Annotated in this window: 106 protein-coding genes and 1 tRNA gene (1 of these 107 running past the window's edge); 56 read left to right on the top strand and 51 right to left on the bottom strand. The window is 66.1% G+C overall.

The annotated features are described in order from the left end of the window. Positions 1–307, bottom strand: partial view of a coiled-coil domain-containing protein gene (locus tag CSC94_RS00535; RefSeq protein ID WP_133122799.1) — the beginning only. The gene continues 1,217 nt to the left of window position 1, outside the view; the window shows 307 of its 1,524 coding nt (coding positions 1–307); the start codon lies at positions 305–307; its stop codon lies beyond the left edge, outside the window. A gap of 384 nt (positions 308–691) precedes the next feature. On the opposite strand from CSC94_RS00535, the gene CSC94_RS00530 reads away from it, so the two are divergent. Next, on the top strand, positions 692–1,843 hold the full coding sequence (locus tag CSC94_RS00530) for a nucleotidyl cyclase domain-containing protein (protein ID WP_099302682.1): 1,152 nt from the start codon (positions 692–694) through the stop codon (positions 1,841–1,843). Between the two features lie 3 nt (positions 1,844–1,846). On the opposite strand, the gene CSC94_RS00525 is transcribed toward CSC94_RS00530, so the two are convergent. Further along, a complete protein-coding gene (locus CSC94_RS00525) occupies positions 1,847–2,224 on the bottom strand; it encodes a hypothetical protein (RefSeq protein WP_099302680.1) in 378 nt (125 codons plus the stop codon). Between the two features lie 205 nt (positions 2,225–2,429). On the opposite strand from CSC94_RS00525, the gene CSC94_RS00520 reads away from it, so the two are divergent. The 9 genes from CSC94_RS00520 to CSC94_RS00480 all read left to right on the top strand — a co-directional run bounded on the left by CSC94_RS00520 (position 2,430) and on the right by CSC94_RS00480 (position 9,121). Beyond that, positions 2,430–2,891 (top strand): GNAT family N-acetyltransferase, encoded by a 462-nt coding sequence (locus CSC94_RS00520; protein WP_099302678.1) that lies wholly within the window; start codon positions 2,430–2,432, stop codon positions 2,889–2,891. A gap of 45 nt (positions 2,892–2,936) precedes the next feature. Further along, positions 2,937–3,263, top strand: a complete 327-nt coding sequence (locus CSC94_RS00515) for a hypothetical protein (protein WP_133122797.1) — start codon at positions 2,937–2,939, stop codon at positions 3,261–3,263. A gap of 240 nt (positions 3,264–3,503) precedes the next feature. Beyond that, positions 3,504–3,902: a succinate dehydrogenase, cytochrome b556 subunit gene (gene sdhC / locus CSC94_RS00510; protein WP_099302675.1), complete on the top strand. Its 399-nt coding sequence runs from the start codon at positions 3,504–3,506 to the stop codon at positions 3,900–3,902. Positions 3,903–3,915: 13 nt separating this feature from the next. Next, positions 3,916–4,299, top strand: coding sequence for a succinate dehydrogenase, hydrophobic membrane anchor protein (gene sdhD / locus CSC94_RS00505; protein ID WP_099302673.1), 384 nt, complete (start codon positions 3,916–3,918; stop codon positions 4,297–4,299). Positions 4,300–4,312: 13 nt separating this feature from the next. Beyond that, positions 4,313–6,142: a succinate dehydrogenase flavoprotein subunit gene (gene sdhA, locus CSC94_RS00500; protein WP_099302671.1), complete on the top strand. Its 1,830-nt coding sequence runs from the start codon at positions 4,313–4,315 to the stop codon at positions 6,140–6,142. Positions 6,143–6,153: 11 nt separating this feature from the next. After that, complete coding sequence (locus tag CSC94_RS00495; protein WP_099302669.1) at positions 6,154–6,933, top strand: succinate dehydrogenase iron-sulfur subunit; 780 nt, start codon at positions 6,154–6,156, stop codon at positions 6,931–6,933. A gap of 133 nt (positions 6,934–7,066) precedes the next feature. Further along, positions 7,067–7,930, top strand: a complete 864-nt coding sequence (locus CSC94_RS00490; protein ID WP_099302667.1) for a nucleotidyltransferase domain-containing protein — start codon at positions 7,067–7,069, stop codon at positions 7,928–7,930. An 87-nt stretch (positions 7,931–8,017) separates the two neighbouring features. Then, positions 8,018–8,662 carry a YceH family protein gene (locus tag CSC94_RS00485; protein WP_099302663.1) on the top strand — a complete coding sequence of 215 codons (645 nt, stop codon included), beginning with the start codon at positions 8,018–8,020 and terminating at the stop codon, positions 8,660–8,662. Between the two features lie 114 nt (positions 8,663–8,776). After that, on the top strand, positions 8,777–9,121 hold the full coding sequence (locus CSC94_RS00480; RefSeq protein ID WP_099302660.1) for a carboxymuconolactone decarboxylase family protein: 345 nt from the start codon (positions 8,777–8,779) through the stop codon (positions 9,119–9,121). A 24-nt stretch (positions 9,122–9,145) separates the two neighbouring features. On the opposite strand, the gene CSC94_RS00475 is transcribed toward CSC94_RS00480, so the two are convergent. Then, positions 9,146–9,580, bottom strand: a complete 435-nt coding sequence (locus CSC94_RS00475; protein ID WP_099302656.1) for an OsmC family protein — start codon at positions 9,578–9,580, stop codon at positions 9,146–9,148. A 176-nt stretch (positions 9,581–9,756) separates the two neighbouring features. Between CSC94_RS00475 and msrA the strand changes: the two genes are divergently transcribed. Continuing rightward, on the top strand, positions 9,757–10,398 hold the full coding sequence (msrA, locus tag CSC94_RS00470) for a peptide-methionine (S)-S-oxide reductase MsrA (RefSeq protein WP_425356499.1): 642 nt from the start codon (positions 9,757–9,759) through the stop codon (positions 10,396–10,398). A gap of 98 nt (positions 10,399–10,496) precedes the next feature. Here msrA and CSC94_RS00465 read toward each other — a convergent pair whose 3' ends face one another. The 3 genes from CSC94_RS00465 to CSC94_RS00455 form a co-directional block, all read right to left on the bottom strand. After that, positions 10,497–11,615, bottom strand: a complete 1,119-nt coding sequence (locus CSC94_RS00465) for a Leu/Phe/Val dehydrogenase (protein ID WP_099302649.1) — start codon at positions 11,613–11,615, stop codon at positions 10,497–10,499. A 181-nt stretch (positions 11,616–11,796) separates the two neighbouring features. Then, positions 11,797–12,399, bottom strand: a complete 603-nt coding sequence (locus CSC94_RS00460; protein WP_099302645.1) for a hypothetical protein — start codon at positions 12,397–12,399, stop codon at positions 11,797–11,799. A gap of 23 nt (positions 12,400–12,422) precedes the next feature. Further along, entirely contained in the window at positions 12,423–13,652 is a 1,230-nt protein-coding gene (locus tag CSC94_RS00455; RefSeq protein ID WP_099302641.1) for a ubiquinone biosynthesis hydroxylase, read from the bottom strand. A gap of 68 nt (positions 13,653–13,720) precedes the next feature. On the opposite strand from CSC94_RS00455, the gene CSC94_RS00450 reads away from it, so the two are divergent. From CSC94_RS00450 to CSC94_RS00410, 9 genes are all read left to right on the top strand, one after another. Continuing rightward, entirely contained in the window at positions 13,721–14,284 is a 564-nt protein-coding gene (locus CSC94_RS00450) for a glutathione peroxidase (protein ID WP_099302638.1), read from the top strand. 98 nt (positions 14,285–14,382) lie between these two features. Beyond that, positions 14,383–15,258 carry an acyl-CoA thioesterase II gene (gene tesB / locus CSC94_RS00445; protein ID WP_099302634.1) on the top strand — a complete coding sequence of 292 codons (876 nt, stop codon included), beginning with the start codon at positions 14,383–14,385 and terminating at the stop codon, positions 15,256–15,258. Positions 15,259–15,474: 216 nt separating this feature from the next. After that, entirely contained in the window at positions 15,475–15,813 is a 339-nt protein-coding gene (locus tag CSC94_RS00440) for a P-II family nitrogen regulator (protein WP_099302631.1), read from the top strand. Between the two features lie 18 nt (positions 15,814–15,831). After that, positions 15,832–17,160: an ammonium transporter gene (locus tag CSC94_RS00435; RefSeq protein ID WP_099302627.1), complete on the top strand. Its 1,329-nt coding sequence runs from the start codon at positions 15,832–15,834 to the stop codon at positions 17,158–17,160. A gap of 281 nt (positions 17,161–17,441) precedes the next feature. Further along, a complete protein-coding gene (locus tag CSC94_RS00430) occupies positions 17,442–18,761 on the top strand; it encodes an ammonium transporter (RefSeq protein ID WP_099302623.1) in 1,320 nt (439 codons plus the stop codon). A gap of 203 nt (positions 18,762–18,964) precedes the next feature. Continuing rightward, positions 18,965–20,194 (top strand): ammonium transporter, encoded by a 1,230-nt coding sequence (locus CSC94_RS00425; protein ID WP_099302619.1) that lies wholly within the window; start codon positions 18,965–18,967, stop codon positions 20,192–20,194. Between the two features lie 229 nt (positions 20,195–20,423). Then, a complete protein-coding gene (locus tag CSC94_RS00420) occupies positions 20,424–23,177 on the top strand; it encodes a DNA translocase FtsK (RefSeq protein WP_099302617.1) in 2,754 nt (917 codons plus the stop codon). 124 nt (positions 23,178–23,301) lie between these two features. Next, entirely contained in the window at positions 23,302–23,967 is a 666-nt protein-coding gene (locus CSC94_RS00415; protein ID WP_099302615.1) for an outer-membrane lipoprotein carrier protein LolA, read from the top strand. A 213-nt stretch (positions 23,968–24,180) separates the two neighbouring features. Beyond that, positions 24,181–24,987 (top strand): exodeoxyribonuclease III, encoded by an 807-nt coding sequence (locus CSC94_RS00410; RefSeq protein ID WP_099302613.1) that lies wholly within the window; start codon positions 24,181–24,183, stop codon positions 24,985–24,987. Between the two features lie 24 nt (positions 24,988–25,011). On the opposite strand, the gene CSC94_RS00405 is transcribed toward CSC94_RS00410, so the two are convergent. Further along, positions 25,012–25,467 (bottom strand): cyclic nucleotide-binding domain-containing protein, encoded by a 456-nt coding sequence (locus CSC94_RS00405; RefSeq protein ID WP_099302611.1) that lies wholly within the window; start codon positions 25,465–25,467, stop codon positions 25,012–25,014. A 52-nt stretch (positions 25,468–25,519) separates the two neighbouring features. Then, a complete protein-coding gene (locus CSC94_RS00400) occupies positions 25,520–26,203 on the bottom strand; it encodes a response regulator transcription factor (protein ID WP_099302609.1) in 684 nt (227 codons plus the stop codon). 158 nt (positions 26,204–26,361) lie between these two features. On the opposite strand from CSC94_RS00400, the gene CSC94_RS00395 reads away from it, so the two are divergent. Continuing rightward, entirely contained in the window at positions 26,362–26,874 is a 513-nt protein-coding gene (locus CSC94_RS00395; protein ID WP_245408214.1) for a L,D-transpeptidase family protein, read from the top strand. 3 nt (positions 26,875–26,877) lie between these two features. Here the strand turns inward: CSC94_RS00395 and CSC94_RS00390 are convergent, their stop codons facing one another. From CSC94_RS00390 to tsaD, 5 genes are read right to left on the bottom strand one after another with little or no spacing between them, the layout of a single operon-like run. Continuing rightward, entirely contained in the window at positions 26,878–27,531 is a 654-nt protein-coding gene (locus tag CSC94_RS00390; protein WP_099302605.1) for a class I SAM-dependent methyltransferase, read from the bottom strand. Positions 27,532–27,546: 15 nt separating this feature from the next. Beyond that, positions 27,547–27,984 carry an EVE domain-containing protein gene (locus CSC94_RS00385; protein WP_099302603.1) on the bottom strand — a complete coding sequence of 146 codons (438 nt, stop codon included), beginning with the start codon at positions 27,982–27,984 and terminating at the stop codon, positions 27,547–27,549. Positions 27,985–27,998: 14 nt separating this feature from the next. Beyond that, complete coding sequence (locus CSC94_RS00380) at positions 27,999–28,292, bottom strand: YciI-like protein (RefSeq protein WP_099302601.1); 294 nt, start codon at positions 28,290–28,292, stop codon at positions 27,999–28,001. A gap of 46 nt (positions 28,293–28,338) precedes the next feature. Continuing rightward, a complete protein-coding gene (locus CSC94_RS00375; protein ID WP_099302599.1) occupies positions 28,339–29,331 on the bottom strand; it encodes an NAD(P)H-dependent glycerol-3-phosphate dehydrogenase in 993 nt (330 codons plus the stop codon). After that, positions 29,328–30,437, bottom strand: a complete 1,110-nt coding sequence (tsaD, locus tag CSC94_RS00370; RefSeq protein WP_099302597.1) for a tRNA (adenosine(37)-N6)-threonylcarbamoyltransferase complex transferase subunit TsaD — start codon at positions 30,435–30,437, stop codon at positions 29,328–29,330. Before tsaD ends, CSC94_RS00375 begins: the two co-directional genes overlap by 4 nt. Before the next feature lie 69 nt (positions 30,438–30,506). Between tsaD and hemC the strand changes: the two genes are divergently transcribed. The 6 genes from hemC (at position 30,507) to CSC94_RS00340 (ending at position 36,950) form a co-directional block, all read left to right on the top strand. After that, positions 30,507–31,436, top strand: a complete 930-nt coding sequence (hemC, locus tag CSC94_RS00365; RefSeq protein ID WP_099302595.1) for a hydroxymethylbilane synthase — start codon at positions 30,507–30,509, stop codon at positions 31,434–31,436. Between the two features lies 1 nt (position 31,437). After that, entirely contained in the window at positions 31,438–32,151 is a 714-nt protein-coding gene (locus CSC94_RS00360) for a uroporphyrinogen-III synthase (RefSeq protein ID WP_165784278.1), read from the top strand. Between the two features lie 107 nt (positions 32,152–32,258). Continuing rightward, entirely contained in the window at positions 32,259–33,794 is a 1,536-nt protein-coding gene (locus CSC94_RS00355) for a hypothetical protein (protein ID WP_099302591.1), read from the top strand. Positions 33,795–33,808: 14 nt separating this feature from the next. Continuing rightward, positions 33,809–35,689 (top strand): heme biosynthesis protein HemY, encoded by a 1,881-nt coding sequence (locus tag CSC94_RS00350; RefSeq protein WP_099302587.1) that lies wholly within the window; start codon positions 33,809–33,811, stop codon positions 35,687–35,689. Between the two features lie 75 nt (positions 35,690–35,764). After that, positions 35,765–36,229 (top strand): tellurite resistance TerB family protein, encoded by a 465-nt coding sequence (locus tag CSC94_RS00345; RefSeq protein WP_099302583.1) that lies wholly within the window; start codon positions 35,765–35,767, stop codon positions 36,227–36,229. Between the two features lie 7 nt (positions 36,230–36,236). Then, entirely contained in the window at positions 36,237–36,950 is a 714-nt protein-coding gene (locus CSC94_RS00340) for a glutamine amidotransferase (RefSeq protein ID WP_099302581.1), read from the top strand. 18 nt (positions 36,951–36,968) lie between these two features. On the opposite strand, the gene CSC94_RS00335 is transcribed toward CSC94_RS00340, so the two are convergent. Then, a complete protein-coding gene (locus CSC94_RS00335) occupies positions 36,969–38,210 on the bottom strand; it encodes an MFS transporter (protein ID WP_425356498.1) in 1,242 nt (413 codons plus the stop codon). A 226-nt stretch (positions 38,211–38,436) separates the two neighbouring features. Between CSC94_RS00335 and CSC94_RS00330 the strand changes: the two genes are divergently transcribed. From CSC94_RS00330 to CSC94_RS00320, 3 genes are all read left to right on the top strand, one after another. Beyond that, positions 38,437–38,760: a 2Fe-2S iron-sulfur cluster-binding protein gene (locus tag CSC94_RS00330; protein WP_099302577.1), complete on the top strand. Its 324-nt coding sequence runs from the start codon at positions 38,437–38,439 to the stop codon at positions 38,758–38,760. A 51-nt stretch (positions 38,761–38,811) separates the two neighbouring features. Then, positions 38,812–40,002, top strand: coding sequence for a cytochrome P450 (locus tag CSC94_RS00325; protein ID WP_245408212.1), 1,191 nt, complete (start codon positions 38,812–38,814; stop codon positions 40,000–40,002). Between the two features lie 109 nt (positions 40,003–40,111). Further along, complete coding sequence (locus tag CSC94_RS00320; RefSeq protein ID WP_099302575.1) at positions 40,112–40,579, top strand: thermonuclease family protein; 468 nt, start codon at positions 40,112–40,114, stop codon at positions 40,577–40,579. Between the two features lie 219 nt (positions 40,580–40,798). On the opposite strand, the gene CSC94_RS00315 is transcribed toward CSC94_RS00320, so the two are convergent. The 5 genes from CSC94_RS00315 to CSC94_RS00290 form a co-directional block, all read right to left on the bottom strand. Beyond that, a complete protein-coding gene (locus tag CSC94_RS00315) occupies positions 40,799–42,202 on the bottom strand; it encodes a multicopper oxidase family protein (RefSeq protein WP_099302573.1) in 1,404 nt (467 codons plus the stop codon). A 4-nt stretch (positions 42,203–42,206) separates the two neighbouring features. Beyond that, the gene (locus tag CSC94_RS00310) at positions 42,207–43,094 is read right to left on the bottom strand and encodes a c-type cytochrome (protein WP_099302571.1); all 888 of its coding nucleotides are present in this window, start codon (positions 43,092–43,094) and stop codon (positions 42,207–42,209) included. Positions 43,095–43,097: 3 nt separating this feature from the next. Continuing rightward, the gene (locus tag CSC94_RS00305) at positions 43,098–43,688 is read right to left on the bottom strand and encodes a c-type cytochrome (protein ID WP_099302569.1); all 591 of its coding nucleotides are present in this window, start codon (positions 43,686–43,688) and stop codon (positions 43,098–43,100) included. A gap of 575 nt (positions 43,689–44,263) precedes the next feature. Next, the gene (locus CSC94_RS00295; protein WP_099302565.1) at positions 44,264–46,612 is read right to left on the bottom strand and encodes a heavy metal translocating P-type ATPase; all 2,349 of its coding nucleotides are present in this window, start codon (positions 46,610–46,612) and stop codon (positions 44,264–44,266) included. Positions 46,613–46,725: 113 nt separating this feature from the next. Beyond that, positions 46,726–46,801: transfer RNA gene (locus tag CSC94_RS00290), tRNA-Ala, on the bottom strand. Positions 46,802–46,953: 152 nt separating this feature from the next. Here CSC94_RS00290 and CSC94_RS00285 point away from each other — a divergent pair. The 3 genes from CSC94_RS00285 (at position 46,954) to CSC94_RS00275 (ending at position 48,219) form a co-directional block, all read left to right on the top strand. Next, on the top strand, positions 46,954–47,244 hold the full coding sequence (locus CSC94_RS00285; RefSeq protein ID WP_099302563.1) for a YggT family protein: 291 nt from the start codon (positions 46,954–46,956) through the stop codon (positions 47,242–47,244). Beyond that, positions 47,241–47,558, top strand: a complete 318-nt coding sequence (locus CSC94_RS00280; RefSeq protein WP_099302561.1) for a DUF167 family protein — start codon at positions 47,241–47,243, stop codon at positions 47,556–47,558. Before CSC94_RS00285 ends, CSC94_RS00280 begins: the two co-directional genes overlap by 4 nt. 61 nt (positions 47,559–47,619) lie before the next feature. After that, positions 47,620–48,219: a hypothetical protein gene (locus tag CSC94_RS00275; protein ID WP_099302559.1), complete on the top strand. Its 600-nt coding sequence runs from the start codon at positions 47,620–47,622 to the stop codon at positions 48,217–48,219. Between the two features lie 78 nt (positions 48,220–48,297). Here the strand turns inward: CSC94_RS00275 and ppa are convergent, their stop codons facing one another. Both ppa and CSC94_RS00265 read right to left on the bottom strand, forming a co-directional pair. After that, a complete protein-coding gene (gene ppa, locus CSC94_RS00270) occupies positions 48,298–48,831 on the bottom strand; it encodes an inorganic diphosphatase (protein WP_099302557.1) in 534 nt (177 codons plus the stop codon). A 135-nt stretch (positions 48,832–48,966) separates the two neighbouring features. Further along, on the bottom strand, positions 48,967–49,473 hold the full coding sequence (locus tag CSC94_RS00265) for a GNAT family N-acetyltransferase (protein ID WP_099302555.1): 507 nt from the start codon (positions 49,471–49,473) through the stop codon (positions 48,967–48,969). 135 nt (positions 49,474–49,608) lie between these two features. On the opposite strand from CSC94_RS00265, the gene pdxY reads away from it, so the two are divergent. The 4 genes from pdxY to CSC94_RS00245 all read left to right on the top strand — a co-directional run bounded on the left by pdxY (position 49,609) and on the right by CSC94_RS00245 (position 52,507). Beyond that, a complete protein-coding gene (pdxY, locus tag CSC94_RS00260) occupies positions 49,609–50,481 on the top strand; it encodes a pyridoxal kinase PdxY (RefSeq protein WP_099302553.1) in 873 nt (290 codons plus the stop codon). Continuing rightward, a complete protein-coding gene (locus tag CSC94_RS00255) occupies positions 50,478–51,239 on the top strand; it encodes a DUF429 domain-containing protein (protein ID WP_099302551.1) in 762 nt (253 codons plus the stop codon). The genes pdxY and CSC94_RS00255 overlap by 4 nt, the downstream gene beginning before the upstream one ends. A 57-nt stretch (positions 51,240–51,296) precedes the next feature. After that, a complete protein-coding gene (locus CSC94_RS00250) occupies positions 51,297–51,980 on the top strand; it encodes a carbonic anhydrase (RefSeq protein ID WP_099302549.1) in 684 nt (227 codons plus the stop codon). Positions 51,981–52,096: 116 nt separating this feature from the next. Further along, complete coding sequence (locus CSC94_RS00245; protein WP_099302547.1) at positions 52,097–52,507, top strand: nuclear transport factor 2-like protein; 411 nt, start codon at positions 52,097–52,099, stop codon at positions 52,505–52,507. Positions 52,508–52,586: 79 nt separating this feature from the next. On the opposite strand, the gene CSC94_RS00240 is transcribed toward CSC94_RS00245, so the two are convergent. After that, positions 52,587–53,399: a lytic murein transglycosylase gene (locus CSC94_RS00240; protein ID WP_099302545.1), complete on the bottom strand. Its 813-nt coding sequence runs from the start codon at positions 53,397–53,399 to the stop codon at positions 52,587–52,589. Positions 53,400–53,774: 375 nt separating this feature from the next. On the opposite strand from CSC94_RS00240, the gene ffh reads away from it, so the two are divergent. The 3 genes from ffh (at position 53,775) to rpsP (ending at position 56,153) form a co-directional block, all read left to right on the top strand. Beyond that, entirely contained in the window at positions 53,775–55,343 is a 1,569-nt protein-coding gene (gene ffh, locus CSC94_RS00235) for a signal recognition particle protein (RefSeq protein WP_099302543.1), read from the top strand. Positions 55,344–55,349: 6 nt separating this feature from the next. Then, complete coding sequence (locus CSC94_RS00230; RefSeq protein ID WP_099302541.1) at positions 55,350–55,679, top strand: chorismate mutase; 330 nt, start codon at positions 55,350–55,352, stop codon at positions 55,677–55,679. 69 nt (positions 55,680–55,748) lie between these two features. Next, positions 55,749–56,153 (top strand): 30S ribosomal protein S16, encoded by a 405-nt coding sequence (rpsP, locus tag CSC94_RS00225; protein WP_099302539.1) that lies wholly within the window; start codon positions 55,749–55,751, stop codon positions 56,151–56,153. Between the two features lie 64 nt (positions 56,154–56,217). Here rpsP and CSC94_RS00220 read toward each other — a convergent pair whose 3' ends face one another. Next, positions 56,218–57,609: an MFS transporter gene (locus CSC94_RS00220; protein ID WP_099302537.1), complete on the bottom strand. Its 1,392-nt coding sequence runs from the start codon at positions 57,607–57,609 to the stop codon at positions 56,218–56,220. A gap of 40 nt (positions 57,610–57,649) precedes the next feature. Further along, positions 57,650–62,422 carry an NAD-glutamate dehydrogenase gene (locus tag CSC94_RS00215; RefSeq protein WP_099303887.1) on the bottom strand — a complete coding sequence of 1,591 codons (4,773 nt, stop codon included), beginning with the start codon at positions 62,420–62,422 and terminating at the stop codon, positions 57,650–57,652. Positions 62,423–62,682: 260 nt separating this feature from the next. On the opposite strand from CSC94_RS00215, the gene CSC94_RS00210 reads away from it, so the two are divergent. Next, positions 62,683–63,252, top strand: coding sequence for a peroxidase-related enzyme (locus CSC94_RS00210; RefSeq protein WP_099302535.1), 570 nt, complete (start codon positions 62,683–62,685; stop codon positions 63,250–63,252). A gap of 4 nt (positions 63,253–63,256) precedes the next feature. On the opposite strand, the gene CSC94_RS00205 is transcribed toward CSC94_RS00210, so the two are convergent. The 10 genes from CSC94_RS00205 to htpX form a co-directional block, all read right to left on the bottom strand. Continuing rightward, on the bottom strand, positions 63,257–64,588 hold the full coding sequence (locus CSC94_RS00205; RefSeq protein ID WP_165784277.1) for a mechanosensitive ion channel family protein: 1,332 nt from the start codon (positions 64,586–64,588) through the stop codon (positions 63,257–63,259). 76 nt (positions 64,589–64,664) lie between these two features. Continuing rightward, on the bottom strand, positions 64,665–65,318 hold the full coding sequence (locus CSC94_RS00200; protein WP_099302531.1) for a chloramphenicol acetyltransferase: 654 nt from the start codon (positions 65,316–65,318) through the stop codon (positions 64,665–64,667). Next, entirely contained in the window at positions 65,315–67,141 is a 1,827-nt protein-coding gene (gene typA / locus CSC94_RS00195; protein WP_099302529.1) for a translational GTPase TypA, read from the bottom strand. Before typA ends, CSC94_RS00200 begins: the two co-directional genes overlap by 4 nt. A 103-nt stretch (positions 67,142–67,244) precedes the next feature. Then, on the bottom strand, positions 67,245–68,423 hold the full coding sequence (gene dxr, locus CSC94_RS00190) for a 1-deoxy-D-xylulose-5-phosphate reductoisomerase (protein ID WP_099302527.1): 1,179 nt from the start codon (positions 68,421–68,423) through the stop codon (positions 67,245–67,247). Between the two features lie 78 nt (positions 68,424–68,501). Continuing rightward, complete coding sequence (locus CSC94_RS00185; protein ID WP_099302525.1) at positions 68,502–69,485, bottom strand: aldo/keto reductase; 984 nt, start codon at positions 69,483–69,485, stop codon at positions 68,502–68,504. A gap of 118 nt (positions 69,486–69,603) precedes the next feature. Next, positions 69,604–71,181 (bottom strand): alkaline phosphatase D family protein, encoded by a 1,578-nt coding sequence (locus CSC94_RS00180; protein ID WP_099302523.1) that lies wholly within the window; start codon positions 71,179–71,181, stop codon positions 69,604–69,606. Positions 71,182–71,362: 181 nt separating this feature from the next. Next, the gene (purH, locus tag CSC94_RS00175; protein ID WP_099302521.1) at positions 71,363–72,979 is read right to left on the bottom strand and encodes a bifunctional phosphoribosylaminoimidazolecarboxamide formyltransferase/IMP cyclohydrolase; all 1,617 of its coding nucleotides are present in this window, start codon (positions 72,977–72,979) and stop codon (positions 71,363–71,365) included. 111 nt (positions 72,980–73,090) lie between these two features. After that, on the bottom strand, positions 73,091–74,806 hold the full coding sequence (locus tag CSC94_RS00170; RefSeq protein ID WP_165784276.1) for a heparinase II/III family protein: 1,716 nt from the start codon (positions 74,804–74,806) through the stop codon (positions 73,091–73,093). 96 nt (positions 74,807–74,902) lie between these two features. After that, the gene (locus CSC94_RS00165) at positions 74,903–76,291 is read right to left on the bottom strand and encodes an RsmB/NOP family class I SAM-dependent RNA methyltransferase (protein WP_245408211.1); all 1,389 of its coding nucleotides are present in this window, start codon (positions 76,289–76,291) and stop codon (positions 74,903–74,905) included. Beyond that, positions 76,288–77,325 (bottom strand): zinc metalloprotease HtpX, encoded by a 1,038-nt coding sequence (gene htpX / locus CSC94_RS00160; RefSeq protein ID WP_099302519.1) that lies wholly within the window; start codon positions 77,323–77,325, stop codon positions 76,288–76,290. The genes CSC94_RS00165 and htpX overlap by 4 nt, the downstream gene beginning before the upstream one ends. 117 nt (positions 77,326–77,442) lie before the next feature. On the opposite strand from htpX, the gene CSC94_RS00155 reads away from it, so the two are divergent. Further along, complete coding sequence (locus CSC94_RS00155) at positions 77,443–77,697, top strand: DUF1674 domain-containing protein (protein ID WP_099302517.1); 255 nt, start codon at positions 77,443–77,445, stop codon at positions 77,695–77,697. A gap of 286 nt (positions 77,698–77,983) precedes the next feature. Beyond that, the gene (locus CSC94_RS00150) at positions 77,984–79,285 is read left to right on the top strand and encodes a TadE/TadG family type IV pilus assembly protein (protein WP_099302515.1); all 1,302 of its coding nucleotides are present in this window, start codon (positions 77,984–77,986) and stop codon (positions 79,283–79,285) included. A gap of 438 nt (positions 79,286–79,723) precedes the next feature. Here CSC94_RS00150 and acs read toward each other — a convergent pair whose 3' ends face one another. Together acs and CSC94_RS00140 are read right to left on the bottom strand one after the other, a co-directional pair. Beyond that, a complete protein-coding gene (gene acs, locus CSC94_RS00145; RefSeq protein WP_099302513.1) occupies positions 79,724–81,679 on the bottom strand; it encodes an acetate--CoA ligase in 1,956 nt (651 codons plus the stop codon). A gap of 168 nt (positions 81,680–81,847) precedes the next feature. Beyond that, positions 81,848–82,522 carry a YggS family pyridoxal phosphate-dependent enzyme gene (locus tag CSC94_RS00140; protein WP_099302511.1) on the bottom strand — a complete coding sequence of 225 codons (675 nt, stop codon included), beginning with the start codon at positions 82,520–82,522 and terminating at the stop codon, positions 81,848–81,850. Between the two features lie 134 nt (positions 82,523–82,656). Here CSC94_RS00140 and leuS point away from each other — a divergent pair, with 134 nt between their 5' ends. Together leuS and CSC94_RS00130 are read left to right on the top strand one after the other, a co-directional pair. Then, positions 82,657–85,263, top strand: a complete 2,607-nt coding sequence (gene leuS, locus CSC94_RS00135) for a leucine--tRNA ligase (protein WP_099302509.1) — start codon at positions 82,657–82,659, stop codon at positions 85,261–85,263. Then, positions 85,250–85,825, top strand: coding sequence for an LPS assembly lipoprotein LptE (locus CSC94_RS00130; protein ID WP_099302507.1), 576 nt, complete (start codon positions 85,250–85,252; stop codon positions 85,823–85,825). The genes leuS and CSC94_RS00130 overlap by 14 nt, the downstream gene beginning before the upstream one ends. A gap of 87 nt (positions 85,826–85,912) precedes the next feature. On the opposite strand, the gene CSC94_RS00125 is transcribed toward CSC94_RS00130, so the two are convergent. Both CSC94_RS00125 and fsa read right to left on the bottom strand, forming a co-directional pair. Then, a complete protein-coding gene (locus tag CSC94_RS00125; RefSeq protein WP_165784275.1) occupies positions 85,913–88,186 on the bottom strand; it encodes a response regulator in 2,274 nt (757 codons plus the stop codon). Between the two features lie 110 nt (positions 88,187–88,296). After that, entirely contained in the window at positions 88,297–88,953 is a 657-nt protein-coding gene (fsa, locus tag CSC94_RS00120; protein ID WP_099302503.1) for a fructose-6-phosphate aldolase, read from the bottom strand. Between the two features lie 89 nt (positions 88,954–89,042). Here fsa and CSC94_RS00115 point away from each other — a divergent pair, with 89 nt between their 5' ends. Together CSC94_RS00115 and CSC94_RS00110 are read left to right on the top strand one after the other, a co-directional pair. Beyond that, entirely contained in the window at positions 89,043–91,226 is a 2,184-nt protein-coding gene (locus CSC94_RS00115; protein ID WP_099302501.1) for a primosomal protein N', read from the top strand. Positions 91,227–91,292: 66 nt separating this feature from the next. Beyond that, positions 91,293–92,078, top strand: a complete 786-nt coding sequence (locus CSC94_RS00110; protein ID WP_099302499.1) for an ion transporter — start codon at positions 91,293–91,295, stop codon at positions 92,076–92,078. 13 nt (positions 92,079–92,091) lie between these two features. On the opposite strand, the gene CSC94_RS00105 is transcribed toward CSC94_RS00110, so the two are convergent. Beyond that, the gene (locus CSC94_RS00105) at positions 92,092–92,325 is read right to left on the bottom strand and encodes a DUF2061 domain-containing protein (protein ID WP_099302497.1); all 234 of its coding nucleotides are present in this window, start codon (positions 92,323–92,325) and stop codon (positions 92,092–92,094) included. A gap of 120 nt (positions 92,326–92,445) precedes the next feature. Here CSC94_RS00105 and CSC94_RS00100 point away from each other — a divergent pair, with 120 nt between their 5' ends. The 3 genes from CSC94_RS00100 (at position 92,446) to CSC94_RS00090 (ending at position 94,696) form a co-directional block, all read left to right on the top strand. Then, entirely contained in the window at positions 92,446–93,288 is an 843-nt protein-coding gene (locus CSC94_RS00100; RefSeq protein WP_099302495.1) for a helix-turn-helix domain-containing protein, read from the top strand. Between the two features lie 139 nt (positions 93,289–93,427). Next, entirely contained in the window at positions 93,428–94,207 is a 780-nt protein-coding gene (locus tag CSC94_RS00095) for a hypothetical protein (protein WP_099302493.1), read from the top strand. Positions 94,208–94,303: 96 nt separating this feature from the next. Next, positions 94,304–94,696, top strand: a complete 393-nt coding sequence (locus CSC94_RS00090) for a DUF4345 domain-containing protein (protein ID WP_099302491.1) — start codon at positions 94,304–94,306, stop codon at positions 94,694–94,696. Here CSC94_RS00090 and CSC94_RS24440 read toward each other — a convergent pair. After that, positions 94,686–94,934 (bottom strand): hypothetical protein, encoded by a 249-nt coding sequence (locus tag CSC94_RS24440; protein ID WP_165784273.1) that lies wholly within the window; start codon positions 94,932–94,934, stop codon positions 94,686–94,688. The two genes, CSC94_RS00090 and CSC94_RS24440, sit on opposite strands and share 11 nt — an antisense overlap. Before the next feature lie 2 nt (positions 94,935–94,936). On the opposite strand from CSC94_RS24440, the gene CSC94_RS00085 reads away from it, so the two are divergent. The 5 genes from CSC94_RS00085 to CSC94_RS00065 all read left to right on the top strand — a co-directional run bounded on the left by CSC94_RS00085 (position 94,937) and on the right by CSC94_RS00065 (position 99,900). Beyond that, positions 94,937–95,497, top strand: a complete 561-nt coding sequence (locus tag CSC94_RS00085) for a F0F1 ATP synthase subunit delta (RefSeq protein ID WP_099302489.1) — start codon at positions 94,937–94,939, stop codon at positions 95,495–95,497. Next, positions 95,497–97,026, top strand: a complete 1,530-nt coding sequence (gene atpA / locus CSC94_RS00080; RefSeq protein WP_099302487.1) for a F0F1 ATP synthase subunit alpha — start codon at positions 95,497–95,499, stop codon at positions 97,024–97,026. Before CSC94_RS00085 ends, atpA begins: the two co-directional genes overlap by 1 nt. A gap of 19 nt (positions 97,027–97,045) precedes the next feature. Then, complete coding sequence (locus CSC94_RS00075; protein ID WP_099302485.1) at positions 97,046–97,927, top strand: F0F1 ATP synthase subunit gamma; 882 nt, start codon at positions 97,046–97,048, stop codon at positions 97,925–97,927. A 21-nt stretch (positions 97,928–97,948) separates the two neighbouring features. Continuing rightward, positions 97,949–99,424 carry a F0F1 ATP synthase subunit beta gene (gene atpD / locus CSC94_RS00070; protein WP_099302483.1) on the top strand — a complete coding sequence of 492 codons (1,476 nt, stop codon included), beginning with the start codon at positions 97,949–97,951 and terminating at the stop codon, positions 99,422–99,424. 68 nt (positions 99,425–99,492) lie between these two features. After that, the gene (locus CSC94_RS00065; protein WP_099302481.1) at positions 99,493–99,900 is read left to right on the top strand and encodes a F0F1 ATP synthase subunit epsilon; all 408 of its coding nucleotides are present in this window, start codon (positions 99,493–99,495) and stop codon (positions 99,898–99,900) included. A gap of 57 nt (positions 99,901–99,957) precedes the next feature. On the opposite strand, the gene CSC94_RS00060 is transcribed toward CSC94_RS00065, so the two are convergent. The 11 genes from CSC94_RS00060 to obgE all read right to left on the bottom strand — a co-directional run bounded on the left by CSC94_RS00060 (position 99,958) and on the right by obgE (position 110,446). Further along, entirely contained in the window at positions 99,958–100,659 is a 702-nt protein-coding gene (locus CSC94_RS00060) for an aspartate/glutamate racemase family protein (RefSeq protein ID WP_099302479.1), read from the bottom strand. Beyond that, on the bottom strand, positions 100,656–101,183 hold the full coding sequence (locus CSC94_RS00055) for an RNA pyrophosphohydrolase (protein WP_165784272.1): 528 nt from the start codon (positions 101,181–101,183) through the stop codon (positions 100,656–100,658). The genes CSC94_RS00060 and CSC94_RS00055 overlap by 4 nt, the downstream gene beginning before the upstream one ends. 21 nt (positions 101,184–101,204) lie before the next feature. Further along, on the bottom strand, positions 101,205–102,395 hold the full coding sequence (locus CSC94_RS00050) for a divergent polysaccharide deacetylase family protein (protein WP_099302477.1): 1,191 nt from the start codon (positions 102,393–102,395) through the stop codon (positions 101,205–101,207). An 88-nt stretch (positions 102,396–102,483) separates the two neighbouring features. Continuing rightward, positions 102,484–103,818 carry a S41 family peptidase gene (locus CSC94_RS00045; RefSeq protein WP_099302475.1) on the bottom strand — a complete coding sequence of 445 codons (1,335 nt, stop codon included), beginning with the start codon at positions 103,816–103,818 and terminating at the stop codon, positions 102,484–102,486. Next, positions 103,808–105,172: a murein hydrolase activator EnvC family protein gene (locus CSC94_RS00040; protein ID WP_245408210.1), complete on the bottom strand. Its 1,365-nt coding sequence runs from the start codon at positions 105,170–105,172 to the stop codon at positions 103,808–103,810. The genes CSC94_RS00045 and CSC94_RS00040 overlap by 11 nt, the downstream gene beginning before the upstream one ends. A 65-nt stretch (positions 105,173–105,237) precedes the next feature. After that, entirely contained in the window at positions 105,238–105,720 is a 483-nt protein-coding gene (rlmH, locus tag CSC94_RS00035) for a 23S rRNA (pseudouridine(1915)-N(3))-methyltransferase RlmH (RefSeq protein WP_099302473.1), read from the bottom strand. A 34-nt stretch (positions 105,721–105,754) separates the two neighbouring features. Then, positions 105,755–106,132 carry a ribosome silencing factor gene (gene rsfS / locus CSC94_RS00030; RefSeq protein ID WP_099302471.1) on the bottom strand — a complete coding sequence of 126 codons (378 nt, stop codon included), beginning with the start codon at positions 106,130–106,132 and terminating at the stop codon, positions 105,755–105,757. Between the two features lie 139 nt (positions 106,133–106,271). After that, the gene (locus CSC94_RS00025) at positions 106,272–106,883 is read right to left on the bottom strand and encodes a nicotinate-nucleotide adenylyltransferase (protein WP_099303879.1); all 612 of its coding nucleotides are present in this window, start codon (positions 106,881–106,883) and stop codon (positions 106,272–106,274) included. Positions 106,884–106,921: 38 nt separating this feature from the next. Beyond that, entirely contained in the window at positions 106,922–108,208 is a 1,287-nt protein-coding gene (locus CSC94_RS00020) for a glutamate-5-semialdehyde dehydrogenase (RefSeq protein ID WP_099302469.1), read from the bottom strand. 72 nt (positions 108,209–108,280) lie between these two features. Next, on the bottom strand, positions 108,281–109,396 hold the full coding sequence (proB, locus tag CSC94_RS00015; protein ID WP_099302467.1) for a glutamate 5-kinase: 1,116 nt from the start codon (positions 109,394–109,396) through the stop codon (positions 108,281–108,283). 15 nt (positions 109,397–109,411) lie between these two features. Beyond that, positions 109,412–110,446, bottom strand: coding sequence for a GTPase ObgE (gene obgE, locus CSC94_RS00010; protein ID WP_099302465.1), 1,035 nt, complete (start codon positions 110,444–110,446; stop codon positions 109,412–109,414). A 98-nt stretch (positions 110,447–110,544) separates the two neighbouring features. Between obgE and CSC94_RS00005 the strand changes: the two genes are divergently transcribed. Further along, positions 110,545–111,414, top strand: a complete 870-nt coding sequence (locus CSC94_RS00005; protein WP_245408209.1) for an endonuclease/exonuclease/phosphatase family protein — start codon at positions 110,545–110,547, stop codon at positions 111,412–111,414. Positions 111,415–111,686: the final 272 nt, after the last annotated feature.

Below are 111,686 nucleotides of genomic sequence, written 5' to 3'. Positions count from 1 at the left end.
CACGGAAGATCGGCAGCATCCGCGTGATCGGGCCGTTCGTGGATGCGTTGCCAGCACCAAGACGCCATAGATCCTGCGCGAGGCCCTCGACCGCCTGGAAGAAGCGGAGGGCGCCGAGACCGAAAGTGGCATCAACGTCGTCCGGCCTTGCCGCCAGGCGCTGCTCGAGCGCAGCCACCGCGCCCTGGATCCCTCCGCTTTCCAGCGCGGTCCGGACGAGCGCCGCGCTGTCCTCTTGCGCCCGTGCCGAAGACAATCCGAGCAGGATCAGCCCAAGGCCGGCGATGGCCATTCTGAATGCTTTCATCGCGTAGGCCCCCGCTTCGCGCTCAACCAGTTCTTGTGAAGGCTAGCTCCAGATGACCTGTGTTTGCAATGATATTCAAGGGTGGTTCCCTGGCTGATCCCGTCCTTCGGTTCAATGCCGGTCCGCTGCATAACCAATCACTAACGTATCGGCCCTATCGTAGGGTAAGGCCGTTCGACGGGGCAGGGTATCCATGGCAGTGAAGTGTTTGAAAAGGCGTGACCGATGGCGGACAGCCAGCGTGCCCGCCACGCGTGCCTTCTCTCGAGCATTTCGGTCGCCGGTCCGATCGGCTCCTGGCTCCATCTGGCAGTATCCACGCAACTGCGGACGTGAATTCCGGGCCCCCATCCGCTGCATTTGCCCTGATCCGCGGAGTGCATGATGGGCGCCTACCTGCTTTTCCTCAACAGCGCGATCGCCTTCATGGTCTTTGGCGTGCTGGTTGCTTCCTGGTGGCACAGCCGGCGTGCGGAATCGCTGCTGCTGATCATCGCCAGCGCGCTGGCGGTCATCTCCGGCGGGTTCGAGGCGTCGCTGGCCTGGCTGGACAACGCGCACCTGCCCCGCTTCCTGCTGTTCGCCACTCACCTGGGCGGGCTGATGTTCCTGTCCGCCGGGGTTGCCGCCTATTTCGCGGCCCGTTTCAACTGGCGCCTTGTCACCGTGCTCTACATCTCGATGCTGATGGTCAACCTGACGATCATCGACATGGACCGTGATTCGCTTTTGCGCCAGACCATCTACCAGGCGCCCTATCTCGCGATGGGGCTGACCGGCGCCGTCATTGCCTGGCTCCACGGGCGGACGACCGTGGACCGCCTGTTCGCCCTGGCGCTGTCGCTGTTTGCCCTGCAATACGGGATCCGTCCCGGGATCGCGATCTTCACCGGCGGCGTCGGTGCGTCGCCGTCGCAGTTCCTGGCCACCCACTACGGGGCCCTGATCCTGTTCATCCAGGCGGTCACGGGCCTGATGCTGGCCTGCACGATGATCTGGCTGATCGGTGCCCGGCTGCTCGGCGACGTGCGGCAGCGCTACGCGCATGATCCGAAGACCGGACTGATGACGCGTTCGGCCGTCTCCGACCGCTTCGCGTCCGCGGCTCGGGGGAGCGGCGGACAGGTTCTGGCGCTGATCGAACCGGTTTCGGCCAGCGGTTTCCCTGACCTGGAAAGCGAGCGCCGGCAGCATGCCGCGCTGGACCGGCTCGTGGGCCTCGTAACGCCGCGGCTGGGCGAGACCATGCACGCGTTCCGCGCCGGCGATACCCGGATCGGGATCCTGTTCGAGGAACGGTCGTCAGAAAACGCGCGCCAATGGTGCGAGCGGATCACCGGCGAGGACAGCCAAGGCCCGGCACGCTTCGCCGCCGGTCTTGCGGCGCAGCAGCCGGGGGAAAGTTTCGACACGCTGTCGGAGCGCGCCGCCGAGGCGCTGTACCATGCGCGCAGTCCCGGCGGGCCCGGGGTCTGCCTGCGCGACATGGTGCGCTACGTGCCGCCGCGTCCGTCACCGGCCGGCGCGCTTGCCTGATCGTCAGCGGCAGCGGTTGCGCAGCACTGCCACCTCGTCCCTGGACAGGCCATACATGTAGGACCGCCCGTGATAGACGGCCGCGCCGCCGGAGCAGCGATAGGCCGTGTCCGGTACTCGCTGCTGGCTTGTCAGGTAGCGTGTGTCATCGAAGTAGACGACATCGCCGTCTCCCCTGACGCCAGCGGGGGCCAGATCGGCACGGCCGACAACGACCCGTTTGTAGCCGGACGGGCTCAGAACGACCAGGTTGCCGTAGGAATCGGCATAGGCGATCTCGCCGACCGGGTTGGCCTGGACGCCGGCGGTGGCAAGCCCGATCGCCGACAGCGCCGTGCAGCAGGCGAAACCAAGACCCAGAATACGCTTTACAGAACGCATGGGAGCGTCCTCCTTTCGTGACAGGACCCGCCCGGCGGAATGCGCCGGATGGACCCGGAGGTTGCCGAAGCCTCCCCGTGCGGAGAGTCTTAACGGTTTGTTAACCTTTGTCACGCGCGAATGTTCAAAACGCCGGCCGCGATTGACAGTCATGGTTAACTGCGGCATCCGAAGGCTGTCATTCACCAGCGCCAACGGTTGAGCCATGAGCGAGCAGCACACCATCGACATCCAGACACTTCGCCTGAAGGACGCCCACGAGTTCGCGCCGCTGCTGGCCGCCTATGCCCAGGCGCTGAAACGCGGCGCGCCGCGGCGGCCGGACGAGTATTACGCCGAGCAGATCCTCCAGGACCGCACGGCCGAGGCGCTGGGTGCGCGCATCGACGGCGAACTGGTCGGCTTCCTGATCTTCTACGACGTGCCGGAGCCGGTGTCGGGCCTGCGCATGGGCGTGTGCGATCACATCTACGTCCACCACGATCACCGCAACAAGGGCATCGCCAAGGCCCTGGTCGACGTGCTCGCGGACCAGGCGGAAGATCGCGGCTGGTCGAAGCTGCACCTGCATGCTCCGCGCCAGCCCGAAGACGGCCGCAAGCTCTACGAGCGGATCGCCGCGCCGGCGGACTGGACGAGCTACATCATCCGCTTCGACGGCAAATGAGAAAAGCGGCTTTTCTTGGTGTCGGCGATGGCGGATAAGGAAGGCATGAAACCGATTCGTCTCCTCTCCGCCTGCCTTTGCCTGCCGCTTCTCGCTTCCTGCGTGGCACAGGGTCCGGCCGTGCGCCACGTCGAGGGGGCGGGGCAGCCGCGCGTCAGTTCATGGCAATGCGACGGCGGCGGCACGATGACGGTGACGCGCGTCGGCGACGCGGTCCAGGTGAACTCGCCGCGCGGCGTCGATGTGACCTTGCCGGCCTCGCCGCCCGGTTCGCGGGAGCGCTACGGCGAGGGGCTTTATGCCGTGGTTTTCAACGGCCGCGAAGCGCTGTGGTTCGTCACCGGAAAATCGCCGCTCAACTGCAAACGCTAGGCCCGCCGTCCGGAATCCGGCGCATATTTGCCTTCAGGGAAAAACTTCAATCGATTGAAGCGCTTGGCCTCGCCGGCCGTGGCGGGCTATCAGACCAACGAATCATGGCGGAAGGCCGCTGCAACCTTTGACGCGGTGCAAAAACGGGACTAGAAAGCCCGTGATCGCCGAACCTTGCCGGCCGCCGACGGGCGTTGTCGCCCGCCGCGTCTGACCGGCCAAGCCCTATGGGGGACCACAGTGAGCAAGGACGCAAAGACCCGAGCGCGGCCGATTTCGCCGCATCTGCAGATCTACAAGCCGATACCGACCATGGTGATGTCGATCACCCACCGCATCACCGGCGGGGCGCTCTATTTCGGCATGCTTCTCGTCGCCTGGTGGCTGATTGCCGCCGCCTCGGGGCCGGATTATTTCGACTGGGTCAACGGTATTTACGGGTCGTTCCTCGGCCGGCTGATCCTGTTCGGTTTCACCTTTGCCCTGATCCACCACCTGCTGGGCGGCATCAAGCACCTGTTCTGGGACATGGGCCACGGTTTCGACAAGGATTTCGCCACCCGGGTGGCGCGGATGCAACCCATCGCCTCGGCGGTCCTGACCCTCGCGGTCTGGATCATCGGCTACATGGCGCGCTGAGGAGGAGACCGACATGACCGACATGCGCACACCGCTCGGCAAGGTTCGCGGCCTGGGGTCCGCCAAGGACGGTACCGAGCATTTCTGGCGCCAGCGGGTCACCGCGGTGGCCAACGTTCCGCTGACGATCTTCTTCATCGGCCTCATCATCGCGCTCAACGGGGCCTCCTACGACGAGGTGCAGGCGGCCCTGTCGAACCCGTTCGTCGCGCTGCTGACGATGGGGGCGATCCTGAGCGCCCTCTACCACATGAAGCTCGGCATGCAGGTGATCATCGAAGATTACATCCACGACGATGCCTGGAAATTCCTTCTCGTCATGCTGAACACCTTCTTTGTCGCCAGCGTGGGCCTGCTTTCGGTCTTCGCGCTGCTCAAGCTTGCATTTGCCGGTTAAGGACGCTGTCACGATGGCCAACACAGACAAGAGCTTTTCCATCAACGGACGCGCCTACGAACTGATCGACCACAAGTTCGACGTGGTCGTCGTGGGTGCCGGCGGCGCGGGCCTGCGCGCCACGCTCGGCATGGCGGAGCAGGGCCTCAAGACGGCCTGTATCACCAAGGTTTTCCCGACGCGCAGCCACACCGTGGCCGCCCAGGGCGGAATCGCCGCGTCGCTGACCAACATGACGCCGGACTGCTGGCAATGGCATCTCTACGACACGGTCAAGGGCTCTGACTGGCTCGGCGACGTGGACGCAATGCAGTATCTCGCCATGGAAGCGCCGAAGGCGGTGTACGAACTGGAGCACTACGGCGTTCCGTTCAGCCGCACCGAGGACGGCAAGATCTACCAGCGGCCGTTCGGCGGCCACATGCAGAATTTCGGCGACGGACCGCCGGTGCAGCGCACCTGCGCTGCCGCCGACCGCACCGGCCACGCCATCCTGCACACGCTGTATGGCCAGAGCCTGCGCAACAACGCCGAGTTCTACATCGAGTATTTCGCGCTCGACCTGCTGATGAGCGAGGACGGCCGCTGCACCGGCGTCATCGCCTGGAACCTCGATGACGGAACGATCCACCGCTTCGCCGCCAAGATGGTGGTGCTGGCGACGGGCGGCTATGGCCGCGCCTATTTCTCGGCCACGTCGGCCCATACCTGCACCGGCGATGGTGGCGGCATGGTGGCCCGGGCCGGCCTGCCGCTGCAGGACATGGAATTCGTGCAGTTCCATCCGACCGGCATCTACGGTGCGGGCTGCCTCATTACCGAGGGTGCGCGCGGCGAGGGCGGCTACCTGGTCAACTCCGAGGGCGAGCGTTTCATGGAACGCTACGCACCGTCGGCCAAGGACCTGGCCTCGCGCGACGTCGTCTCGCGCTGCATGACGATGGAAATCCGCGAAGGCCGTGGCGTCGGCAAGAACAAGGACCACATCTTCCTGCACCTGGATCACCTCGATCCGGCCGTGCTGGCCGAGCGCCTGCCGGGCATCTCGGAATCGGCGAAGATCTTCGCCGGTGTCGACGTGACCAAGGAGCCGATCCCGGTGCTGCCGACCGTCCACTACAACATGGGCGGCATTCCGACCAACTACTGGGGCGAGGTGCTGAACCCGACCAAGGACAGCCCCGATGCCGTCGTGCCCGGCCTGATGGCCGTGGGTGAAGCCGGCTGCGCCTCGGTGCACGGCGCCAACCGCCTTGGCTCCAACTCGCTCATCGACCTGGTGGTCTTCGGCCGTGCTGCTGCGATGCGGGCGAGCGAAGTGATCGACCGCGACGCGGCGATCCCGGCCATCGACGAGGCCCAGAGCGAGAAGATCCTCTCCCGCTTCGACCGGCTGCGCTTTGCCAACGGATCGACGCCGACTGCCGACCTGCGCGAGAAGATGCAGAAGGCCATGCAGGAAGAGGCCGCGGTGTTCCGCACCCAGGAAACGCTGGAACAGGGCTGCAAGCGCCTGTCGGCGATCTGGGACGAACTGCCGGACGTCAAGGTGACCGACCGGTCGATGATCTGGAACTCCGACCTGGTGGAAACGCTGGAACTGGAAAACCTGATGGCCAACGCCATCACCACGGTCTACTCGGCGGAGGCGCGCAAAGAGAGCCGCGGCGCGCACGCGCGCGAGGACTTCTCGTCGCGCGACGACGAGAACTGGCGTGTCCACACGCTGGCGACCGTGGACGAGAAGGGCAAGGTCGACCTGACATATCGTCCGGTTCACGTCGACCTGATCGCCGACGGTATCGATCTGGCCAAGATCGCGCCCAAGGCGCGGGTCTACTGAGGAGATTTGACATGGTGGAACTCGCACTTCCCAAGAATTCGCAGATCACCGGTGGCAAGACCTGGCCGAAGCCGGAGGGCGCGAAAAACCTTCGCGAATTCAAGGTCTACCGCTGGAGCCCGGACGATGACGCCAATCCGCGGGTCGACACCTACTACGTCGACATGGACGATTGCGGCCCGATGGTTCTCGACGCGATCATCTACATCAAGAACAAGATCGACCCGACGCTGACCTTCCGCCGGTCGTGCCGCGAAGGCATCTGCGGGTCCTGCGCGATGAACATCGACGGGACCAACACGCTGGCCTGCACCAAGGGCATGGACGAGATCGACGGGGCGGTGAAAATCTACCCGCTGCCGCACATGCCGGTCGTCAAGGACCTGGTGCCGGATCTCAACCAGTTCTACGCGCAGCACCGCTCCATCGAGCCCTGGCTGCAGACGACCAGCCCGGCCCCGGAGACGGAGTGGCTGCAGAGCCACGAGGACCGGCAGAAGCTGGATGGCCTCTATGAGTGCATCCTGTGCGCCTGCTGCTCGACCTCCTGCCCGAGCTATTGGTGGAACGGCGACCGATACCTCGGTCCCGCCGCGCTGCTGCAGGCCTACCGCTGGCTGATCGACAGCCGCGACGAGGCCACGGGCGAGCGTCTCGACGATCTCGAGGACCCGTTCCGGCTCTATCGCTGCCACACGATCATGAACTGCGCGCAGGCCTGCCCGAAGGGCCTCAACCCGGCCAGGGCGATTGCCGAGATCAAGAAGATGATGGTGGAGCGCCGGGTGTGACCGGCGCCTGCCGCTTCGTTCCTGACCGGGCGGCTTTTCCCTTGCACGTCCTCATGGCTGCGCCACTGCGGGCGCGGGGGAGCCTGAGCGTCCGGCAAGCTCGCGGCCTCGCCCATGTGATATCGGGTGTTCGGTGACGGGTTCTGCCAAGCCCGTTGCCGGTTCTCTCCCGGCCGATTTCGATCCGGTGGTGGTCGGCGAAATCCGGACGCGGCTCGATCACGTCCGGGACGAAGGCCTGAAAGTGCTGTTCGCCATCGAGAGCGGAAGCCGTGCCTGGGGATTTCCCTCGCCTGACAGCGACTATGACTGCCGCTTCGTCTACCTCTGCCCGCCCGGCGATCATTTCGTCCTCGAACAGCGCCGCGACGTGATCGAGTTCCCGATCGAGGGTGACGTCGATACCGGAGGATGGGATCTGCGCAAGGCGCTGCGTCTCGCCCTCAAGGGCAATGCAGCCATCCTGGAATGGACCGTTTCTCCCATCGTTTACGAGGAAATACCCGGGTTTCGCGCGTCGCTCCTTGATCTTCTCGGCGAGATCCTCGACCCGGCGAAGGTGGCGCATCACTACCTGGGCCTGCTGCGGACGCAGGCCGGGCGGCACGACATGGAGAGTGGCGAGGCGCCGATCAAGAAGGCCTTCTACGCCATCCGTCCGCTCGTCGCTCTGGAGTGGATGGCGGAACGGGATTTCCGGACGCTGCCGCCGATGAACATGCCCGATTGCCTCGCCGGAACCGCCATCGCGGGCGATGTGCGGGATGCCATCTGGCACCTGGTCGAGCAAAAGTCACGGACACGGGAACTGGGCACGGGACGCCTGCCCGCGCCTCTGGCCCGCTTCATCCGCGAGGGGATGCATGCCATGGCGGGCCGCCTGCCGCGGGTCAGCCGCGTGTCGGGCGGGCTGGACGAACGGCGGATCCGCGCGGACCTGTTCTATTCCGACCTACTCAAGCGCGAGGCCGGCCTTGCGCCCGCCGATGCCGTGTAGATCACGCCGGGTGCCGGTCGCAATTTTTCGGCGGAACGCAGCCGTTCAACTCTGGCGCGATTCCCGCACCGGGGATAAATTGCGACCATGACTGATTCCGATCTGCCACATCTCAATCCGTTCGAAGTCCGCGTGCTCGGCTGCCTGATGGAAAAGCAGTTGCTGACGCCCGACGTCTATCCCCTGACGCTGAACGCGCTGCAGTCAGCCGCCAACCAGAAGAGCTCTCGCGAGCCGGTCATGGCGCTCGAACCCGTCGAGATCAACCGGGCGCTGAAGTCGCTGGAGGAGAAGGGGCTCGCGCGCCGCGTCTCCGGGTCACGGACGGAGCGGTTCGAGCATGGCGCCGGGCGCGTCTTCCGCCTGACGGCCCAGCAATCGGCCATCCTGGCGCTGCTGCTGCTGCGCGGCCCGCAGACGCTCAACGAACTGCTGACGCGCAGCGAGCGCATGGCGCATTTCGGCTCTGCCGAGGCCGTTCGCGAGGAACTCGACATGCTGATTGGCCAACGCCCGCCGCTGGTCAAGGAAATCGGACGGGCGCCCGGCCAGCGCGAGGACCGGTTCGCGCATCTTCTGGCCGGTGACGTCGACGTCGGAGACATCGCCGTGAAAAGCGCCCCGCGTGCATCGGCGGCTTCTTCCCAGGTTTCGGACCTGGAAGAGCGGGTTCGCCTGCTCGAAGAAGAGGTCGCGGCGCTGAAGGCACGGCTTGACGCCGTCGGCGCATAAAGTCTCGTCTCTTGCCGGGCCGGCTTCAGGCCCTGTTGATCCGGGTCAAGGTGCGGCCGCGGCCGTCATGCGATGACCCCCTGCATCTGCCCGTAGCTGCAAGGATCACGACCGATGGCAACCAAGGACTGGAGTTCGTTCATCGACCAGACGAACGCGCGCATGGCGACGCTGCGCAAGGCCATGCCCGAGCCCGCCAAGGGTTTTGGCGAACTGGCCAAGGCCTCGATCGCGCCCGGCGTTCTCGATTCCAAGACCAAGGAACTGATTGCCCTCGCCATTGGCATCACGGCGCGCTGCGACGGCTGTCTCGCCTTTCACGCCAAGGCTGCCAAGAAATACGGCGCCACGCGCGAGGAAGTGGTCGAAACCATCGCCGTCGCGGTCTACATGGGCGGTGGCCCTTCGATGATCTACGGGGCGGAAGCGCTGTCCGTTTTCGACGCGCTCGCCGACTGACGTTTCCGGCCGGCCCGGCTACGGTCAGGCCAGCTTCGCGTCCAGCTCGATAGTGATGGCGCCGAGCGCCCTGGAGATCGGGCAACCCGTCTTGGCCTTGTTGGCCAGTTCCTGGAAGGTCGCGTCGTCGATCCCGGGAACGTGGCCCGTCAGGCTGATCGCGGTGGAGCGGACGGAGAAGCCGCCGTCATCGGGCTCGACCGTGACGACGGCCTGGGCTTCGAGGCGGTCGGCCGGCGTGCCGTTCTCGGCCAGGAAATGCGACAGCTGCATGGCGAAACAGCCGGCGTGGGCGGCGGCCAGCAATTCTTCCGGGTTGGTGCCGGAGCGGCCTTCCTCGTCCTCGAACCGGCCCTTGAACGAATAGGCCTGCGCGGCGAGCGCGCCCGATTGGGTGTCGATGCGCCCCTTGCCGTCGGCAAGCGCGCCTTTCCAGATCGCGGTGGCATGTCTCTTCATGTCCTGTCTCCTCATTCGCGGTTCTGCCGCTCTAGACCGCACAACGGCTGGACCGCGTAAAAGGTTGCGCCTGGCCGTGGCCGCCGCTCACGGCGAATTGTTAAGGCGTGACTTGAATGAGGGCGAGCCCTGCGCCAGTTTCCCGGCGATCAACAGGAGGACCGATCATGTCCCGTATGCTCCCACTGGCACTCTCGTTCTGCGCCGCCCTTCTGGCCTCGGCCGTTTCCGCCCGGGCCGACACCGCGCTCTTCGCCGGCGGCTGCTTCTGGTGCGTCGAGGCCGACATGGACAAGGTGCCGGGCGTCACCGAGACCATTTCGGGCTATGCCGGCGGCAAGACGGCAAACCCGACCTATCACAACTACGCGGCCGGCGGGCATCGCGAGGTGGTGAAGATCGAGTTCGATCCGGAGACGATTTCCTACAAGGACCTGGTGGCGACCTTCCTGCGGACCATCGACGTGACCGACGCCGGCGGTCAGTTCTACGATCGCGGGCACGAGTATTCGACGGCGATCTACGCGCTGAACGACCAACAGGCCAAGGAGGCGCGCGAAGCCATCGCCGAGGGCGAGAAGGAACTGGGCAAGACGATCGTGACGCCGGTCGAGGGCCCGGCGAAGTTCTGGCCGGCCGAGGACTATCACCAGAACTACTACCAGAGCCAGGCGCGGACGCTGACGCGGTTCGGCTACGTCACGCGCGCCGATGCCTACGAGAACTACCGCGAAGGCAGCCGGCGGACCAAGTCCGTCCGCAAGCTCTGGGGCGACGATGCCTATCACGGCGTCAAGATGAAGCAGGCGACCCACTAGGGCACTCCCGCTTTCCGCTGGATTTGCTCTGCAAACGTTCAAACAGAAAGGCCGGTCCGGAACCGGCCTTTTCGTTTTTTCAGGATTTCGCGATCCGGTCAGCCGCGAGCGGCCGCCAGGCGCTCGACGGCGATGGCCTCGGCGATGCGGTTGGTCGGCTCGCCGGTCTCGTCGCTGCGCCTGAAAATCCGCCCGAGCACGTCCGGGATATGATCGACCCGGGCCAGCGCATCGGTCCTGTCATATCCGCCCGGCGCCAGTTCGGCGGCAACGTTGATCAGTCCGCCGGCGTTGATCACGTAGTCCGGCGCGTAGAGCACACCGCGGGCCTTCAGAACGGAGGCATCGTCTTCGTCGGCCAGCTGGTTGTTCGCCGACCCGGCAACAATCCCGGCTTTCAGGCTGTCGATGGTTTGTGGCGTCAGGACGCCGCCAAGCGCGCAGGGCGCGAAAATGTCGGCATCAGCAGCGACGATATCCGTAGGCGCCGTCACCGTGGCTCCGAACATCCGCGCCGCCTTTGCACACCGGTCCTCGTCGATATCCGTCACGATCAGCCGAGCGCCGGCCTCGCGCAGCATTTCGCACAGCGACCAGCCAACGGATCCGAGACCCTGGACGGCCACCGTCAGCTCGCCGGTCACGTCGGAGCCGTAGCGATGACAGACCGCGCTCTTCAGGCCGAGAAAGACGCCCAGCGCTGTCACCGGCGAGGGATTGCCGGAGCCGCCAGCGGTCGTGCCCGTCACGTTGGGCGTGCGGGCCCGCAGGAAATCGGCGTCCGCCACGGTGAGGCCGACATCCTCGCCGGTAAAGAAGCTGCCCTGGAGCATGGAAAGCATGTCGGCATAGGCTTCGAGCAGGTCGGTCGTCTTCTGGGTTTTCGAATCGGCCTTGATGACGGCCTTGCCGCCGCCGAAGGGCACGTTGGCAATGGCGGACTTGTAGGTCATGCCGCGCGACAGGCGCAGCGCGTCTGTGATCGCCGCGTCGAGCGTTTCATGCGCCCAGATCCGCGTTCCGCCGAGTGCAGGGCCCAGTGTCGAGTCGTGGATCGCGACAATCGCCGTCAGGCCGCGGTCCCGGTCGCGCCCGAGCCAGACCTTTTCGTGGCCCTCGAAACCGGGCAGGCGGGCGGCATCGCGGGTGATGTCGTTCAGTTGCAGATTTCGCTGGCCGGTTGCGGCCTGACGGACAGGCTTCTCGACATGCAGCATGGCGTTTCTCCCTCATGACTTTCATTTGTCTCAGGATAACGCTTATGCGCGTATTTTGGTTGCAAAGTCAGGGCCTTCGGCGCATCCAAAGGAAAGGCAGGCGGGCCTTTGCGGTACCATCATTGCGCGACGTGCCGGGCTTCTGCAATGCAACAAATCTTGCTGCGTTGCGGCATCTCCGTCAGCTTGCCTGTGCGGGCGTGAGGCGCTTGAGCACGGCCTCGTCCACGGCGATGGCGGCGTCGAGCGGCGCCCTGGGCTGTCTCGCCAGGAATTCCGGTCTGGAGATGCCGACCTGGCGTACGCCCGGGAGCAGGCCAGGTTTGCCCTCGAAGGCCGATTTTCCGTCCCGGTAGACGAGGCGGCCCGCCTCGCCCTGAAAGCGTTCGTCGCCGAAGAAGACGATCTCGAGGGGCATGGAGCGCTTGTGCGCGGCCATTGCGAGGAAGGGGGCCATAAGCACCGATCCATGCTTCGGGCCTTCGAACAGGCCGGGCAAGGTCCATTCATCGAAACGGTCGACGATGAACATGCCGCCAACAAACGGGTCGGGAAAGGAAACCATGCCCTTGTCGTCGATCACCGGGCCGGCGGCGGAGGCGTCGAACACCGGGGCGTGCTCGAGCCAATCGGCCAGGAGCGCGAGGCCCGGCAGGCGGTGGCGTTCGAGCCAGAGCACCATTTCACCGATCATGCCGGCGAGGTCGGCCGGATAGCCTGCGAGGGCTTGGGCGGAAGACGCGGCAAGCTTCGCCGTCTCGTCAAAATCGAGTTCGCGGGTCATGGCTTTATCCTTTCAGGCGGGGCTCACAGCGCCTCGCCCTTCAACAGGCGCGGCGTTGCACCGGTCAGGCCCGCGGCCTGGCGCATGAAGAAGGTCTTGAGGGCCGGCATGCGGTCAACCATGCCGAGACCAAGGTCGCGGATGGCCCGTACGGGGCCGAGATCGTTGGAAAACAGGCGGTTGAGCACATCGGTGGTAATGCCCATCTGGACCGTTTCGAACCGCCGCCACTGCTGGTAGCGTTCGAGCACGTCGAGCGTGCCGATATCCTGGCCCAGGCGCGCGGCTTCGACCACAACCTCCGCCAGGGCGGCGACATCGCGGAAGCCGAGATTGAGGCCCTGCCCGGCAATGGGATGAATGCCGTGGGCGGCGTCGCCTGCGAGCGCGACACGGTCGGTCACGAAGTCGCGCGCGAGCGTCAGGCCCAGCGGCCAGGCCCGGGGCGTGTCCTCCAGCCTGAGGGCGCCGAGCTGGTGGCCGAAGCGGGTTTCCAGCTCGACCTCGAAGACAAACGGATCTTCCTTGACCAGCCGTTCCGCATCGGCGGTGCGTTCGGTCCAGACAATCGACGAACGGTTGCCCTTCAGCGGCAGGGTCGCAAACGGTCCGGCCGGGAGAAAGTGCTCCTCGGCGCGGCCGCCGTGGGGGCGTTCGTGGGCGACGGTACAGACGATGCCCGACTGGCCGTAGTCCCAGGTCACAGTCCGGATGCCGGCCTGTTCGCGCAGCCGCGAGCGCACGCCATCGGCGGCGACGAGCAGGCGGGCGGTGAATTCTCGGCCATCGGGCGTGTGCAGCGTGACATGGCCGGGACCGGTTTCGAAACGTTCGATCGGGGTCGACTGAAGGATGGTGACGCCGAGGCCGGCGGCCTTCTCGCGCAGCGCGCCATTCATGATCTTGTTCGGCGTCATCCAGGCGAAGGGCTCGCCAGCGCCGACATCGCCGCTGAATGTCAGGAACACGGGCCGAACGGGATCGGCGGTGCGCGAATCGGTGACGATCATCTCGGTGATCGGCTCGGCCTCGCCGACCATGGCCTGCCAGACACCGAGCTGTTCGAGCATGCGGACGGCGGCGGCGGCGATGGCCGAGCAGCGCGTGTCCTTCTGCCAGACGCCTTCCGGCGCGGCATCGACAACGGCAATCTTCAGGTCGGGCGCAGCTCCGGCGATGGAGACGGCCGCCGCCAGGCCCACGTAACCCGCGCCCGCGACCAGGATGTCAAAATCATTGTCCGCCTTGGCCATGAAACCTTACCAGCCAGTCATCCATCTGTTTTCCAGCCCGTAGATAGAGCATCGAAGGAGAAATTGCCATGATGCATCGCCGCGCTTTCCTGTCGCTTGCCGCCCTGGCCGCGGCGTCGCCCACGCTCGCCAGCGGTTCCGACGCTGCCCGCGGGGTCTACCGGTTCACGCTCGACGGGCTCGACGGCAATCCCTTGGCGCTGGACCGGTTTTCCGGCAAGGTGCTGCTGGTGGTCAATACCGCCTCGAAATGCGCGTACACGCCGCAATACGAGGGCCTGGAGGCGCTGTGGCGGCGGTATTCCGCGCGGGGTCTCGTGCTCATCGGGGTTCCCTCCAACGATTTCGGGCAGCAGGAACCGGGCAATTCGCAGCAGATCAAGGAATTCTGCACCCAGACCTACCAGGTGAGCTTTCCGATGGCGGCGCGAACGATTGTCCGCGGGGCGAAGGCCGATCCGCTCTACAAGGCGTTCGAACAGGCGCTCGGCGATGACGGCGTGCCGGGCTGGAACTTCCACAAGGTGCTGGTCGGGCGTGATGGCCGGCCCGTTGCCGGCTTTGCCAGCCGGATCCGGCCGCAGGACAATCGCATCACACTGGCCATCGAGGCGGCCCTGGCCAAGGCATAGGCCGGGTCCGGACAGGGTCTGCCTGGCCGAACGGGCTTGACGGGGCGCCCTCCAACTGGTCGAACGATCCGATCCGAAATATCCGGGACGGAACACCGATGGTCAGCGCGATGGACATGCTGTTCGAGATTCTCGATCTCGAATATCTGGAGCACAACCTGTTTCGCGGGCGCAGCCCGCAGTCCGGCTGGCAGCGGGTTTTCGGCGGGCAGGTCATCGGCCAGTCGCTGGTCGCCGCGCAGCGCACGGTAGATGACCGGTTCCATGTCCATTCCCTGCATTGCTATTTCATGCTGCCGGGCGATCCATCCGTCCCGATCATCTACCAGGTGGACCGCATTCGCGATGGATCGTCGTTCCTGACGCGGCGGGTCAACGCGATCCAGCACGGCCGTGCGATCTTCACCCTGATCGCATCGTTCCACGTTTTCGAAGACGGCCTGGAGCACCAGTTCGCCATTCCGACCGACGTGCCCGCGCCGGAGGACCTGCTGTCGGAAAAGCAGCTGATCGAGAACTTCATCGACAAGCTTCCCCAGGCGATCCGGAACTATTTCGAACGGCCGCGGCCCATCGAGATGAAGCCGGTGGAGGTGGCGCATTACACGAGCCGCGACAAGCTGCCACCGCGGCAGAACACGTGGGTGCGGACGACGGGACCGGTGCCGGACGAGCCGGCACTTCAGGCCGCCGTGCTGGCCTACCTGTCGGACATGACGCTGCTCGACACCTCGCTCTTCGTCCACGGCCGCGCCGTGTTCGACCGCGACCTGCAGGTTGCCAGCCTGGATCACTCGATGTGGTTCCATCGGCCGGCTCGGCTCGACGACTGGATGCTCTATACCCAGGACAGCCCGTCCACCCAGGGGGCACTCGGATTCACGCGCGGTTTTCTCTACGGCCGTGACGGCACGCTGATCGCCTCGATGGCGCAGGAAGGGTTGATCCGGCCCCGCTCGAAGCCCAATAAATAGTCATTCTCAAGAAATTGCATAACATTTAAGCATTTTGCATGCGCGAAGATATTGAATGCGCTGCACAATGAAATTATTTTGTGATATATTCCAATTACTTATCTATCTTTTTCGGAACTTGGCACGCCGCTTGTATCAGGAAGGGCAGTCGCTGGCATGCGCATGTCCGCGATGTCCGAAACGCGGGCAACCGCAATCAAGCGAGGGTGAAACCTTATGAAAATCGTGATGGCAATCATCAAGCCGTTCAAGCTTGACGAGGTTCGCGAAGCGTTAACCTCCGTCGGGATCCAGGGCCTGACCGTCACCGAAGTCAAAGGCTACGGACGTCAGAAGGGGCATACGGAAATCTATCGCGGCGCGGAATACGCCGTCAGCTTCCTGCCCAAGCTCAAGATCGAGGTCGCCGTCGCCTCCGACATGGTCGAAAAGGCCATCGAGGCGATCTCCGGTGCGGCCAAAACCGGCCAGATCGGCGATGGCAAGATCTTCGTCTACGCGATCGAGCAGGCCGTGCGGATCCGCACGGGCGAGTCCGACGCGGAAGCATTGTAAGGGACAGGAGACGTCTTGATGAATATCAAAACCCTATCCACTGCGGCCCTCACGGGTGCTGCCACCGCCGGCATGGCGGGCGTGGCCCTGGCGCAGGACGCCGCCGCACCGGCGCCGGTTTCGCCGGAGACGGCCTATATCTTCAACACGCTGCTGTTCCTGGTGGGCGGCTTCCTGGTCATGTGGATGGCAGCCGGCTTCGCCATGCTCGAGGCCGGGCTCGTCCGCTCCAAGAACGTGTCCATGCAGTGCCTGAAAAACATCGGCCTCTACTCGGTGGCCGGCATCATGTACTGGGTTATCGGCTACAACCTGATGTACACGGGCGTCAACGGCGGCTATTTCGGCTCCTTCGGCCCCTATTCCTTCGACCCGGTCGGCGGCAACGCGCTGGCCACCGGCTACTCGACGGCGTCCGACTGGTTCTTCCAGATGGTGTTCGTCGCCACCGCCGCCTCGATCGTCTCCGGCACGCTGGCCGAGCGCATCAAGCTGCTTCCCTTCATGATCTTCACGGTCGTGCTGACCGGCTTCATCTACCCGATCGCCGGTTCGTGGAAATGGGGTACCGGCTGGCTTGACGCCATGGGCTTCCAGGATTTCGCCGGCTCGACGCTGGTCCACTCGGTCGGCGGCTGGTGCGCCCTGACCGGTGCGCTGATCCTTGGTGCCCGCAAGGGCAAGTATGTCGACGGCAAGGTGCAGCCGATGCCGGGTTCGTCGATCCCGCTCGCAACGCTCGGCACGTTCATCCTGTGGCTCGGCTGGTTCGGCTTCAACGGCGCCTCGCAGCTGGCCATGGGTACGATCAACGACGTGTCCGACGTGTCGCGCATCTTCGCCAACACCAACCTGGCTGCCGCCGGCGGCGTGGTCGCGGTCATGATCCTGATGCCGCTGATCTACGGCAAGGTCGACGTGACCATGGTGCTGAACGGCGCGCTGGCCGGCCTCGTGTCGATCACCGCCGAGCCGCTCAACCCGTCCCCGTTCCTGGCCATCATCATCGGCGCCATCGGCGGCATCATCGTGGTCTTCGCGGTGCCTGCCATCGACAAGCTGAAGATCGACGACGTCGTCGGCGCCATCCCGGTCCACCTGCTTGCCGGCATCTGGGGCACGTTCATCGTGCCGCTGTCGAACAGCAGCGCCTCCTGGGGTGTGCAGATCGTCGGTATCGTGGCCTATGGCGTGTTCACCGTCATCACCAGTGCGGTGCTGTGGCTGATCCTCAAGGCGGTCATGGGCATCCGCGTATCCGAAGAGGACGAGGTCATGGGTCTCGACAAGGCCGAAGTCGGCGTCGAGGCCTACCCGGAGTTCACGGCAGCAGGCACCCGCTTCTGAGCCGGAGAGATCCCGTCGCGATGCCGGTGAGCGGCATCGCTACCTTGAGCCCGGCACCCGCCGGGCTCTTTTTTGTCTATTCCTTGTGCAAAATGGCATGATATGATCAAAAATTGTGCATCTTGGCTGGGTAGCGATTGCACACGAGTCGCTGATGAAAGAAAATACATAATCTTTACCGCATGTTACCGGGCTTTTGGCAATTGGCACGAAACTTGTGAAGGACTCGGCGATCCGGTTACCCGGTTTCGACAATCCTTCTCGGAGTTGACATGATGCGTATGCGATTTCTTCGGGCGGTCCCTGCTTCCGCCCTTCTCCTGGCCGGCAGCCTGCTGCCGGCTGCAGCACAGGATGCCGCCGCACCGGTGATGGACAAGGGCGATACCGCCTGGATGATGGTCTCGACCCTTCTTGTCCTGTTCATGATCCTGCCCGGCCTCGCCCTTTTCTACGGCGGCCTGGTGCGCGCCAAGAACATGCTGTCCGTGCTGATGCAATGCACGCTCATCACCGCGCTGGTGATGGTCGTCTGGGTCGTCTACGGCTATTCCTTCGCCTTCGGCGGCGGAACGAGCCCGTTCTGGGGCGGTCTCGGCAAACTGTTCCTGTCGGGCGTGACGCCTGACTCGACCGCGGCCACCTTCACCGACGGCGTGGTCATTCCCGAATATGTCTTCATCGCCTTCCAGATGACCTTCGCGGCGATCACGCCGGCGCTGATCGTTGGCGCCTTCGCCGAGCGCATCCGCTTCTCGGCCGTGCTGCTGTTCACGCTGCTGTGGGTCACCTTCGTCTACTTCCCGATCGCCCACATGGTCTGGGACAGCGCCGGCCTGATCTTCAACATGGGTGCGCTCGACTTCGCCGGCGGCACGGTCGTCCACATCAACGCCGGTATCGCCGCCCTGGTCGGTTCGCTGCTGATCGGCAAGCGCATCGGTCTCGGCAAGGACATGATGGCGCCGCACTCGATGACGCTGACCATGGTCGGCGCCTCGATCCTGTGGGTCGGCTGGTTCGGCTTCAACGCCGGCTCCAACCTGGAAGCCAATGGCGGCGCCGCGCTGGCGATGATGAACACCTTCACCGCCACGGCGGGTGCGATCCTCGCCTGGTCGGCCCTTGAAGCCGTGCTTCGCGGCAAGGCTTCCATGCTGGGCGCCGCCTCGGGCATGGTGGCGGGCCTGGTGGCCGTCACACCGGCTGCCGGAACGGTCGGTCCGGTCGGGGCCATCGTGCTCGGCGCCATCGCCGCGGCCGGCTGCTACTTCTTCGTGGCCGTGGTGAAGAACAAGTTCGGCTATGACGACAGCCTGGACGTGTTCGGCGTGCACGGCATCGGCGGCATCATCGGCGCCGTCGGCACCGGCATCTTCACCGCCCCGGGCCTGGGCGGCACGGGTGCCGCAGACTACTCGATCGCCGGCCAGACGCTGGTCCAGATCGAGGCCGTCGCGATCACCATCGTGTGGTGCGGTGTCCTGTCCTTCATCCTCTACAAGATCGTCGACGTGATCGTCGGCCTTCGCGTCGAGTCGGACGAGGAGCGCCAGGGTCTCGACCTCACCTCGCACGGCGAGGCGGCTTACCACGCCTGACAATCCGGCCGGCGGCCCGTTGGCCGCCGCCCTTCCATCAGCCTCAATCTTGGGCAAGTGCTTCCAGCCTTGCCCAAGAATTATGCATTTTCGGCTCTGGCGGTCCCGGAATGCAGCGCATCCCGGCATCTGCCCAATTGGCATGCATCTTGAACTTCCTCGTCCCAAAATCCGAAAACAAACGGAAATGACGGGAAAACAAGATGCAGAACGACCAGATCGGCGGGGACGTCTTCTTCGTCCTCCTCGGCGCCATTCTCGTGTTCGCCATGCATGGCGGCTTCGCCTTCCTCGAAGTCGGAACGGTCCGCCACAAGAACCAGGTGAATGCGCTGGTGAAGATCCTCGTGGACTTCGCCATTTCCACCATCGCCTATTTCTTCGTCGGCTTTGCCGTCGCCTACGGCGTGACCTTCTTCGTCAGCGCGGCCGACCTGTCGGGCGCCAATGGCGGAGAGATCTTCCTGCCGCAGGGCTTCACGCTGGTGAAGTTCTTCTTCCTGACGACCTTCGCCGCGGCAATCCCGGCGATCATCTCGGGCGGGATCGCCGAGCGAATGCGGTTCCTGCCGCAATGCTTCGCCACCGCTGCGCTGGTCGGGCTGGTCTATCCCTTCTACGAGGGCATCGTCTGGAACGGCAACTTCGGCATCCAGGCCGGACTCGAAGCCATGTTCGGCGCGCCATTCCACGACTTCGCCGGGTCGATCGTCGTTCATGCCGTCGGCGGCTGGATCGCGCTCGGCGCGGTGACGCTGCTGGGTGCCCGCCTCGGCCGTTACACCAATTCCGGCAAGTCGATCGGCATTCCGCCGTCGTCCATCCCGTGGCTGGCGCTTGGCTCCTGGCTCCTGTGCACGGGCTGGTTCGGCTTCAACGTGATGAGTGCCCAGTCGATCGGTTCCGCCACGGGACTGGTGGCCATGAACTCGCTGATGGCCATGGTCGGCGGCATCGTCGCGGCGCTGATCGCCGGACGCAACGACCCGGGCTTCGTCCATAACGGTGCGCTGGCCGGGCTGGTGGCCGTTTGTGCGGGGTCCGATATCTTTCACCCGATCGGTGCGCTCGTCGTGGGTGCCGCCGCTGGCGTCATCTTCGTCAAGGGCTTCGCCTTCTGCCAGGAGAAGCTGAGGATCGACGATGTCCTCGGCGTCTGGCCGCTGCACGGACTGTGCGGCCTTTGGGGCGGAATCGCGGCCGGCATCTTCGGCCTGCAGGCGTTGGGCGGGCTTGGCGGCGTCTCCTTCATGAGCCAGCTGACAGGCTCGCTGGCCGGTGCGGCCTACGCCGCCGCCGCGGGCTTCATCGTCTATGGCTTGCTCAAGGCCACGCTCGGCCTGCGTCTTTCGGAAACGGAAGAACTGCGCGGTGCCGACCTGTCGATCCACAAGATCGGCGCCAACCCCGAGCACGAGATCCGCGGCATGTAAGCGTTACTGCCGCTTTCACGCATCCTGGAATCCGCCGGTCTCCCCCGGCGGGTTTTTCTTTTCGCGGCCCGTCCAAGCGCCCGGCCATGGTTAATGCAGCCTTAACCATCGATCGCTAGCTTCGGAACCGAATCCGGTGGACTGCCTTGCCTTGGGCGGCGGGTCCGGCCGGGCATACGGAACGACGGGCGGCGGTTGCGCCGCAGACGGATACAAGGGAAACGGACAGATGCGATCAGGCGGTTCGGGAACCATGACGACAGGCATGGCGCACCAGGGCATTCGGGGGTTTGCACGCCGCCAGGTGCAGCGCCTGGGCGGGATCGCCCTGCTTGCGTTCTGCCTTTTTGCCGTCACGTCGCTGGCAAGCTGGAACGTGGCCGATCCGTCCTGGAGCCACGCGACCGGCAATGTCGTGACCAACGCGATGGGGTATCCCGGCGCGGTCTTCTCGGACCTCGCCATGCAGTTCTTCGGTCTGGCCAGCGTGGCCGCGCTGGTGCCGGCCGTGCTCTGGGGCCTCTTCATGCTGCAGGCGCGCGTGCCGTTGCACCGCTGGCGCCGTGGCGGCGCCTGGGCCGGTTTCACGGTTGCAGCCGCCGGCTTCATCGCGCTGATCGATGCGCCGGTCACCTGGCCGCTGCCGCTTGGTCTCGGCGGGGTGTCGGGCGACCTGCTGCTGAAGATCCCGGGCGTCCTCTCGGGCGGATACCCGACCGGCATCATGGCTTTCCTGACCGGTGCCCTGCTGTTGCCGGCTGCCGCCTGGTTCTTCTGGGATGCCTCCGGCCTCAAGGGGCGCGGTGGTGAGGCGAGGGCGATCCCGGTCGAGGCCGACGAAGAGGACGGGGATTTCGACGAGGACGACAACGGTTTCCAGGCGCTGGGCCTGATCACCCACTGGTGGCTTTCGGCGCAGGCGCACGTGCGCCGGCTGACGCGCCGCACGACGTCGGTGCCGGCATCGTCCGGCGGCCGCCGCAAGCTCGTCCTTCCCGACCTGGAAGACGAGGATGACGAGGGTATCCTGGAGCCGGCCGCGGCGACCGTGCGCGAAGCGCCGGCGGCCAGCCGGCGCGTGGAACCGGCCTTCGACGCGCTGACGCCGCGCGACAGCCGCATCGCGGCGCCGGTGGTCGAGCCCGAGGTCGAAGACGACATGCCCTGGGACGAACCGTCCTCGCCCGAGCCCGAGATGCGTCCCTCGGCGTCGCGCGTGGTGCAGGCCGAAGCGCGCGTGGCGGCGCCATCCCGACCGGCAGCGCCATCCGGCCAGCGGATCGAGCCGGCCGTGGCCGAACCGGCACCGCGCAGCCGCAGCACCTCGCCGGACAACCGGCTGATGGAGCCGATCGAGCCGGCCTCCGCGCGGGTTGCCCAACCGGCCTCCGCGCCGCAGCCGGGCGCGCGGGTGATGCGCGAGGCGCAGGGCTCGCTGATCACCGATGACGGCAGCTTCGAACTGCCATCGCTGCATTTCCTGTCGGAGAAGAAGACGACGGGGCGCGATCCCACGCTTTCAGACGAGGCGCTGGAACAGAATGCGCGCCTGCTGGAAGGCGTGCTGGACGATTTCGGCGTCAAGGGCGAGATCATCCAGGTCCGCCCGGGTCCGGTCGTCACGCTCTATGAACTGGAACCGGCGCCGGGCATCAAGTCGTCGCGCGTCATCGGTCTTGCCGACGACATCGCACGGTCGATGAGCGCGATCGCGGCGCGCGTGGCGGTGGTGCCGGGCCGCAACGCCATCGGCATCGAACTGCCGAATTCGAAACGCGAGACCGTCTACCTGCGCGAACTGCTGGCCAGCCGCGACTTCGAGGGCTCGAAGGCCAAGCTGGCGCTGACGCTGGGAAAGACGATCAACGGCGAAGCGGTGATCGCGGACCTCGCCAAGATGCCGCACCTGCTGGTGGCGGGCACGACCGGTTCGGGCAAGTCGGTCGCCATCAACACCATGATCCTGTCGCTGCTCTACCGCATGACGCCGGAACAGTGCCGGCTGATCATGATCGACCCGAAGATGCTGGAACTGTCGATCTACGACGGCATTCCGCACCTGCTGACGCCGGTCGTGACGGACCCGAAGAAGGCGGTGGTCGCGCTCAAGTGGACCGTGCGGGAGATGGAGGACCGTTACCGCAAGATGTCCAAGGTTGGCGTCCGCAACATCGATGGTTTCAACCAGCGCATTGCGCAGGCGGAGCGCAAGGGCGAGAGCATCACGCGCACGGTCCAGACCGGGTTCGACCGCGAGACCGGCGAAGCGATCTACGAGACCGAGGACCTGGACCTCGAGGCCATGCCCTATATCGTGGTCATCATCGACGAGATGGCCGACCTGATGATGGTGGCCGGCAAGGAGATCGAGGGCGCAGTGCAGCGGCTGGCGCAGATGGCACGCGCGGCCGGCATTCACGTGGTGATGGCCACGCAGCGCCCGTCGGTGGACGTCATCACGGGTACGATCAAGGCCAACTTCCCGACGCGTATCTCCTTCCAGGTGACCTCGAAGATCGACAGCCGCACGATCCTTGGGGAGCAGGGCGCCGAACAGCTGCTCGGCATGGGCGACATGCTCTACATGGCCGGTGGCGGGCGCATCCAGCGCGTCCACGGCCCGTTCGTTTCCGACGAGGAAGTCGAACACGTGGTGTCGCACCTGAAGCTGCAGGGTGTGCCGGAATACCTCGATTCAATCACCGAGGAAGACGAGGAGGACGCCGCCGGGGACAGCGGCGGGCCGGCCGGCGGTGGCGGCGGGATGGCCAATTCCGACGACCCCTACGACCAGGCGGTGGCCGTGGTGCTGCGCGACGGCAAGGCCTCGACCTCCTATATCCAGCGGCGGCTTGGAATCGGGTATAACCGGGCGGCCTCGATCATCGAGAAGATGGAGGACGAGGGCATCGTGGGGCCGGCCAACCATGCCGGCAAGCGCGAGATCCTCGTGCCCCGCGGTCCGGATGCGGAAGAATTCTGATCCGCTGGATCCAAAGCGTTCGTGTTCGCGTTTTTCCGGGTCACAGGTGCCCCCTGCCGCAAAGCAGCCTTTGTTGCGCGCGATGAGGGGGCGAGATGCAGAGACGACAAGACGGAGCGTCACCATGATTCACTCCTTCCTCTTCCGGCCCATGCGCGTTGCGGCGGTGGCTGCCAGCCTGGCACTGGGCGGCGCCCTGGCCCTGCCCGCCCTGCAGGCGGATGCCGCCCCGCCGGCGATCGCGCAGAAGATCGCGGACCACTTCTCCTCGGTCAAAAGCATGACCGGGGAATTCGTGCAGTTCGGGCCGCGCGGTGAACAGACCGGCGGCACATTCTCGCTGCTCAGGCCCGGCCGAATCCGCTTCGACTACGAGGCACCGGCCGCCTTCCGCGTTGTCTCCGACGGAAACCACGTGCTCCTGAACAACGAGAAGCTGAAGACCTACGAGACCTATCCGCTGTCCAAGACGCCGCTGAAGCTGCTGCTGGAAGACCGGATCGACCTGTCGAAAGCGTCCATCGACGACGTGAAGGCCGACGAAGACATCGTCACGGTCAAGATGAGCGATGCCTCCGTCTTCGGCAACGCGCGAATCTCGATGGTGTTCGATGCGGCGAGTTCGGAACTGCGCCAGTGGACCATCACGGACGCGCAGGGCAAGGACACGACGGTCATGATCTTCAATGTCAAGGAAGGCGTGCCGCTCAAGGACTCCGCCTTCGCGATCGACTACAACAAGGTCGCGGAGACGAACTCGCGGCGCGGTTCCGGTGGCCGCGGCCGCTAGACCTGCTCTGCTGGCGTCGAATCGACGGAATTTCCGATGGCCTTGATTTCGGCGATTCCGGGCGCGGAACCGGTTCCCGCGACCGTTCGCATTGCCCCGGTCGCGCAATAGCTGTGGAGGAAACGCCTGGTGGCCGGTCGACGGCCGCCAGCGCTTGAAACGGCGGCGCCGGCTTGGCACTGGGACCGTTTCCGTTGTCCGACAAGGTCCTCCATGCCGTTCTCGATCGCTACCTGGAACATCAACTCCGTCCGCCTGCGGATGCCGCTGGTGGAGCAGTTCCTGAAGGCCCACCAGCCCGACGTGCTGTGCCTGCAGGAGATCAAGTGCGAGAACGGGCAGTTTCCCGAGGCGGCGTTCCGGGCGCTGGGATACGAGCATCTCGCGGTCAATGGCCAGAAGGGCTACCACGGCGTGGCGACCGTGGCGCGCCGCCCGATCCGGGTGGTCGAACGCCGCGAATTCTGCGCCATGGGCGATTGCCGGCATATCTCGGTAACGGTCGGAACCGGGAGCCGGGACATCCTTTTGCACAATTTCTACGTTCCTGCCGGGGGCGACGAACCGGACCCGGCAATCAACCCGAAGTTCCGGCACAAGCTGGATTTCCTCGACGAGATGCGGTCGATCCTGGCCGACCACGGCGAAGGCCAGTCCTCCGTGCTGGTCGGCGATCTCAACATAGCGCCGCTGGAAAACGACGTCTGGTCGCACAAGGCGCTGCTCAAGATCGTCAGCCATACGCCGCTGGAGACGGAAACGCTGGAAGACCTGCGCCTCAAGGGCGGCTGGAGCGACCTGATGCGCCAGCGAATACCGCCAGAAGACAAGCTCTACACGTGGTGGAGCTACCGCGCCAAGGACTGGGACGGCGCCGACAAGGGGCGGCGCCTGGACCACGTCTGGTCGTCGCCGGACCTCGAGCCGTTTCTCAACGACATCAGCGTGCTGCGTGCCGCCCGTGGCTGGGAAAAGCCCTCCGACCACGTGCCGGTGATCGCGACCTTCGATCTGGACTAACGTGCGGCCGGGCGGTCCCGGCAATCAGTCGCGGAAGCGGCTTTCCAGGCGAGCCACCTGGTCGGTGAGCTCCTGCAGTTCACGGGCGAACCGCTCCTGCAGCAGCACCGCGGTCTCGGGATACTCGGTGAGGATGCGCCGGAACAGGGTGCGGCCAATGCGAATGAGTTCGCAATCGGTCTTCGCCACCGCTCCCGTGGCGCGGCGCGCCGGGGCAATCAACGCCAGGTCAGAAAGGATGGTGCCAGGGCCGACGGTGCGCAGCACGGCAAGCCGGTTGCCCTTGAGCGTGGTCAGGTCGATCTCGCCGGATACGATGATGAACGCACCATCGGCGGCAGCGGCCTCGCGGTAGAGTTCGCGGCCGGCGGAGAGGCGCAGGCTTTCGGCACCGAAGGCGAGGAGACGCAGCTGTTCCGTCGTCAGACCTTCAAAGAAGCCGACGGATCCGATCAGCCTGATGTCGTCGTCAAGCGCCATCCGCGGCGACGTCCCCTCCACGGCCCCCCGAATCACTCTAGACCGTGACGTGTCAGGGAACCAGCTTGTATCCGCCGCTTTCTGTCACAAGAATTTGCGCATTGGAAGGATCGCGTTCAATCTTCTGGCGCAGACGATAGACATGGGTTTCAAGCGTGTGGGTGGTCACGCCTGAATTGTAGCCCCAGACTTCTTCCAGGAGAACGTCGCGCGTCACCACCTTCTGGTCGGCGCGGTACAGGTACTTGATGATGGAGGATTCCTTTTCCGTCAGCCGGACCTTGGCACCGCGCTGGTCGACCAGAAGCTTCTGGCTCGGCTTGAAGGTATAGGGGCCGACGAGAAAGGTGGCATCCTCGCTCTGCTCGTGCTGGCGCAACTGGGCGCGAATGCGTGCAAGAAGCACGGCAAAGCGGAAAGGCTTGGTGACATAGTCATTGGCGCCGGCTTCCAGGCCCAGGATGGTGTCGGAATCGGTGTCCTGTCCGGTCAGCATGATGACGGGCGCCTTGAAGCCGCCCTTGCGCAGCAGCTTCACCGCCTCGCGGCCATCCATGTCGGGCAGGTTCACGTCCATGATCAGCAGGTCGATAATGCCGCCGCGCGCGGCCTGAACGCCCTTGGTGGCGGTCTCTGCTTCCAGGACCTCGAATTCCTCGTAGAGTGAAAGCTGCTCGACGAGCGTCTGGCGCAGGTCCTCGTCATCGTCGACAATCAGGATCGTCCGGGCCGTCATGCGTTTCCTTTCCTCGGGCGTCGTTCTGGAGAGCGGCATCTTTACGCAATCGCGGGAACGGCGCAAAGATCATCACGGTCTTTTGTCCCGACTGTAACTCTTGCTCGAAAAAAGGTGAAATGAAGGTCAACCGGCGTAAAAAAAACAAGGGCCTGGCCGTGATTGCCGTTCGGGCGAGACCCGGGAATCCGTGCCAGGGCCTGTTGCGGGCCGGGGGCAGGACGTTCACCTGCGCGCTCGGCCGGTCGGGGATCTCGGCCTTCAAGCGGGAGGGAGACGGGGCGACGCCGCTGGCCGGGATGGCCGTCCTTGACGGCTATGTCCGGACCGACCGGACGGTCCTTCGCGCCGCCGGCGTGGCGCTCAGGCCGATCCGTGCAGACGACGGCTGGTGCGATGCGCCGGCCCACGCCTGCTACAACAAGCCGGTGCGTCTGCCGTTTTCGGCCAGCCACGAGCGGATGAAGCGGGATGACCGTCTCTACGACCACTGCCTCGTGCTGGACTGGAACATCGGATCGCGGCGGCGATACCGCGGATCGGCCATCTTCCTGCATGTCGCGCGCCAGGGCCATCCGCCGACGGAAGGCTGCATCGCCGTTTCGCCAGCCGTGATGCGCCGGCTCCTGCCGCACCTGCGGCGCGGCACGCGGATCCGGGTGCTCCGCTGACCGTCAGGCGAACCGCCAGACCGTGGTCTTTTTCACTTCCGCATCCTCCAGCACCCGGGTGACCGGGACTTCGTGGACCGAGCAGGCCGCGAGGCGTTCGCGCGGCAGGTAGGCGCGGCCGGGATCGCCGACGAGAACGGTGCATCCGCGGGCAGACAGGGCTTCGAACCAGGGAACGAGCCGGTCGGCGAAATCGCGGTCGTAGAAAACGTCACCGGCCAGCACGACGTCCCAGCCGTGATCTGTTCCGGTCAGGTCGTCGGCGGTGGCCTCGACCGAGACGCCGTTGAGCGGGGCGTTGAGCGCGATGGCCGGGATGCAGAAGGGATCAATGTCTGCGCAAAGCACGTGGCGCGCGCCGGCCATGGCAGCGGCGATGCCGACCAGCCCCGACCCGGCGGCAAAATCGAGCACGGTCTTTCCCCGCACCTGCTCCGGGTGATCGAGGACATGACGCGCCAGTCCCTGCCCGCCTGCCCAGGCAAAGGCCCAGAAGGGTGGCGGCAGGCCGATCTCTGCCAGTTCCTCCTCGGTCTGGCGCCAGAGGTCATAAGCCTCGTCCGCCAGGTGCAGGGCGATTTCCGGCACGTGCGGCGGGTGATGCACCGCCGTGTTGGCACGGATGAAGCCGGTGATGCTTTCGGGTGTCAGGCGCATGGCCCGTTCCGCCGGTCAGAGCGGCTCGAGCGTCTTGCCGTCAAGCCCGCCCATGCGGCAGACCTCCATCCACTCGTCTTCCTTCACGGGTTGGACGGAAAGGCGCATGGAGGTGACGAGCGACATGTCGGCAAGTTTCGGATTGGCTTTCACGTCCTTCAACGTCACCGGTGCCGGCATGTCGCGGACAGCCCGGATATCGACGCATTCCCAGCGCGGATCGTCGGTCGTGGTATCCGGGTGAACCAGGGCGCAGACCTCGACGATGCCGACCACTTCCAGGCCCTCGTTGGAGTGATAGAAGAAGCCGCGGTCGCCGATCTCCATGGCGCGCATGTTGTTGCGGGCCTGGTAGTTGCGGATCCCGTCCCATTGCTCGCCCGCCTTGCCGCGGGCCTTCTGGTTTTCCCAGGACCACTTGAACGGCTCGGACTTGAACAGCCAGTACTGCATCGTCAAATCTCCCCTCAGGCTTCCGGGTTGTTGACGACCCAGGTCCAGGGGCGGACCTCGACGGAGGCGAAAAGCCCGGCCGCGGCATAGGGGTCCCTGGCGGCCAGTGCCTCGGCGGCGGACTGGTTCTCGGCCTCGACGACGACCAGGCTGCCGTTCGGCTTCCCGTCAGCGCCCATGAAGGGCCCGGCGAGTTTCACCAGTCCCTGGTCCTTCAGGCCGTTCAGCCATTCCAGGTGGGTCGGGCGGGTGTCGAGACGCACCTGCAGCGCGCCGGGCTTGTCGTTGCAGATCAGGGCAAAGAGCATGGTTTCCAGTTCTCCTCGGGCCGTGTGGCCAGTCTATATTTCGGGATCAAACGTCTTCGGTCTTCAGGGGCCGGGACAACAGCGCTTCCATGGCCGCGCGAACGGTCAGTCGGCCATCCAGAACGGCGGCCACGGCCTCGCAGATCGGCGCGTCGATGGCGTTGTCGCGCGCCAGGCGTGCGGCAATCCCCGCAGTTGCGGCGCCTTCGGCCAGCGGGCGCCCTTCAAGGCTCTCACCTCGCCCCAACGCCACGCCATAGGCGAAATTGCGCGATTGCTCCGAGCCGCAAGTGAGAATGAGGTCGCCGAGGCCGGACAGGCCCATCATCGTTTCCGGGCGGCCGCCAAGTGCCGCGCCGATGCGGCGCAGTTCGACGAAGCCGCGTGTGATGGCGGCTGCCTGGGCGCTGGCGCCAAGCCCGGCACCACGGATCGACCCGGCTGCGATGGCCAGGACGTTCTTCAGCGCGCCGCCGACCTCGACACCCTTCAGGTCGTCGGAGGCATAGCAGCGCAGCGCCGGCGCGGAGAGATCCGCGGCAAGATCCCGGGACAGTTCTGCCGTTTCTGCGGCCACGGTCACGGCGGTCGGCAGGCCCTGCGCCACGTCACTGGCAAAGCTCGGACCCGACAGGGCGGCAACCGGGTTGGCGGGCAGGATCTCGCGGGCAATGTCGGACATCAGCAGGCCGGTGTCGCGCTCGATGCCCTTGGCGCAGAGCACGAGGGGGCTCGTTTCGGGGATGGCCGGGCGAAGGCCGGACAGCGCCGCGCGCAGGGTCTGCGCCGGCATGACCGCGAGCACGATCGCGGCGTCGCACAAGGCGTCTGCGGCAACGGTCGTGGCGGCGAACCCCGGGTCGAGCGTGATGCCGGGCAGGTAACGCGCGTTGCTCCGCCGGGAATTGATTTCCTCGACGGTTGCCGCGTCGCGGGCCCAGAGCACGGTTTCATGCCCGGCCCGGGTCATGGTCAGCGCAAGGGCGGTTCCCCAGGCGCCACCGCCGAGTACGGCCACCTTGCCGGTTGCGTCACTCATGCCTTTGCCCCCCTCTTGCCGGCACCGAAGACCGGCGCAGAGCCTTCGTCCAGCGGCCAGCGCGACCGGGGAGCGACATCCATTGCCGTCTCGTCCGTCAGGCCTGCACGCAGGCGCTCCAGCCCGGCCCAGGCAATCATCGCGGCGTTGTCGGTGCAAAGCGCCATGGGCGGTGCTGCAAAACGGAAGCCTTGATCCGCGCAAAGCGATTCCAGCGTGGCGCGAACGGCGCGGTTCGCGGCAACCCCACCGGCAACCACCAGCACGGGTTCGTCCACGCCGGGATATTCGGTGCGGAAGCGGCCAAGGCTGCGGGCGACACGGTCGGCGAGGGTTTCGCAGATGGCACGCTGGAAGGAGGCGCAGATATCGGCGACGTCCTGGCCGGACAGCGGCGCGATGGCCGTCGCGGCCTGTCGGACGGCCGTCTTCAGGCCCGAAAAGGAAAAATCGGGGCGGGCCTCGCCTCTCAGCGGACGCGGCAGCGCGAACCGGCTTGCGTCGCCGGTTGCGGCCGCCTTTTCCACCTCCGGCCCGCCCGGATAGGGCAGGCCCAGCAGCTTGGCCGTCTTGTCGAATGCCTCGCCGAGGGCATCGTCTATCGTCGTACCCCAGCGCTGGTAGTCGCCAACGCCGGCGACGCGCACGATCTGGGTATGGCCGCCGGAAACGAGCAGCAGCAGGAAGGGAAATTCGGCCTGGCCCGTCAGGCGGGCGGTGAGGGCATGGCCTTCCAGGTGGCTGACCGGGATGAGCGGCTTGCCCCATGCGGCGGCGAGCGCCTTGGCGGTCATCAGGCCGGCGATCAGGCCGCCGATGAGGCCCGGTCCGGCGGTCACGGCGATGGCGTCGATGCCGTCGCGCGTCGCGCCGGCCTCGCGCATGGCCGTCCCGATGATCCCGTCGAGTGCCTCGACATGGGCGCGGGCGGCGATCTCGGGCACCACGCCGCCGAAGGCCGCATGGTCGGCGATCTGGCTCAGGACCGCGTTGGAGCGGATTGCCGGAACGCCATTCGCGTCCAGCGAAACCACCGAGGCGGCGGTCTCGTCACAACTGGCCTCGATGCCGAGAACGGTGGTTGCGAAGGGCTTCTGATCGATCATTGCAGGGTCGGGCATATCCCGATAGACAGGGCGACAAAGGTTGGCGACGGTTACCACGGACAGGCGGACATGCAAACACGGCGGATCAGAATCGGCACGCGCGGCAGCGAACTTGCCCTGGCGCAGGCCCGGGAGACCCGCTCGCGGCTGATGGCCGCCCATGGCATGGACGAAGACGGGTTCGAGATCGTGGTGATCTCGACCTCCGGGGACCGCATCCAGGACCGGCCTCTTTCGGAAGCCGGCGGCAAGGGGCTTTTCACCAAGGAGATCGAGGAAGCGCTGTACGACGGGCGAATCGATCTTGCCGTGCATTCCTCCAAGGACATGCCGACCATGCTTCCCGAAGGACTGACGCTTTCGGCCTTCCTGGAGCGGGAAGACCCGCGCGATGCCTTCATCGGCCGGGATGCCCGACGGATCGCGGACCTGCCGGAGGGTGCGACTGTCGGTTCATCATCGCTGCGGCGCCAGGCGCTGATCCGGCGCATGCGGCCGGACCTTTCAGTGGTCATGTACCGCGGCAATGTGCAGACACGGCTGCGCAAGCTTGAAGAAGGCGTGGTGGCGGGAACGCTTCTGGCCAATGCCGGGTTGCGGCGCCTCGGGCTTGCCAATGTCATCACCGACCTGATGGATGTCGAAACCTTTCCGCCGGCACCGGGGCAGGGCGCCATCTGCATCGAATCGCGTGCCGACGATCACGAGATCGCCGGGCTTCTCGAAGCCATCGATCACGACGAAACGCGGGTGGCGCTGACCTGCGAGCGGGCCTTCCTGGCGGCGCTGGACGGAAGCTGCCGCACCCCGCTTGCCGGTCATGCGCGGGTCAGTGGCACGGAAATCTTCTTCTCTGGCACCATCCTGACGCCGGACGGGTCGCAGGCCCATGACATTGCCGCCGACGGGCTCATCACGGATGCCGAGATCATCGGCCGTGAAGCCGGTGAGGCCGTGCGCGCCAAGGCCGGGCCGGGCTTTTTCGACAGCTGGACCTGACATGGCCGGGCGGCGTGTTCTCGTTACGCGACCGCAACCCGGCGCCGACAAGACCGCGCGGCAGATCGCCGCGCGCGGCCACGAACCGGTTGTCCTGCCGCTGACACGCACGGTGACGCTCGACGCGGACCTGCCCCGCGAAGCAGCGTCGTTCGACGTCGTCGCAGTGACCAGCGCCAATGCCATCCGGCATGTGCGGACGGGCCTTCTCGACGGGCTTTTGCACCTTCCCTGCCTGACCGTGGGCCAGGCGACGGCCGAGGCCGCTCGCGAAGCCGGCTTCCAAACCGTGACCAGTGCCGATGGCGATGTCCACGCCCTGATCGGGCTCGCCGGGGAACGTCTCAAAGACCGCTCGACCATTGCCTATCTGTGCGGACGCGAGCGCAGGCCGGACCTCGAACAGGGGATGCGTGCCGAAGGGCACGCAATCATGCCGATCGAGACCTATGACATCAAAAAAGTCAGTTACTCAACTCAGGAAATCCGCACGCTTGTCGGCATCAAACCAATTGACGATGTCATGGTTTACTCGGCCCGGAGCGCCAGAGCACTGATCGCGATGATGGATAATCAGGAATTCCTGCAAGACGTTGAAAACGCACGGTTCCTGTGCATATCGACGCGTGTTGCGAATGCGCTCCATGCGCGGCCAGGCCTGCGTATCGAGGTGGCGGCGGAGCCGCATGAAGCTGCCCTGTTGGCCCTGTTGTAACCGTTGCCCGCGTGCCTGCGGCGCCGCAACCCTTTTTCTTGCCATTCATTGTGCTAAGCGAAGAAATTCGCCCGCCCGGGCGTGTGAATGAGATGCGGAGACCTGCCATGGCGAAGAAACCGGACCAACGCCATTCCAAAGACAAACGCGATCCCGTGACGATCGACCTCGATGCCAAGGACGTGAAGCGGATCGAGGAGGAAGCGCCGGAGACAAGCAGCGAGACCGAGGCGGTCGCCGAGGCCAACGCGGCGCTCGACACAGAGCCCACGCAGCCCGTTGCGACAGAGGCGACCGAGGAGACGGGACAGTCCGGCGAGGCCGTGGCCGACGAGACCGCCGAAGGCATGGAAGCCGGCGGTGCCGACAGCGCGGCGCAGGCCGCCGTGGAAGAAGCGCAGGTAGAGGAAGACGGTGCTGCAGTAGACAAGCCGGAGGAAACGCCGGCCGATGAACCGGCCGGGACGGCGAAGCAGCCCGGCGGTTACGACCGTCCGGACCCGGAGCCGGCGCCACGCCGGTCTGGCGGTGCGGGTGCGCTGGCCGGTGGCGTGATCGGCGCCGTGGTGACGCTCGCGGTTGCGGGCGGTGCCTGGTACACCGGTGTCCTGCCCCAGTCCGGGAAGACCGGCGCCGCGGTCGAGCAGCAGGCCAGCGAGATCGCCTCACTGCGCTCGCAGATCGAAGCCATCAAGGCGGAGGCCGGTAAAGCCGCGGTACCGGCGGACCAGCCGGACCTTTCCGGTGACCTGGAAACGCTGCGCGGGCAGATCGCGGACCTGACCAAGTCGCTGAAGACGGTGACCGACGAGGTGGCCGTGCTCGGGTCGGCGTCAGGCGGCCAGGACAACGGGCAGGCGGCGGCGCTGGCGCAGCGGCTCACCGGGATCGAGGAGCAGGTGTCGGCGCTGTCCGGGAAGGTTTCCGATGCCGCCGGCAGTTTCGACGAACAGGCAGCGGCCGCGCTCGTCGAGCAAAAGACCGCGCCGCTGGCGGAGAGCGTCCAGCAGGCGCAGGCTGCGGCGAACAGCGCCCAGAGCGCCGTCTCCGGCCTGGCGGAAAAGGTCACCGGCCTCGAGACGAGCGTCAAATCGCTCGGCGACAAGCTGGCCCAGGACAGCGGCCAGGCCGACGTGGCTCGGGCCATTGCCGCGACCGCGCTGAAATCGGCCATCGACCGGGGCCAGCCCTTCATGACCGAACTGGAGACTTTCACCTCCGTCAACGGCGGCGGCGAGGCGGTGGATGCCCTGCGCACGATGGCGGCATCCGGCGTTCCGACCCGCGCGACCCTGGCCGGCGAGGCCGATGATGCCGCCTACGCGATGATCGAGGCCACGCAGGCGCTGCCCGAGAATGCCGGCTTCCTGGATCGCCTTAGTGCCAGCGCGCGCTCGCTGGTGAAGTCGCGGCCGGTGGGCACGCCGGAAGGCGACAGGCCGGCAGACATTGCCGCGCGCATGGTGAGCGCCGTGCAGAGCGGCGACTACGGGAAGGCGCTGGCCGAATACGATACCCTGCCCGATGCCGCCAAGGCAGCCGGCAAGGGGTTCGCCGCCAAGCTGAAGGCGCGCATGGAAGCGGACCGGCTGGTTGACGAGGTGCTGTCCTCGTCGCTCAAGGCCGCGGGACAGAAGGGCTGAGGGAGGACGCAATCATGATCAGGCTTCTCGTCTTTCTCGTCATCGTCTTCGCGCTCGGCACCGGCTTCGCCTGGCTGGCCGACCGGCCGGGGATGATGCTGATCACCTTCAACGGCATGCAGTACGAGGTGTCGCTCCTGGTGGCCGCCGTGGCCGTTGTCGCGGTCGTTGCCGCGATCATGCTCGCCTGGTGGGTGCTCAAGGCAATCTGGACCAGCCCGCACCGGGTCAGCCGCTATTTCCGCGCGCGCAAGCGCGACCGCGGCTACCAGTCCCTGTCGACGGGCCTCATCGCGGCCGGTGCCGGCGACGCGGAAACCGCGCGGCGGATGAGCAAGCAGGCGCTGTCCATGCTGTCGGCGGACCAGGAGCCGCTGATCCACCTTCTCGATGCCCAGACGCTGCTGCTGGAAGGCGACACGGACGGCGCGCGCAAGAAGTTCGACGCGATGATCGAGGACCCGGAAACCCGGCTGCTGGGTCTGCGTGGCCTTTACCTCGAGGCGCAGCGGCAGCGCGAGCCGGAAGCCGCCCGACATTATGCCGAAAAAGCCGCAGAACTGGCGCCGCAGCTCGGCTGGGCCTCCAGTGCGACGCTGGAAGCGAAGACGCGCGAGGGCGAATGGGACGCGGCGCTCGGCCTGCTGGACAAGCAGGAATCGACACGCCAGATCGGCAAGGACACGGCTGCGCGCCGCCGCGCCGTCCTGCTGACGGCGAAGGCGATGGCGATGGCGGATGCCGACCCATCCGCGGCCCGCACGGCTGCGCTTGCCGCGCTGAAGCAGGCGCCGGACCTGGTGCCGGCCGGGATCGTCGCGGCCAAGGCGCTGGTGCGTCTCAACGACCTGAAGAAGGCCGCCAAGGTGCTGGAGACGATCTGGAAAAAGGATCCGCACCCGGAAGTGGCGCAGGCCTATGTCCATCTTCGCCCGGGCGATTCGGTGACGGACCGGCTCAAGCGCGCAGAACGCCTGCAGTCGCTCAAGACCTATCACCGCGAATCGGCCTATGCGGTGGCGCGGGCTGCGTTCGACGCCGGCGAGTTCAAGCTGGCGCGCGAGAAGCTGGAAGCCGTGCTGAAACAGGACCCGCGCGAAAGCGCCTACCTGCTGCTGGCCGATATCGAGGAAGCGGAAACCGGGGACCAGGGCCGCGTGCGGCACTGGCTGTCGATGGCCGTGCGGGCCCCGCGTGACCCCGCCTGGACGGCGGATGGCTATGTCTCGGAATTCTGGGCGCCCTTTTCGCCGGTCACCGGCCGGATCGACGCCTTCGAATGGCGTGTCCCGGTCGAGCGGCTTGGCGCCGTCGTCGACGACCGGCCGGCCGATGGCGGCATTTCAGTCATGCCCCCGGCCATTGCAGCCGGGCCGTCGCGCACCGACGACGAGATCGTCGCCGGAAGCGTGGCCGCCACCGCCGCGGCATCCGCGGCCGTCGAGCACCACGACGCCGATCCCGCCGTTGCCGACCCCGAGGGGCCGTCCGCGGGCGCGAAACCGGATGCGGGGATGGAAATCATCCCGCCCGCCCCGTCTGAACGGGCGGACGATGCGGCCCGCGCGGAAGCGGAGGACGCGGTGATGCCTGCGGCCGAGGTGAACCAGGCAGCGGCGGCCCCCGAACGCCCGGCTGCGGCAACGCCGGCGAAATCCGGGAAGGCGAAGAGCGACGGCGAACCCGCGGCCCTGTCCACGAACACGGCCGCGGCCGCGGTTTCCAGCCGGGCCGAACCCGCGCCTGCGCCGCTGGCCGAAGGCGTCAACGTGCCGGACTCGGTTGACCCGGGCCGCAAGGCGTCGTCCCGCGACCGTCCGCCGGTCCCGGACGACCCCGGCGTCGATCCAAATGCCCCGGAAGAAGCAAGCGTGCCTCGTTTCCGGTTGTTCTAACGTTGCGGCGCCATATAACGTCAGGAGGAGTGGCCCGAACCGGCCGCTCCTCAAACAGACTGCCAGGATGAACCCATGCTCGAGCGCCTTTTCAGTCTCTTCACCGAAAGTTCGCGTGCCGATGGCACCGGCGCCGGCGACGATCCGAAGATTGCCGCCGCGGCGCTGCTGTTTCACGTGATGGATGCGGACGGGGAGCGGCGCGAGGAAGAGCGTGCCCAGCTGACACGATCGCTGGCAGAGACCTACGGGCTTTCCGACGAGGAACTTGACCGGGTGCTGAAAGCCGGCGAAGCGGCCGATCGCGAAGCGGTGGATCTCTATGCCTTCACGTCGGTGATCAAGCGGGAACTGGACGAGCAGGGCCGGCTCGATTTCATCCGGATCATGTGGGACGTTGTCTTTGCCGATGGCTACATGCACGAACTGGAAGACAACACGGTCTGGCGCGTGGCCGAACTGATCGGCATATCCAACCGCGACCGGATCCTGCTGCGCCAGGACGTGGCAGGCCAGCGCGGCATCGACATCACGGGGTAGGAAGGGCATGGGCGAGGGCGGCAAGGGACGCATTCTGACGGTTCTGCATCAGGAGCATTCCAGTCCGGGACGGGTGGGGCAGATCCTGCAGGCGCGGGGATTCGAACTTGACATCCGCCGGCCGCCGCTTGGCGATCCGCTTCCGGAGACGCTGGAAGCGCATGCCGGGGCCGTGGTCTTCGGCGGCCCGATGAGCGCCAACGACCCGGAAGACTACGTGAAGCGCGAAACCGAGTGGATCGGCGTCGCGCTCAAGGAAAACAAGCCGTTCCTGGGCATCTGTCTCGGGGCGCAGATGCTGGTCAACCACCTTGGCGGACGTGTCGAGGGGCGGGCCGACGGCCAGGTCGAAATCGGCTGGTACCCGCTGCAAGCGACGAACGAGGGCAAGGCGCTGATGGACTGGCCGGACATGGTCTACCAGTTCCACCGCGAGGGGTTTTCGCTGCCGCACGGGTCGACGCTGCTGGCCAGCGCCGATGCCTATCCCAACCAGGCGTTCCGCCATGGCGAGAACGCGTGGGGCATCCAGTTTCACGGCGAACTGACGCGCGTGATGATGCAGCGCTGGATCGTGCGCGGGGCGCACCGTTTCGTGCTGCCGGGCGCCCAGAAGGGCCGCGAGCACATCGAGGGCCGGTTTCTCTGGGACCGCCAGCTCAAAGCCTGGCTCGATGCCTTCCTGCACATGATCTTCGAGGGCCAGACCCGGACGGACTGACCGTTTGTCTCACCGCAATCAGGTCCGCCCGTCGAGGTGCCTGGCGCGGCGCATGGCCGGGAACAGCCATGCCCAGAACGCCGCGACGCCAACGGCGCCGACGCCGCCGATGACCACGGCGGGGACCGCACCCAGCCATGCAGCCATGGTTCCGGCCCTGAATTCGCCCAGTTCGTTCGATGCACCGACAAAGACCATGTTGACGGCAGAGACGCGGCCACGCAACCGGTCCGGCGTCCAAAGCTGGATCAGGGTTTCGCGGATATAGACGCTGATCATGTCGGCCGCGCCCATCAGCGCCAGGGCGACAATCGACAGCCAGGGCGTCACGGATACGCCGAACAGGACGGTCATCAGGCCGAACAGCGCGACGGCGAGAAGCATGACGATGCCGGCATGATCGCGCACCGGGTTCATGGCCAGGAAAAGCCCCATGGCGACGGCGCCCACTCCGGGCGCGGAACGCAACAGGCCGAGGCCCCAAGGCCCGAGGTCGAGGATGTCGCGGGCATAGACCGGCATCAGCGCCACCGCGCCACCGAGGAGGACGGCGAAGAGATCCAGCGAGATGGCGCCAAGAACGACCTTTTCCTCGCGGATGTAGCGGAAACCGCCGAAGATGGCTTCCAGCGTCACCTGTTCGCGCTCGGTGTGCTGCGCCGGCTTGGGAATGGAAAAGGTCAGCAGTGCCGCCACGAGCATGAAAACGGCGGCCAGGCCGTAGGCGGCCCAGGCGCCGGCGCCGTAGAGCAGGCCGCCGGCCACCGGGCCGACGATGGTCGCGGTCTGCCAGGCGGACGAGTTCCAGGCGATGGCATTGGCAAAGTCGCGCGGCGGCACGAGATTGGCCACCAGCGCTGAGGATGCCGGACCGAAGAAGGCGCGGGCAACGCCGAAAACCGCGAGGATCACGAAGATCGGCGTGGCCGAGGACAGGCCCTCCAGCGTCAGCATCAGGATGGTGCCGGCGCAGACCGCTTCCAGCAGGATGGCAAGGCCCATGACGAGGCGGCGGCCGTAGCGGTCGGCGGCAGCGCCGGTGACGAGGACCAGCAGCAGGGCCGGCGCGAACTGGATCAGGCCGACGAGACCGAGATCGAAGGGATCGCGCGTCAGGTCATAGACCTGCCAGCCGACGGCGACCGAAACGACCTGGGTGGAGAAGGTGACAAGGAAACGGGCCGCCCAGAACCGGACATAGGCCGGATGCGAGAAGGCGGCAAAACGGCTGTCGGTGCCGGCGGAGGCTTCTGTCACGATCACGTGTCCGGGAATAACTTCGGGGCTTTCTCCTGCCACGCCAGCGAAGGCTTTGAAAGCAAAAACCCGAGTGCGGTGGCGGACGCCGGGGCGAGAACCGGTGATCGCGTGACAAAATGTGCGGCGCCTTCCCCCTTTCCAAGGGCCGTTCATCCGCTATAGTTATGCGCTATAATAACCTCGGGGTCGCCGGGGGAGACGAGGAAGGCGCGGGAGGCCGGCAGAGATGGTGAAAGTCACCTATATTTCCACGACGGGCGAAAAGACGACAGTCGAAGGCAAGGCCGGTGACAGCGTCATGCAGACGGCTGTCGACCACGGCATCGACGGGATTGTCGGGGAGTGCGGCGGTTCGATGGCCTGCGCCACCTGCCATGTCTTCGTCGACGAGGCCTTTCTTGCCGCCACGGGGGAAAAGTCGGACAGCGAGGAGGCCATGCTTGAAGGGGCAGCCTCGGACGTTCGCCCGAACAGCCGGCTATCGTGCCAGATCCGGCTGAGCGATGCGCTCGACGGGCTTGTGGTGCAGGTCGCCGAGGAGCAAATGTAGACGACGGGCTGTTGCACTGCGCGGTTCGATCGATCACGGGAGGAAGTGAAGATGACCACGACCATGGCCGGGCCAGCACCGCTGGACGAAACGACCACCATCGATCAGCTGACCCTGGATCCCTATCCGCTCTATCGCAGGATGCGCGCCGAGACACCCGTTTTGCGGGTGAAATCCGTGGGGCGCACGCTGCTGACCAAGGCGGCCGACTGCAAGATGGTCAAGGACAATCCCGGCCTGTTCTCCTCGGACGATCCGAACACGCCGATGAAGCGGGCCTTCCTTGCGCATACGCTGATGCGCAAGGATGGCCAGGAGCACATGGCCGAACGCATGGCAATGATGCCGGCGTTCCTGCCCAAGACGATCGTCAACCACTGGGCGCCGATGTACACGCGCTACGCGGAGGAATATGTCGGGCGGCTGCCGCGCGGCGAAGTGGTGGACCTGTTCCCGGCGCTGGCCGGGCCGATCGCGGCGCGCATCCTGGCCGAGATCATGGGTGTGCCGGACGCCAGTGACGAGGAGATGCAGCGCTGGAGCCAGGCGCTGATCGACGGGGCCGGGAATTTCGGCTGGCGGCCGGAACCGTTCGAGCGGTCCGACGCCGCCAATGCCGAGATGGATGCCTGCCTGGAGCGCAACGCCGAGCGGCTTCGCGCCGAACCCGATTCATCGGCGTTGTCGATCATGGTCAATTCCGCAAAGCCGATCCCGTGGAGCCAGATGGTCTCCAACGTCAAGATCGCCATCGGCGGCGGCATCAACGAGCCGCGCGACGCCGCGCTGACCATCATCTTCGGCCTGCTGACCAATCCGGACCAGCTCGAGGAAGTCCGCCGACAGGATGCCTGGGACAAGGCGTTCGAAGAGGGAGTGCGCTGGTGCGCGCCGATCCAGGCCAGTTCGCGGCTGGTGCTGGAGGATACGGAAATCCGCGGCTGTCACATCCCCAAGGGCGACACGGTCATGACCATCCAGGCCTCGGCCTGCCATGACGAGGACATCTACGACGAGCCGCACCGCTATATCGTCTTCCGCGAGAAGAACCCGCACCAGGCCTTCGGCTCCGGTCCGCACCACTGCGCAGGCGCGCACGTGGCACGGCGCACCGTGGGCGCCATCCTGATGCCGATTCTGTTCGACCGGTTCCCGAACATGGAGCTGGTCGATCCCGATATCGTGGAATGGCGCGGTTTCGGTTTCCGCGGCCCGATCAACATGCCGGTCCGGCTGGCCTGAGGACAGCGGATGCGGCATGAGCCGACGCGGCCGTGCCCTGGCTCGGTGCGCACCGGCGGCGGTATGTAAGCTATGGCTTTATGACTGATTTTGCGTATGTCTTTCCCGCATGGGAAAGCATTCGCGATTCACGATTCGAGCCGCCTGGCTGGCCTGGCTGGCATCAATTCTAATAGCCGCGTTGCTGCTGCCGGCGGCAAGCCAGCCCGGCCATCCGGCGGAGGCCACACGGCCCGACTCGGCCCATTTCCCGCCCTGCGCCGGCGGGCGGCGGGTGACCTGCGTCGTGGACGGCGACACGGTCTGGCTGCGCGGCGAGAAAATCCGCCTCGAAGGCATCGATGCGCCGGAGCTGAGCAATCCGGGATGCCGCAGCGAGGCGGCGCTGGCGGAGGAAGCCCGGCTGCGGCTCGCCGCGATCCTCAACGCCCATTCCTTCGTGCTGACGCGGCACGGCAAGGACCGGTACGGCCGCACCCTCGGCCGCTTCTGGATCAGGAACAGGACGGCCGGGTCGATGCTCGTTGATGCCGGTCTCGCGCGCGTATGGACGGGCCGCCGCGAACCCTGGTGCTAGGGCGTTTACGGCAGACCGGACGCGAAACCGGTGACCACTTTCGCTGGAATAGCTCTCGTTAACCGCAATTCCGGACGCGAAACCGGCGCCCACTTTCGCTGGAATTGCTCTCGTTCGCTGCAATTCCAGGCGCGAAACCGGCGCCCACTTTCACTGGAATTGCTCTCGTTCGCCGCAATTCCGGACGCGAAACCGGTGACCACTTTCGCTGGAATTGCTTCAGGACGTCACTTCGAACCAGCCCGTCATGCCCGCCGCCGCATGTTCCAGCATGTGACAATGATAGAGCCACTTGCCGGGATTGTCCGCGACGAAGGCGATGGATGTCGTCTGCTCCGGCCCGATCAGGAACGTGTCACGCCACGGCTTGCCATCGTCCACCTCTGCGCCGCTTCGCTCGATCACCCGGAAATGGTGACCATGGGTGTGCATGGCATGGGCGAACGCGGTGTTGTTGGTCGTCTCGATGATCACGGTCTCGCCGCGTCTGACCGAGAACAGAGGGCTGTCGATGCGGTTTGCGACGCCGTTGAAGGCCCACACCTGCCTGGTGCGCCGGTAATCCTCGCCCTCCAGCACCTTGCCCTGGTAGGTGATCGACACGGCGCCGCCCATCGCGCCGCCGGCCATGTCCACCTTCACCGTTTTCGCCTTGGCCAGGTCCGGCTCGGCGAGGGCATTGAGCGGCAACGGCCGGGGTGCGGGCGTCATGTCGCCCTGGCCCGCGACCCGGAAATCGGCAAGCGGAAAGGGCTCGTCGGCCGAGACTTCCTCCAGAACGAAATCCTCGTCCGGCGTCACCATCAGGTCGACACGTTGTGCCGGTCCAAGGAGCAGGGGCGCATAGCCGAGCGTGGTGGCCTGCGGCAGCGGCTGGCCGTCCCATGCGAGCACCTTTGCCCCGAAGCGCGACGGGTCCAGCGCCAAGATGCGTGCGTTCGACACGTTGATCAGGCGCAGCCGGCTCGGTTCGCCCTTCCGGAGCGCGATCGCCGGGCGGTTTTCGCCATTGACCGTCGGCCAGTTGCCCAGACGTCCGCCATGGCTCCAATCCATCAGCGAACCGAAACTGGCGTCGTCGAGCACACCGTCCGGGGTCAGCCGCCAGTCGTCGAGGACGATCGTGACGTCGTTGCCGGGCCCAAAGACCGGTTCGGCTTCCTCCACGATCAGCGGGCCGTAGAGCCCGCGTCCGACCTGGTTCCAGCTCTTGTTGTGGGCGTGGTACCAGTAGGTGCCCGCGTCGGGCACGACGAAATCGTAGTCGAAGGAGGCGCCCTGCGGGACAGCGTCCTGCGTCAGGCCCGCCACCCCGTCCATCGCGTTGTCGATGCGGATGCCATGCCAATGGATCGAGGTCGGCTCTTCCAGCTCGTTGACCAGGCGCACGCGCACGCGCTCGCCCTGGCGAACCCGGATTTCCGGTCCGGGACTGACACCGTTGTAGGTCCACAGGTGGGACGGGGGCTGGTCCGGCCCGGCAAGCCTGTGCTCCGCGCGCATGGCCCTCAGTTCGAGAACGCCATCCGCGGCGCGCGCAGGCCGGATCAGTGACGGCGCAAGCGCGGCAGAAAGCAGGCCGCTACCGGCCAGGCCCAGGAATTGTCGTCTGTCGGGTCTCATGGTCTTACCTGGTCTCCAGAAGATAGGTCGCGATCGCGAGGCGATCCTTTTCGGTGAGAAACGCTGTGCCGCCACTGACGACCTCGGCCATCGCGCCGCCGAAGGCATCGCCGTCGGGAAGGAGGCCGGTCTGAAGCGCATAGGCCAGGTCCTGTTCAGACCAGCCTTTCTTCTTCAGGTGCTCCGCGGTGATCGGCGGCGCCTTGCCGCCATTCGGGAGCGATGTCGAACCATGGAACCGGTTCGCGGAGAGGCGTGCGCCGAACAGATTGCGCGGGGTGTGGCACGCGCCGCAATGGGCCGGGCCCTCGACGATGTACTTGCCGCGGTTCCACGCCTCGCTTCGGCCGGGATCCGGGGTGAACGGCTTCAGGTCGACAAAGGCGGCCCGCCAGATCTTGATGCCGGGCCGGAAACCGAAAGGAAAGCCCATCGTGTGGCTGCGGGCCCGGGCAGCGACCGCCGGCACGGTCTGGAACGCGGCCCAGAGATCGGCGATGTCCTGATCGGTGAAACGCGCGTAAAACGGATAGGGAAACGCCGGGTAGTAGGGCTCGCCGGAGGGCGAGATGCCCTGGCGCACGGCCCGGTCGAAATCCGCCAGCGTCCAAGCGCCAATTCCGTTCTCGCGGTCGGTCGTCAGGTTCGGCGTAACGAAGGTGCCGAAATCCGTCTTCAATTCCACTCCGCCGGCCAGCGGTGCACCGCCGCCCTTCGTGTCGGTGTGGCAGGCGATGCACCCGGCCATCCGGGCGAGATAGGCCCCGCGAGCGGCATCGCCGCCCGTTGCGCCGTTGCGGACATTGTGGCCGATCGGCCAGAGCGCGATCGACCCTGCTGCCGCCCCGGTCAGGACCAGGGCGGCAGCGAGCATGACAATCACTTCGCGCATCGGCTATTCGTCTTCCTGGCGAAAGCGGCTGTGGCAGGCCGAGCAGGTCTGCGCGACCATGGCAAAGACACCGCCGGCGGGCATGGCGGCCAGGTCGGAAGGATCGGGCAACGGCCCCACGGCGCCCATCATCATTCCCTGACCGCCGCCCATCATGCCCTGACCGCCCATCATCATGCCCTGTCCGCTGCCCATCATCCCCTGACTGCTGCCGGGCATGGCCGTGTCATTTCCGGCGGCGGCTTTCAGTCCCGCTGCCAGGACCTGCAGGCGCTTTGCCAGCGCATCGAAATCGCTTCGTTCCGTCCAGACCTCCGGCCTGGCCTCGGACGGGTGGCCGCCGCTTCCTTCCGGAAACAGGTCCTGGATCTTCGCCGCATGATCGCGGATCGACCTGGCGCCCTGGCGGACCGCGTCGGCATCATAGGCGACCGCGCCCTGCATCATCGGTTTCAGGGCCTTCATGGTGTCGCCCATCGATTCCATGGCTTCCATGCGTTCCTTGACGATGCCCGTTGCGCCGCCGTGGGCGAAGGCTGCGGCTGCACCGCCCAGCGAGAGGGCGACGGCGGCAAGAATGATCTTGTTTCTCATGGGTTTCTCCCTTGCATGCCGGATCGGGAACTTCGGCGATCCGGTCTCGATTCCAATCTGACAGTCAATGCGTGGCAACGGAAAGGCAGCCACGACGATCCCTGTGCTGCCGCCGTCCCGAAGCCGCGGGCGCATCGCGCCGCGAGGCCGACAGGCGGCAGGGCATGCGGGTCAGACGTACCTGGGAGGATGAGGGATGGCGGACGGATCGGCCTCGCTTGGCCGATCGAATGCCGACCGGGGGAACACGCGATGCGCCGCGGCCGGTATGGCAGAGGCTGCCGGGGACAGAAAGCCGCCGTCGACGCTGCAATGCCCGGCCTTGCCATGGGCGATGCGGGCGGTGCCCATGGCCGGGCAGCACGAATGTTCCGGCATTGCCGTGAGGTTGGCCTCGGCGACATGGTGCGTATGCACAGACGGGTTTCCGTCAACCGGTGCATGGGATGCGGCCGCATGCGCCTCAAGCACGGGCCCGCCCGGCACGCCAGGGTGGACGGACGCGAACAGGACCATGAGGCAAAGGGCAAGAAACCGGCGCATGCCGTCATCTAGACCTTCCATCCGAGGCAAGGTCAAGCATCAAGATCGATCCGGCGCAGCCGGAGGGAATTGGAGATCACCGACACGGACGACAGGCTCATGGCCGCCGCCGCGATCATCGGCGAAAGCAGGGTTCCGGTCAGCGGATAGAGGATTCCTGCCGCAACGGGGATACCCGCGCCATTGTAGACAAAGGCGAAAAACAGGTTCTGCTTGATGTTGCGGAGCGTGGCGCGGGCCAGGTTCCGCGCCCGGACAATCCCGGCCAGATCACCGCGCAGCAGCGTGATGCCGGCGCTTTCGACCGCGACGTCGGCGCCTGTGCCCATGGCGATGCCGACCTCGGCGGCGGCCAGGGCCGGTGCATCGTTGACGCCGTCGCCCGCCATGGCCACCTTTCGCCCCTTCGCATGCAACTCGTCGACGAGTTTCTTCTTATCCTCCGGCAACACGCCGGCGCGGACGTCGTCAATGCCAAGCTTGCCGGCAACGGCCCGGGCGGTCCGCTCGTTGTCGCCGGTCGCCATGATGATGGTCAGCCCTGCCTTGTGCAGCGCTTCGATGGCCGCGGGCGTACCTTCCTTGATGGGGTCGAAGACGGCGACGAGACCGGCCAGCCTGCCGTCGGCGGCCAGGTACATGGCGGTCTTGCCGTCGGCACGCAGTTTCGCCACCGCGGCTTCGGCCTCGCCCGTCTCAATGCCTTCGCCCGTCATCAACGCGTCATTGCCGAGCAGCAGCGCCTTGCCGTGCACTTCGCCCTTCACGCCCTTGCCGGTCACCGCCTCGAATGCCGACGCGTCAGCGAGGTCGAGGCCGCGCTTGCGCGCCCCATCGACGATTGCCTCGGCCAAGGGATGTTCCGAACCGCGTTCCAGGCTGGCGGCGAGTGCAACCACCTCGTCCTTGTCGAACCCGTCCATGGCGAAGGCGTCGGTCAGTTTCGGCTTGCCCTCGGTCAGCGTTCCCGTCTTGTCGACGACCAGCGTATCGACGCGGGCCATGCGCTCCAACGCCTCGGCATCCTTGATCAGCACGCCGGCACGGGCGCCACGGCCCGCCGCGGTGGTGATCGAAATGGGCGTGGCGAGGCCCAGCGCGCAGGGGCAGGCGATGATGAGGACCGATACCGCGGAGACAAAGGCAAAGGCCAGCGCCGGTTCCGGGCCGAACACGGTCCAGGCGACAAAGGCGATGATGGCCGCTAGCACAACCGCGGGCACGAAGACCGCGGAGACCCGGTCCGCCATGCCCTGGATCGGCGCGCGGGACCGGCGGGCATTGGCGACCATGTCGACGATCTGGGACAGCATGGTCTCCGCGCCGACCTTCCTGGCCTCCATGACGAAGGACCCGCTGCCGTTGAGCGTGCCCCCGGTCACGGCGTCGTCCCTGCTCTTTTCCACGGGCACGGGTTCCCCGGTGATCATGCTCTCGTCAACGGAGGAATGCCCTTCCACCAGAACGCCATCGACCGGGACGCTGTCGCCGGGCCGGACCCGCAAGCGGTCGCCGGCCAGGATGTTTTCCAGCGGAGCGTCGTATTCGTCGCCATCGGGCGTGATCCTGCGTGCCGTCTTCGGCGCCAGGTCCATGAGCGCGCGGATCGCGTCGCCGGTCTTTTCGCGGGCCCGCAGTTCAAGCACCTGGCCGACGAAGATAAGCGCGACGATCACCACCGAGGCCTCGAAATAGGTGCCGACGCCACCTTCACCGCGGTAATCGGCCGGGAACAGGCCAGGCAGGAAGACGGCGAAGACGGAGTAGACATAGGCCGCCGCGACGCCGAGCGAGATCAGTGTCCACATGTTCGGGGAGACATTGACGACGGAAGACCAGCCGCGCCTGAAGAATGGCAGGGCGACCCAGAGGACCACGGGCGTGGCGAGGACGAACTCGATGTAACCGGCGAACTGGTGGCCGATCCAGTCGCGGACGGGCAGGCCGATCATGGAGCCCATGGTCAGGATCATGAGCGGCACCGCCGCCGCCACGGCGATCCACATGCGCCGGGTGAAGTCAACGAGCTCCTCGTTCTTCTCGTCCGGCGCGGCGGTGACCGGTTCCAGCGCCATGCCGCAGATCGGGCAGCTTCCGGGTTCGTCGCGGATGATCTCCGGGTGCATCGGGCAGGTGTATTGCCGTGCCTCGCCGTCCATGCCGGTCCTGCCGGTGGCGCGACGGCTGGCATGGTGCCAGGGGTCGGCCTCGAACCGGTCATGGCATTTCCCCGAACAGAAATGGAAGACCTCGCCCCTGTAGGACGCGGTGGGCGTCTGAGCGCCCGGCGTCACCGTCATTCCGCAGACCGGATCCGTGACGGCATCGCCCGACGGGGCATGACCAGCATGGTGATGGGAGTGGGGATGTTCGTGTGCCATGCCGGAAAGATAGTGGTTCCAGCTACGGCAAGGTCAAGCGCCCGGCCCGCGCCGAGGCGCGCGATAATAACAAAGTATTGAAAATACGGAATAATTCATCAGAAAAGAAGAACTGGTGGAGCCGAGGGGGATCGAACCCCTGACCTCGTCATTGCGAACGACGCGCTCTCCCAGCTGAGCTACGGCCCCGTTCCAGTGAGCCGCATTTAGGTGAGCAGGCGGCATGCTGTCAAGCAAAAGCATCGCGCGGATTTAACCGTGATGATGCGCTGCGGGATGCCCGGTCTTGCCGCAGGTAGCCTCAATGGCTACATGTCGGTCACGACAAACGGACCGTGACCATGCTAGCCCTGCTTCGCACCATCGACCTGGCGCTCGACATCTATACCTGGATCCTGATCGCCATGGTCATCTATTCGTGGCTGTTCGCCTTCAACGTGATCAATTCGCGCAACCAATTCGTGTCGATGATCGGCGACTTCCTGTACAAGGCGACCGAACCGGTGCTGCGCCCGATCCGCCGCATCCTGCCGGATCTCGGCGGCATCGACCTGTCGCCGATCGTGCTGTTCCTGGCCATCTTCTTCTTCCGCCAGCTCCTTTGGACGACGATCGCGCCGGCGCTGCTGTGAGCGCCTGCTGGCGCGAGACCCGCGACGGCTTGGAGATCTTCGTCCGGCTGACGCCGAAAGCGGCGCGCGATGACGTGGAAGGCGTGGGCGAGGCGTCCGACGGATCGGTTCACCTGAAAGCCCGCGTGCGCGCCGTTCCCGAAAAGGGCAAGGCCAATACGGCACTGGAAAAACTGCTGGCCAAATGGCTCGGCGTTCCACCCTCTGCCGTCGCGGTGACCGGCGGCGGAACGGCGCGGCTGAAGACGGTGACGGTCGGCGGCGACGCCGGCGAGCTTTCTGCCCGTCTGGATGCCCTTCTGGGCAATCGCTGACTGGCGCTCCGGCCCGGTCTCTGGCAGGCTGTCGCGCGTGACGATCAACCGGAGATGTCCCATGCGCCGACTTCTGCTTGCCGTCCCTTCCGTTCTGCCCCTCCTACTGGCCGCGCCTTTGGCGCAGGCAGCGCCGGACAGCGCCTACACGAAGCTGCATGCCGAGGACACCTGCAAGGTCACGGCGGAACCCGCCGAAGATGAAGGCGGGGACTGGTCGGAGCTTCTGTGCACCGGCTACGGCGACTACCCGGTCTATCTGTCCTACGCCGATGCGCGCGAGAGCATGTTCTACGGCTTCCCATCCGGCGACAAACCGACGAGCTGGGAAAGCTTCAACGGGTTCAACGGCGTCTCCGGCTCGATCGAGTGGCGGCTGGACAAGGGTGTCCCGTTCGCGACGATCCTGCGCTGGTCGATCGCGACGGACGTGCCGGAAAAGAACATCGAGGTGCTCGTGGTGTCGAAGGTGGCGCAGCCCGACGATCACGACGGGTGCGTCGTCGGCTACGTGGTGGCGCCGGGCAATCCGGGGCATAACGTGCAGGCCCGCGAGATCGCCGATGACCATGCGCGTGGCTTTGCCTGCTGGCGTGACGAACCGGTGGTGCGGGCCGGCAGCGTGCCGCTGCCCACACCCGCGCGCTACAAGCGGGAATGATCTCTGCGCGAACCGGGCCATGAAAAAGCCGGGCGGTCAGGCCCGGCTCTCGTACTTCCATTGCCCGAAGATGGCCGATCAGGCCTTTCCGCCGGCGCGGTCGATGGCCTCGAGGATCATCTTCCTGGCGGCTTCCGCGTTCTGCCAGCCACCGATCTTGACCCACTTGCCGGGTTCCAGGTCCTTGTAGTGCTCGAAGAAATGCTCGATCTGCTTGAGCGTGATCTCCGGCAGGTCGTCGTAGTTCTCGACGCCGTCGTAGCGCTTGGTCAGCTTGTGCGTCGGCACGGCAAGGATCTTCTCGTCCTTGCCGCCATCGTCCTCCATGACCAGGACGCCGATAGGGCGGACATTGATGACGCAGCCCGGCACCAGCGGTCGGGTGTTGCAGACCAGCACGTCGATCGGGTCGCCGTCCTCCGACAGGGTGTGCGGGACGAAGCCGTAATTGCCGGGGTAGGTCATCGGCGTGTAGAGGAACCGGTCGACCACGAGGGTTCCGGCTTCCTTGTCCATCTCGTACTTGATCGGGTGACCGCCGACCTGGACCTCGATGATGACGTTGATGTCTTCCGGCGGATTCTTGCCGATGGAAATGGCGTCGATGCGCATGGCTCTCTCCGGGGGGTTATCTTTGCGCCTCCGATAGACGAGCCAAGTCGATTGTGCAATGCCACATAATGCCAATGGCACTGGTTCAGGAAACGCCGGATGACGGGACAGCGGTCCCGAAACAACAGCCTGGCGTCAGTGCCAGACGAAGGCGACCTTGCGCAATGCCTTCGAATCGAAGACTTCAACGCCCTCGGCAACGTCCTCGCCGCCACGCCCGAAATAGAACGCCTGGGCATTGTCGTTCTCCTCGAGCGCCCAGACCACCAGGCCCTTGAGGCCGTGGTCGCGCAGGGTTTCCCGGGCTGCCTCAAAAAGGCGCGACCCCAGGCCGATGCCCTGGTATTCGGGGAGAATGTAGAGCTCGTAGATCTCGCCCTGGTGGCTGAGTTCGCGGGCCCGGTTGCGCCCAAGCGTGGCATAGCCGGCAATCGTGCCGCCGATCTCGACCACCAGCACGGAGGCCGCGCGGCGGATCGCATGTTCCCACCATTGCGGCCCGCGCCTGCTGATCATCCGCGACAGCGCGCTGTGGGGAATGATCCCGGCATAGGCACCCCGCCAGGCGTGCAGGTGCACGTCCGAGATGGCTTCTGCGTCCTGTGGCTCTGCGCGCCGTATGTCGATGCTCAACGTGTTCATGGTTCCTTAACCATAATCGAGAGCGCAGCGAGCGCCAAGTTCAACCTTTGCACTCCCCACAGTCTTCTCCTGTTCGCGGCGGCGGGGCCATGGCATAAGCAAGGCAGACTTCTGGCAGCAGGCGGGACAGGCGGAATGGCTGAAGGCAAGGCGATCCTGGTGATTTCGAGCCACGTGGCGCGCGGTTCCGTGGGGAACCGGGCCGCGGTTTTCGCCCTGGAAACGCTGGGCTTTCCAGTCTGGGCGGCGCCGACGGTCATCTTGCCCTGGCATCCGGGGCACGGTCCGGCGACGCGGATCGTTCCATCCGACAGCGATTTCCGGAGTTTCCTGGCCGACCTGGCGCGGTCTCCCTGGACCGGCGAACTGGCCGCGGTCCTGACGGGGTACCTCGGCAACGCATCCCAGGCGAAGGCCGTTGCAGACCTCGTTTCGGAGATCAAGTCGCACCATCCCGGTGTCCTCCACGTCTGCGACCCGGTCATCGGCGACCAGGGCGGACTCTACGTCCAGCCGGACACCGCGACCGCCATCCGCGATCACCTGCTGCCGCTCGCCGATATCGCCACGCCGAACCGGTTCGAACTCGACTGGCTCGCGGATGACAGGCTGGAAACCAATTCGGACATTCTCAAGGCCGCGGCCCGGATCGGCACCGAACGGCTGCTGGTGACATCGGCGCACGCGATGATGGCCGATGCGACTGCCAACCTGCTGGTCACGAAGCGCAGGGCTGTGCTGGCGGAACACCGGATGATCGCGAATGCGCCGAACGGGCCGGGCGACCTGACCGCGGCGCTGTTCCTGGCGCGGCTTCTCATGGGGCAGGACGAGACCGGTGCGCTGGAAAAGGCGACCGCGTCGGTCTTCGAGGTCCTCAGCCGGTCGGTCAGGGCCGGATCGGACGAGTTGCTGCTGGAACGGGAAGCTGACAGCCTGCGCCATCCGCTCGCCATGGTCACGATGCGGCAACTGGCCCGGCCGGCACCGAAGCGGGCGAAAACGTGAGCGTCATCCTCGCCGGCGTTGACGGTTGCAAGGCCGGTTGGGTGGCCGCGGTCGAGGCCGGCGGCAAGGCACCTGATCTGATCGTCAGCGCGACCTTTTCGGGGCTCATCGAGCAACTCGGCGATGGTGCGATCGTGGCCGTCGACATGCCGATCGGCCTGCCCGATCGCATCGGCCGGGGCGGACGCGGGCCGGAGCAGGCGATCCGGCCCTTGCTGGGAGGCCGGCAGTCGAGCGTGTTTTCCATCCCGTCCCGCACGGCCGTCTATGCCGAACCGGGTCCGTTTGTCGACTGGGAGGCCATGCGCGCGGCACGCAAACGGGCCGACCGGGCCGCCCGCGAGACGTCCGATCCGCCGCGCGGCCTTGCCTTCCAGGCGTTCACGCTGTTCGCCAAGATCCGCGAGATCGACCGGCTGCTGCTGGAACGGCCGGAGTTGCGGACGCAAATTTTCGAATGCCACCCGGAACTGGCGTTCTGGCGGCTCAACGGGGAGCGGGCGATGGCGCTGCCGAAGAAGGTGAAAGGGCGGATCGACGGTCCGGGGATGGCCGAGCGCCGCGCCCTGCTGGTCCGCTGCGGCCTGCCGGAAGCGCTCGTCCGGCAGGACCCACCGGCGGGTGCCGCGGAGGATGATTGCCTGGACGCGATGGCCTGCCTGATGATCGCGCGGCGTCATTCGGCCGGGTCTACGCAGACGTTTCCGGACCCGCCACTCGCCGATCCGTTCGGCATCCCGATCTGCATTCGTGCTTGACAGTCCCTGCCGACACGGCTTGATCGGTGTGAGCGTATCGCAAGAAGGGCCATTGCCATGAGTTTGTTTCCCTCGTCCCTCTCCCAGGGCTACCGCGACTTCATGCAGGGCCGCTTTGCCGTGGAGACGCAGCGCTACAAGACACTGGCGCGCGAAGGCCAGAAGCCGGAAACCATGGTCATTGCCTGCTGCGATTCCCGGGCCGCGCCGGAAATGATCTTCAATGCGCTGCCCGGCGAACTGTTCGTCGTGCGCAACGTGGCCAACCTCGTGCCGCCGTACAAGCCGGACGGCGAATACCATTCCACCTCGGCGGCGCTGGAGTTCGCGGTCCAGAGCCTCAAGGTGAAGAACATCCTCGTACTCGGGCACGGCCGCTGCGGCGGCATCTCGGCTGCGCTGACCACGGATGCGCAGCCGCTGTCCCCGGGCGATTTCATCGGCAAGTGGATGGGCCTGCTCGGCCCCGCCTCGGAAGCCGTGGGATCCTATTCCTTCATGACCGGGACGGAAAAGCAGACCGCGCTCGAGCGCATCTCGATCCGCTATTCACTGAACAACCTGCGCAGCTTCCCCTGTGTCGACATCCTCGAAAAGAAGGGGCGCCTGGCGCTGCATGGCGCCTGGTTCGATATCTCGACCGGGGAGTTGTGGATCATGAATACCCAGAGCGGGGATTTCGAGCGTCTGCCCGCCGGCATCGAGGCGGAAGAGGCCGTGTCCGGCGACGCCGGCGCCTGAAACGGGAGCCGCCAACCGGACCCGCCCGGGTTTCATGTTGCCGTTACATCGCTTGCGGGACGGGCGCGACTCTGCCACCGTCAGGGCAGTCCCACACTTCCGGAGCGCGTTTCGCCATGACCCGTCTGCTGCGCCTGCTGGCCGCTGCCTGCCTGATCCTTTCCGCGTCGCCGCTGCTCGCCGACCCGGCCGCCGTGCTCGACCGCTGGTACGCCGAACTGCAGACCGGCGACGATGCCGCGATTTCGGCGATGCTGAGCGATGACGCGGTCATCGTTCTGGAAGACATCGGGGTCGAGCAGACCAAGGCGGAATTCCTCGACAGCCTGGAGGAATGGCGCGACGCCATCAACGGGGGATCGATTGCCTGGAAGCTGGAATCGGCGGAGGGCAACAGCGCAACAGCGCTCGCCTGCTACCGGTTTCCCGACAGCGAGATGGAAGTGCGCGAGACCTTCACCTTCGCAGGCGACCAGATCGCCCGGAGCGTCCAGACGGAAGCCGGCCAGGCCTGCGAAGGGTTCTAACTGCCGAATACGGATTGCGCGCAGGCATGAAAAAGCCGGGCCCGATGCCCGGCTTTTCCGTTTCCGATGGTGCTGCCGCTTACAGGCCGTCGATCTGGGCGGCCATGATGGCAATGGCCTGCTGGTAGACCGTGGCGGCGTTCCAGCCCTGGATGGCACCGTAGTTCGGCTGGCCGGCCTTGTAGCCGGCGCCCGGGCGCCAGCCGTGGGCGCGCAGGAAATTGGCTGTCGAGGCCAGGGCATCGGCACTGGACCCCGACAGGTTCAGGCCGCCGCCGTCGAAATCGACGCCGTAGCGGGCGACGGAGCCGGGCAGGAACTGCGTCTGGCCCCATTCGCCATGCTTGGCGCCGACCGTGCGGTTCGACAGGACACCACGGTCGACGAGTTTCAGCGCCGACAGAAGATGACCGGTGAAGAATTCGGAGCGGCGGCAGTCATAGGCGAGCGTGGCGGTTGCCGACAGCAGGTTGGACTTGCCCTGGAAGCCGCCGAAGGCCGTTTCCATGCCCCAGATGGCGATCAGCGGACCGGCCGGAACGCCGTAGCTGGCCTCGATCTTGCGGAACAGGCCGGCCTTGGACTTCTTCAGCCGCTTGCCCTTCTTGACGATGGTGGCGGAGCCGCGCACCTGCATGAACTTCTTCAGCGAGTACTTGAAGCTCTTCTGCCCGCGGTCGGCGGCGATCGTGTCATTGGCGTAGCGGGTGGCCATCAGTGCGGCGATCCCGCGCTGGCCGACACCGGCCGCCTGCGCTTCTGCCGCCATCTGCGACTTCCAGGCTTCGAAACCTGAAGATGAATTGCCGCACTTGGCAGCGTACGCGGCACCCGGGGCCGCAAGAAGTGCACATGCTATGGCTGTGGCCATGGCTTGGCTACGGATTGTCATCGATCTCGTCCTCCGGGGAATGATTCGGTTACCCCGCGTGAACTTGCCAGCGTTTGCGGGATTTGTCATCGTGTGGTTTCAAGTCTTGGCGACGAAGCCGCTGCCTCATTCCTGCAACCGATCATGGCAAGGTGATGACGGGCGAAGGCCGGCGAGACTTGACTTGTGGCCGTCAGGGGCTTAATGAGCCTCGACTTTCCGCGACGAGTGAGAACTCCGACGCGCCGACCAGGAGGCGGGACGCCCCGCAAACCTGGAGGTCAACGCCCGGCAGCGCGATGCGCCCCCGGGCGCCATACCGCTTTGGCGATCTGGAAATCCGCGCCGTGATTGTTATCTCCGGGGGCATGGAACCCGGAACCCAAGGACTGGACGATGTTTGAGAGCTTATCCGACCGGCTCGGATCAATCCTGAACGGCCTCACCGGCCGCGGCGCGCTTTCGGAGGCGGATGTCTCCGCGGCGCTGCGCGAGGTGCGGCGCGCGCTGATCGAGGCGGACGTGGCGCTCGACGTCGTGCGCTCGTTCACCGACCGCGTGCGCAACAAGGCGGTCGGCCAGGATGTGCTGAAGTCGATCAAGCCTGGCCAGCAGGTCGTCAAGATCGTCCATGACGAGCTCGTCGAGATGCTCGGCTCCGACAGCCAGGGCATCGACCTGAACGCGCCGGCACCGGTCGTGATCATGATGGTCGGCCTGCAGGGCTCGGGCAAGACAACGACGACGGGCAAGATCGCCAAGCGGCTGACCGAACGCCAGGGCAAGAAGGTGCTCATGGCCTCGCTCGACACGCGCCGGCCGGCCGCGCAGGAGCAGCTCAAGCAGCTCGGCGAGCAGACGGGCGTGGCGACTCTGCCGATCGTGGCGGGCCAGGACCCGGTCGCCATCGCGAAGCGGTCGGTGCAGGCAGCCAAGCTCGGCGGCCACGACGTCGTCATTCTCGACACCGCCGGCCGCACCCATATCGACGAGCCGCTGATGGTGGAGATGGCCGACATCCGTAAGGTGTCGGACCCGCACGAGATCCTGCTGGTCGCGGATTCGCTGACCGGCCAGGACGCCGTCAACCTGGCCCGCAATTTCGACGAGCGTGTCGGCATCACCGGCATCGTGCTGACCCGCATGGACGGCGACGGGCGCGGCGGTGCGGCGCTTTCGATGCGCGCGGTCACCGGCAAGCCGATCAAGCTGATCGGCACCGGCGAGAAGATGGACGGGCTGGAGGAATTCCATCCCAAGCGGATCGCCGACCGCATCCTCGGCATGGGCGACATCGTCAGCCTGGTGGAAAAGGCCGCCGAGACGATCGACCAGGAAAAAGCCGCCGCGATGGCGAAGAAGATGCAGGAGGGGAAGTTTGACCTGGACGACCTCGCCGACCAGCTTCGCCAGATGCAGAAGATGGGTGGTCTCGGCGGCATCATGGGGCTCATGCCGGGCATGGGCAAGATGAAGGACCAGATGGCCTCGGCGGGCCTGGACGACAAGATGTTCGGCCGCCAGATCGCCATCATCCAGTCGATGACGCCGGCCGAACGGTCCAACCCGGACATGCTCAAGCACAGCCGGAAGAAGCGCATTGCTGCCGGCTCGGGCACCGACGCCGCGCAGATCAACAAGCTCCTGAAGATGCATCGCCAGATGGCCGACATGATGAAGGCGATGGGCGGCAAGGGCAAGAAGGGCGGCATGATGCGCGGCCTGATGGGCGGCATGGCCAACAAGATGGGGCTCGGCGGCATGGGGGGAATGGGCGGCATGCCGGACCTTTCCAAGATGAGCCCGAAGGAACTGGAAGCGCTGCAGAAGCAGGCCGAGGCCATGGGCATGGGCGGCGCCGGCGGCGCGCCGAAGCTGCCGGGCCTTGGCGGTGGCGGCCTGCCGGGCGGATTGCCCGGGCTGGGCGGGCCCAAACTGCCGGGGCTGCCCGGAAAGAAGAGGTGAGGGGCGATGAGCGAGACGGATGACGTGACGCGCGCCCGCGAGGTGCTGAAGGATCTCCGCCGGTCGATCGACAATTACGACGCGGTGCTGATCCACACGCTGGCCGAGCGCTTCCGCTGCACGCAGAAGGTGGGCGAACTGAAGGCGGTGCATGACCTGCCGCCGTCGGACCCGGACCGCGAGGCGAAGCAGATCGAGCGGCTGCGCCGGCTGGCCGACGAAGCCGGCATGGACCCGGATTTCGCCGAGAAATTCCTCGCCTTCATCATCAAGGAGGTGATCCGCCACCACGAGGCCATCGCGGCCAAGGCGGCGGACGAAGAAGAAACCGCCTGAGGGGCACGAACCCCGACGGCCTGAAGACACGAACGACATTCAACGGATCAGAATCGACAGGAGTAAACCATGGCACTGAAAATCCGTCTGGCCCGCGCTGGCTCCAAGAAGCGCCCGTACTACCACATTGTCATCGCCGACGTGCGCTCGCCGCGCGACGGCCGTTTCATCGAGCGCGTCGGCGCCTGGAACCCGATGCTGCCCAAGGACGGCGACCGCGTGACGCTGAACGAAGAGCGCATCAAGCACTGGCTCGACAACGGCGCCCTGCCGACCGACCGCGTGCTGCGTTTCCTCGACCAGGCCGGCATTGCCAAGCGCGACCAGCGCAACAACCCGCAGAAGGCCGAGCCGGGCAAGAAGGCCCAGGAGCGCATCGCCGAGCAGAAGCAGCGCGAGGAAGAAGCCGCTGCCGCTGCCGCCGAGGCCGCTGCTGCCGCCGAGGCTCCGGCCGAGGAAGCCGCTTCCGAGTAACCGGGAACGGATTGTCTTCGCAGACATTCAAAAAGGCCGTCCCGACCGGGGCGGCCTTTTTCGTTCACTCCACGGCGTTCGACTGGGCCCGGTTCTCGGCCGGTTTCGGCGCGGCGTAAAGGATGATGAAGCCGACGATGAAGAACAGGCAGATCACCGCCATGCCGGCGCGCGGAGAGGCGGCCGTTGCGGTGATGGTGGCGACGAGGAAAGGGGCGAGGAAGCTGGTGGCGCGGCCGGCGAGCGCGTAGATGCCGAAGTAGCGGCCGGTCTCTTCCGGCGTGACGGAGCGGGCCATGTAGGAGCGCGAGGAAGCCTGGACCGGGCCGAAGGCAGCGCCGATCAGCAGGCCGAAACCGATGTAGGCGAGTTCAGCCGGGGTTCCGAAAAGGCCGCCGGAGTCGGCATCGCCGAACTGCACCAGGCCGAAGGCGGTGAAGCCGGGACCGGTCGAAACGATGCCGATGGTGGCGACGAGCAGCATGGCCACGCAGATCAGCACGATACGCTTGGAGCCGAAGGCCTCGTCAAAACGGCCGGCAATGATGCAGCCGGGAATGGCGACCACGTTGAGAATGATGCCGAACAGGCCGATCTCGGTGATCGACCAGTTGAACATGCCGGCCGCGAAGCCTCCGCCGAGCGCCAGCAGGGCATTGACGCCGTCCTGGTAGATCATGCGGGCGATCAGGAAGCGGGCAATGCCGGTGCGCCGGCGCAATTCGCGCAGCGTGGTCTTGAGGTCGGCCAGGCCGGCCTCGACCGCGTTGGTGGTGCTGGAACCGTGGCGGGCATCGGGCGTGAACAGGAACATCGGCAGCACGAAGACCAGGTACCAGAGCGCCGAGATCGGCCCGGTCGCACGGGCGTCCTCGCCCTGCAGCGGATCAAGCCCGAAGAGAGGCGGAAGGCCGATCAGCGTCTTCCCGGTTTCCGGCGAGGCGGCGAGAAAGGCGATGACGAAGATCAGCACGATCATGCCGCCGAGATAGCCAAGCCCCCAGGCGGTGTTGGAAATCCGGCCGATCTCCTTTTCCGGAACCAGCCGGTTCATCATGGAATCGTTGAAGACTATGGAGAATTCCGCGGCAACGGTGGCGAGGGTGAAGGCGGCGGCGACCCAGAACAGGCTGGCCCCAGGCGCAGCCCACCACAGCGTGATCAGCGCGGCAATCTTGATGACGGCGAAGAAGCCGATCCATGGCTTGCGGGGGCCGGTGTGGTCCGCGATCGCGCCCAGGACCGGCGACAGGATGGCGATGACCAGGCCGCCAGCGGCGACGGCGTAGCCCCACGCGGCCTGGCCCGAAACCGGATCGGCGGCCATGCGCGAGATGAAATAAGGTCCGAAAATGAAGGTGGTGACCACGGTGAAGAAGGGCTGGGCCGCCCAGTCGAACAGCATCCAGCCCCAGATGCCCTTCCGGTCGGCGCGCGGCGACGCGATGTCTTCCATTCTGTGTTCGTCCCCTGTCGCCGCGATCCGCGGTCCTGCATCAAGATCCGGCAAGATCGCCCATTAACCCGGCCGCCACCGTCATGCGCGAGACGGTCAGGTCACCGGACTCCAGCAGCGCCTGGATCCGTTCGCGCGTGCGGTGGATGCGCCCCTCGTTCGCCGCCTTCCAGGCGGAAACCGGATCGGTCTCGCCGCCATGGTCGGCCAGCACCGAGATGGAGATTCCGCGCCGCGCGGAATCGATCATGGCACCGGCGCGCGAAAGCGCAAGCCCGTCGTAATAGTCGCCGGTGGCGATGGCACGGGCGGCATCCTCGATGCGCCCGAGACGGAAGAGGTCCGTGACGCCGAAATAGGATTTCGCCGCCGCGTCGAGGGCCGCCCCGGCGGCATCGGCGACGAGCATGATGTCGGGTATGAGTTCCTCGGCCCCGAGCATGGCGATGGCCTTGGCGAGGTCCGCGGGGCAGCCTTCGTGCTTCATGCGCGCCTGGCGGTCGGCGAGGCGCTCCTTCATGAAGGCCGGCAGCAGGCTTGCGAGGTTCGGGTCCAGCGCCTTGCGGGCCGCGAGGAGTCCGTCCACGACCGCGGCCACCGGCGCAGCAGGATCGCCATTGCGCAATTGCCAGGCCGTGGCGTTCATCGCGGTGCGGGCGATACGGCCATAGAGCGAAAGCTGGGCGCGGCCGGACATGACGTTGTCCAGCGCGTCCACCTGTTCATAGAGCGAATCGAGGCCAAACCCGTCACGGCTGATGGCGAAGGCGCGTGCGGCCTCGGCGGCCGATCTGCCCGTCATGTCCTGCTGGCGGATGACGAAGGCCGGGCCGCCGCGATTGATGACGTCGTTGGCCAGTTCCGTGGCGATGATCTCGGCGCGCAGGCGATGATCGCGGATCTCGCCGGCGTATTTCTTCTGCATCTCGGCCGGGAAGTAGTCGATGAGCGTCTGCTCGAAATGCGGGTCGGACGGCAGGGGCGAGGCCATGATATCGGAGAAGAGGACCAGCTTGGCATAGGAGACGAGGACGCCGATCTCGGCGCGGGTCAGGGCGTCGCCGCGGGCCTGGCGTTCCGACAGGGCCTTGGGGTCGGGCAGCAGTTCCACCTTGCGGTCGAGCAGGTGGCGGTTTTCCAGGTGCTCCATCAGGCGGGCCTGGTATGCCAGGTCGGCCATGCCGCGGCTTTCGGTCTGCGAGATGCAGAGCGTCTGGTCGTAATTGGTCTCCAGCACCAGGTCCGCGACCTCGCCGGTCATCTTCTCCAGCAGCGTGTTGCGCGCCTTGCGGCTCAGCTTGCCATCGCGCATGGCGGCCGCCAGCGCGATCTTGATGTTCACCTCGACGTCGGAGGAATTGACCCCGGCAGAGTTGTCGATGGCGTCGGAATTGCAGCGGCCGCCATTCAGCCCGAACTCGATGCGGGCGCGCTGGGTGAGGCCGAGGTTGGCGCCCTCGCCGATCACCTTGCAGTGCAGATCCGCGGCCGTGACGCGGATGGCATCATTGGCGCGGTCGCCGGCGTCGGCATTGGATTCGCTCGATGCGCGGATGTAGGTGCCGATGCCGCCGAACCAGAGCAGGTCGACACGCATGGTCAGGATTGCGGACATGATCTCGTTTGGCGATGCCTCGGTCTTGTCCAGGCCGATGGCCTCGGCGGCCTCCTGCGGCAGCCTGATCATTTTCTGGTTGCGCGGAAAGACGCCGCCGCCCTTCGACAGGAAGGACTGGTTGTAATCCTGCCAGCTCGAGCGGCCGAGATCGAAGACCCGCTTGCGCTCGGCGAAGCTGGTCTCGGGATCGGGATCGGGGTCGATGAAGATATCGCGGTGATCGAAGGCGGCGACGAGGCGGATGCATGGCGACAGCAGCATGCCGTTGCCGAAGACATCGCCGGACATGTCGCCGACGCCGGCGACGGTGAAGGGCTGCGTCTGGATGTCCCTGTCCATCTCGCGGAAATGGCGTTTGACCGCTTCCCATGCGCCGCGCGCGGTGATGCCCATCTTCTTGTGGTCGTAGCCGGCCGAACCGCCGGAAGCGAAGGCATCGTCGAGCCAGAAACCATAGGCCTGGCTGATCGCGTTGGCCGTGTCGGAGAAGGTGGCGGTGCCCTTGTCGGCGGCGACGACGAAATAGGGATCGTCGCCATCCAGCCGTTGCACCCCTTTCGGCGGCACGACATCGTTGCCGTCCAGGTTGTCGGTCACCGACAGGAGCGAGGAGATGAAGGACTTGTAGGCGGCGCGGCCGGCCTCGAAGATCTCTTCCCGGCTGCCATTGGCAGGCAGGGCCTTGGGCACGAAGCCGCCCTTGGCGCCAACCGGCACGATGACGGCATTCTTGACCTGCTGCGCCTTGACGAGGCCGAGCACCTCGGTGCGGTAGTCCTGCAGGCGGTCCGACCAGCGCAGGCCGCCGCGGGCGACCGGCCCGAAGCGCAGGTGGACGCCCTCGACGTCCAGCCCGTAGACGAAGATCTCGTGCGCCGGGCGCGGGGCCGGCAGGAAGGGAATGGCGCGCGGATCGAGCTTGACGGCGAGCTGGCGCACCGGCACGCCGTCAACGGGCACGGCATAGCGGTTGGTCCGCATGGTGGCGTCGATGAGCGTCAGGTAGCGGCGCAGGATCGTATCCTCGTCGATGCCCGGCACGTTGTCGAGCTTGCCCAGGATCGACTTGCGCAGCCGGTCGCAGGCGTCGTCGCGTCCCTTTGCCTTCGCCGGGTCGAAGCGCGCGTCGAAAAGGTTGTAAAGGTCGCGGGCAATATCGGGATAGCGGTTCAGGGCTGACGCGATGACCGGCTGGCCGAAGGTGCTGCCGGCCTGCTGCTGGTAGCGGCCATAGGCGCGCAGGATCACGATCTGCTCGTGCGTCAGTCCGGCGGAATGGGACAGGCCGTTGTAGGCATCGTCGTCCACGGCGCCGCGCGAGGCTGCGGCAAAGGTGTCTTCCAGCAACCGGCCTTCGTCGTCGAGGTCGATCATACGGCCGGCGGCGCTTTCGACTTCCATGTCGTGGATGAAGACCGGGGTGCCGTCTGAGGCCTCCGTCTGGAAGGTGCGCTCGGCGATCACCCGCAGACCCATGTTTTCCAGGGCCGGTACGCGGCCGGAGAGCGAAACCGGTTCGCCCCGATGGAAGATCTTCAGGTCGGCGTGGGTGCCGGCATGGTCGTCGTTGCGGTAGAAGTCGACGATGAAGGGGCGGTCTTCCGCGATCGCCGCCAGGAGCGTGGCGTCGTGCAGGGCCTTGGCCGCCGGCGTGACGGCGCGGTAGTCGGCAGGAAAGCGGGCCGCCATGGTGCGGGTCTGGTGGTCGTAGCCATTCTCCCGCGCGGCGTCGGCCAGTTCGTCTTCCCAGGTGCGCACGAGGTCGCGGATGTCGGCTTCGAGCTTTGCCACGTCGACCTTCGGCGGCTCCGTGCCGTCGCGGCCGATGATGAAGTGGACGCGGGCCAGCGTGCCCTCGGGAAAGTCAGGGTAATAGGCGGAGAGGCGCCCGTCGTAGGCCTTTGCCAGATAATGGCCGAGGCGTTCGCGAACCTGGCTGTCGTAACGGTCACGCGGGACATAGATGATGACCGAGACGTAGCGGCCGAACTTCTCCGGGCGCGGCAGCACGCGCAGGCGCGGCCGTTCGCCGAGCGCCAGGATGGCGCGGGCATGGCTTTCCAGCGTCGGCAGGTCGATCTGGAACAGTTCGTCGCGCGGGAAGGTCTCCAGGATGTTGATCAGCGCCTTGCCCGAATGGCCCGACATGTCGAAGCCGAGATCGGCCATGACCTGCTGGACCTTCGAGCGGATGAACGGAATGCGCATGACCGAGTGGGTGTAGGCGGAACCGGTGAACAGGCCGACGATGCGCAGTTCGCCGGTCAGCATGCCCTTGCGGTCGAAGGTCTTGACGCCGATGTAGTCGAGGTAGGCGCGGCGGTGGACAACCGACTTGATGTTCGCCTTGGTGACGATCAGCGGATCGGGCCCGGCCATGAACTCGCGGATCTGCGGCGTGGTCGTCACGGCGGCACCGCCACGGCGCAAAACGCGCAGGTCGGGATCGTGCAGGATGCCGAGGCCGCGCTCGCTCTTGCGCTTGAGGGTGCCGGTCTTGCCGTCGCCCTGCCAGACGTATTCTCGCATGCCGAGGAAGGTGAAATTGTCGTCGCGCAGCCATTCGAGGAAGGCAGCGGCCTCCTCGGTGGCAGCGCGGTCGAGCGTATCCTGGGCATGACGATAGACGCTGATCGCGTGATCGAGGCGGATAAGCATGTCACGCCAGTCGTGGACGGAATGGCGCACGTGCTTGAGAATATCCTCCAGCCGGGCACGAAGGGCGCCCATGTCGGCCTCATCCATCTCGGCGACGTGGATCTGGATCATCGACACGAGATCGCGGCCGTCAGCCGGGTTGCGGCGCTTGGCGATGCCATGGATGTCACAAATGCCCTTGGCCTCGAAAGTCACCTCGAGAACCGGGTGTGCGACGAACAACAGTTCGCCGCAGGTCTCGTTGATCTCGCCCATCACCGAGTCGAACAGGAAGGGCATGTTGTCGTTGACCACGGTAATCGCCGTGACCGGCCTGCCAGCCTGCACGAGGGCGGGACGGTTTTCCAGGGACACCACCGCGTGACCCCGGCGGTGCCGGCAAAGCGCATCGTGGGCGAGGCCGGCACCAGCGGCGATGGCATCCGGTCCGTAGGGCGGCTGGCCATCGGCCCCGGCGAGGGTTCTGAACAGGTCGAGGACGATGGTCTCGGATTTCTGGCTGCCCTTCTTCCGGCTGCCCGACTTGCCTGCCGCCATGACGTTTCCCCTCTCGCTTCCCTGTGTTCCTTGGGCATTCGTCGCGAACAGGCGTTCGCGCCAATGCTCCGTCTTTTTCGGTCCGGCCACCTGGAACGCGAATGCGTTTCCTAACATCGCCGGATCCGGCATTTTCCCTTCGCAATTCCGGAGGCGAAACCGGTTCCCACTTTCGCTGGAATTGCTTTATCGTAACAGACAATGCTCGTTTGGCGACCCGCGGGCAATCTGTAACGGTAAAATCTCAGGGAGATGACGGCATGGGCGAGGAGAGGATCATCGCGCTCGATATTCCGGGCTTCGGCACGGTGAGCGAGGCGACCAGGGGTTATTTCGACAAGTGCGAGGAAAAGCTCGGCCTCGTTCCGAACGTGCTGAAGGCCTATTCCTTCGATGACAAGAAGCTGCGCGCCTTTACCGACATGTACAACGACCTCATGCTGGGCCAATCGGGCCTCAGCAAACTGGAGCGCGAGATGATCGCGGTGGCCGTTTCGTCGGTCAACCACTGCTACTACTGCCTGACGGCGCACGGCGCGGCGGTGCGGGAACTGTCGGGCGATCCGAAACTCGGCGAGCAGATGGTGATGAACTACCGGGTCGCCGACCTGACGGCGAAGCAGAAGGCGATGCTGGACTTCTCCGTCAAGCTGACCGAGGCGCCGGCCAAGATCGAGGAAGCGGACCGGCAGGGGTTGCGCGAGGCCGGCTGGAGCGATCGCGACATCTGGGACATCGCCTCGACGGCGGCCTTCTTCAACATGTCGAACCGCATGGCGGCGGCCACCGACATGCAGCCCAACGACGCCTATCACGCCATGGCGCGCTGACGGTTCAGCCGGCCTTCTCGCGCCGGTCGTCGCGGTCCTCGTCCTCGCCGCCGCCCGCGCCCGGGCGCGGGCCCATGGGCTTTGCCGACATGGGAATGTCGGCGGCGCCCAGCGCCTGCCAGATCAGGAAGCTGATGTCGGAGGAGAAGCGGTTGGGGCCATCGTCGAGGCCCCTGACCCAGAAGGTGACGGCGAAGGCGATCCGGTATTCGCCGAAGCGGCGGATTTCGGTCTGCGGCGGTTCCGGATCGGTCAGGACGCGCGGATCGGAGGCGACGGCCGCGTCGACGACGTCGCGCACGCGGGCAAGGTCCGTGCCGTAGGGGACGAAGAAGCCGACCTCGAAGCGCTGGCTCGGGTCATCGCGGGTCCAGTTGATGAAGCGGGTGGTGATGAACTTCTCGTTCGGCACCATGATCTCCTTGCCGTCGAAGGTCTTCAGCACGGAGGAGCGCATGTTGATCTTCGACAGGATGCCGGCGCGGCCGTCGTCCAGCTCGATGTAGTCGCCAGCACCCATGGAGCGCTCCAGCAGCAGGATGATGCCGGAGATGAAGTTCGAGGCGATCTGCTGCAGACCGAAGCCGAGGCCGACACCGAGCGCGCCGCCGAAGATCGCCAGCGCGGTGAGATCGAGGCCGAGCACCTGCATGAGCAGGATGACGATCAGCGCGAAGAGGGCGATCTCGAACAGCTTTGAAAACAGCTCCCGGGTCGGCGGATCGATCGATTCCTGTCGGTTGATGACCTTCTGGCCGTAGTCGTTGGAATGGCGGCCGAGCCAGAAGAAGAAGGCCCCGGCGATGGCGCCCTTGATCAGGAAGAGCGCCGACAGGCGGATGTTGCCGACGGCGATCGCCACGGAATCGAGCCAGAGGAGCGTGTCGTCGAGCCAGCCGAAGGCCCAGAGCACGGCCGCCGGCACGCCAACCCAGGTGCCGGCGCTGCGCAGGAGGGGATTGGCGATGAAGCGCTGGATGGCGGAATAGAGCAGGAAGGCCAGCGACAGCGATTGCGCCGCGCGGATCAGCCAACTGGAGCCGAGCGCGCCGTCGGCGGCCTGGATCCCGGCGCCGAGCAGGGCCACGGCGAGGAAGGGACGGACGAGATCGCGGCCCTGGAAGAGCAGGCGCCGGATGTAGAGAAACCGGCCCTCGACCGGCTCGTCCTTCAGGCCGGGTGTCTTGCGGACGATGATCGGCGCGGCGATGCGGGCCAGCAGGAGCGCGGCGAGGACGATGCCGATCTGACCGTAGAAGGCGGGCTCGCGCATCCATTCAAGGACGGTTGAAACCCAGGGCTCCACCCAGCCCCGCAGCGTGTCGAGATAGTCCATGATCGCCCCCATCTTGCGGTTGCGATGTCATTGCAGACTGCACGCAGGAGGGAAGAGGGTGCCGGGGCGCGCGCTGTTAGACCAGCGTTCCGGGCTTCAGCCCGTCGAGCGCTACCTGGGCTGCGGCGAAGAAGGCGCCGACATGTTCGCCATCAACCAGCGCGTGATGCACCTGGATGGACACCGGGACAACGAGGCGGCCGGCCGCGTCCTCGTGGTAGCGGCCCCAGGCGATGCGCGGCACGCAGTCCTCCGGTCCGCGCAGGGCGTGGGTCATGGCCGAAAAGGACAGCCAGGGCAGGCAGGACAGGAACAGCCAGGCGTCCTGGTCGGCGGTAGTGTCGGTCAGTCCCTGCTGTTGTCTGGCCGCCTCGATGGCCTGCGAACACGTCCGGTCGAAACGTTCGAAATCACGGTTGCGGCCGACCTCGCAGAAGGCAAAGCCGCCGGCTTGCAGCGGGACGGTGAAGGAGGCGCCGACGGCCTCGTGTTCGTAGACCCGGTCGCCGGAAAAACGGGTGCGCAGTTCCGGCACCGCATTGCCACCCTCGGTGATGGCGTAGACGCAGGCATTGAAGACCGACACGCCCTCCGGCTTCAGCCGGCGGACGAGGCGGCTGACGTCAAGCGGTGCGGTGATGGAGAAATGCGGCTGGGCATAGGCCCGGAAGTGGGCGAACTGGCCGGCGCGCGGCCAGGTCGCGGTGTCGATGGGGCGGGCGCGGCTCATGCCGCGCCGAGATTGCGGATCTTCTCGAAGCGCTTGCGCTCGTGGGTGTCGAGGTAGAGCTTGCGCAGGCGGATCGACTTCGGCGTCACTTCCACCAGTTCGTCGTCCTGGATCCAGGACAGGGCGCGTTCGAGCGTCATGCGGATGGGCGGCGTCAGCTTGACGGCCTCGTCCTTGCCGGCGGCGCGGACGTTGGTCAGCTTCTTGCCCTTGAGCACGTTCACCTCGAGGTCGTTGTCACGCGAGTGGATGCCGATGATCATGCCGGCATAGACCTTGGCGCCCGGATCGATGACCATCGGGCCGCGATCTTCCAGGTTGAACAGCGCATAGGCCACAGCCTCGCCCGCCTCATTGGCGATCAGCACGCCGTTGATGCGGCCGCCGATCTCGCCCTTGTAAGGCTGGTAGTCGTGGAACAGGCGGTTCATGATCGCCGTGCCGCGCGTGTCGGTCAGCAGTTCCGACTGGTAGCCGATCAGGCCGCGCGTCGGGCAGAAGAAGACGAGGCGCTGGCGGTTGCCGCCGGAGGGGCGCAGTTCGACCATCTCGGCCTTCCGCTCGCTCATCTTCTGGACGACGATGCCGGCATGTTCCTCGTCGACGTCGATGACGACTTCCTCGACGGGTTCGAGAAGCTGGCCGTTGTCGTCCTTCTTCATGACGACGCGCGGGCGCGAGACGGCCAGTTCGAAGCCTTCGCGGCGCATGGTCTCGATGAGGACGGCGAGCTGCAGTTCGCCGCGGCCGGAGACGTAGAAGGAATCCTTGTCCTCGGCTTCCTCGATCTTCAGTGCGACGTTGCCCTCGGCTTCCTTGAGCAGGCGGTCGCGGATGACGCGGCTCGTCACCTTGTCACCCTCGGTGCCGGCGAGCGGGCTGTCGTTGACGATGAAGCTCATGGTCACCGTCGGCGGGTCGATCGGCTGGGCCTCCATGGGCTTGTTGACCGAGGGGTCGCAGAACGTGTCGGCGACAGTGCCTTTCTGCAGGCCGGCGATGGCGACGATGTCGCCGGCGCGGCCTTCCTCGATCGGCTGGCGCTCAAGGCCGCGGAAGGCGAGGATCTTGGAAACGCGGCCGGACTCCAGGAGCTTGCCGTCACGGTCCAGCACCTTGACGGCCTGGTTCGGCTTCACGGACCCGGAGGCGATCCGGCCGGTGATGATGCGGCCAAGGAAGGGGTTGGCTTCCAGGATGGTGCCGATCATGCGGAACGGGCCTTCCTCGACGGTCGGCTGCGGCACGTGCCTGACGATGAGATCGAACAGCGGAGCCAGGCCCTTGTCCTTCGGACCTTCGGGGGCCGTGTTCATCCAGCCGTCGCGGCCCGAGCCGTAGAGCACGGGGAAGTCGAGCTGCTCGTCGGTGGCATCGAGATTGGCGAAGAGATCGAAGACCTCGTTGAGCACTTCGTCCGGACGGGCGTCCGGGCGGTCGATCTTGTTGACGGCGACGATCGGCTTGAGGCCGACCTTCAGTGCCTTGCCGACGACGAACTTGGTCTGCGGCATCGGGCCTTCGGCGGCATCGACCAGCAGCACGGCGCCATCCACCATGGACAGGATGCGTTCCACCTCGCCGCCGAAGTCGGCGTGGCCGGGCGTGTCGACGATGTTGATGCGGGTGCCGTTCCATTCCACCGAGGTGGCCTTGGCGAGGATCGTGATGCCACGCTCCTTTTCCAGGTCGTTGGAATCCATGGCGCGCTCGGCGACGCGCTGGTTTTCGCGAAACGCGCCGGATTGCTTGAGGAGTTCATCGACCAGTGTCGTCTTGCCATGGTCAACGTGCGCGATGATCGCGATGTTGCGGAGAGTCATATTGTATCCCGGAAACTGGGGCGGGGCATGATGTCAACGAACGCCCGCCAATGCTCTTGGGCGGCCTCATACAGGATTTTGTGCAATTGCGAAAGGGGGGAGGTCAGAGCAGGGCGCGGGCCCGCTCGCGCGCCTCGGCATCGGCAGCGATCACATCGGCCAGCGAGGCGGCGGATGGCCAGGTCGCCATGGCCTCCATGACACGCTCGACGGTCTCTGCCATGGCGAGAAAGCCGAGACGGCCGTCGATGAAGGCGTCCAGCGCGACTTCCTTGGCGCCGTTCAGCACCGCGCCGGCCACGCCTGCATGGGCGAGCGCCTGGCGGGCGAGGCGCAGGGCGGGAAAGCGAGCCTCGTCCGGGGCCTCGAAATCCAGCTGCGCCAGTTTCGCGAAGTCGAGCCGCTCGACAGGCATGTGGGCGCGGAACGGCCAGGCGAGGCAATAGCCGATGGCGGTGCGCATGTCCGAGGGACCGAGCTGCGCCAGGACCGAACCGTCGGCATAGGCGACCATGGAGTGGACGATCGACTGCGGGTGGACGATCACCTCCACCTGGTCCGGGGCGACATTGAAGAGGTGCCTCGCCTCGACCATTTCCAGCGCCTTGTTGAACATCGAGGCGCTGTCGATGGAGATTTTTAGGCCCATGGACCAGTTGGGATGGCGGCGCGCCGTCTCCGCCGTTACGCCAGCCATCTGCTCGCGTGTGAAGGTCCGGAACGGCCCGCCGGAGGCCGTCAGGATGATGCGCTCGACGGCCCGCTTCTGGGCCGGGTCGAGGACCTGGAAAATAGCATTGTGCTCGCTGTCGACGGGAAGCAGCGTGCCGCCGGCCTCGCGGACCGCTGCGATAAAGAGATCGCCGGCGGAAACGAGGCATTCCTTGTTGGCCAGCGCCATGACACCGCCATTGGCCGCGGCGGCGAGCGTCGGTTCCAGGCCGGCCATGCCAACGATGGCGGCCATGGTGATGTCGGCGGGCCGTCCGGCGGCCTCGATCAGCGCGCCGCGTCCGGCCGCCGCCTCGATGCCCGTCCCCGCGAGCGCGGCCTTCAGGTCGTGGTAGCGGCGTTCATCGGCGGTCACCGCGACCTCGGCGTTCACGGCCTTCGCCTGCTCGGCCAGCAGCGCGACGTTGGACGCGCCCGTCAGGGCCACGACGTCGAAGGCCTCGGGGCCGCCCATGTGCGCGATCACGTCCAGCGTGTTGACGCCGATGGAGCCGGTAGCGCCGAGCACGGAGATGCGCCGGTGCGAGATTGCGCTTGGGTCAGGCGTCATGCGGCTGAAATCCTGTTCCAGATCGTGGCCGCGGCTTACCCCGCCACGGCTGGCGGGACAAGCCATCTTCGGATCCTGTCAGCAATAGAGCTCGATGCCAATCTGCTGGGCCGGGTTGTAACGGTTGCCGTGGGCAAAGCCGACCGGCAGGATCTGCTCGATCTCGGCGCGCTCCTTGTCGCCCAGCCGGATCTCGAGGCTTTGCACCAGCTGTTCCAGGTGAGCCGGCGAGCGGGTACCGGGAATCGGGATCACATGGTCGCCCTGGGCCAGGGTCCAGGCGACGGCAAGCGCCGACGTGGTCCAGCCATGGTCGCGGGCATAGGCGCGGAAGGCATCGACGCGGGCATTGTTGGCCGACCAGTTCGGCTCCTGGAAGCGCGGATTGCTGCGGCGGAAATCGTTCTCGCCAAAGGTGGACGGATCGGGCGCGGTGTCGGCGAAGATGCCACGGCCGACAGGCGAAAAGGCGACGAAGGCGGCGCCCAGCCGCTCGCAGGCCTGGACCAGCCCCAGTTCCGGCAGGCGGGTCCACAGCGAATACTCGTTCTGAACGGCCATGACCGGGTGCACGGCGCAAGCGCGCTCCAGCGTCGACGGGGCGATCTCCGACAGGCCGATGCCGCCGATCTTGCCCTCGCGGACCAGCTCGGCCATCGTGCCGATCGCTTCCTCGACCGGGATTTCCTCCTCGCGGCGGTGCAGGTAGTAGAGCGGGATGTGGTCGACGCCGAGACGCTTCAGCGAGCCGTCCACCGCCTCGCGGATATAGTCCGGACGGTTGTTGAAATGGCGCTGCGGCTTGGGAACGATGCCGCACTTGGAGGCGATGACGAATTCGTTCGGATTGTCGCGGATGAATTCGCCGATCACGCTTTCCGACAGGCCCATGCCGTAAAGCAGCGCGGTATCGAGATGGGTGACCCCGAGATCGAGCGCCTTCTTCAGCGTGGCGAAACTCTCTGCCTTGTCGGTCGGCCCGTAAAAGCCGGCGAAGCTCATGCAACCGAGCGCCAGTGCGCCCACTTCCGGTCCGTTCGCTCCAAGCCTGCGCTGTTCCATGCGTCACCCCTTTTTCGTTCACGGGTGAAGGAATAGCCTCCGAGGCGCGAAGGGCAAGCCCCGAGGCAAAGAAAAACGGCGGGCACCCGGCCCGCCGTCCCTGTCCGGGAGATGGAGATCAGGCGCTGCGGACCGGGTCCAGCGTGATCTTCCAGAGTTCCTGGTCCTCGCGGTCCATCAGGCGGACCGTCATCTGCCCGGTCTGGCCGTCGATGTCGACGAGGCCGAAGAACTGCAGGCCCATGGAGGGCGGCAGGTTGGCGCCCTGCTCGGCGGTCGGGGCCTTCACGTATTTCACTTCCGGGCCGAAGGTCATGTCGAGATCGTTCGGGCCGAAGGTGCCGGCATGCAGCGGGCCAGAGACGAATTCCCAGAACGGGTTGAAGTCCTGGAACTGCGCCTTGGACGGATCGTAGTAGTGCGCGGCGGTGTAGTGGACGTCGGCGGTCAGCCAGACCGTGTTGTCGATGCCGGCATTCTTGATGAAGCGCAGCAAGTCCGCGATTTCCAGCTCACGGCCGCGGGCCGGGCCGTTGTCGCCGTTCGATACCGCCTCGGCCCCGGCCTTGCCCTTCCAGTTGTCCCAGACGATGAGACCAAGGGGCATGTCGGCGGCGATGACCTTCCAGGTGGCCTTTGAATTGGCCAGCTCGCGCTTGAGCCACCTGACCTGCTCTTCGCCCAGGATGCGGCTCTCCGGCGTCATCTCCGTTTCCATCGACGGGCCGTTCGGACCGCGGTAGGAGCGCATGTCGAGGAAGAAGACGTCGAGCAACGGACCGTAGGCGATCTTGCGGTAGACGCGGCCCGGTTCGGCCGGGGTGTAGCTGATCGGCGTCATTTCGTGGAAGGCGCGGCCTGCGCGGGCGGCCAGGACGTGGACCGACTTCTCGGTGTAGCGATTGTCGCCGGTGAGGTCCTTGGCGTCCGACCAGTTGTTGACGACCTCGTGGTCATCCCACAGGAAGAAGGTCGGGCAGATGGCGTTGAGCGCGCGGACGTGCTCGTCCATCAGGTTGTACTTCCACTGGCCGCGGTACTCGTCCAGCGTCTCGGCCACCTTGCGCTTCTCGTCGATCAGCACCTTGTTGACCCACTTGGAGCCGTCCTTCAGATCGACCTCGTCCTGCATGGCGCCGTCGGCATAGATGGTGTCCCCGGAGTGGAGGAAGAAATCGGGCGTGTGACGCGCCATGGTGGCGTAGGTCTTCATGCCGGTCTCGTCGATACCCCAGCCCTGGCCGGCGGTGTCGCCGGACCAGGCGAAGCGGATGTCTCGGCGACCGGCCGGCGCGGTGCGGAAACGGCCGATGACCGGTTCGGAGGTGGCGTTGAGATCCGACAGGTCGGCGGCGGTCATGCGGAAGAAGATATCCTGGTCCGACGCAAGGTCCTGGACGAGACGCTTGACGGCGAAATCGCTGTCCGGGAGCGCGTTCATGGCGGTCAGGCGAACCGGGTTGGCGAAGTCCTCGGTGGTGGAAATCTCGGTCATCACCCGGGCGGCGCGGTCGGTCCGGCCCCAGATCATGCCCGAACTGGTGTTGACGTCACCCGACTGGACACCGTGGGTGAAGGACGGGCGCTGGTTGGCGCGCGAATAGAAAGGCATGGCAAGGCCGGATGCGGCCACGAGGCCGGCAGCGCCTGCCGAGGCCATGAAGCCGCGGCGGCTGACTTTCATCAGTTTCGACATGACAGGTTCCCTCAATTGAAAAAAGCGCCTCTTGCGGCGCGCGGGAACCCTCCGGTCTTTCCATGACAGGGGCTTGTCGGTTTTGTTTCGGTTCGACCAATCTTTTGTGACGCACCTCTAAAACAGGTGCGAAAAGGCCCAGGTCGCGGCCCGGGCCCCGATCATGACATCGACGGCGGGATCAGTGGCGGAAGTGGCGCATGCCCGTCGTCACCATGGCGATGCCGTGTTCGTCGGCTGCCGCGATCACCTCGTCGTCGCGCATCGAGCCGCCCGGCTGGATGACGGCGGTGGCGCCGGCCTCGACCGCGGAAAGCAGGCCGTCGGCGAAGGGGAAGAAGGCGTCGGACGCCACGACACAGCCCTTCGTCAGCGGTTCGGCCAGACCGGCGGCCTCGGTGGCGTCCAGCGCCTTGCGCGCGGCGATGCGGGCGGAGTCGACCCGGCTCATCTGGCCGGCGCCGATGCCGACGGCGGCCAGGTCGCGGGCATAGACGATGGCGTTGGACTTGACGTGCTTGGCGATTCGGAAGGCAAACTTCAGGTCCGCCATTTCCTTTTCGCCTGGCGCCCGCTTCGTAACGACCTTCAGGTCGAGGTCGTCGACGACGCCGTTGTCGCGATCCTGGACCAGCATGCCGCCGGCCACGGTCTTCGCGGTGATGCCGGCCGCACGCGGATCGGGCAGGCCGCCGGCGACGAGCAGGCGGAGGTTCTTTTTGGCGGCGACGATGGCGCGGGCTTCCTCTGTGGCGTCCGGGGCAATGATGACCTCGGTAAAGATCTTCACGATCTCCTCGGCGGCGGCCGCGTCGAGCGTCCGGTTCAGTGCGACAATGCCGCCAAAGGCCGAGACGGGATCGCAGCGCAGGGCGTTGAGATAGGCCTCGCGCAGGTCGCCGCCTTCGGCGACGCCGCAGGGATTGGCATGCTTGATGATGGCAACGGCGGCGGTGCGGGCCGGGTCGAATTCGCCCACCAGCTCGTAGGCGGCGTCGGTGTCGTTGATGTTGTTGTAGGAAAGCTGCTTGCCCTGGAGCTGGGTGGCGGTCGCCACGCCCGGACGCCGGTCGCCGGACAGGTAGAAGCCGGCCTTCTGGTGCGGGTTCTCGCCGTAGCGCATGACGGAATGCAGGCGGCCGGCAACGGCGCGATGGCGCGGGGTTTCCAGCTTCAGTGTCTCGGCGAACCAGCCGGAGATCGCGGCATCGTAGGCGGCGGTGCGGGCAAAGGCGGCCGCGGCAAGGCGCTGGCGGAAGGCATAGGTTAGCTGGCCGTCATTCGCCTGCAGCTCGTCGAGAACGGCGGCGTAGTCGTCCGCGTCGGTGACGATGCCGACATAGGCGTGGTTCTTGGCGGAGGCGCGCACCATGGCCGGGCCGCCGATGTCGATGTTCTCGACGGTCGAGGGATAGTCGCCGCCGGAGAAGCGGACTTCCTCGAAGGGATAGAGGTTGATGACGGCCAGGTCGATCGGGCGGATGCCGTGCGTTTCCATGGCGGCGGCGTGTTCGGCATCGTCGCGGATGGCCAGCAGGCCGCCATGGACAGACGGGTGCAGCGTCTTGACGCGGCCATCCATGATCTCCGGAAATCCGGTGATGTCGGACACGTCATGCACCGGGATGCCCGCTTCCTTGATCGCCTTCGCCGTGCCGCCGGTCGATACCAGTTCGACGCTGAGATCATGCAGGGCGCGGGCAAATTCCACCAGGCCGGTCTTGTCGGAGACGGAGAGAAGTGCCCGGCGGACACGGACGAGATCGGGGGCGGGGATTTTCTTGGAGGGAACGGCCATGGACGGCGGACCTTTCGCTAGGGGCGCACGGAAACAGGGATTGGCGGGCAGTTAGCACACCCGTGGCGCCGTTCCAATGTTCACCTTGGACGCATGTGGGGACGATCGATGTCAGGCCGCTCTCGGGGTGCCGGTGACGCGCGTCAGGCGCCAGCGGACATCGGGCAGTTCGGAGGCATTGAAAGAGATGACGATCTGGCGGGTGCGCGCGGGACCGGCAATGCCGGCAAAGAAGATGGAATCCTCGATCGCCGGCCGCGCGCCGCCGGTCGTGAAGACCCAGGTCTCGCCGGAGGCCGCGGCCAGCGTGACCTGGCCATGCTCGTCCTGCCAGACGTCGATATCCGGGTGGACGTGGAAGCGAAGGGCCACGGCGTCGCTCTTCGCGCGCGGCGGTTCGCCGCCCGGGCGGTAGAAGCGGTCTGCGCCGTCGAGGATATAGCCGTTCTCCCTGAGCAGCAGCATGCGCTCGTGGATGATGCCGAAGCGCGGGCCGTAGCCGTCGTGGCTGGCAGTGAAGGAGCGGAAGCCATCACCGTCGTCGCGCTGGCAGGGCGTGTTGCGGGGCCCCTGCACCAGGGGCGCGCCGATGACGTCATAGGTCCAGCCGCTGCTGGCGAAGCGGGCGGATGAGGTATCGTTCAGCGTGGCGGTGGAATGGGCGGCCGTTGCGCGCGACAGGGGCAGGTATTCCGGCGGGCCGAAGACATCGATGCCGCAGTTGACGATGAAGTGGTGACGGCCCGACGAGAGTTCGAAGGACAGACAGCCGGCATGGGCCCGGCCGGACACGTCGACCGGCGGAGCGGCGCCGGTATCGGCGATGACGGTCGTCTGGCCGAGCTGCAGACGATTGAAGCCGGAATGGGTGGCATAGGTCAGCGGGGCGCCCTGCGTCTCGTCGTGCTGGAGAATGGCCATGATCCGGTCGGGGCTTGTGGCCCCGGCGCCATTGAAGCGGGCGAGGTTGCCGTCCTGGTGGCGGAAGAAGCGGAGCATGGGCAGCATGCGCTCGACTGCCGGCACCAGTTCCGGCGGCGGGGTCTCGCCCTGCGTGGCATAGGTCTGGCGCAGCGGCAGCAGGTCGGCGAGCAGTTCCAGCACGGCCATGGGGCTGCGGGAGACGTGGCCGCCATCGGGCAGGATCTGCTCTTTCAGTTCGGTGTCCAGCCGTTTCGCCGCCTGGCGCACGGAGGCCGGGCTTTGCGGCAGCGACAGGCTGGCCATGGCGATGGCGACGCGGGCGCGCAGGCGATCCTCGCCTGCCGGCATGTCCGGAACCAAGGCGCGCAGGTATCGGATCTGGGCGCTCAGCGATTTCAGGAACGTGCGATAGAAGGGCAGTTCGCAGCCCTGCAGGACCACGGTGGAATGCTGCAGCCAGGCAATAACGCGCGTGGCCGTGACCGCCGGCTGCCAGGCCGGACCCGAGATCCGGCCGCCATGGATGGCGATCCAGTCGGAGACCAGCACCCGGGCATTGGCATTGGCGAGATCGGTGCCGGCTTCGCGCATGTGACGGAGCCAGCGGAAACCGTGCAGGGAGTCCGTCCATGCCCTGTTGGCCACGTTCAACTGGAACGGGGATTCGCCGCCGGTCTCCACGATGTGGCCGGCAAGGGCAAAGCGGCCGGCATAGATGTCGGCGGCGATATGGCTGTCGGCAAGGCGAAGGTCGGGCGGGGCGACGAGAACACGCTCCGGCGCACGGCCGGAAAACCGCCAGCGATAGAGCGGGCCGACGCGCATGCGCAGCCGCGCGCGACGCCACATTTCGCGCAGCACCAACGGCCAAAGCCGCGGCCTGTCAGCGGCGGTAATCGCCAAGCGCGAACTCCTCCTGTCAGAACCCCTCTTGGAAGAGTAGACGATTCAAGGCCTTATGCGAAGCTCAAAACGGAAATGCGCTGTGGATGACAAGCTTCAGGCAAGGCGTTGCAGCCGCACCGCGAAAAAGCCGTCCAGGCCGGCCAGAGCCGGATCGTCGTTCGGCCAGTCGGCGGGTGTCGTCCGCAGCCATCCTTCCGGGCGCACGAATGCGTCGGCGCCCGGGATGTCTCCTGCTGTCACGGGATCGATGACCAGGTCCGGCCGCCTGGCCAGAAGATCGGCGATCATGCGTTCGCCCTCGGCGTGATCCAGCGAGCAGTTCGAGAAGACGATCGTTCCGCCGGTGCGCACCAGTGTCGTGGCATGGTCCAGCAGGTCAGCCTGCAGGGCGGCGAGTTTCCCGATGTCGGCCGGCAACTTGGTCCAGGGAACGTCCGGGTGCCGGCGAACCGTGCCCGTGGAAGAGCAGGGCGCATCGAGCAGGACCGCATCGTAGGGCGTTTCCGGCCGGTGCTTACGCAGGTCGCCGGCGGCGGTTTCCACCTCCAGTCCGAGGCGGGCCAGGTTGGTGTCGAGGCGGGCCAGGCGGTTGGCCGAAAGGTCGAGCGCGGTGACGCGGGCGCCGGCCTGGGCGAGCTGGGCCGTCTTGCCGCCGGGGGCGGCACAGAGGTCGGCGACGCGCTTGCCGGCGATGCCGCCCATCATGCGGGCGGGGAGGGCGGCCGCCGCGTCCTGGATCCACCACTCGCCGTCCTCGTAGCCTGGCAGGCCCGGGACCGGTCCGGCGAGCCGTGCGACGCGGACAGAGCCGGTGGGCAGGACGATGCCCCCCAGCGCCTCGGCCCAGCGAGACGGGTCGCTCTTGACGGTGAAGTCGACGGGCGCCTCGTGGCGATGCATGGCGACGATGGCGGCAGCGATGTCGGGGCCATAGTCCGCGGTCAATCGCTCCATGAACCAGTCCGGGGCGTCGATGGTCTGGTGCAGGGCCGCGGCGCGGGCGCGTTCACCGCCGCGCTGGATTCCGCGCAGGATGGCGTTGACCAGGCCGGCGAAGCGTCGGGTGCGCGGATCGGCCTGGGCATGGCTGACGGCAAGATCGACGGCAGCGCTGTCGGGGACAGAAAGAAACAGAAGCTGGGCCGCGCCAACGTGAAGGATGTGCAGCAGGACCGTGGCATTGGCCGGCAGCGGCCGGTCCAGGCGCCGGTCGATCATGGCCTGGATGGTGCGGCGATGCCGGAGCGCGCTCATGAGGATGGCCCGGACGAGCGCCCGGTCGCGCGGTTCCAGCTTCAGGTAGTCCGGGTGGCCGTGATCGTTGTCTGTCAGGCCATCCATGGACGTGCGGGCATCGATAACGGCGCCGAGCAGACGGGCGGCGGTCCGCCGCGCGGCGAGACCCGGCCGGTCAACGGTCTCGGCCTCGTGCGCTTTCGCGGGACGGGGCCGGCCACCTTTCCGTGCGGGCTTCGCGGTCAAGACCAGGGCCCCTTGTCATCAGTCTTGCCGGCGTCCCGGCCCCAACGCACCGTCGGCACGCGGCCCGGCGAACGGCGCGGTGCCGGTTCCTCGCGTGGCTGGGCCTGCCGTGGCTGGTCCCAGGGACCGCGGTCCGCACCGGGGTCGTTGTCCATCGGTTCGGCAGGGCGCCGGGCGGGCTGTCCGAAGGCCGGATCGCCGGTCATGTCCATCAGCGCGGCGATGCGGTTCTCGGTGCTGGGATGGGTCGAGAAGAGATTGTCCATGTTCTGGCCCGACAGCGGGTTGATGATGAACATGTGCGCGGTGGCCGGATTGCGTTCCGCGTCGTCGTTCGGGATGGCATGGGCCCCCATGGCTATTTTCTCCAGAGCGCTGGCGAGCCACTCGGGATGGCCGCAGATCTCCGCGCCTCGACGGTCGGCAGCGTATTCGCGGGTGCGGCTGATGGCCATCTGCACCAGCATGGCCGCAAACGGGGCCACGATCATGGCGACGAGCACACCGACGAAACCGAAGGGATTGTTGTTGTCGCGGTTGCCGCCGAAGAAGAAGGCGAAGTTGCCGAGCATGGAAATGGCGCCGGCGATGGTGGCCGTGACCGTCATGGTCAGCGTATCGCGATGTTCCACGTGCGCCAGTTCGTGGGCCATGACGGCGGCGACCTCCTCGTGCGACAGTGTACGCAGCAGGCCGGTGCTGGCGGCCACGGCCGCATTCTCCGGGTTGCGGCCGGTGGCGAAGGCGTTGGGCTGCGGCGTGTCGATGAGATAGACCTTCGGCATGGGCAGGCCGGCCTTGTCCGCCAGGTCGCGCACGAGGGCATGGAACTCCGGGGCGCTGGTCTCGTCGACCTCGTGGGCATGGTGCATGGACAGCACCATGCGGTCGGCGTTCCAGTAGGAAAACAGGTTCATGCCGGCGGCGAGCAGGAAGGCGATCACCATGCCGGTCGATCCGCCCACGAGGTATCCCACGCCCATGAAGAGCGCGGTGAGGGCGGCCAGCAGCATGGCGGTCTTCATCGTGTTCATCGGTCCGGTCTCCGGAAAGGGTGCGGGGGTCGATCCGCGCGTTGAGGTGGCTTATATGATGGGGAGCGCAAAGCACAACTTCAATCGTGAGCGGGCATGCCGCGGAACGGGAGAACGATGACGGACGATACGGATCACCGGCAGAATGGCGGAGACGATGGCCGGCCGGACGTGGAGGCGCAGGCTGCGCCGCGGCGGCGCTTCGAGGACCTGCCGCCGGCAGCGCAACGGGCACTGAAGGAGGCGGAGGAACGGCGCAAGGCCTACAAGGCCGCCGAAGAAGCCCGGCCCCGGGAAATCGGCGGGCGCGGGGGCAAGGAACCGGCCCGCTACGGCGACTGGGAGATCAAGGGCCTGGCGATCGATTTCTGACGGACGACGGGACCTGGCCTTGGCGCCGGGCCATTCCGGGGCAGGATTCCTGTGCCAGTACGGGACCTGGCCCGAAACGAAGCGCCTGGTGATGCCGTCCGTTTCCCGGCCCGTCGGCGGTGCCTCGCGGCGGTTTACGAACCGTTCACCATGGTTCGGGGAAACAATCAACAAAATCAATTCATAGCGCGTCGGTGACGGTCAGTTCCCGGTGCTTCGCAGGGCTGGCAGGCTTCCTGCTACTGGCAAGGTATTGATGCCTTGAATCCAGTTGTGGAGGCCATGCATGTTGACCTGTTTTTCGCGTTTCCTTCCCTCCGTCCGCCGCTTCGGCGCGAACAGGAGGGGCGATTTTGCCATCATGTTCGGGCTCATGGTCCCCATGCTGCTGATCGGCACCGGGATGAGCATCAGCATTGTCCAGATCACGTCCGCCCATTCGCGGCTCTCCAATGCGCTCGACGCCGCGCTGACATCGACAGCCCGCGACATCACGCGCGGTATCATCAAGGAGGAGGATGCGGAAAAGACCGCGCTCGTCTTCCTGCTTGCCAATGCCGGCGGAGGGTCGATGCCGCAGGACAGCATCCGGTTTGCCTCGTTCGCGGTGGACAAGGCGAAGCAGACGATCATTGCCACGGCTACCGGGCGTGCCGCGCTTGCCTTCCCGGTATTCTCGCTTCCCGGCAGCCAGGATGTGACGGCCCAGAGCGCGACGCTCTATTCGACCAATGCCGTGGAAGTGGCCATGGTGCTGGACGTGACGGGCTCGATGTACGGATCGAAGCTCAACTCGCTCAAGACGGCGGCGAAGAATGCGGTCAGCAGCTTCATGGCCATGCAGTCGCCGGGACAGGACAGGGTCCGCCTGGCCGTGATCCCCTATGCGACGGCGGTGAACACCGGGTCGCTGTCCAACGTCGTCTTCCAGGAGCGCGGCCCTGCCGATGCCGGCACGGCCCCCGGGCTCGCAAGCCCCGTAGGCGTGTCGTCGGCCATCGACAGCTGCGCCACCGAGCGCAAGGGCAAGGACCAGCTCAGCGATGCCAGCCCCTATTCGAGCAGGATCAACCGGGACTACCGGCTGTGGTACTGCCCGACCGCCGCGCTGATGCCTCTGACCTCGAACAAGGGTGCCCTGACCGCCCGGATCAACAGTTTCACGGCGAACGGCGGCACGGCCGGACACATCGGCGTGCAGTGGGCGCGTTACATGCTGTCGCCGAAATGGAAGGACGTGCTGCCGGCGTCGGCGGCCCCGGGCGCCTACGGCGACGCATCGGTGCGAAAGTTCGCCATCCTGATGACCGATGGCGAGTTCAACACCGCCTATGCCTGCCTGCCCGGCGAGAGCGGCGACTGTTCGGCCTCCTATGCCAAGCGGCTGTGCGCAGACATGCGCAAGGACGGGATCGAGATTTTCACCGTCGGTTTCCAGCTGACCACGGCAGCAGCCAGGGACGTCATGCAGACCTGCGCCTCGACCGGGGGCGGCAAGCACTATTTCGAAACGTCCTCGGGCAGCGAGCTGGACCAGGCGTTCCAGGATATCGCCAAGGCCATCGAACGCCTCACGGTGACGCGCTAAGACCTGTCCGCGATGGCAGACGCGGCGACGGATCCAGCCTTCGCGGCAACCGGTCCTCGGCGAGGGGCGGCGAGAGGCACTGGCCCGGTTCCGGGCGAATCCGCCTCTCCGGCCTTTCAGAAATGCGAAACGCCGCCCCGTTGGCCCGGTCTTCGACCGGCGGGGCGGCGTCGCAATTCCGTGAACGGGCGCGAGCCTCAGGAGATTGCCGGTCTGCTCCGGCGCGATCTCACGGCGTCACGCACGCTTCCTTCAGAGGCTGCTCCGAAGGAGCGACGATCCGCTGTTGCTCACGTCCTTCAGGAAATCACTCGACATCGGATCACCTCCTTTCATTCTGTTGAACACGCACCGAACGTGTGGTCTGCAAGCCTCAATGTCAAGGGCCGGACGTTTCCGCCCGGCCCTTCGATCTTTCGGCATTTGCAGGCAAAGGGCTCAGCCCTTCTTGTTCTGCCGGTTGTCGATCAGGTCATCGACGACGGTCGGATCGGCCAGGGTCGACGTGTCACCCAACGCGCCGAAATCGTCCTCGGCGATCTTGCGCAGGATGCGGCGCATGATCTTGCCGGAGCGGGTCTTCGGCAGGCCCGGCGCGAACTGGATCTTGTCGGGCGAGGCGATCGGGCCGATCTCGCTGCGAACATGCGCGACCAGTTCCTTGCGCAGGGCGTCGCTCGGCTCCTCACCTTCCATCAGGGTCACGTAGCAATAGATGCCCTGGCCCTTGAGGTCATGCGGATAGCCGACCACGGCGGCCTCGGAGACCTTGGCGTGGGCGACGAGCGCGCTTTCCACTTCCGCCGTACCCATTCGGTGACCGGAGACGTTGATGACGTCGTCGACGCGGCCGGTGATCCAGTAATAGCCGTCGTCGTCGCGGCGGCATCCGTCGCCGGTGAAGTACTTGCCGTGATAGGTCGAGAAGTAGGTCTGCTCGAAGCGCTCGTGATCGCCGTAGACCGTGCGCATCTGGCCCGGCCAGCTGTCGGTGATGCACAGGTTGCCCTCGGTGGCGCCTACCAGCACGTTTCCGTCATTGTCGACGAGCTGCGGCTGGACGCCGAAGAAGGGCCGCGTCGCAGAGCCCGGCTTCAGGTCGGTGGCACCAGGCAGCGGGGTGATCAGGATGCCGCCCGTCTCGGTCTGCCACCAGGTGTCGACGATCGGGCAACGCTCCTCGCCGACGACCTTGTAGTACCATTCCCATGCTTCCGGGTTGATCGGCTCGCCGACCGAGCCGAGCACGCGCAGGCTCTTGCGCGAGGTCTTGGTGACGTGCTCGTCGCCGGCGCCCATCAGGGCGCGGATGGCGGTCGGTGCGGTGTAGAAGATGGAGACGTCGTGCTTGTCGACCACATCCCAGAAGCGCGACGGCGACGGGTAGTTGGGGACGCCCTCGAACATCAGCGTGGTCGCGCCGTTGGCGAGCGGTCCGTAGACGATGTAGGAGTGGCCAGTGACCCAGCCGACATCGGCGGTGCACCAGTAGACCTCGTTGTCCTGGTAGTCGAAGACATACTGGTGCGTCATCGAGGCGTAGACCAGATAACCGCCGGTGGTGTGCATCACGCCCTTCGGCTTGCCGGTCGAGCCGGACGTGTAGAGGATGAACAGCGGGTCCTCCGCGCTCATCTCCGCCGGCGGGCAATCGGCTGAAGCCGCATCCATGGCCTCGTGGTACCAGATGTCGCGGCCATCCTTCATGGCCACCGCGCCGCCGGTCCGCCTGACCACCAGGACGTTGCGCACCTTCGCGCCGGCCTTCTCGGCGATCTCGATGGCCTTGTCGGTGTTGGCCTTGAGCGGCACCTTCTTGCCGCCGCGCAGGCCCTCGTCCGCGGTGACGACGAAATCGGAGCCGCAGTCCTCAATGCGTCCGGCGAGCGCGTCGGGCGAAAAGCCGCCGAAGACGATGGAGTGGATCGCGCCGATGCGGGTGCAGGCGAGCATCGTATAGGCCGCTTCCGGGATCATCGGCATGTAGATGGTGACCCGGTCGCCCTTCTTGACGCCATTGGCCTTCATCACGTTGGACAGCCTGTTCACCTGCTCGGACAGCTCGCGGTAGGTGATCTTGCGGTCTTCCGACGGATCGTCGCCTTCCCATAGAATGGCGACCTGGTCGCCGCGGGTGGCGAGATGGCGGTCGATGCAGTTGGCCGAGACATTGAGCGTGCCGTCCTCGAACCACTTGATGGACACGCCGGGCGTGTTGAAGTTGGTGTTCTTGACGCTGGAGAAGGGCTTGATCCAGTCGATGCGCTTGCCGTGCTCGGCCCAGAAGCCCTCGGGATCCTCCACCGAGCGCTTGTACCAGGCCAAGTAGGTGTCATTGTCGATCAGGCCCTTGGCTTTCCATTCCGGCTTGACCGGATGTACGTTCACACTCATGTGGTCTCCTCCATGTTCGCGGCCCGGACGAGCGCACTCGCTTCCCGGGCATATCCATCGTGCAGCGAAGTCGGGCCTCTCTTAGCACCGGCGTCCGTCCCCTGAAATTAGACGTTTGGTCCGCCCTTGCCAGCCACGGCCCGGCGCAATGGCCGAGAAAGGCCGGTCTCAGGCCGGATAGTCGCGGGTGCCGAAAATGGCCGAGCCGACGCGCACGTGGGTGGCGCCAAAGGCGACAGCCGTCTCGTAGTCGCCCGACATGCCCATGGAAAGCTTTTCCACGCCTGCTTCGCGGGCGAGCTTCTCCAGCAGGGCGAAATGCGGACCGGGGTTCTCGTCCACCGGCGGAATGCACATCAGGCCCTCGATGGCGAGGCCGTGGACATCCCGGCAGCGGGTGACGAAGGCTGCCGTCTCGCGCGGGTCGATACCGGCCTTCTGCGGCTCCAGCCCCGTGTTGACCTGGACGAAGAGGTGGGGATGGCGCTCCTGCTTGCGGATTTCCTTCGCCAGTTCGGCGGCGATCTTCTCGCGGTCCACCGTCTCGATGACGTCGAACAGGGTGACGGCCTCTTTCGCCTTGTTGGACTGCAGCGGGCCGATCAGGTGAAGTTCGATGCCGGGATAGTCGGTGCGCAGGCCGGGCCACTTGGCCTGCGCCTCCTGCACGCGGTTCTCGCCGAAAACGCGCTGGCCGGCATCGAGAACCGGGCGTATGTCGGCCGCCTCGAAGGTCTTGGACACCGCGACGAGCGTGACGTGTCCGGGGCTGCGCCCGGCTTCGCGGGCGGCGCGGTCAATGGCGTCGCGGACCGTCTGCAACTGTGCCGCACTTGTGTTCATTGCGCCTCTCTTGCCTGTCATTCGTGCATCGTGGCCCGCTGTCGAGGGGCATCACAGGTTGACGGTTGCGCCAAACCATGGTGAAGGTCCGCGCGCAATCCCCTCGAGCCACGTTATCAAGTGAAATCCCGGACATGGCAACCGAACGCTACAACCCGCGCGTCGCAGAACCCAAATGGCAGAAGGCCTGGGCGGACAGGAAGCTCTTCGAGACGAAGAACGACGACCCCAAGCCGAAATACTACGTGCTGGAGATGTTCCCCTATCCATCCGGGCGCATCCACATGGGCCACGTGCGCAACTACACGATGGGCGACGTCGTGGCCCGCTACAAGCGTGCCCGGGGGTTCAACGTGCTGCATCCGATGGGCTGGGACGCGTTCGGCATGCCGGCGGAAAACGCCGCGATGGCCAACAAGACGCATCCGGCCAAGTGGACCTATGCCAACATCGACACGATGCGCGGCCAGCTGAAATCGATGGGCCTGTCGCTGGACTGGTCGCGCGAGTTCGCCACGTGCGACGTGGACTATTACCATCGCCAGCAGATGCTGTTCGTCGACTTCCTGGAAAAGGGCCTCGTCGGCCGCCGCGTGTCCAAGGTCAACTGGGACCCGGTGGACATGACGGTGCTGGCCAACGAGCAGGTGATCGACGGGCGCGGCTGGCGCTCCGGAGCGCTGGTGGAACAGCGCGAACTGGCGCAATGGGTCTTCAAGATCACCGACTATTCGCAGGACCTGCTGGAATCGCTGGACTATCTCGACCAGTGGCCGGAAAAGGTCCGGGTGATGCAGAAGAACTGGATCGGCCGGTCGGAAGGCCTGCAGTTGCGCTGGGCCCTGGTGCCGGACAGCGCGCCGGACGGCTTCGATGACCTGGAGGTCTACACGACGCGGCCGGACACGCTGTTCGGCGCGTCGTTCATGGCCATTTCCGCCGACCACCCGCTGGCCCGCAAGGCAGCGGAAGGCAACGCGGCGCTGGCGGAATTCTGCGACGAATGCCGTCGCATGGGTACCTCTCTGGCGGCGCTGGAGACGGCGGAAAAGAAGGGTTTCGACACGGGGATCCGCGTGGTCCATCCCTTCGACGAGAACTGGACCCTGCCGGTCTACGTCGCCAACTTCGTGCTGATGGACTACGGCACGGGCGCCATTTTCGGCTGCCCGTCGGGCGACCAGCGTGACCTCGACTTCGCCAACAAGTACGGCTTGCCGGTCATCCCGGTGGTGATGCCGTCAGACGGCGATGCCGGGTCCTTCCAGATCACCGAGGAAGCCTATGTCGGCGACGGCGTGATGATCAATTCGCAGTTCCTCGACGGGATGACGCCGGACGAGGCCTTCGAGACGGTGGCATCGCGGCTGGAGGCGACGATGCTGGGCGGGCGCCCGCAGGCGGCCCGCAAGGTGCAGTTCCGGCTGCGCGACTGGGGCATTTCGCGCCAGCGCTACTGGGGCTGCCCGATCCCGGTGATCCACTGCGATGCCTGCGGCACCGTGCCGGTGCCCAAGGCCGACCTGCCGGTCAAGCTTCCCGACGACGTGGAATTCGACCGGCCCGGCAATCCGCTGGACCGTCACCCGACATGGCGGCATGTCGCCTGCCCGAAATGCGGCGCGGAAGCACGGCGCGAAACCGACACGATGGACACGTTCGTCGATTCGTCGTGGTATTTCGCGCGCTTCACCGCGCCCTGGGAAAACGAGCCGACCGACCCGGCCGCAGCCAACGGCTGGCTGCCGGTCGACCAGTATATCGGCGGCATCGAGCACGCGATCCTGCATCTGCTCTATTCCCGCTTCTTCACCCGGGCCATGCGGGCCACCGGGCACCTGGACCTCGATGAACCGTTCAAGGGGCTGTTCACCCAGGGCATGGTGGTGCACGAAACCTACAAGGGGCCGGATGGCTGGGTCGAACCGGCGCGCGTGCGCATCGAGGAGAGCGATGGCCAGCGAAAGGCCTTCCTGGCCGACGGTGGTACCGAGATCGCCATCGGGGCGATCGAGAAGATGTCGAAGTCGAAGAAGAACGTGGTTGACCCCGACGACATCATCGCCTCCTACGGGGCCGACACGGCGCGCTTCTTCATGCTGTCGGACTCGCCACCGGACCGCGACGTGATCTGGACCGAAGCCGGCGTGGAAGGTGCGCACCGTTTCGTGCAGCGTGTCTGGCGCCTGGTGTCGGAATCGGCGGACGTGCTGACGGGCATTGCGCCGGCCGCCGGAACCGGGGCGGTGTCGAAGGCCGCGCACAAGACCGTCAAGGCGGTGGGCGAGGACATCGACAAGCTGAACTTCAACAAGGCGGTCGCCCGGCTCTACGAGATGGTCAACGCGATTTCGCAACCGCTGTCCGACGTGGCCGCGGGCAAGGGCGACAGCGCCGATGCCGCGGCCGCGCGCGACGCGGTGGAAAAGCTGATCATCATGCTGGCACCGATGATGCCGCACCTGGCGGAAGAATGCTGGGTCGCCATCGGCGGGCAGGGGCTCGTCGCCGAACGCGACTGGCCGGATTTCGATCCTGCTCTCGTGACCGAGAACGAGGTGACCTACCCGGTCCAGATCAACGGCAAGAAGCGGGGCGATTTGACAATCGCGCGCGACGCGGACAAAGCTGCTGTCGAGGCTGCCGTGCTTGCGCTGGATGTCGTGCAGAAAGCGCTGGACGGAAAGCCGCCGCGCAAGGTGATCGTGGTGCCGCAAAGGATCGTCAATGTCGTCGTCTGATCTCAGGCCCCTGCGGGTTGCTCCCTTCGCACTGGCTGCCGTCCTGGCCGTTGCCGGCGGACTCGTCGGCGGATGCACCGTCGAACCTCTCTACGGTTCGGGAAACAGGCTCGAGACCGGATCGGTCGAACCGGAGTCGTCGCGCCTGGCGTCCATCTCCGTGGCAGCGCCCGACACGCGCGAGGCACTGGAAGTCCGCAATCACCTGATCTTCATGCTCAACGGCGGCGCCCAGCGTCAGGACGACGCACGCTATCACCTGCGTCTCGTCGTCACGAAGCGCAACATGCCGGTGCTCGACTACCAGATTTCCGCCAACAGCAACGATCTCGATCCGACCGCCGGTACGATGGAACTCAAGGCTGCCTACACGCTGAGCGATGCAAAGACCGGCAAGACGGTGGCCACGGGCCAGCGCATGGCGCAGGCCTCCTACGACCGGCCGCGGCAGTATTACAGTTCGTGGCGCGCGGAGCGGGACGCTGTGGACAGGGCGGCCCGCGAGCTGGCGGAATATCTCCGCCTGGCGCTGGCGCAGGATCTCCGGCGCGTCGAGAACTGACGCCCGCCGCGCGAAGCGGCTTGGATATCCCGGGAACCCGCCCGGGACCCGCGTTCCTGTTTCAATCGAGACAGCCAACCCGATGCGTCAGGCCGACTTCTTGAGCGGATCGGCGTTGCGGCGCAGCCATGTCCCGGCAAGGCTCGACAGCTTGGCCGGGGACACCGGTTTTTCCAGCCGGCCGTCGAGGCCCTTCGGCAAGGCGCCGTGCATCGATCCAGGGCCTTCGCGCGAGACCAGCGCGAAAACAATCGGCAGCGCGCCGTCCGGAAGGATCCCGTCGGCGCGTATGGCGGTGACCACGTCGTTCCACTCGATATCGGGGAGGGTCGTATTCAGCAAGGTCAGCCGCGGGCGGGCTTCGCGGGCGAGAGCGATGGCCTCCTCCCCCGTCTCGGCAATCCGGTGCTCCAGTTGGAGGGCATCCAAGGACTGGCGATAGGCAGCCTGCTGGATTTCGTCGGGCTCCACCACCAGCACGTCGATCGTCGCGGGGCGGCGCGGTTCCTGGACCGCAGCGGATCGGCGGGCCGCCGGCGGGCGAGGGTGATGGATCGGGTTGAACCGTCCGGCGGCGGCATTCCAGCCTTGTTGCCGCCCCCTTGCGATGGCGGTGACGACGGTCTCGCGCAGGACCGAGTGGCGGGCAGGCTTGGCAAGGCAGACCGTCAGGTCGGGATCGAACCCGGCTTCCTCGATCACGTCCTGCCCGGCCGAGGACAGGAAGACGATCGGCAGGCGGGCCGTGGCGGGATTGGCGCGCAACCTGCTGGCGACGTCGATGCCGTTCATTCCGGGCATGCGGTAATCGAGGATGACGCAGTCGACGGGCGCCCCCAGTTCCAGCGACTTGCCGATGAAGGCAAGGGCCAGTTCGCCGTTCTCGACGGCGGCGGTCTCGAACTCCCAGAGCCGGAGCTGTTCGGTGAGAATGGAGCGGTTGACGGCGTTGTCATCGACGATCAGGACCCGGGCTCCGTTCGCTTCGGCGGGAAGATGTATCGGCGCCTCGAGAACTTCGTGCACCTCCAGCGGCAGGCGGACCCAGAAGGTGGATCCCTGCCCTGGCTGGCTCTCCACCCCGATCTCGCCATCCATCATGTGGACGAGGCGCAAGGCAATGGCCAGGCCGAGGCCGGCGCCCTCGTGGCGGCGCCGCGAGGTGTCGTCGCCTTGCGCGAAGCGATCGAAGATCGAGGACAGGCGCGCCGGTTCGATGCCGACGCCGGTGTCCTCGACGCGGACCACGATTTCAGAGGCGCCGCGTTCGATCCTGCCGGAGATGTCGATGAGCACATGACCCTTGTCGGTGAACTTGACGGCGTTGGAGACGAGGCTGGAGAGAACCTGGCGGATGCGTCCGACATCGCCCTTGAAGTGACTGGGCAGGTTGGGATCAACCCGCTCGATGATCTCGATCTTCTTCTCGCGCGCGGTCTCGGCGTGGAATTGCGCCACGTCTTCGGCGAGGTCCGCGAGGCAGAAGGCCGAGCTGTCGAGGACGAGTTGCCCCGCTTCCAGCCTGGAGAAATCAAGGATGTCGTTGATCGTCGACAGCAACGCATTGCCGGACTTTATGATCACGCTGGTATAGTTTTCCTGGCGCGCGTCCTGGCGGGTGCGGTGGAGCAGTTCCGCCATGCCGAGAACGCCGTTCAGCGGGGTGCGGATCTCGTGGCTCATGTTGGCAAGGAACTGGCTCTTGCCCTGCTGCGCCCGGATCGTGGCCTGCCTGAACGAATCGAGCCGCGACCTGGCCTCGATGCCGCCGACCAGCGCGGCAAAGGTCTTGAAGGTCATCTCGAGCGCAAGGATGCCGGTGGCGAGATAGGCAATCGCGAGGGCGATATTGACGACGCTGGCATGGGTGACCGGCAGCAGCATCATGGCCGGGAGGGCGCCGGTGAACACCGCCAGCGAGGCGGCAGGCAATGCCTGGAAGCAGAAGCCGCACAGGGTCAGCGCGAGAAGGATGGAAATGGCGCTCTGGACCGATTCGGCCTCTCCCGCGGCCACCACGGGCGGCAGCATGATCGCCAGCGGGAACAATAGCCCCATGACCAGCGAATGGATGACGACGCGGCGAAGCTCGGTGCGCATCGTCGCGATGTCGGGTTCATGGCCGATGCTGGTCCACCAGGCATAGCCGCGAACCAGCGAGAATACGGCGAGCGTGGCCAGCGGGGCGACGGCGACAATCGCCGGCGCATAGGCGGCCATGAGCAGCGCGTTGACCGCGGCAATCACGAAAATCCCGACAAAAAGGGGCATGACGGCGGCGCGCACCAGGCGGAACTGCTCCACCGTCAGGGATTCGCTCTGGGGATGTCCGACCGTCAGCAGCCGGTCGCGCCAAGCCATTGTTCTCACCATTTACCCCCGCCCGATGGCCGCGACCATGGCATGGCGGAGGTAAATAAAGCTTTTAGCAATTACTAACGATTTTCACGGCGCGGACGCGGCGCTGCCTGTCAGCCGCCGATCTTCTGGCCGGTCTTGGCCCAGTCGGCGAGGAAGCCTTCGAGGCCCTTGTCGGTCAGCGGATGCTTGACCAGCGCCTTCAGGGTGGCCGGCGGGATGGTGGCCACGTCGGCGCCGATCAGCGCGGCTTCCTTGACATGGTTGACCGTACGGATGGAGGCCGCGAGAATCTCGGTCTGGAAGCCGTAGTTGTCGTAGATCGTGCGAATTTCGCCGATCAGGTCCATGCCGTTGATGTGAATGTCATCGAGGCGGCCGATGAAGGGCGAGATGAAGGTGGCGCCGGCCTTGGCGGCCAGAAGCGCCTGGTTGGCCGAGAAGCAGAGCGTGACGTTGGTCTTCACGCCGTCGGCGGTGAGCGCCTTGCAGGCCTTGAGACCATCCAGCGTCAGCGGAAGCTTGACGCAGATGTTGTCGGCGATCTTCGTCAGGACAGCGGCTTCCTTGAGCATCTCGTCATAGTCCAGCGCGGTGACCTCGGCGGACACCGGACCTTCGACGATGGAGCAGATCTCCTTCGTCACTTCCATGATGTCGCGCCCGGACTTCATGATCAGCGAGGGATTGGTGGTGACGCCGTCCAGAAGACCCAGGGCGTTGAGTTCGCGGATCTCGGCGACGTCGGCGGTATCGACAAAAAACTTCATGGCATGCTCCGTCAATGGCTGCGAACGGCTGCACCGGCCGTTTCAATTCGGCTTCCCCTTATCGCACAATCGGGGCAAGGTCACCCGTCATGACACAAGATTCGGCCGAAAACCGGACGGTCGCGGTGCTGGTGCCGATGCCGTCCGAAACTCCCTACACCTATGCCTTGCCCGAGGGAATGGATGCCGCCCCCGGGGCGATCGTGGCCGTGCCGCTGGGTCCGCGCGAGGTGATCGGCGTGGTCTGGGACCAGGGCGGCGGTTCCGTCGATCCCCGCAAGCTTCGAGCGGTCAGCCGCGTGTTCGACTGTCCGCCGCTTTCGGCCGACATGCGCCGCTTCATCGACTGGGTGGCCGCCTGGACGCTTTCGCCGCCCGGGCTCGTGGCGCGGATGGCACTGCGCGCGCCGGCCGCACTCGATCCGGAACCGCCGGTGGAAGGCCTGCGGCTCACGGAGAGGCGCCCGGACCGCATGACGGCAGCCCGGGAGCGGGTGCTGGAGATGGCTGGCGACGGCATGGCCTGGACCCGTTCCGGCCTTGCCCACGCGGCCGGCGTGTCGCTCGGTGTCGTCGACGGACTGCGGTCGCAGGAGGTGTTCGAGACGGTCTACCTGCCGGCGCCCCCGGTGGTGCCCGTGCCCGATTCGCGGTTCGGGCGGCAGGACCTCACGGCGGAGCAGTCGGCGGCCGCCGACAACCTGTTCGGGGCCGTTACGACCGGAGGCTATTCGGTCACGCTGCTGGACGGCGTGACCGGGTCCGGCAAGACGGAGGTCTATTTCGAGGCGGTGGCAGCGGCGCTGGAGGCCGGCCGGCAGGTGCTCATCCTGCTGCCGGAAATCGCGCTCACGCAGGCCTTCCTAGAGCGCTTTCACGACCGGTTCGGCGCGCGGCCGGCCGAGTGGCATTCCGACATGGCGCCGCGCGCGCGCGAAAAGGTCTGGCGCCAGGTTGCGGAAGGTCGGGTGCGGGTCGTTGCCGGCGCGCGATCGGCCCTGTTCCTGCCGTTTCGCGAACTCGGCCTGATCATCGTCGACGAGGAGCACGACCCGGCCTACAAGCAGGAAGACCGGGTTTTCTACAACGCCCGCGACATGGCCGTGGTGCGCGGGCATATCGGCGGGTTCCCGGTGGTGCTGGCCTCCGCGACCCCTTCGGTCGAAAGCCGGGTCAACGCCGACCAGGGCCGTTACCGGCATGTGACGCTGCCGGTGCGTTTCGCCGACGCGGCGCTGCCCGACCTGAAGGCGGTCGACATGCGGCGTCACCCGCCCGCGCGCGGCGGATTCCTGTCGCCGGTCCTGCTGACCGCGATGGAGCGGACACTGGAAGCCGGCGAGCAGTCGCTGCTGTTCCTGAACCGGCGCGGGTATGCCCCGCTCACCCTGTGCCGCGTCTGCGGCCACCGGTTCCAGTGCCCTGACTGCTCGAGCTGGCTTGTCGAGCACCGCTTCCGCGGCCAGATCATGTGCCATCATTGCGGCTATCACGAACCGAAGCCGGAAGCCTGTCCCGAGTGCGGAACGCTGGATCACCTGGTCGCCTGCGGTCCCGGCATCGAGCGGATCGCCGAGGAAGCCGCCTCGCATTTTCCGGATGCGCGGATCATCGTGCTGTCGTCGGACCTGATGGGTGGCGTGAAGCGGCTGCGCCTTGAACTGGAAGCCATCGCCGAAGGCGAAGCCGACATCGTCGTGGGCACGCAACTCGTGGCCAAGGGGCACAATTTCCCCGGCATGACGCTGGTCGGTGTCGTCGACGCGGATATCGGCCTGACGAATGGCGACCCGCGGGCGGCGGAGCGCACCTTCCAGCTGCTGAGCCAGGTCACGGGGCGGGCCGGGCGGACCGGCAAGAAGAGCCTCGGCCTGATCCAGACCTACCAGCCGGACCACCCGGTAATGCGGGCCATCGTTTCCGGCGACCGCGAGGCCTTCTACGCACGCGAGATCGCGGAGCGGGAAAAGGCCGGGCTGCCACCCTTCGGCCGGCTGGCCGGGATCATCGTCTCGGCGCCAACGGCTGGCGAAGCCATGGGGCACGCGCGCGGCCTGCGTTCGGCCGCGCCACCGGCACCCGGCATCCTGCTGCTGGGGCCGGCGGAAGCGCCGCTGGCGCTGATCCGCGGAAGGCACCGGGTGCGGCTCCTGGTCCACGGCGATCGCCGGGCAGACCTGCAGGGCTTCATTCGCGCCCTGCTGAAGGCCGGACCGAAGGAGCGCGGCCAGATCCGCGTGCAGGTGGACATCGATCCGCAAAGCTTCCTGTAACAGGCACGCGCAGACGCCGGGTCTGGTCAACCGGCGCGGTTTCTGCAAACTGGACGGGACACCGGGATGGATTTGCAAGGGGCAGGGGCCGTGCTGGACCGGATCAGGTCATATTACGAAGACGATACGCCGGCGGCGCACCGCTTTCGCTACGGGCTGCTGGCGTTCGATCTCGTCACGATCGGGTTCGTGATCGTCACCTCCTTCTTCGAGCGGACACGGTTCGTCGAGGCCGTCGACCTCGTCTTCGGTGTGCTGATCCTGGCCGATTTCATCGTCCGGGTGCTGCTGGAGCCGCAGCGCGGGCGCTTCCTGCTCCGGCTGTCGACCTGGGCGGATGTCGCGGCCGTGCTCTCCTTCCTGGCGCCGATTGCCGGGGAGGGCTTCGGTTTCCTGCGCATCCTGCGCACGCTGCGGCTGCTGCACACCTACCAGTTGCTCAGCCGGCTGCGGCAGGACTTCCAGTATTTCCGCAAGCACGAGGACGTGGTGCTGGCCTCGGTCAACCTGGGCGTCTTCCTGTTCGTGATGACGGGACTCATCTACGCGCTGCAGGTGGGCGCGAACCCGGAGATCCGCAACTACGCCGATGCGCTCTATTTCACGGTCACGACGCTGACCACGACGGGTTTCGGCGACATCACGCTGACGGGCACATCGGGGCGGATGCTCTCCGTCGGGGTCATGATCTTCGGTGTCACCCTCTTCCTGCGGCTGCTGCAGGTTCTGTTCCGGCCGTCCAAGGTGCATCACGAATGCCAGACCTGCGGCCTGTTCCTGCACGATGCCGACGCGGTTCACTGCAAGCACTGCGGCGCCATCCTGCACATTCCGACCGAAGGATCGGTGTGAGACCTGCGGCCGGTCAGCCGCGCGCGCCATTCCTGAGTTGCGGCAGATGGCGGCGACCCCAGGAGACGAAACCCCAGATCCTTTCGTGAACGAAGAACATCACGAAACCGACCAGGGCGGCGGATAGCGCGAAGGAGAAGGCACCGGTGACGCTGCCGGTCTGGAACCACGCCAGCAGGCTCATCGTGCACAGGCCGAGCAATTGCCAGGTGATCGCCTTGGCGACCGTTCTCGTCCGCGATTCCATTCCAGTCTCCCGTGTTTCGATGGCGATGGTGTAGCCGGTGATTGCAGGTCACGGGAATTCTGATAATTTGCTGCGAAAACACCAGATTGTTGACGATTCCCTGATCTGATGAGAAAAATCATGAACAAGGAAGAAAGAGCGCGGCTGTTCCGCGAACGACTGGCCAGCCGCATGGCCGCCACGGGCATGAGCCGCAGCGGACTGGCGCGGGCCTGCGGCGTCGACCGGTCGACGATTGCCCAGGTGCTGGGCGGGGCGGACGACCTGCGGCTTCCGAACGCCCACCTGGCCGCGCAGTGTGCGACGGCGCTCGGCATTTCCGCCGACTGGCTGCTCGGCCTCTCGGAGCGCAGCGAAACGGCGGCCGACCTGCTGCAGGCCAGTTTCCGCGTGGCCGATGCCAAGCATACGCCGTCTGACGACCAGATCCGCGCGTGGCATCGCGAGGCGGCCGGTCACAAGATCCGCTACGTGCCTGCGACGCTGCCCGACATCCTGAAGACCGACGCGGTCCTTGAGTTCGAATACTCGGCGTTCCTGGACAAGACGCCGGCGCAGGCCACCGCGGCGGTCGAAGACCAGGCGCAATTCCTGCAATCGCCGGGCTCGGATTACGAGATCTGCGTGTCGCTGGAGATGATCCGCTCGCTGGCGCGCGGCGAGGGCTACTGGGCCGGGCTGCCCGAGCGTGCCCGGCGGCGCCAGATCGAGGTGATGGCCAGCAATTGCGAGCGGCTCTATCCCTCGCTGCGCCTCTATCTCTACGACAGCCGCAAGGTCTATTCGGCGCCGGTCACGGTGTTCGGTCCGCTGATCGGCGTCGTCTACATCGGCAGCCAGTATCTGGTGTTCCGGGAAAGCCGCCAGGTGCAGGCGCTGACGGCGCATTTCGACCAGCTCGTGCGCGATTCGGAAGTGGATGCGCGTTCCTCGGCGCGGGTCATCGCCGCCATGCTGGAGTGAGGCGGCTCCGATGCCTCATGCCGTCTCCGGCTGAACGCGATGATGCGGCCTGCCGTCCCGCCCGGGACCCGGCCCTTGCCCCATCCTGCCAAATGGATAGATTCGCAACTGACACAATCGAGCGGAGTTCAAGGCAACCATGCGGCTGACGCGCACGATCTGGACGACGACGCTGCTGGCCGCCGGACTCGCCGGCTCGCTGCTGCTGGCCGAGGAAGCGAAGGCGCCGGATGCCGGGCAGCCGTCCGCGTCACCGGCAACGGACACCACGAAGCCGAAACAGGCGGCGGATGCGCCGGCTGCAAACGCCCCGGCATCCGAACCAGCGGCGCCGGACCCGTCGGCGCAGGACAAGCCGGCAGTTCCGGACGATACCACAACCGCCGGGGAGGACGGTCCGGACCTGCCGAACCCGCCTGATTCGCCGCCGACCGTCTCGGCCATCGGCTTCGAGCATCCGGGCGTGCACTGCCGGTTCCTGCGCGATGGCCCACCGGACGGCAAGGAGACCGGCGATGCGGCTTCGCTTCCCGACGAGGACGGCGTGGCCGATCAGCCGCCGGAAAAGCAGTTGACCAGCTACAAGACGGTTTATGCCGATCCGGCGACGCTGCTCTTCACCGAGCGCCGATTCGACGGGCTGGGAACCTTCGAGCGCGGCTATGCCCGGATCAACGGCCTCTTACGTGAACTGGCGCTGGTCAGCCGGACCAGCGAGGGGAAGGGCGAGGAACGGCGCTACCGCACGCTGGAGGCGGACCCGGTGTTGATCGATCTCTCCTTCTCCGTGACCGAGCGGCAAAAGGTGCTGACGCTGGTGGACGGGACGATGACCCTGTCGCGGGGTGAGGCAAAGGGATCGTCCATCCCCGTCACCGGGCTCTGCGGCCCCGATGCGGCCAACCGCAGCGTGAAGTAGCCGGCGTCCGCTTGACAGGGGAAGGGTCAGCGGATTCTTCTTGGATCCGGCCCGAATCTCCGGGCGCCAACCTCACCTGACAAAGGACGCCTGCCGATGGATCTCGCTTTTCCCTGGCCGATCAGCCAAGGCGAGTGGCTCGCTTTCTGGGCGGCCGTCGCAACGGTGGTTCTCGGCCTGCTGATGATGGTGGCTCCCCGCCTTGCGCTGACCATCCTGGCACCCGGCGCCAAGGGCAACGGCGATGCGGCGGCCCTGGCGCGCGGATTGCCGGGCGGGCTGATGTTCGGGCTCGGCGCCGCCAGCATCCTGCTGGCCCAGCCCACCCTCTATGCCGCGCTCGCGATCTGCTGGGGCATGGCCACGCTTGGCAGCGTGCTGGCCCTTTTCTCGCGCAGCGCCACGCGAGTCGCGGTGGCCTTCACGCTGCTTCTCAGCCTCGTCATCTGCGGGCTGGCCAGTTCCTATGCTTTCGGATTCATAAGCTGACGCGAATGTTTTTCGCCCGCGAGGGCTGTCCGGGTGCGTCAACCTGATCCAAAAGCATGACAGCGGCCATGTTGCGAGTCTCGGAAGGGTGTGTTAGACGGCAGACGCATTTTGGCGGAAACAAGGCGGCCGCGCCTTGAGCCATGCCAAAAAACGTCAATTCGATCAAGAGTTTGCTGAAGGCGGTGACGGCCGCTGACAGCAGGGTCTTGATCCCGCCAGGAAGAGAAACGGTCACCCGTGACACAGTCATCCTCTCTCATTTCCGGTGTTGCCAAGCGCTATGCGGGCTCGCTTTACGAGCTGGCGGCTGATGCCGGCGTGGTCGAAGCGGTCGAAAGCGGTCTTGGCCAGATCGAAACGCTGATCGGCGAGTCGGCCGATTTCAAGCGCCTGATCGAGAGCCCGGTGTTCTCCGCCGACGACCAGTACCGGGCGATCACGGCCATCGCCGAAAAGTCCCAGATCGAAGGTCTCCTGGCCCACTTCCTGAAGGTCGTTGCCCGGAACCGTCGGCTGTTCGCCCTGCCCGGCATCATCGCTGCCTACCGCGCGATCGCCGCAGAGGCCCGCGGCGAGATCGCCGCGGACGTGACCTCCGCGCACGAGCTGAACGCGACGCAGCAGAAGGAACTCTCTGCCGCGCTGAAGCAGGTTGCCGGCAAGGACGTCACCATCAATCTGACGGTTGATCCCAGCATTCTCGGTGGCCTGATCGTGAAGATCGGTTCCCGGCAGATCGACACGTCGCTCAAAACGAAACTCACTTCGATGAAGCTTGCACTGAAAGAGGTCGGCTGATGGATATCCGCGCCGCGGAAATTTCCGCAATCCTGAAAGATCAGATCAAGAATTTCGGCAAGGAGGCTGAGGTCTCCGAAGTCGGACAGGTTCTCTCCGTTGGTGACGGCATTGCCCGCGTCTACGGTCTCGACAACGTCCAGGCGGGCGAACTGGTCGAGTTCCCGGGCGGCATCCAGGGCATGGCGCTGAACCTGGAAAGCGATAACGTCGGTGTCGTTATCTTCGGTTCCGACCGTGACATCAAGGAAGGCGACACGGTCAAGCGCAGCGGCTCGATCGTCGACATCGCCGTGGGTCCGGAACTGCTCGGCCGCGTCGTCGACGCGCTGGGCAACCCGATCGACGGCAAGGGCCCGATCAAGGCCAAGGAACGCCGCCAGGTCGACGTCAAGGCGCCCGGCATCATCCCGCGCAAGTCGGTGCACGAGCCGATGTCGACGGGCCTGAAGGCGATCGACGCCCTGATCCCGGTCGGCCGCGGCCAGCGCGAGCTGGTCATCGGTGACCGCCAGACCGGCAAGACCGCCATCATCCTGGACACGTTCCTGAACCAGAAGCCGATCCACGACAACGGCCCGGACAAGGACAAGCTGTTCTGCGTCTACGTCGCCGTCGGCCAGAAGCGGTCGACCGTTGCCCAGTTCGTGAAGGTCCTGGAAGACCGCGGCGCGCTGGAGTACTCGGTCGTGATCGCGGCCACCGCGTCCGACCCGGCGCCGATGCAGTTCCTGGCACCGTTCGCCGGCTGCGCCATCGGTGAATATTTCCGCGACAACGGCATGCATGCGCTGATCGGCTACGACGACCTGTCCAAGCAGGCCGTCGCCTACCGCCAGATGTCGCTGCTGCTGCGCCGCCCGCCGGGCCGCGAAGCCTACCCGGGCGACGTTTTCTACCTGCACTCCCGCCTTCTGGAGCGCGCCGCCAAGCTGAACGAGGACAATGGCGCCGGTTCGCTGACCGCGCTCCCGGTCATCGAGACGCAGGGCAACGACGTGTCGGCGTTCATTCCGACCAACGTGATCTCGATCACCGACGGCCAGATCTTCCTTGAAACCGACCTGTTCTTCCAGGGCATCCGCCCGGCCGTGAACGTCGGCCTGTCGGTGTCTCGCGTGGGGTCGTCGGCGCAGATCAAGGCGATGAAGCAGGTCGCCGGCTCGATCAAGGGCGAACTGGCCCAGTACCGCGAAATGGCGGCCTTCGCCCAGTTCGGTTCCGACCTCGACGCCGCCACCCAGCGCCTGCTGAACCGCGGTGCGCGCCTGACCGAGCTGCTCAAGCAGCCGCAGTTCTCGCCGCTCAAGACCGAAGAGCAGGTCGCGGTGATCTACGCGGGTGTCAAGGGCTACCTCGACAAGCTTGCAGTGAACCAGGTCGGCAAGTTCGAGCAGGGCCTGCTTGCGCACATGCGCGGCGAAGGCAAGGACGTGCTGGAAGCCATCCGCACCGAGAAGGCGCTGACGCCGGACATCGAGGAAAAGCTGAAGGCCCAGATCGACGCTTACGCCAAGAGCTTCGCCTGATAGCTGAACGGGAACCGACATGGCCTCTTTGAAAGACCTCCGCGTTCGCATTGCTTCGGTCAAGGCGACGCAGAAGATCACCAAGGCGATGCAGATGGTCGCCGCCGCAAAACTGCGCCGTGCGCAGGAGTCGGCGGAGGCCGCCCGTCCCTATTCCCAGCGGATGGGTTCGGTGCTTGCCAATATTGCCGCGGTCGTGGGCGACGGCGCCGAGGCGCCCCGCCTGATGACGGGAACGGGCAAGGACGACACGCACCTGCTGGTCGTCTGCACCGGTGAACGCGGCCTTTGCGGCGGCTTCAACACGCAGATCGTCCGCCTGGCCCGCGACCACGTCCGCCGCCTTCTGGCCGACGGCAAGCAGGTCAAGATCCTGTGCGTCGGCAAGAAGGGTTACGACCAGCTGCGCCGCGATCATGCCAACCTGATCATCGACCGCGTCGACCTTCGCGAAGTGCGCAACATCGGCTTCACCAATGCCGATGCCATCGGCAAGAAGGTCATTGCGCTATTCGACGACGGGCAGTTCGACGTCTGCACGCTGTTCTACTCGGAGTTCAAGTCGGTCATCAGCCAGGTGCCGACGGCCCAGCAGATCATTCCTGCCAAGGCCGACTCGGAAGAGGCGGCGGCCGATACCTCGGGCGCGACCTACGAATACGAACCGGACGCCGGCACCATCCTCGAAACGCTGATCCCGCGGAACATTTCCGTCCAGGTGTTCCGCGCTCTCCTGGAAAACCAGGCTTCCTTCTACGGCGCGCAGATGTCCGCCATGGACAATGCGACCCGCAATGCCGGTGAGATGATCGACAAGCTGACGCTTTCCTACAACCGTCAGCGCCAGGCGCAGATCACCAAGGAACTCATTGAAATCATTTCGGGCGCCGAGGCGCTCTGAGGTTAGAAAAGGTAAGGATCGATGGCAAAAGCAGCGACCCCCAAAACCGCGGCGGCCAAGAAGACCGCTGCAAAGGCTTCCGGTGCTTCCGGCAAGATCACCCAGGTCATCGGCGCCGTTGTCGACGTCGCCTTCACGGATCACCTTCCGCCGATCCTGAACGCCCTGGAGACGGACAACAACGGCAACCGGCTCGTGCTCGAAGTGGCGCAGCATCTCGGTGAGAACACGGTGCGCTGCATCGCCATGGACGCCACCGAAGGCCTCGTGCGCGGCCAGGACGTCGTCGACATGGGCGCGCCGATCTCCGTGCCGGTCGGTCCGGAAACGCTCGGCCGCATCATGAACGTCATCGGCCAGCCGGTTGACGAAGCCGGCCCGATCGAAACGAAGACCACCCGCGCGATCCACCAGGAAGCGCCGGCCTACGTGGAGCAGTCCACCGAGGCGGAAATCCTGGTGACGGGCATCAAGGTCGTCGACCTGCTCGCCCCCTACGCCAAGGGCGGCAAGATCGGCCTGTTCGGTGGCGCCGGCGTCGGCAAGACGGTTCTGATCATGGAACTGATCAACAACGTCGCCAAGGCGCACGGCGGTTACTCGGTGTTCGCCGGCGTGGGTGAGCGCACCCGCGAAGGCAACGACCTCTACCACGAGATGATCGAGTCGGGCGTGAACAAGCTCGGCGGCGGCGAAGGCTCCAAGGCCGCGCTGGTCTACGGCCAGATGAACGAGCCGCCCGGTGCCCGCGCCCGCGTCGCCCTGTCGGGCCTGACGGTGGCCGAGCACTTCCGTGACGAAGGTCAGGACGTGCTGTTCTTCGTGGACAACATCTTCCGCTTTACCCAGGCCGGTTCCGAAGTGTCCGCCCTCCTGGGCCGCATTCCCTCGGCGGTGGGCTACCAGCCGACGCTGGCGACCGACATGGGCGCCATGCAGGAGCGCATCACCACCACGACCAAGGGTTCGATCACCTCGGTGCAGGCCATCTACGTGCCGGCCGACGACCTGACCGACCCGGCGCCGGCGACCTCGTTCGCGCACCTTGACGCCACGACGGTTCTGTCGCGCTCGATCGCGGAAAAGGGCATCTACCCGGCCGTGGATCCGCTCGACTCCACCTCGCGCATGCTGGACCCGATGATCGTCGGCGAAGAGCATTACGATGTGGCCCGCCAGGTGCAGTCGATCCTGCAGCGTTACAAGTCGCTCCAGGACATCATCGCCATCCTCGGCATGGACGAGCTTTCCGAAGAGGACAAGCTGACCGTGGCCCGCGCCCGCAAGATCGAGCGCTTCCTGTCGCAGCCGTTCTTCGTGGCCGAGGTCTTCACCGGTTCGCCGGGCAAGCTCGTCGACCTGGAAGACACGATCAAGGGCTTCAAGGGTCTGTGCGCCGGCGAATACGATCACCTGCCGGAGCCTGCCTTCTACATGGTCGGCTCCATCGAGGAAGCCGTCGAGAAGGCCCAGAAGATGGCCGCGGAAGCGGCCTGAACCTGACCTGAAATCAGGCGCGGGCGATCCGGTCCGCGCCGCATGAACCAAGGAACCGGTAGGGCGTCATGGCTCAATCCTTCAAGTTCGAACTGGTCTCGCCGGAACGGCTGCTGATCTCGGAAGAGGTCGAGACCGTGGTGATTCCGGGCGCCGACGGCGAGATGACGGTCATGGCCAGCCATGCCCCTCTGATGACGTCGATCCGTCCGGGGGTCATGACGGTCAACATGTCCGGTGGCAAGGCCGAGCGGTACGTCATCTTCGGCGGCTTCGCCGACGTCATGCCGGAAAGCTGCACCGTGCTCGCCGAGGCGGCCGTCCATGTCGACGACATCGACCGTGGCGACCTGGAGCAGCGCATCGCCGATGCGCGCGAAGACCTCGCCGACGCGCAGGAAGACGATCACAAGCAGCGCGCGCAGGAATATCTCGACCAGCTGACGACGCTGCACGGGGCCATCCTGCCGGCCTGAGTGCCGGTACAAGATGACATCCATGTTTTCGGAAGCGGGCCCTTCGGGGCCCGTTTTTTATGGGTGTCCGTTCAGTGCCATCATGACCGCGGCGCGGGCGTGGAGTTCCGTCGTGTCGAAGACCGGAAGCGGCGAATTGGCGCTGTCGATGATCATGCCGATTTCGGTGCAGCCCAGGATGACCGCTTCCGCGCCTTCGTCGCGCATACGGGCAATGATGGCTGCAAAGCGATCCGCCGACTCCGGATTCCGGACGCCGAGGCAGAGTTCCTCATAGATGACACGGTGGATTACTTCCCGTTCCGTGGTTTCGGGCACCAGGACATCCAGTCCGAAAGCGGCCTCGAGCCGTCCACGATAGAAATCCTGCTCCATGGTGAAGCGGGTCCCCAGCAGGGCGACCGTCCGTATGCCGGCGGTTTCCAGTGCGGCCCCCGTCGGGTCGGCGATATGAAGGATGGGCAGCTGCGACCCGGCTTCGATCTCACCGGCGACCCTGTGCATGGTGTTGGTAGCGATGACGAGGAAATCGGCGCCGGCGGATTTCAGCCCGCGTGCGGCCGATGTCAGGATTCCGGCGGTTCCGCCCCAGTCGCCGGCATGCTGGCGTTGCTCTATCTCGTGGAAGTCGACAGAATGAAGAAGGATCCGTGCGGAATGCAGCCCGCCGCGCTCCCGTTTCACCGTTTCGTTCATCAGGCGGTAGTAAAGCGCCGTGGATTCCCAGCTCATGCCGCCGAGCAGGCCGATCAGCTTCACGCGGATGTCCCGGCCAGGTGGGAAAAGGCGGCAACAACCTCCTCGTAGACGCGTCGCTTGAAGGGGACGATCAGGCCCGGCAATTGCGCCATGGGCTTCCACTCCCAGGCATCGAACTCGGCCGCATGGCCTCCCGGCGGCGGATTGATCCGGATTTCGTTGTCGTCACCCTCGAAGCGGAAGGCAAACCAGCGCTGTTTCTGGCCGCGATACTTGCCCTTCAGGGCGATGCCGACGAGGTCGTCCGGCAGGTCGTAGTAGACCCAGTCCGGCGCCTCCTCGATCAGCGAGGCGGTGCGAATGCCGGTTTCCTCGTAAAGCTCGCGCCAGGCGGCTTCGAGCGGCGTCTCGCCCTTGTCGATGCCGCCCTGCGGCATCTGCCAGAGGTGGGAGGCCCCGGCCATCTCGCTGTCATCCTCGGCAATGCGCCGTCCGGCCCACACCATGCCATCCCGGTTGAGCACCATCACGCCGGCACAGGGCCGATAGGGGAGATCGTCCGGTTTCACGTTCTTCTTGACCATGCTGTCCCCAGTCCCGGTGATTCACTGCCGCGGATCGGCTGCCAGCGCCGACACCGGCACGATCTCGATGCCGCGCATCCTGGCTTCGCCAACCCAGGCGGCAACCGTATCGACGGTCACATCGAAGGCCGATCCGCTGCCAATGGCCGACCCCCGCGCCCGGGCAGTGGCCTCCAGTTCGTCGAGCTTCTTCAGGATCTCGGCCTTGTCCTGGACCTGGTCGATGATCGCGTCGCCGCTGGCGAAGGGCATGCGGTCACCCGCGGCCAGGTCGGGCGCGGCCGAGCGGCCATAGCTGCCGTCGTCCAGGAACATCAGGCCACGGGCGGCGAGATCGGCCATGACCGGCTTCATCGCTTCGTGGTCTGCCATGAACCGGGCGCCCATGTAATTCATCACGCCGACATAGTTGGTTGTCCGGCCGAGCGCCCAGTGCAGGTTTGCGAGGTTGGTGCGGGGCGGGGCTTCCACTGTCAGCGTGTTGCGCCCGGGGTTCGTCCTGGGATAATCGAAGGGCTCCAGCGGGATCTGCATGAGGATCTCGTGCCCCGACCGGCGGCCTTCCTGCATCCAGCGCGTGAGGCTGTTGCCCTGCGGAGAAAAGGCCAGTGTCACACCCTGCGGCAGCTTCCTGATGGCCGCCTGGGTGCCGGTCTGGGAGAGACCGAGGCCGCCGATGACGATGGCCACCTTGGCGCCGCGGGAGCCGGACCAACTGCCGGCGTAGACGTCGAAGGGGCGCCTGCCGTCCGGTCCAACCACCGGCAGTGGGCCGTGTTCCGACTGTTCGATCAGCGCGCGGTCCGGCAGGTGGGCCGTGCGGCTGTCCTGCTTCATCTCCGACGGGTTGCGGATCACGATGACGCTTTGCGACGCCTGGCCGCTATCGGCGGCGGGGGCGTCGTCTGGCTGGACCTTGATGATCGCGGGGCCGTCTCCCTTCGCCTCGCCGGAGGCGGGCGCGGCGGGCGGTTCAGCGGCCGACGGCCTTGCCGGCTGGGTTTCGGGGACCGACGAGACGTCGGGATGCATTTCCCGGAAGGGGTCACGCGACAGCGCGATCCAGCCGGCTGGCAGAGCCACCACGACGATGGCCACAAGGGCGCCGAGAACACCTCGCGGCATGGCGATGCGGCGAACCGGCGGGCGGCCGTCCTGGCCAAGCGGCTTGTCGATCTCCCGCTCGCGCCTGAACTGTCCGCTTTCGCTCATCATCTATCCGGATCGTGGCATCGGCCGGCCGTCCGGCGCGGTCGTGGCATGGAGGGAAGCCGCCGCCTCGCGGCGGCGGCTCAAGGGATCATTCCGACTGCTGGAGAACCACGTCCTTTTCCGGATCCGGCGGGAATGCCGCGTTGGTGGTCTTGCCGCGGATGAGGTCGAGCGCGGCCTGCAGCTGGAGGTCGTCCTTGGCTTCCGGCGGGACGTAGGCGATCGAGCCGGAGCCTTTGTCATCTTCCTCCACGCCCTTGATGTGGCCGGGGAGATCGGATTCGCCGCGCGTCAGGTCACGGCCCTTCAGCTCGTCCGGCAGGGGCTGGTCGACCTTGATGTCCGGATCGATGCCGTGACCCTGGATCGACTTGCCCGACGGCGTGTAATAGAGCGCCGTGGTCAGGCGAAGGGCGCCGTTTTCCTGCAGCGGGATGATGGTCTGGACCGATCCCTTGCCGAAGGAACGGGTGCCGAGCACCGTGGCGCGGCGATGATCCTGCAGCGCGCCGGCAACGATCTCGGAGGCGCTGGCCGATCCGCCGTTGATCAGGACGATCAGCGGCTTGCCGTTGGTCAGGTCCCCTGCACGGGCGGAGTAGAGATCGATGTTGCGCTCCTCGCGGCCCTTGGTGCGGACGATCTCGCCCTTGTCGAGGAAGGCGTCGGAGACGGCCACCGCCTGGTCGAGCAGTCCGCCCGGGTTCAGGCGCAGGTCAAGGACGTAGCCCTTGAGCTTGTCGTCCGGAACGTCCTTCTTGATCGTGGTGATCGCGTCCTGCAGGTCGCCGAAGGTCTTTTCGGTGAAGGATGTGATCTTGAGGTAGCCGACGTCCTCCTCGACGCGATACTTGACCGCCTTCACCTTGATGACGTCGCGCACGATCTTGATCTTGATCGGCTTGTCGGCGCCTTCGCGCAGGATGGTCAGCTCGATGGGCGTGTTGACCTCGCCGCGCATCTTGTCGACCGCGTCGGCCAGGGTCAGGCCGCGCACTTCCTGGCCATCGATCTGCGAGATGAGGTCGCCCGCCAGGACACCCGCGCGCATGGCCGGGGTATCGTCGATCGGCGTGATCACCTTGACCAGCTCGTTCTCCATGGTCACCTCGATGCCAAGGCCGCCGAACTCGCCCTTGGTCTGGACGCGCATGTCCTTGGCGTCATCGGCATTGAGATAGGAGGAGTGCGGATCCAGCGAGGTCAGCATCCCGTTGATGGCCGACTCGATCAGTTTCTTCTCGTCGGGCGGGGTGACGTACTGTGCGCGGACACGTTCGAAAATGTCGCCGAAAATGGCCAGCTGCCGGTAGGTCTCCGAGCCCGCGGCATTGGCTGGCCACCATGGTCCGCCATTGACCGCAGTCACCGTCACCGCGCCCATGATGGCACCAGCGCCAAGAAGTGTCAGCTTACGAATCATTCCTCGTCCTTCCGGCTACCTTGTCCGACCACCATGCGGCCGGATCAACGGGTTTCTTGTCTTTCCGGAACTCCACATAGAGTTCCGGTTGTTGGATGTCATTACCCGTCACGGCAACAGCCGCAACGCGCTTTTCCCCCATCACGCCGACCGGCTCACCCGCCGACACTTTCTGGCCCTGTATCACGTTGAGTTGCGCCATGCCCGCCATGACAACATGATACCCATCGCCCGCGTCCAGGATCAAGAGTTTGCCGTAGGAGCGGAAGGCGCCCGCGAAGAGCACGATGCCATCCGCAAGCGCGGTAACGATAGAGCCCGATTGTGTTTGAATGGTGTCGCCGATGGCGTGCAGGCCATCGCCGGAGGGCTGTCCGAAACGGTGGTTGAGTTGCCCCGAGACCGGCAGCAGGAGCCTGTTCTTCATGGCATCGAATGGCAGGCCGGTCCGTAGCCGGTTTTCCTCGGGAACCGGCTGGTCCTGCTCGCGCAGCCGGGCGAGCCGGTCGGTGCGCTGCTGTTCTTCCGCGGCAGCCTTGCGCGCCGCCTCGCGGGCCTCGCGGACCGAGGCGATCTCGGTGTCGAGCGACGTGATGAGGTCCTGCAGCGACGTCGCCTTGGCCGCCAACTGCTCGGCCTTTTCGGTCTCCGCGGCAATCTGCGCTTCCGTCTGTTCGCGCAGGGCCTGTTTCTGCTTCAAGAGCGCATCGAGGCGCTGGCGTTCGGCCACCTGGTCGCGAACGGCGTTTTCGAGCCGCGCGCGCTCGCGGTGGATGGCCGCCGTGACCCGCTTGAGTTCTTCCAGGTCGGCAACCAGGATTTCCGTCTGGGCGCGGAGTTCGGGCACGACCGCACCGAGGAGAATGGCACTGCGCACCGAACCGAGCGCATCTTCGGGCCGGACCAGGATGGCCGGTGGCGGATTGAGGCCCATGCGCTGAAGCGCGGCCAGAACCTCGGCGAGCACCCCGCGGCGCTTGCGCAGCGACTGGCGGACCGAATCCTGCTGGACGTTCAGGTCGGCAACCCGGCCGGCGATCGCGGCAACATCGTCGGCCAGCTTCTTTTCCGTCCGGGCCGACTGGATCAGGGCCGAGGTGATCGCCGTCGAATCCTTCTTCAGCGATTCAATCTCGGCGGCCAGCGCCGCCTTGCGGTCTTCGGACGCGGCCATTTCCGCGGCCAGGCGTTCATAGGCGGCACGTGTCTCTGCCTGCCTCGCTTCGAGGACCGAGGGGTCCGGCTGAGGCTCGTCCTGAGCCATGGACGCCGGCGTCAGGGCAAACAGCGCCATGCCGACCGACAGGATCAGCCGGCGGAAATGCGGTGCAGCCAAGGGGAATCGCGGCATCATGGCCAGACCATACCCAAGCAATCTCAAGGAATCATTAACCAAAGACGATCGCGGCGCTGCGATGCTCATGCCCGGTGGTAGGGATGACCCGACAGTATGGTGCATGCGCGGTAAAGCTGTTCGGCAAGCAGGATGCGCGCGAGCTGGTGCGGCCAGGTCATGCGCCCGAACGAGAGCAGCAGACCGGCCTTCTGGCGCAGCGCGGGATCATGGCCATCCGGTCCGCCGATGGCGAAAACGATATCGCGCTGGCCGTCGTCGCGCAGGACCGCCAGGCGCCGGGCGAAATCTTCCGATCCGATGGATTTTCCGGTTTCGTCAAGCAGAACAAGGAACGCCCCGTCCTCGACGGCGCGCAGAAGCGGCTGGCCTTCCTCGCCCTTGCGCTGCTCGGCCGTGCCGGCGCGGCTTTCCGCGATTTCCCTGACGCCGGCGAACTCGAGGCCGAGCGGCGGGCCGGCCTTGGCAAGACGCTCGATATAGCGCGCTGACAGGTCCCGTTCGGGGCCGGCCTTCATCCGGCCCACGGCATGAATCGACATTCGCATCCGACCGACGTCCTGTTGCCGAACCCCCCAGGGTTCAGTGCAGGGTGCTGTCCTCCAGGTCCGGAGCCTGCCACATCTTTTCGATGTTGTAGAACTCGCGGACCTCGGGGCGGAAGACGTGGACGATGATGTCGCCCGAATCAATCAACACCCAGTCGGCGCTCGCCAGACCCTCGACGCGCGCGGTGCCATAGCCGGCATCCTTGAGCGCCTTGATCAGGTGATCGGCGACCGCGGCGACGTGACGATGCGACCGCCCCGAGGCGACGATCATGTAGTCCGCCAGGCTCGACTTGCCCTGAATGTCAATGGAAACAATGTCTTCGGCCTTGGAGTCTTCAAGCGATTCGATGGCCGTCCTGAGGGCTGCTTCGGCGCCGGCACTCCGGCTGGCCTCAGCCCGTGAAGGCATTTCCTGTGCCTTCGTTTCCGTTGCTGTTCTCAGTGTCTTTCCTTTCATCATGAGAGCAACATTGCGCACCCGGCAGGGCGTACCCCAAAAAGGTGGCAGCAATGTTCTTCATTTTCAAGACACGAGCTGTGAAACGGTTTCACACGGAGCCGGTTCCGGACCGGTGGCCTGCGCCCTCGGCGCGCAGCTGCGTGGAGGACAGCGACGACCGGGGGCCGTGAATGAAGGTCCAGGCCGGGGCGTCGAGAAAGGCAAGGCGCGGAGCATCCGCCTCGTCGATACGGGCCTCGGCAAAGGTCTTGGCCATGCGTGAGGAAAGGAAGGACAGGGTCGCACCCGGCCGGTCGATCACGGCGATCGGGAACGTGCGCGCGATCGCTTTCCATCGCTGCCAGCGGTGAAAGGACTTCAGGTTGTCCGCGCCCATGATCCAAACGAAGCGGACGCCCGGCTTGCGGGCCTTGACGAGCGACAGCGTGTCGGCGGTGAAGCGGACGTGATGGGCTGCCTCGAAGGCGGTTACCTTGACCTTGGGGCCCGGCTTGACGGCTTCGGACGCGGCAATGCGCCAGGCCAGCGGCGCGAGGTTGGAATTGTCCTTCAGCGGATTGCCCGGCGTGACGATCCACCAGAGCTGGTCGAGGTCCAGGCGGCGCAGGGCGATTTCCGCCACCAGGGCATGGCCGGCGTGGGGCGGGTTGAACGAGCCGCCGAACAGGCCGACGCGCAGGCCGGGCGCGGTGGCCGGCATGCGCAGGTAGTTCGCCGGAACGCCTTCGTGTCCGGGCATCAGGGACGTGTCTGCCCGGTGCCGCGCACGCGGTACTTGAACGAGGTCAACTGCTCGACGCCAACGGGACCGCGGGCGTGCATCTTGCCGGTGGCAATGCCGATCTCTGCCCCCATGCCGAACTCGCCGCCGTCGGCGAACTGGGTCGAGGCATTGTGCAACAGGATGGCGCTGTCGATCTCGTTGAAGAAGCGCTCCACGGCCTGCGGATCCTCCGCAATGATCGCCTCCGTGTGATGGGAGGAGTAGCGGTTGATGTGTTCGATGGCGCCGGAAATGCCGTCGACGATGGCCACCGAAATGATGGCGTCGAGGTATTCGGTCGACCAGTCCTCGGCGGCCGCTTCCTTCGCCTGGTCCCAGAGCGCCATGACGGCGTCGTCGCCGCGGATTTCGCAACCCTTGGCCGCGAGCGCCTCAAGGATCGGGCGCAGGTGGGTTTCCGCACAGGCCCGGTCGACCAGGAGGGTTTCGGCCGCACCGCAGATGCCGGTGCGGCGCATCTTGGCGTTGAGCACGATGGCCACGGCCATCTCCAGGTCCGCCGAGCGGTCGACATAGACGTGGCAGATGCCCTCGAGGTGCGCGAAGACCGGCACGCGGGCATCGGCCTGGACGCGCGCGACGAGGCTCTTGCCGCCGCGGGGCACGATCACATCGATATTGCCTTCGAGGCCGGTCAGCAGTTCGCCGACGGCCGCGCGGTCGGTCACCGGCACGCGCTGGATCGCATCGACGGGAAGGCCGGCCGCTTCCAGACCGCGCACGAGGCAGGCGTGGATGGCGGCGGACGAGTTCACGGAGTCCGATCCGCCGCGCAGGATGACGGCATTGCCCGCCTTCAGGCAAAGGGCGCCGGCATCGGCGGTGACGTTGGGGCGGCTTTCGTAGATGACGCCGATCACGCCAAGGGGCGTGCGCACGCGCTCGATGTGGAGGCCGTTCGGGCGATCCCATTCGTCGATGATCTCGCCGACCGGGTCCTTCAGCCCGGCAATGGCGCGGATGCCGTCGGCCATGGCGCGAATGCGCGCATCGTCCAGCTTCAGCCGGTCGAGCATGGCGGACGACAGCCCGGCCTTGACGCCGTTCTGCATGTCGATGGCATTGGCTTCCAGGATGGATGCCATGCCGGCTTCCACGGCCTCGGCCATGGCCAGCAGCGCGGCGTGCTTGGCCTGCGGGGAGGCGATGGCCAGCGGCGCGGCGGCGGCGCGGGCGCGCCGGCCGATCGCGGCCATCAGGGCATGGATGTCATTGTCGCTGGCGATCTTGCCTGTCAGCATGTCGGGCCTCCATCTCGGCAGGTGCATACACCGGCACGACGCGGCGGGCAATGTCGCAGCCACCCCGGCGGATCAGCGATCCGGCGCGGTGACGACGAGGTCGTCGCGGTGGATCATGGCCGATCGCGCCTGGTAGCCCAGAACCTGCTCGATTTCCGTACTCTTGCATCCGGCGATCCGCGTCGCGTCGGCGGCATCGTAGGCGATGAGGCCACGGGCAACCTCCTGGCCCCCGGGCGTCATGACGGCCACCGTGTCACCGCGGGCGAAGTGGCCGGAAACGGCGCGCACGCCGGCCGCCAGCAGCGACTTTCCGTCCTTCAGCGCCTTCAGCGCACCGTCGTCGATGACCAGCCGCCCGGCCGGCTCCAGTTGCCCGGCGATCCAGCTCTTGTAGCCGGACACGGGGCTCGGGACGGGCGCGAAAAGCGTGTGGCGGGCACCCTGTTCGACAGCGCGGAGGGGATGGTTGGTTTCGCCCGAGGTGATGATCATCGTGGTGCCTGCCGTCGTTGCGATCTTGCCGGCATCCAGCTTGGTGCGCATGCCGCCCCGCGACAGTTCGGAGGCAGCCGCGCCGGCCATGGCCTCGATCTCCGGCGTGATCCGCTCGACGACCGGGATGTGTTGCGCATCCGGGTTGGTGGCCGGGGGCGCGGTGTAGAGCCCGTCGATATCGGACAGCAGGACGAGAAGATCACTCGTCATCATGGTGGCGACGCGGGCGGCGAGCCGGTCGTTGTCGCCATAGCGGATCTCGGTGGTCGCAACGGTGTCGTTCTCGTTGACGACCGGTACCGCGCCGAGCTTCAGCAGCGTCCCGACAGTGGCGCGGGCATTGAGGTAGCGGCGCCGCTCCTCGGTATCGCCGAGCGTGACGAGCACCTGCCCGGCCGTGATGGAATGGCGCGCCAGTTCCTCGGCCCAGGCCTGGGCGAGGGCGATCTGGCCGACCGCGGCGGCGGCCTGGCTCTCCTCGAGCTTCAACTGCCTGCGGCCGAGACCGAGGATGGTCCGGCCAAGCGCGATGGCGCCGGAGGAGACCACCACGACATCCGACCCGGCCGCCTTGAGGCGGGCAATGTCGGCCACCATGGAAGCCAGCCAGCCGCGTTTCAGGCCGGCCTTGCGGTCGACCAGCAGAGCCGAACCGATCTTCACCGTGATGCGTCTGTAGGAAGAGAGCATGGCGGAACCCGGACCCTACTTCTGCCAGCGCTCGTCAGGCTCTTGCGGCGTTTCCGACCCGCGGGCCTTTTCGATGACGGCCATCAGGGCCCGCTGGACGTCTTCCATGCCTTCCCCGGTCGCCGCGGAAATCAGCAGCGGGTCACGGCCGCAGGCGGCCCCAAGGTCGGCCAGCTTCTCGGCCCTTTGCGTCCCGTCGAGCAGGTCGGCCTGCGACAGCGCCACGATCTCCGGCTTGTCGACGAGGCCGTGGCCATAGGCTTCCAGCTCGTTGCGCACGGTCCGGTACACGGCGCCGACATCCTCCTCGCGGCCGGAGACGAGATGCAGCAGGACGCGCGTACGCTCGACATGGCCGAGGAAGCGGTCCCCGATCCCGATGCCCTCGTGGGCGCCCTCGATCAGGCCGGGAATGTCGGCGATGACGAATTCGCGGGCATCGATGCGGGCCACGCCGAGGTTGGGATGCAGGGTTGTGAAGGGATAGTCGGCAATCTTCGGCTTGGCACGTGTCATGGCGGCCAGGAAGGTCGACTTGCCGGCATTGGGCAGGCCGACGAGACCGGCATCGGCGATCAGCTTGAGGCGCAGCCAGACCGTCCGTTCCTCGCCGGGAAGGCCCGGATTGGCACGGCGCGGCGCCTGGTTGGTGGACGACTTGAAATGCATGTTGCCGAAGCCGCCGTTGCCGCCCTTGGCAAGGCGGAAGCGCTGGCCAGTCTCGGTCAGGTCGCAGATCAGGGTCTCGTTGTCTTCCTCGAAGATCTGGGTGCCGGCCGGAACCTTCAGCAGGACATCGGCTCCCTTGGCGCCGGTCTTGTGGCGGCCCATGCCGTGCATGCCCGTCTTGGCCTTGAAGTGCTGCTGGTAGCGGTAGTCGATCAGCGTGTTCAGGCCGTCGACCGCTTCCACCCAGACGTCGCCGCCGCGTCCGCCGTCGCCGCCGTCCGGTCCGCCGAACTCGATGTATTTCTCACGCCGGAAGGAGACGGAGCCGGCTCCGCCGTCACCGGATCGGATATAGACCTTTGCCTGGTCGAGAAACTTCATGAGACTGTCGCACTGTTCGGTGAATGATTGCCGGGTTTTCCAAACCGCTGCTCTAGCGCATGTTTGGCCGAATCGCGAGAGATATCGGCCAATTCCTGATGAAAGACGAGACGATGGCATTCACCTGCGTGACCTACAACATCCAGTACGGCACCGGCATGGACGGTCGCTACGACCTGGAGCGGATTGCCGGCGAGGTGCGCGGGGCGGACGTGATCGCGCTGCAGGAGGTCTGCCGGAACAACCCGCAGAACGGCGGGCATGACATGGTGGCTGGCCTCGCCGCGCTCCTGCCGGAGTATTTTCACGTCTACGGCGCCCCATACCAGGTCGACATGGGCAGCGCGATCATCGACGGGAAGGCGGTCAGCCGCTATTTCGAGTTCGGGAACATGATCCTTTCGCGCGGCCCGATCCTGGCGTCGCGCAATTTCCTGCTGCCGCGCAGCCGGTCCATCGACGTGCTCAACCTGCAGCGCGGCGCGCTGGAGGCGATCATCGGGACGCCCGCCGGTCCGGTCCGGTTCCACTCCGTCCATCTCGATCACACGAGCGCCGCCGAGCGGTCCGCCCAGATCCGCTGGCTGCTCCGGGCGGCGCTGGAGCACCGGCTTGACGGCGGAGCCGCGACCGGGCTTGCCAGCCTCGGCTACCCGGAACTGCCGGCTCCGGAGGACTTCGTGCTGATGGGCGATTTCAACATGGATCCCGAATCACCGGAATACGTGATCCTGACCGGACCGCTGGATCCGGAATACGGGCGGCGCACGAATGCCCGTTTCGTCCGCGATGTCTCGGTGACGGCAGACGGTGCCGACAGCTGGTTCGATCCTGCCGGGCATCTGCAGCCGCGACGGCTCGATTTCTGCTTTGCAAGCGCCGGAATTGCCCATCGTTTCCGGGATGCGAGGGTCGATTCGGAGGCAACGGGCTCGGATCACCGGCCGGTCTGGGTGACGATGACCTGAAGCTTCGGGCCGACTTCATCCGTGCTGAAATTCTCATCTTCTTAACCTTACCTTAACCCTAGTCCCCAAAGCTATTGCCCTGAGACCAGTGTGCGGGTCGGGGCTATTATGAATCAGATTACTGGACGACGGCTGCGTCAGCAGCCGAAGGTGCGGCTGCGTCTGCGGCCGGTTGCGATGTGGGCAGCGAGCCTACTTGCGTTGGCGGTTGCTCTGCCGGCGTCGGCGGGGGATGACGATGCCTTCGTGATCACGGTTGGCGGCGAAGGGTC

This window comes from Zhengella mangrovi (assembly GCF_002727065.1).
GTDB lineage: Bacteria > Pseudomonadota > Alphaproteobacteria > Rhizobiales > Rhizobiaceae > Zhengella > Zhengella mangrovi.
This window is presented reverse-complemented; position numbering and strand designations above follow the sequence as displayed.

What these genes read in the sequence shown, in the direction of transcription:
- CSC94_RS00530 (WP_099302682.1), top strand. Translation starts at nt 692, where the DNA reads ATGGGCGCCTACCTGCTTTTCCTCAACAGCGCGATCGCCTTCATGGTC.
- CSC94_RS00525 (WP_099302680.1), bottom strand. Translation starts at nt 2,224, where the DNA reads ATGCGTTCTGTAAAGCGTATTCTGGGTCTTGGTTTCGCCTGCTGCACG.
- CSC94_RS00520 (WP_099302678.1), top strand. Translation starts at nt 2,430, where the DNA reads ATGAGCGAGCAGCACACCATCGACATCCAGACACTTCGCCTGAAGGAC.
- CSC94_RS00515 (WP_133122797.1), top strand. Translation starts at nt 2,937, where the DNA reads ATGAAACCGATTCGTCTCCTCTCCGCCTGCCTTTGCCTGCCGCTTCTC.
- sdhD (WP_099302673.1), top strand. Translation starts at nt 3,916, where the DNA reads ATGACCGACATGCGCACACCGCTCGGCAAGGTTCGCGGCCTGGGGTCC.
- sdhA (WP_099302671.1), top strand. Translation starts at nt 4,313, where the DNA reads ATGGCCAACACAGACAAGAGCTTTTCCATCAACGGACGCGCCTACGAA.
- CSC94_RS00495 (WP_099302669.1), top strand. Translation starts at nt 6,154, where the DNA reads ATGGTGGAACTCGCACTTCCCAAGAATTCGCAGATCACCGGTGGCAAG.
- CSC94_RS00485 (WP_099302663.1), top strand. Translation starts at nt 8,018, where the DNA reads ATGACTGATTCCGATCTGCCACATCTCAATCCGTTCGAAGTCCGCGTG.
- CSC94_RS00480 (WP_099302660.1), top strand. Translation starts at nt 8,777, where the DNA reads ATGGCAACCAAGGACTGGAGTTCGTTCATCGACCAGACGAACGCGCGC.
- CSC94_RS00475 (WP_099302656.1), bottom strand. Translation starts at nt 9,580, where the DNA reads ATGAAGAGACATGCCACCGCGATCTGGAAAGGCGCGCTTGCCGACGGC.
- msrA (WP_425356499.1), top strand. Translation starts at nt 9,757, where the DNA reads ATGCTCCCACTGGCACTCTCGTTCTGCGCCGCCCTTCTGGCCTCGGCC.
- CSC94_RS00465 (WP_099302649.1), bottom strand. Translation starts at nt 11,615, where the DNA reads ATGCTGCATGTCGAGAAGCCTGTCCGTCAGGCCGCAACCGGCCAGCGA.
- CSC94_RS00460 (WP_099302645.1), bottom strand. Translation starts at nt 12,399, where the DNA reads ATGACCCGCGAACTCGATTTTGACGAGACGGCGAAGCTTGCCGCGTCT.
- CSC94_RS00455 (WP_099302641.1), bottom strand. Translation starts at nt 13,652, where the DNA reads ATGGCCAAGGCGGACAATGATTTTGACATCCTGGTCGCGGGCGCGGGT.
- CSC94_RS00450 (WP_099302638.1), top strand. Translation starts at nt 13,721, where the DNA reads ATGATGCATCGCCGCGCTTTCCTGTCGCTTGCCGCCCTGGCCGCGGCG.
- tesB (WP_099302634.1), top strand. Translation starts at nt 14,383, where the DNA reads ATGGTCAGCGCGATGGACATGCTGTTCGAGATTCTCGATCTCGAATAT.
- CSC94_RS00440 (WP_099302631.1), top strand. Translation starts at nt 15,475, where the DNA reads ATGAAAATCGTGATGGCAATCATCAAGCCGTTCAAGCTTGACGAGGTT.
- CSC94_RS00435 (WP_099302627.1), top strand. Translation starts at nt 15,832, where the DNA reads ATGAATATCAAAACCCTATCCACTGCGGCCCTCACGGGTGCTGCCACC.
- CSC94_RS00430 (WP_099302623.1), top strand. Translation starts at nt 17,442, where the DNA reads ATGCGATTTCTTCGGGCGGTCCCTGCTTCCGCCCTTCTCCTGGCCGGC.
- CSC94_RS00425 (WP_099302619.1), top strand. Translation starts at nt 18,965, where the DNA reads ATGCAGAACGACCAGATCGGCGGGGACGTCTTCTTCGTCCTCCTCGGC.
- CSC94_RS00420 (WP_099302617.1), top strand. Translation starts at nt 20,424, where the DNA reads ATGCGATCAGGCGGTTCGGGAACCATGACGACAGGCATGGCGCACCAG.
- CSC94_RS00415 (WP_099302615.1), top strand. Translation starts at nt 23,302, where the DNA reads ATGATTCACTCCTTCCTCTTCCGGCCCATGCGCGTTGCGGCGGTGGCT.
- CSC94_RS00410 (WP_099302613.1), top strand. Translation starts at nt 24,181, where the DNA reads ATGCCGTTCTCGATCGCTACCTGGAACATCAACTCCGTCCGCCTGCGG.
- CSC94_RS00405 (WP_099302611.1), bottom strand. Translation starts at nt 25,467, where the DNA reads ATGGCGCTTGACGACGACATCAGGCTGATCGGATCCGTCGGCTTCTTT.
- CSC94_RS00400 (WP_099302609.1), bottom strand. Translation starts at nt 26,203, where the DNA reads ATGACGGCCCGGACGATCCTGATTGTCGACGATGACGAGGACCTGCGC.
- CSC94_RS00390 (WP_099302605.1), bottom strand. Translation starts at nt 27,531, where the DNA reads ATGCGCCTGACACCCGAAAGCATCACCGGCTTCATCCGTGCCAACACG.
- CSC94_RS00385 (WP_099302603.1), bottom strand. Translation starts at nt 27,984, where the DNA reads ATGCAGTACTGGCTGTTCAAGTCCGAGCCGTTCAAGTGGTCCTGGGAA.
- CSC94_RS00380 (WP_099302601.1), bottom strand. Translation starts at nt 28,292, where the DNA reads ATGCTCTTTGCCCTGATCTGCAACGACAAGCCCGGCGCGCTGCAGGTG.
- CSC94_RS00375 (WP_099302599.1), bottom strand. Translation starts at nt 29,331, where the DNA reads ATGAGTGACGCAACCGGCAAGGTGGCCGTACTCGGCGGTGGCGCCTGG.
- tsaD (WP_099302597.1), bottom strand. Translation starts at nt 30,437, where the DNA reads ATGATCGATCAGAAGCCCTTCGCAACCACCGTTCTCGGCATCGAGGCC.
- hemC (WP_099302595.1), top strand. Translation starts at nt 30,507, where the DNA reads ATGCAAACACGGCGGATCAGAATCGGCACGCGCGGCAGCGAACTTGCC.
- CSC94_RS00360 (WP_165784278.1), top strand. Translation starts at nt 31,438, where the DNA reads ATGGCCGGGCGGCGTGTTCTCGTTACGCGACCGCAACCCGGCGCCGAC.
- CSC94_RS00355 (WP_099302591.1), top strand. Translation starts at nt 32,259, where the DNA reads ATGGCGAAGAAACCGGACCAACGCCATTCCAAAGACAAACGCGATCCC.
- CSC94_RS00350 (WP_099302587.1), top strand. Translation starts at nt 33,809, where the DNA reads ATGATCAGGCTTCTCGTCTTTCTCGTCATCGTCTTCGCGCTCGGCACC.
- CSC94_RS00345 (WP_099302583.1), top strand. Translation starts at nt 35,765, where the DNA reads ATGCTCGAGCGCCTTTTCAGTCTCTTCACCGAAAGTTCGCGTGCCGAT.
- CSC94_RS00340 (WP_099302581.1), top strand. Translation starts at nt 36,237, where the DNA reads ATGGGCGAGGGCGGCAAGGGACGCATTCTGACGGTTCTGCATCAGGAG.
- CSC94_RS00330 (WP_099302577.1), top strand. Translation starts at nt 38,437, where the DNA reads ATGGTGAAAGTCACCTATATTTCCACGACGGGCGAAAAGACGACAGTC.
- CSC94_RS00325 (WP_245408212.1), top strand. Translation starts at nt 38,812, where the DNA reads ATGACCACGACCATGGCCGGGCCAGCACCGCTGGACGAAACGACCACC.
- CSC94_RS00320 (WP_099302575.1), top strand. Translation starts at nt 40,112, where the DNA reads ATGGGAAAGCATTCGCGATTCACGATTCGAGCCGCCTGGCTGGCCTGG.
- CSC94_RS00315 (WP_099302573.1), bottom strand. Translation starts at nt 42,202, where the DNA reads ATGAGACCCGACAGACGACAATTCCTGGGCCTGGCCGGTAGCGGCCTG.
- CSC94_RS00310 (WP_099302571.1), bottom strand. Translation starts at nt 43,094, where the DNA reads ATGCGCGAAGTGATTGTCATGCTCGCTGCCGCCCTGGTCCTGACCGGG.
- CSC94_RS00305 (WP_099302569.1), bottom strand. Translation starts at nt 43,688, where the DNA reads ATGAGAAACAAGATCATTCTTGCCGCCGTCGCCCTCTCGCTGGGCGGT.
- CSC94_RS00295 (WP_099302565.1), bottom strand. Translation starts at nt 46,612, where the DNA reads ATGGCACACGAACATCCCCACTCCCATCACCATGCTGGTCATGCCCCG.
- CSC94_RS00285 (WP_099302563.1), top strand. Translation starts at nt 46,954, where the DNA reads ATGCTAGCCCTGCTTCGCACCATCGACCTGGCGCTCGACATCTATACC.
- CSC94_RS00275 (WP_099302559.1), top strand. Translation starts at nt 47,620, where the DNA reads ATGCGCCGACTTCTGCTTGCCGTCCCTTCCGTTCTGCCCCTCCTACTG.
- ppa (WP_099302557.1), bottom strand. Translation starts at nt 48,831, where the DNA reads ATGCGCATCGACGCCATTTCCATCGGCAAGAATCCGCCGGAAGACATC.
- CSC94_RS00265 (WP_099302555.1), bottom strand. Translation starts at nt 49,473, where the DNA reads ATGAACACGTTGAGCATCGACATACGGCGCGCAGAGCCACAGGACGCA.
- pdxY (WP_099302553.1), top strand. Translation starts at nt 49,609, where the DNA reads ATGGCTGAAGGCAAGGCGATCCTGGTGATTTCGAGCCACGTGGCGCGC.
- CSC94_RS00250 (WP_099302549.1), top strand. Translation starts at nt 51,297, where the DNA reads ATGAGTTTGTTTCCCTCGTCCCTCTCCCAGGGCTACCGCGACTTCATG.
- CSC94_RS00245 (WP_099302547.1), top strand. Translation starts at nt 52,097, where the DNA reads ATGACCCGTCTGCTGCGCCTGCTGGCCGCTGCCTGCCTGATCCTTTCC.
- CSC94_RS00240 (WP_099302545.1), bottom strand. Translation starts at nt 53,399, where the DNA reads ATGACAATCCGTAGCCAAGCCATGGCCACAGCCATAGCATGTGCACTT.
- ffh (WP_099302543.1), top strand. Translation starts at nt 53,775, where the DNA reads ATGTTTGAGAGCTTATCCGACCGGCTCGGATCAATCCTGAACGGCCTC.
- CSC94_RS00230 (WP_099302541.1), top strand. Translation starts at nt 55,350, where the DNA reads ATGAGCGAGACGGATGACGTGACGCGCGCCCGCGAGGTGCTGAAGGAT.
- rpsP (WP_099302539.1), top strand. Translation starts at nt 55,749, where the DNA reads ATGGCACTGAAAATCCGTCTGGCCCGCGCTGGCTCCAAGAAGCGCCCG.
- CSC94_RS00220 (WP_099302537.1), bottom strand. Translation starts at nt 57,609, where the DNA reads ATGGAAGACATCGCGTCGCCGCGCGCCGACCGGAAGGGCATCTGGGGC.
- CSC94_RS00215 (WP_099303887.1), bottom strand. Translation starts at nt 62,422, where the DNA reads ATGGCGGCAGGCAAGTCGGGCAGCCGGAAGAAGGGCAGCCAGAAATCC.
- CSC94_RS00210 (WP_099302535.1), top strand. Translation starts at nt 62,683, where the DNA reads ATGGGCGAGGAGAGGATCATCGCGCTCGATATTCCGGGCTTCGGCACG.
- CSC94_RS00205 (WP_165784277.1), bottom strand. Translation starts at nt 64,588, where the DNA reads ATGGACTATCTCGACACGCTGCGGGGCTGGGTGGAGCCCTGGGTTTCA.
- CSC94_RS00200 (WP_099302531.1), bottom strand. Translation starts at nt 65,318, where the DNA reads ATGAGCCGCGCCCGCCCCATCGACACCGCGACCTGGCCGCGCGCCGGC.
- typA (WP_099302529.1), bottom strand. Translation starts at nt 67,141, where the DNA reads ATGACTCTCCGCAACATCGCGATCATCGCGCACGTTGACCATGGCAAG.
- dxr (WP_099302527.1), bottom strand. Translation starts at nt 68,423, where the DNA reads ATGACGCCTGACCCAAGCGCAATCTCGCACCGGCGCATCTCCGTGCTC.
- CSC94_RS00185 (WP_099302525.1), bottom strand. Translation starts at nt 69,485, where the DNA reads ATGGAACAGCGCAGGCTTGGAGCGAACGGACCGGAAGTGGGCGCACTG.
- CSC94_RS00180 (WP_099302523.1), bottom strand. Translation starts at nt 71,181, where the DNA reads ATGTCGAAACTGATGAAAGTCAGCCGCCGCGGCTTCATGGCCTCGGCA.
- purH (WP_099302521.1), bottom strand. Translation starts at nt 72,979, where the DNA reads ATGGCCGTTCCCTCCAAGAAAATCCCCGCCCCCGATCTCGTCCGTGTC.
- htpX (WP_099302519.1), bottom strand. Translation starts at nt 77,325, where the DNA reads ATGAACACGATGAAGACCGCCATGCTGCTGGCCGCCCTCACCGCGCTC.
- CSC94_RS00155 (WP_099302517.1), top strand. Translation starts at nt 77,443, where the DNA reads ATGACGGACGATACGGATCACCGGCAGAATGGCGGAGACGATGGCCGG.
- CSC94_RS00150 (WP_099302515.1), top strand. Translation starts at nt 77,984, where the DNA reads ATGTTGACCTGTTTTTCGCGTTTCCTTCCCTCCGTCCGCCGCTTCGGC.
- acs (WP_099302513.1), bottom strand. Translation starts at nt 81,679, where the DNA reads ATGAGTGTGAACGTACATCCGGTCAAGCCGGAATGGAAAGCCAAGGGC.
- CSC94_RS00140 (WP_099302511.1), bottom strand. Translation starts at nt 82,522, where the DNA reads ATGAACACAAGTGCGGCACAGTTGCAGACGGTCCGCGACGCCATTGAC.
- leuS (WP_099302509.1), top strand. Translation starts at nt 82,657, where the DNA reads ATGGCAACCGAACGCTACAACCCGCGCGTCGCAGAACCCAAATGGCAG.
- CSC94_RS00130 (WP_099302507.1), top strand. Translation starts at nt 85,250, where the DNA reads ATGTCGTCGTCTGATCTCAGGCCCCTGCGGGTTGCTCCCTTCGCACTG.
- CSC94_RS00125 (WP_165784275.1), bottom strand. Translation starts at nt 88,186, where the DNA reads ATGGCTTGGCGCGACCGGCTGCTGACGGTCGGACATCCCCAGAGCGAA.
- fsa (WP_099302503.1), bottom strand. Translation starts at nt 88,953, where the DNA reads ATGAAGTTTTTTGTCGATACCGCCGACGTCGCCGAGATCCGCGAACTC.
- CSC94_RS00115 (WP_099302501.1), top strand. Translation starts at nt 89,043, where the DNA reads ATGACACAAGATTCGGCCGAAAACCGGACGGTCGCGGTGCTGGTGCCG.
- CSC94_RS00110 (WP_099302499.1), top strand. Translation starts at nt 91,293, where the DNA reads ATGGATTTGCAAGGGGCAGGGGCCGTGCTGGACCGGATCAGGTCATAT.
- CSC94_RS00105 (WP_099302497.1), bottom strand. Translation starts at nt 92,325, where the DNA reads ATGGAATCGCGGACGAGAACGGTCGCCAAGGCGATCACCTGGCAATTG.
- CSC94_RS00100 (WP_099302495.1), top strand. Translation starts at nt 92,446, where the DNA reads ATGAACAAGGAAGAAAGAGCGCGGCTGTTCCGCGAACGACTGGCCAGC.
- CSC94_RS00095 (WP_099302493.1), top strand. Translation starts at nt 93,428, where the DNA reads ATGCGGCTGACGCGCACGATCTGGACGACGACGCTGCTGGCCGCCGGA.
- CSC94_RS00090 (WP_099302491.1), top strand. Translation starts at nt 94,304, where the DNA reads ATGGATCTCGCTTTTCCCTGGCCGATCAGCCAAGGCGAGTGGCTCGCT.
- atpA (WP_099302487.1), top strand. Translation starts at nt 95,497, where the DNA reads ATGGATATCCGCGCCGCGGAAATTTCCGCAATCCTGAAAGATCAGATC.
- CSC94_RS00075 (WP_099302485.1), top strand. Translation starts at nt 97,046, where the DNA reads ATGGCCTCTTTGAAAGACCTCCGCGTTCGCATTGCTTCGGTCAAGGCG.
- atpD (WP_099302483.1), top strand. Translation starts at nt 97,949, where the DNA reads ATGGCAAAAGCAGCGACCCCCAAAACCGCGGCGGCCAAGAAGACCGCT.
- CSC94_RS00065 (WP_099302481.1), top strand. Translation starts at nt 99,493, where the DNA reads ATGGCTCAATCCTTCAAGTTCGAACTGGTCTCGCCGGAACGGCTGCTG.
- CSC94_RS00055 (WP_165784272.1), bottom strand. Translation starts at nt 101,183, where the DNA reads ATGGTCAAGAAGAACGTGAAACCGGACGATCTCCCCTATCGGCCCTGT.
- CSC94_RS00050 (WP_099302477.1), bottom strand. Translation starts at nt 102,395, where the DNA reads ATGAGCGAAAGCGGACAGTTCAGGCGCGAGCGGGAGATCGACAAGCCG.
- CSC94_RS00045 (WP_099302475.1), bottom strand. Translation starts at nt 103,818, where the DNA reads ATGATTCGTAAGCTGACACTTCTTGGCGCTGGTGCCATCATGGGCGCG.
- CSC94_RS00040 (WP_245408210.1), bottom strand. Translation starts at nt 105,172, where the DNA reads ATGATGCCGCGATTCCCCTTGGCTGCACCGCATTTCCGCCGGCTGATC.
- rlmH (WP_099302473.1), bottom strand. Translation starts at nt 105,720, where the DNA reads ATGCGAATGTCGATTCATGCCGTGGGCCGGATGAAGGCCGGCCCCGAA.
- rsfS (WP_099302471.1), bottom strand. Translation starts at nt 106,132, where the DNA reads ATGCCTTCACGGGCTGAGGCCAGCCGGAGTGCCGGCGCCGAAGCAGCC.
- CSC94_RS00025 (WP_099303879.1), bottom strand. Translation starts at nt 106,883, where the DNA reads ATGCCGGCCACCGCGCCCGGCCTGCGCGTCGGCCTGTTCGGCGGCTCG.
- CSC94_RS00020 (WP_099302469.1), bottom strand. Translation starts at nt 108,208, where the DNA reads ATGCTGACAGGCAAGATCGCCAGCGACAATGACATCCATGCCCTGATG.
- proB (WP_099302467.1), bottom strand. Translation starts at nt 109,396, where the DNA reads ATGCTCTCTTCCTACAGACGCATCACGGTGAAGATCGGTTCGGCTCTG.
- obgE (WP_099302465.1), bottom strand. Translation starts at nt 110,446, where the DNA reads ATGAAGTTTCTCGACCAGGCAAAGGTCTATATCCGATCCGGTGACGGC.
- CSC94_RS00005 (WP_245408209.1), top strand. Translation starts at nt 110,545, where the DNA reads ATGAAAGACGAGACGATGGCATTCACCTGCGTGACCTACAACATCCAG.